This window comes from Streptomyces sp. NPDC051243, assembly GCF_044455405.1.
Taxonomy (GTDB): domain Bacteria; phylum Actinomycetota; class Actinomycetes; order Streptomycetales; family Streptomycetaceae; genus Streptomyces.
This window is the reverse complement of the sequence record NZ_JBITES010000005.1, coordinates 229131-340799: the sequence shown is the minus strand read 5'-3', so window position 1 is coordinate 340799 and position 111669 is coordinate 229131. Positions and strand designations below refer to the sequence as shown.

The 111669-nt window shown below is 71.4% G+C and carries 108 protein-coding genes and 8 pseudogenes (2 of these 116 running past the window's edge); 56 read left to right on the top strand and 60 right to left on the bottom strand.

Translation table 11 applies throughout. From position 1 onward, the window contains the following. The 14 genes and pseudogenes from ACIBAG_RS15375 to ACIBAG_RS15310 all read left to right on the top strand — a co-directional run. Window positions 1–112, top strand: the 3' portion of a protein-coding gene (locus ACIBAG_RS15375; RefSeq protein WP_399105072.1) for a hydrogenase maturation protease. 395 nt of this gene lie to the left of the window's left edge; the window shows 112 of its 507 coding nt (coding positions 396–507); its start codon lies off the left edge, out of view; its stop codon occupies window positions 110–112. Further along, window positions 109–2400, top strand: a complete 2292-nt coding sequence (hypF, locus tag ACIBAG_RS15370) for a carbamoyltransferase HypF (RefSeq protein ID WP_399105070.1) — start codon at window positions 109–111, stop codon at window positions 2398–2400. Before ACIBAG_RS15375 ends, hypF begins: the two co-directional genes overlap by 4 nt. A gap of 6 nt (window positions 2401–2406) precedes the next feature. Then, a complete protein-coding gene (locus ACIBAG_RS15365) occupies window positions 2407–2664 on the top strand; it encodes a HypC/HybG/HupF family hydrogenase formation chaperone (protein ID WP_399105068.1) in 258 nt (85 codons plus the stop codon). A 187-nt stretch (window positions 2665–2851) separates the two neighbouring features. After that, window positions 2852–4006: a 4Fe-4S dicluster domain-containing protein gene (locus ACIBAG_RS15360; protein WP_399105066.1), complete on the top strand. Its 1155-nt coding sequence runs from the start codon at window positions 2852–2854 to the stop codon at window positions 4004–4006. Continuing rightward, window positions 4006–4470 (top strand): Crp/Fnr family transcriptional regulator, encoded by a 465-nt coding sequence (locus tag ACIBAG_RS15355; RefSeq protein WP_399105064.1) that lies wholly within the window; start codon window positions 4006–4008, stop codon window positions 4468–4470. The genes ACIBAG_RS15360 and ACIBAG_RS15355 overlap by 1 nt, the downstream gene beginning before the upstream one ends. Next, complete coding sequence (locus ACIBAG_RS15350; protein ID WP_399105062.1) at window positions 4467–5273, top strand: FAD/NAD(P)-binding protein; 807 nt, start codon at window positions 4467–4469, stop codon at window positions 5271–5273. The genes ACIBAG_RS15355 and ACIBAG_RS15350 overlap by 4 nt, the downstream gene beginning before the upstream one ends. 1 nt (window position 5274) lies before the next feature. Further along, complete coding sequence (locus ACIBAG_RS15345) at window positions 5275–6036, top strand: oxidoreductase (RefSeq protein WP_399105060.1); 762 nt, start codon at window positions 5275–5277, stop codon at window positions 6034–6036. Further along, window positions 6033–7364: a Ni/Fe hydrogenase subunit alpha gene (locus ACIBAG_RS15340; RefSeq protein ID WP_399105058.1), complete on the top strand. Its 1332-nt coding sequence runs from the start codon at window positions 6033–6035 to the stop codon at window positions 7362–7364. The genes ACIBAG_RS15345 and ACIBAG_RS15340 overlap by 4 nt, the downstream gene beginning before the upstream one ends. A 21-nt stretch (window positions 7365–7385) precedes the next feature. Continuing rightward, the gene (locus ACIBAG_RS15335; protein WP_399105056.1) at window positions 7386–8012 is read left to right on the top strand and encodes a CBS domain-containing protein; all 627 of its coding nucleotides are present in this window, start codon (window positions 7386–7388) and stop codon (window positions 8010–8012) included. A 16-nt stretch (window positions 8013–8028) separates the two neighbouring features. Then, on the top strand, window positions 8029–9132 hold the full coding sequence (gene hypD / locus ACIBAG_RS15330; RefSeq protein ID WP_399105054.1) for a hydrogenase formation protein HypD: 1104 nt from the start codon (window positions 8029–8031) through the stop codon (window positions 9130–9132). Beyond that, window positions 9129–10163 (top strand): hydrogenase expression/formation protein HypE, encoded by a 1035-nt coding sequence (gene hypE, locus ACIBAG_RS15325; RefSeq protein ID WP_399105052.1) that lies wholly within the window; start codon window positions 9129–9131, stop codon window positions 10161–10163. Before hypD ends, hypE begins: the two co-directional genes overlap by 4 nt. 211 nt (window positions 10164–10374) lie before the next feature. Then, window positions 10375–11703 carry a hypothetical protein gene (locus ACIBAG_RS15320; RefSeq protein ID WP_399105050.1) on the top strand — a complete coding sequence of 443 codons (1329 nt, stop codon included), beginning with the start codon at window positions 10375–10377 and terminating at the stop codon, window positions 11701–11703. A 321-nt stretch (window positions 11704–12024) separates the two neighbouring features. After that, window positions 12025–12231: pseudogene (locus ACIBAG_RS15315) on the top strand (response regulator transcription factor); the annotation flags it as partial. 138 nt (window positions 12232–12369) lie between these two features. Beyond that, window positions 12370–12567: a hypothetical protein gene (locus tag ACIBAG_RS15310; RefSeq protein WP_399105048.1), complete on the top strand. Its 198-nt coding sequence runs from the start codon at window positions 12370–12372 to the stop codon at window positions 12565–12567. Between the two features lie 201 nt (window positions 12568–12768). Here the strand turns inward: ACIBAG_RS15310 and ACIBAG_RS15305 are convergent, their stop codons facing one another. The 8 genes from ACIBAG_RS15305 to ACIBAG_RS15270 all read right to left on the bottom strand — a co-directional run bounded on the left by ACIBAG_RS15305 (window position 12769) and on the right by ACIBAG_RS15270 (window position 17764). Next, window positions 12769–12954 carry a hypothetical protein gene (locus ACIBAG_RS15305; RefSeq protein WP_399105046.1) on the bottom strand — a complete coding sequence of 62 codons (186 nt, stop codon included), beginning with the start codon at window positions 12952–12954 and terminating at the stop codon, window positions 12769–12771. Between the two features lie 318 nt (window positions 12955–13272). Further along, a complete protein-coding gene (locus tag ACIBAG_RS15300; protein WP_399105044.1) occupies window positions 13273–13551 on the bottom strand; it encodes an SHOCT domain-containing protein in 279 nt (92 codons plus the stop codon). Window positions 13552–13613: 62 nt separating this feature from the next. After that, on the bottom strand, window positions 13614–14063 hold the full coding sequence (locus tag ACIBAG_RS15295) for a DUF6325 family protein (RefSeq protein WP_399105042.1): 450 nt from the start codon (window positions 14061–14063) through the stop codon (window positions 13614–13616). Between the two features lie 40 nt (window positions 14064–14103). Beyond that, complete coding sequence (locus ACIBAG_RS15290) at window positions 14104–14472, bottom strand: SHOCT domain-containing protein (protein ID WP_399105431.1); 369 nt, start codon at window positions 14470–14472, stop codon at window positions 14104–14106. Between the two features lie 122 nt (window positions 14473–14594). Beyond that, the gene (locus tag ACIBAG_RS15285) at window positions 14595–15980 is read right to left on the bottom strand and encodes an anaerobic sulfatase maturase (protein WP_399105040.1); all 1386 of its coding nucleotides are present in this window, start codon (window positions 15978–15980) and stop codon (window positions 14595–14597) included. A 75-nt stretch (window positions 15981–16055) separates the two neighbouring features. Then, window positions 16056–16676, bottom strand: coding sequence for a GAP family protein (locus ACIBAG_RS15280; RefSeq protein WP_399105038.1), 621 nt, complete (start codon window positions 16674–16676; stop codon window positions 16056–16058). A 76-nt stretch (window positions 16677–16752) separates the two neighbouring features. After that, on the bottom strand, window positions 16753–17154 hold the full coding sequence (locus tag ACIBAG_RS15275; RefSeq protein ID WP_399105036.1) for an SHOCT domain-containing protein: 402 nt from the start codon (window positions 17152–17154) through the stop codon (window positions 16753–16755). Between the two features lie 481 nt (window positions 17155–17635). Then, a complete protein-coding gene (locus ACIBAG_RS15270) occupies window positions 17636–17764 on the bottom strand; it encodes a hypothetical protein (protein ID WP_399105447.1) in 129 nt (42 codons plus the stop codon). Here ACIBAG_RS15270 and ACIBAG_RS15265 point away from each other — a divergent pair. Continuing rightward, window positions 17730–18637, top strand: a pseudogene (locus ACIBAG_RS15265) (DUF2254 family protein). The gene ACIBAG_RS15270 and the pseudogene ACIBAG_RS15265 overlap by 35 nt on opposite strands. Here the strand turns inward: ACIBAG_RS15265 and ACIBAG_RS15260 are convergent. Then, a complete protein-coding gene (locus ACIBAG_RS15260; RefSeq protein ID WP_399105034.1) occupies window positions 18634–19065 on the bottom strand; it encodes a hypothetical protein in 432 nt (143 codons plus the stop codon). The pseudogene ACIBAG_RS15265 and the gene ACIBAG_RS15260 sit on opposite strands and share 4 nt — an antisense overlap. Window positions 19066–19189: 124 nt before the next feature. Here ACIBAG_RS15260 and ACIBAG_RS15255 point away from each other — a divergent pair, with 124 nt between their 5' ends. Further along, a complete protein-coding gene (locus tag ACIBAG_RS15255; RefSeq protein ID WP_399105032.1) occupies window positions 19190–21577 on the top strand; it encodes an arylsulfatase in 2388 nt (795 codons plus the stop codon). Window positions 21578–21619: 42 nt separating this feature from the next. Continuing rightward, window positions 21620–22942, top strand: coding sequence for a cation:proton antiporter (locus ACIBAG_RS15250; protein ID WP_399105030.1), 1323 nt, complete (start codon window positions 21620–21622; stop codon window positions 22940–22942). 53 nt (window positions 22943–22995) lie between these two features. On the opposite strand, the gene ACIBAG_RS15245 is transcribed toward ACIBAG_RS15250, so the two are convergent. Then, on the bottom strand, window positions 22996–24408 hold the full coding sequence (locus ACIBAG_RS15245; protein WP_399105028.1) for a DUF2252 domain-containing protein: 1413 nt from the start codon (window positions 24406–24408) through the stop codon (window positions 22996–22998). 182 nt (window positions 24409–24590) lie between these two features. Here ACIBAG_RS15245 and ACIBAG_RS15240 point away from each other — a divergent pair, with 182 nt between their 5' ends. Continuing rightward, window positions 24591–25970 carry a diacylglycerol/lipid kinase family protein gene (locus ACIBAG_RS15240; protein WP_399105026.1) on the top strand — a complete coding sequence of 460 codons (1380 nt, stop codon included), beginning with the start codon at window positions 24591–24593 and terminating at the stop codon, window positions 25968–25970. A 254-nt stretch (window positions 25971–26224) separates the two neighbouring features. Here ACIBAG_RS15240 and ACIBAG_RS15235 read toward each other — a convergent pair whose 3' ends face one another. From ACIBAG_RS15235 to ACIBAG_RS15195, 9 genes are all read right to left on the bottom strand, one after another. Next, window positions 26225–27139 (bottom strand): hypothetical protein, encoded by a 915-nt coding sequence (locus ACIBAG_RS15235; protein ID WP_399105024.1) that lies wholly within the window; start codon window positions 27137–27139, stop codon window positions 26225–26227. Between the two features lie 86 nt (window positions 27140–27225). Then, a complete protein-coding gene (locus ACIBAG_RS15230) occupies window positions 27226–27726 on the bottom strand; it encodes a flavodoxin domain-containing protein (RefSeq protein ID WP_399105022.1) in 501 nt (166 codons plus the stop codon). 27 nt (window positions 27727–27753) lie between these two features. Beyond that, window positions 27754–28485, bottom strand: coding sequence for a CBS domain-containing protein (locus ACIBAG_RS15225; protein WP_399105020.1), 732 nt, complete (start codon window positions 28483–28485; stop codon window positions 27754–27756). 12 nt (window positions 28486–28497) lie between these two features. After that, window positions 28498–31209: a GNAT family N-acetyltransferase gene (locus tag ACIBAG_RS15220; protein WP_399105018.1), complete on the bottom strand. Its 2712-nt coding sequence runs from the start codon at window positions 31207–31209 to the stop codon at window positions 28498–28500. A gap of 187 nt (window positions 31210–31396) precedes the next feature. Then, a complete protein-coding gene (locus ACIBAG_RS15215) occupies window positions 31397–33778 on the bottom strand; it encodes a phosphoketolase (protein WP_399105016.1) in 2382 nt (793 codons plus the stop codon). Window positions 33779–33989: 211 nt separating this feature from the next. Next, window positions 33990–34862 carry a universal stress protein gene (locus ACIBAG_RS15210; RefSeq protein WP_399105014.1) on the bottom strand — a complete coding sequence of 291 codons (873 nt, stop codon included), beginning with the start codon at window positions 34860–34862 and terminating at the stop codon, window positions 33990–33992. Between the two features lie 5 nt (window positions 34863–34867). Beyond that, on the bottom strand, window positions 34868–35890 hold the full coding sequence (locus ACIBAG_RS15205) for a zinc-dependent alcohol dehydrogenase (RefSeq protein ID WP_399105012.1): 1023 nt from the start codon (window positions 35888–35890) through the stop codon (window positions 34868–34870). Window positions 35891–35926: 36 nt separating this feature from the next. Beyond that, complete coding sequence (locus tag ACIBAG_RS15200; protein ID WP_399105010.1) at window positions 35927–36832, bottom strand: universal stress protein; 906 nt, start codon at window positions 36830–36832, stop codon at window positions 35927–35929. Window positions 36833–36942: 110 nt separating this feature from the next. After that, on the bottom strand, window positions 36943–37551 hold the full coding sequence (locus ACIBAG_RS15195; protein WP_399105008.1) for a hypothetical protein: 609 nt from the start codon (window positions 37549–37551) through the stop codon (window positions 36943–36945). A 206-nt stretch (window positions 37552–37757) separates the two neighbouring features. Between ACIBAG_RS15195 and ACIBAG_RS15190 the strand changes: the two genes are divergently transcribed. After that, complete coding sequence (locus ACIBAG_RS15190; RefSeq protein ID WP_399105006.1) at window positions 37758–39500, top strand: SulP family inorganic anion transporter; 1743 nt, start codon at window positions 37758–37760, stop codon at window positions 39498–39500. A gap of 7 nt (window positions 39501–39507) precedes the next feature. Here the strand turns inward: ACIBAG_RS15190 and ACIBAG_RS15185 are convergent, their stop codons facing one another. Continuing rightward, window positions 39508–40431 carry a carbamate kinase gene (locus ACIBAG_RS15185; protein ID WP_399105004.1) on the bottom strand — a complete coding sequence of 308 codons (924 nt, stop codon included), beginning with the start codon at window positions 40429–40431 and terminating at the stop codon, window positions 39508–39510. Between the two features lie 238 nt (window positions 40432–40669). On the opposite strand from ACIBAG_RS15185, the gene ACIBAG_RS15180 reads away from it, so the two are divergent. The 4 genes from ACIBAG_RS15180 to ACIBAG_RS15165 all read left to right on the top strand — a co-directional run bounded on the left by ACIBAG_RS15180 (window position 40670) and on the right by ACIBAG_RS15165 (window position 44041). Continuing rightward, window positions 40670–41134 carry a cyclic nucleotide-binding domain-containing protein gene (locus ACIBAG_RS15180; protein ID WP_399105002.1) on the top strand — a complete coding sequence of 155 codons (465 nt, stop codon included), beginning with the start codon at window positions 40670–40672 and terminating at the stop codon, window positions 41132–41134. Window positions 41135–41191: 57 nt separating this feature from the next. Continuing rightward, window positions 41192–41848 (top strand): CBS domain-containing protein, encoded by a 657-nt coding sequence (locus ACIBAG_RS15175; RefSeq protein WP_399105000.1) that lies wholly within the window; start codon window positions 41192–41194, stop codon window positions 41846–41848. 246 nt (window positions 41849–42094) lie between these two features. Continuing rightward, window positions 42095–42799 carry a response regulator gene (locus tag ACIBAG_RS15170; RefSeq protein WP_399104998.1) on the top strand — a complete coding sequence of 235 codons (705 nt, stop codon included), beginning with the start codon at window positions 42095–42097 and terminating at the stop codon, window positions 42797–42799. A 243-nt stretch (window positions 42800–43042) separates the two neighbouring features. Next, window positions 43043–44041, top strand: coding sequence for an Acg family FMN-binding oxidoreductase (locus ACIBAG_RS15165; protein WP_399104996.1), 999 nt, complete (start codon window positions 43043–43045; stop codon window positions 44039–44041). A gap of 50 nt (window positions 44042–44091) precedes the next feature. On the opposite strand, the gene ACIBAG_RS15160 is transcribed toward ACIBAG_RS15165, so the two are convergent. Together ACIBAG_RS15160 and ACIBAG_RS15155 are read right to left on the bottom strand one after the other, a co-directional pair. Further along, a complete protein-coding gene (locus ACIBAG_RS15160; RefSeq protein WP_399104994.1) occupies window positions 44092–46791 on the bottom strand; it encodes a cation-translocating P-type ATPase in 2700 nt (899 codons plus the stop codon). Between the two features lie 2 nt (window positions 46792–46793). Beyond that, complete coding sequence (locus tag ACIBAG_RS15155; protein ID WP_399104992.1) at window positions 46794–47672, bottom strand: universal stress protein; 879 nt, start codon at window positions 47670–47672, stop codon at window positions 46794–46796. Window positions 47673–47888: 216 nt separating this feature from the next. Here ACIBAG_RS15155 and ACIBAG_RS15150 point away from each other — a divergent pair, with 216 nt between their 5' ends. The 6 genes and pseudogenes from ACIBAG_RS15150 (at window position 47889) to ACIBAG_RS15125 (ending at window position 53237) form a co-directional block, all read left to right on the top strand. Next, window positions 47889–48755, top strand: coding sequence for a universal stress protein (locus ACIBAG_RS15150; RefSeq protein ID WP_399104990.1), 867 nt, complete (start codon window positions 47889–47891; stop codon window positions 48753–48755). Window positions 48756–48831: 76 nt separating this feature from the next. Continuing rightward, complete coding sequence (locus tag ACIBAG_RS15145) at window positions 48832–51108, top strand: heavy metal translocating P-type ATPase (RefSeq protein WP_399104988.1); 2277 nt, start codon at window positions 48832–48834, stop codon at window positions 51106–51108. A gap of 10 nt (window positions 51109–51118) precedes the next feature. Further along, window positions 51119–51898, top strand: a pseudogene (locus tag ACIBAG_RS15140) (ABC transporter ATP-binding protein). A 6-nt stretch (window positions 51899–51904) separates the two neighbouring features. Continuing rightward, window positions 51905–52504 carry an ABC transporter permease gene (locus ACIBAG_RS15135; RefSeq protein WP_399104986.1) on the top strand — a complete coding sequence of 200 codons (600 nt, stop codon included), beginning with the start codon at window positions 51905–51907 and terminating at the stop codon, window positions 52502–52504. Beyond that, window positions 52488–52622 (top strand): hypothetical protein, encoded by a 135-nt coding sequence (locus ACIBAG_RS15130; RefSeq protein WP_399104984.1) that lies wholly within the window; start codon window positions 52488–52490, stop codon window positions 52620–52622. Before ACIBAG_RS15135 ends, ACIBAG_RS15130 begins: the two co-directional genes overlap by 17 nt. Window positions 52623–52733: 111 nt before the next feature. Further along, entirely contained in the window at window positions 52734–53237 is a 504-nt protein-coding gene (locus ACIBAG_RS15125) for a hypothetical protein (protein ID WP_399104982.1), read from the top strand. 26 nt (window positions 53238–53263) lie between these two features. On the opposite strand, the gene ACIBAG_RS15120 is transcribed toward ACIBAG_RS15125, so the two are convergent. The 3 genes and pseudogenes from ACIBAG_RS15120 to ACIBAG_RS15110 form a co-directional block, all read right to left on the bottom strand. Next, on the bottom strand, window positions 53264–55633 hold the full coding sequence (locus ACIBAG_RS15120; protein WP_399104980.1) for a glycoside hydrolase family 65 protein: 2370 nt from the start codon (window positions 55631–55633) through the stop codon (window positions 53264–53266). After that, a pseudogene (locus tag ACIBAG_RS15115) lies at window positions 55630–56440 on the bottom strand (HAD family hydrolase). Before ACIBAG_RS15115 ends, ACIBAG_RS15120 begins: the two are co-directional and overlap by 4 nt. Further along, a complete protein-coding gene (locus ACIBAG_RS15110; RefSeq protein ID WP_399104978.1) occupies window positions 56437–57318 on the bottom strand; it encodes a universal stress protein in 882 nt (293 codons plus the stop codon). The pseudogene ACIBAG_RS15115 and the gene ACIBAG_RS15110 overlap by 4 nt, the downstream one beginning before the upstream one ends. A gap of 344 nt (window positions 57319–57662) precedes the next feature. On the opposite strand from ACIBAG_RS15110, the gene ACIBAG_RS15105 reads away from it, so the two are divergent. The 5 genes from ACIBAG_RS15105 to ACIBAG_RS15085 all read left to right on the top strand — a co-directional run bounded on the left by ACIBAG_RS15105 (window position 57663) and on the right by ACIBAG_RS15085 (window position 60165). Next, window positions 57663–57884: a hypothetical protein gene (locus ACIBAG_RS15105; protein ID WP_399104976.1), complete on the top strand. Its 222-nt coding sequence runs from the start codon at window positions 57663–57665 to the stop codon at window positions 57882–57884. 28 nt (window positions 57885–57912) lie between these two features. After that, the gene (locus tag ACIBAG_RS15100; RefSeq protein WP_399104974.1) at window positions 57913–58569 is read left to right on the top strand and encodes a DUF4389 domain-containing protein; all 657 of its coding nucleotides are present in this window, start codon (window positions 57913–57915) and stop codon (window positions 58567–58569) included. Next, the gene (locus ACIBAG_RS15095; protein WP_399104972.1) at window positions 58566–58976 is read left to right on the top strand and encodes a hypothetical protein; all 411 of its coding nucleotides are present in this window, start codon (window positions 58566–58568) and stop codon (window positions 58974–58976) included. The genes ACIBAG_RS15100 and ACIBAG_RS15095 overlap by 4 nt, the downstream gene beginning before the upstream one ends. 110 nt (window positions 58977–59086) lie before the next feature. Next, entirely contained in the window at window positions 59087–59608 is a 522-nt protein-coding gene (locus tag ACIBAG_RS15090) for a universal stress protein (protein ID WP_399104970.1), read from the top strand. Window positions 59609–59655: 47 nt separating this feature from the next. Continuing rightward, a complete protein-coding gene (locus tag ACIBAG_RS15085) occupies window positions 59656–60165 on the top strand; it encodes a flavodoxin domain-containing protein (RefSeq protein WP_399104968.1) in 510 nt (169 codons plus the stop codon). A 75-nt stretch (window positions 60166–60240) separates the two neighbouring features. Here ACIBAG_RS15085 and ACIBAG_RS15080 read toward each other — a convergent pair whose 3' ends face one another. Then, window positions 60241–60456, bottom strand: coding sequence for a hypothetical protein (locus ACIBAG_RS15080; RefSeq protein ID WP_399104966.1), 216 nt, complete (start codon window positions 60454–60456; stop codon window positions 60241–60243). Between the two features lie 146 nt (window positions 60457–60602). Beyond that, window positions 60603–60851: a hypothetical protein gene (locus tag ACIBAG_RS15075; RefSeq protein WP_399104964.1), complete on the bottom strand. Its 249-nt coding sequence runs from the start codon at window positions 60849–60851 to the stop codon at window positions 60603–60605. A 126-nt stretch (window positions 60852–60977) separates the two neighbouring features. Here ACIBAG_RS15075 and ACIBAG_RS15070 point away from each other — a divergent pair, with 126 nt between their 5' ends. Further along, a complete protein-coding gene (locus ACIBAG_RS15070) occupies window positions 60978–61433 on the top strand; it encodes an OsmC family protein (protein WP_399104962.1) in 456 nt (151 codons plus the stop codon). Between the two features lie 139 nt (window positions 61434–61572). Here ACIBAG_RS15070 and ACIBAG_RS15065 read toward each other — a convergent pair. Next, window positions 61573–61746: pseudogene (locus tag ACIBAG_RS15065) on the bottom strand (Hsp20/alpha crystallin family protein); the annotation flags it as partial. 186 nt (window positions 61747–61932) lie between these two features. On the opposite strand from ACIBAG_RS15065, the gene ACIBAG_RS15060 reads away from it, so the two are divergent. The 4 genes from ACIBAG_RS15060 to ACIBAG_RS15045 all read left to right on the top strand — a co-directional run bounded on the left by ACIBAG_RS15060 (window position 61933) and on the right by ACIBAG_RS15045 (window position 64640). Next, window positions 61933–62826, top strand: a complete 894-nt coding sequence (locus tag ACIBAG_RS15060; RefSeq protein ID WP_399104960.1) for a universal stress protein — start codon at window positions 61933–61935, stop codon at window positions 62824–62826. A gap of 233 nt (window positions 62827–63059) precedes the next feature. After that, window positions 63060–63284, top strand: a complete 225-nt coding sequence (locus tag ACIBAG_RS15055) for a 2-oxoacid:acceptor oxidoreductase family protein (RefSeq protein ID WP_399105429.1) — start codon at window positions 63060–63062, stop codon at window positions 63282–63284. Continuing rightward, on the top strand, window positions 63263–63793 hold the full coding sequence (locus tag ACIBAG_RS15050) for a thiamine pyrophosphate-dependent enzyme (RefSeq protein ID WP_399104958.1): 531 nt from the start codon (window positions 63263–63265) through the stop codon (window positions 63791–63793). Before ACIBAG_RS15055 ends, ACIBAG_RS15050 begins: the two co-directional genes overlap by 22 nt. A 94-nt stretch (window positions 63794–63887) precedes the next feature. Then, window positions 63888–64640, top strand: a complete 753-nt coding sequence (locus tag ACIBAG_RS15045; RefSeq protein ID WP_399104956.1) for a multicopper oxidase family protein — start codon at window positions 63888–63890, stop codon at window positions 64638–64640. 9 nt (window positions 64641–64649) lie between these two features. Here the strand turns inward: ACIBAG_RS15045 and ACIBAG_RS15040 are convergent, their stop codons facing one another. Beyond that, complete coding sequence (locus ACIBAG_RS15040; protein ID WP_399104954.1) at window positions 64650–65639, bottom strand: Acg family FMN-binding oxidoreductase; 990 nt, start codon at window positions 65637–65639, stop codon at window positions 64650–64652. 255 nt (window positions 65640–65894) lie between these two features. On the opposite strand from ACIBAG_RS15040, the gene chrA reads away from it, so the two are divergent. The 3 genes from chrA (at window position 65895) to ACIBAG_RS15025 (ending at window position 68221) form a co-directional block, all read left to right on the top strand. Next, window positions 65895–67103, top strand: coding sequence for a chromate efflux transporter (gene chrA / locus ACIBAG_RS15035; protein ID WP_399104952.1), 1209 nt, complete (start codon window positions 65895–65897; stop codon window positions 67101–67103). Between the two features lie 183 nt (window positions 67104–67286). Continuing rightward, window positions 67287–67799: a hypothetical protein gene (locus ACIBAG_RS15030; RefSeq protein WP_399104950.1), complete on the top strand. Its 513-nt coding sequence runs from the start codon at window positions 67287–67289 to the stop codon at window positions 67797–67799. A 17-nt stretch (window positions 67800–67816) separates the two neighbouring features. Beyond that, complete coding sequence (locus ACIBAG_RS15025; RefSeq protein ID WP_399104948.1) at window positions 67817–68221, top strand: hypothetical protein; 405 nt, start codon at window positions 67817–67819, stop codon at window positions 68219–68221. A gap of 77 nt (window positions 68222–68298) precedes the next feature. Here ACIBAG_RS15025 and ACIBAG_RS15020 read toward each other — a convergent pair whose 3' ends face one another. Further along, entirely contained in the window at window positions 68299–68604 is a 306-nt protein-coding gene (locus tag ACIBAG_RS15020; RefSeq protein WP_399104946.1) for a PadR family transcriptional regulator, read from the bottom strand. Between the two features lie 256 nt (window positions 68605–68860). Here ACIBAG_RS15020 and ACIBAG_RS15015 point away from each other — a divergent pair, with 256 nt between their 5' ends. From ACIBAG_RS15015 to ACIBAG_RS15005, 3 genes are all read left to right on the top strand, one after another. Further along, window positions 68861–69226, top strand: a complete 366-nt coding sequence (locus tag ACIBAG_RS15015) for a DUF6153 family protein (RefSeq protein ID WP_399104944.1) — start codon at window positions 68861–68863, stop codon at window positions 69224–69226. Between the two features lie 113 nt (window positions 69227–69339). Further along, window positions 69340–69990 carry a DUF305 domain-containing protein gene (locus ACIBAG_RS15010; protein WP_399104942.1) on the top strand — a complete coding sequence of 217 codons (651 nt, stop codon included), beginning with the start codon at window positions 69340–69342 and terminating at the stop codon, window positions 69988–69990. A 119-nt stretch (window positions 69991–70109) separates the two neighbouring features. Beyond that, on the top strand, window positions 70110–70934 hold the full coding sequence (locus tag ACIBAG_RS15005; RefSeq protein WP_399104940.1) for a F510_1955 family glycosylhydrolase: 825 nt from the start codon (window positions 70110–70112) through the stop codon (window positions 70932–70934). 10 nt (window positions 70935–70944) lie between these two features. Here the strand turns inward: ACIBAG_RS15005 and ACIBAG_RS15000 are convergent, their stop codons facing one another. From ACIBAG_RS15000 to ACIBAG_RS14960, 9 genes are all read right to left on the bottom strand, one after another. Then, on the bottom strand, window positions 70945–71574 hold the full coding sequence (locus ACIBAG_RS15000; RefSeq protein WP_399104938.1) for a hypothetical protein: 630 nt from the start codon (window positions 71572–71574) through the stop codon (window positions 70945–70947). A gap of 919 nt (window positions 71575–72493) precedes the next feature. Continuing rightward, complete coding sequence (locus ACIBAG_RS14995) at window positions 72494–72976, bottom strand: general stress protein (protein ID WP_399104936.1); 483 nt, start codon at window positions 72974–72976, stop codon at window positions 72494–72496. A 31-nt stretch (window positions 72977–73007) separates the two neighbouring features. Continuing rightward, entirely contained in the window at window positions 73008–74546 is a 1539-nt protein-coding gene (locus ACIBAG_RS14990; RefSeq protein ID WP_399104934.1) for an ABC transporter permease, read from the bottom strand. Beyond that, window positions 74543–75256, bottom strand: coding sequence for an ABC transporter ATP-binding protein (locus ACIBAG_RS14985; RefSeq protein WP_399104932.1), 714 nt, complete (start codon window positions 75254–75256; stop codon window positions 74543–74545). The genes ACIBAG_RS14990 and ACIBAG_RS14985 overlap by 4 nt, the downstream gene beginning before the upstream one ends. Next, window positions 75253–75534, bottom strand: coding sequence for a hypothetical protein (locus ACIBAG_RS14980; protein WP_399104930.1), 282 nt, complete (start codon window positions 75532–75534; stop codon window positions 75253–75255). The genes ACIBAG_RS14985 and ACIBAG_RS14980 overlap by 4 nt, the downstream gene beginning before the upstream one ends. A 6-nt stretch (window positions 75535–75540) precedes the next feature. Then, window positions 75541–76230, bottom strand: coding sequence for a methyltransferase family protein (locus ACIBAG_RS14975; RefSeq protein WP_399104928.1), 690 nt, complete (start codon window positions 76228–76230; stop codon window positions 75541–75543). After that, complete coding sequence (locus ACIBAG_RS14970; protein WP_399104926.1) at window positions 76223–76504, bottom strand: hypothetical protein; 282 nt, start codon at window positions 76502–76504, stop codon at window positions 76223–76225. Before ACIBAG_RS14970 ends, ACIBAG_RS14975 begins: the two co-directional genes overlap by 8 nt. 30 nt (window positions 76505–76534) lie before the next feature. Beyond that, window positions 76535–76789, bottom strand: coding sequence for a DUF2933 domain-containing protein (locus ACIBAG_RS14965; RefSeq protein ID WP_399104924.1), 255 nt, complete (start codon window positions 76787–76789; stop codon window positions 76535–76537). Between the two features lie 53 nt (window positions 76790–76842). Next, window positions 76843–77106: an SHOCT domain-containing protein gene (locus ACIBAG_RS14960; protein WP_399104922.1), complete on the bottom strand. Its 264-nt coding sequence runs from the start codon at window positions 77104–77106 to the stop codon at window positions 76843–76845. Window positions 77107–77309: 203 nt separating this feature from the next. Here ACIBAG_RS14960 and ACIBAG_RS14955 point away from each other — a divergent pair, with 203 nt between their 5' ends. The 4 genes and pseudogenes from ACIBAG_RS14955 to ACIBAG_RS14940 all read left to right on the top strand — a co-directional run bounded on the left by ACIBAG_RS14955 (window position 77310) and on the right by ACIBAG_RS14940 (window position 82090). Next, the gene (locus ACIBAG_RS14955) at window positions 77310–80117 is read left to right on the top strand and encodes a heavy metal translocating P-type ATPase (RefSeq protein WP_399104920.1); all 2808 of its coding nucleotides are present in this window, start codon (window positions 77310–77312) and stop codon (window positions 80115–80117) included. Further along, the gene (locus ACIBAG_RS14950; protein WP_399104918.1) at window positions 80114–80446 is read left to right on the top strand and encodes a metal-sensitive transcriptional regulator; all 333 of its coding nucleotides are present in this window, start codon (window positions 80114–80116) and stop codon (window positions 80444–80446) included. The genes ACIBAG_RS14955 and ACIBAG_RS14950 overlap by 4 nt, the downstream gene beginning before the upstream one ends. Window positions 80447–80517: 71 nt before the next feature. After that, window positions 80518–80874, top strand: a pseudogene (locus ACIBAG_RS14945) (Tn3 family transposase); the annotation flags it as partial. 730 nt (window positions 80875–81604) lie between these two features. Further along, on the top strand, window positions 81605–82090 hold the full coding sequence (locus ACIBAG_RS14940) for a CBS domain-containing protein (protein WP_399104916.1): 486 nt from the start codon (window positions 81605–81607) through the stop codon (window positions 82088–82090). A gap of 9 nt (window positions 82091–82099) precedes the next feature. Here ACIBAG_RS14940 and ACIBAG_RS14935 read toward each other — a convergent pair whose 3' ends face one another. The 11 genes from ACIBAG_RS14935 to ACIBAG_RS14885 form a co-directional block, all read right to left on the bottom strand. After that, window positions 82100–82522: a hypothetical protein gene (locus tag ACIBAG_RS14935; protein WP_399104914.1), complete on the bottom strand. Its 423-nt coding sequence runs from the start codon at window positions 82520–82522 to the stop codon at window positions 82100–82102. A 123-nt stretch (window positions 82523–82645) separates the two neighbouring features. After that, window positions 82646–82813, bottom strand: a complete 168-nt coding sequence (locus ACIBAG_RS14930; protein WP_399104912.1) for a hypothetical protein — start codon at window positions 82811–82813, stop codon at window positions 82646–82648. Window positions 82814–83035: 222 nt separating this feature from the next. Beyond that, a complete protein-coding gene (locus ACIBAG_RS14925; RefSeq protein ID WP_399104910.1) occupies window positions 83036–84340 on the bottom strand; it encodes an ArsB/NhaD family transporter in 1305 nt (434 codons plus the stop codon). Beyond that, entirely contained in the window at window positions 84337–85566 is a 1230-nt protein-coding gene (locus ACIBAG_RS14920) for a cation:proton antiporter (protein ID WP_399104908.1), read from the bottom strand. Before ACIBAG_RS14920 ends, ACIBAG_RS14925 begins: the two co-directional genes overlap by 4 nt. 182 nt (window positions 85567–85748) lie before the next feature. Beyond that, window positions 85749–88304 carry an ATP-binding protein gene (locus ACIBAG_RS14915; RefSeq protein ID WP_399104906.1) on the bottom strand — a complete coding sequence of 852 codons (2556 nt, stop codon included), beginning with the start codon at window positions 88302–88304 and terminating at the stop codon, window positions 85749–85751. Window positions 88305–88369: 65 nt separating this feature from the next. After that, window positions 88370–89053 (bottom strand): response regulator, encoded by a 684-nt coding sequence (locus ACIBAG_RS14910; protein WP_399104904.1) that lies wholly within the window; start codon window positions 89051–89053, stop codon window positions 88370–88372. 121 nt (window positions 89054–89174) lie between these two features. After that, the gene (kdpC, locus tag ACIBAG_RS14905) at window positions 89175–89786 is read right to left on the bottom strand and encodes a potassium-transporting ATPase subunit KdpC (RefSeq protein WP_399104902.1); all 612 of its coding nucleotides are present in this window, start codon (window positions 89784–89786) and stop codon (window positions 89175–89177) included. 5 nt (window positions 89787–89791) lie between these two features. Next, window positions 89792–91933, bottom strand: coding sequence for a potassium-transporting ATPase subunit KdpB (gene kdpB, locus ACIBAG_RS14900; RefSeq protein WP_399104900.1), 2142 nt, complete (start codon window positions 91931–91933; stop codon window positions 89792–89794). Next, on the bottom strand, window positions 91930–93594 hold the full coding sequence (gene kdpA, locus ACIBAG_RS14895; protein WP_399104898.1) for a potassium-transporting ATPase subunit KdpA: 1665 nt from the start codon (window positions 93592–93594) through the stop codon (window positions 91930–91932). The genes kdpB (ACIBAG_RS14900) and kdpA overlap by 4 nt, the downstream gene beginning before the upstream one ends. Window positions 93595–93597: 3 nt before the next feature. After that, the gene (gene kdpF, locus ACIBAG_RS14890) at window positions 93598–93687 is read right to left on the bottom strand and encodes a K(+)-transporting ATPase subunit F (RefSeq protein WP_010351568.1); all 90 of its coding nucleotides are present in this window, start codon (window positions 93685–93687) and stop codon (window positions 93598–93600) included. Next, window positions 93684–93857 (bottom strand): hypothetical protein, encoded by a 174-nt coding sequence (locus ACIBAG_RS14885; protein ID WP_399104896.1) that lies wholly within the window; start codon window positions 93855–93857, stop codon window positions 93684–93686. The genes kdpF and ACIBAG_RS14885 overlap by 4 nt, the downstream gene beginning before the upstream one ends. Window positions 93858–94405: 548 nt before the next feature. Here ACIBAG_RS14885 and ACIBAG_RS14880 point away from each other — a divergent pair. From ACIBAG_RS14880 to ACIBAG_RS14870, 3 genes and pseudogenes are all read left to right on the top strand, one after another. Then, window positions 94406–94774 carry a hypothetical protein gene (locus ACIBAG_RS14880; protein WP_399104894.1) on the top strand — a complete coding sequence of 123 codons (369 nt, stop codon included), beginning with the start codon at window positions 94406–94408 and terminating at the stop codon, window positions 94772–94774. A 35-nt stretch (window positions 94775–94809) separates the two neighbouring features. Next, a pseudogene (locus tag ACIBAG_RS14875) lies at window positions 94810–95584 on the top strand (APC family permease); the annotation flags it as partial. A 584-nt stretch (window positions 95585–96168) separates the two neighbouring features. Next, entirely contained in the window at window positions 96169–97227 is a 1059-nt protein-coding gene (locus ACIBAG_RS14870; RefSeq protein ID WP_399104892.1) for a PucR family transcriptional regulator, read from the top strand. A gap of 59 nt (window positions 97228–97286) precedes the next feature. Here the strand turns inward: ACIBAG_RS14870 and ACIBAG_RS14865 are convergent, their stop codons facing one another. From ACIBAG_RS14865 to ACIBAG_RS14850, 4 genes are all read right to left on the bottom strand, one after another. Then, window positions 97287–98813: a flotillin family protein gene (locus tag ACIBAG_RS14865; RefSeq protein ID WP_399104890.1), complete on the bottom strand. Its 1527-nt coding sequence runs from the start codon at window positions 98811–98813 to the stop codon at window positions 97287–97289. 82 nt (window positions 98814–98895) lie between these two features. Beyond that, window positions 98896–99405 (bottom strand): hypothetical protein, encoded by a 510-nt coding sequence (locus ACIBAG_RS14860; RefSeq protein ID WP_399104888.1) that lies wholly within the window; start codon window positions 99403–99405, stop codon window positions 98896–98898. 140 nt (window positions 99406–99545) lie between these two features. After that, window positions 99546–100310, bottom strand: coding sequence for an NAD-binding protein (locus ACIBAG_RS14855; RefSeq protein ID WP_399104886.1), 765 nt, complete (start codon window positions 100308–100310; stop codon window positions 99546–99548). Further along, window positions 100210–101418, bottom strand: a complete 1209-nt coding sequence (locus ACIBAG_RS14850) for an NAD-binding protein (protein ID WP_399104884.1) — start codon at window positions 101416–101418, stop codon at window positions 100210–100212. Before ACIBAG_RS14850 ends, ACIBAG_RS14855 begins: the two co-directional genes overlap by 101 nt. Window positions 101419–101940: 522 nt before the next feature. Between ACIBAG_RS14850 and kdpB (ACIBAG_RS14845) the strand changes: the two genes are divergently transcribed. From kdpB (ACIBAG_RS14845) to ACIBAG_RS14835, 3 genes are all read left to right on the top strand, one after another. Then, window positions 101941–104094, top strand: a complete 2154-nt coding sequence (gene kdpB, locus ACIBAG_RS14845) for a potassium-transporting ATPase subunit KdpB (protein ID WP_399104882.1) — start codon at window positions 101941–101943, stop codon at window positions 104092–104094. Window positions 104095–104428: 334 nt separating this feature from the next. Next, window positions 104429–105241 carry an SDR family NAD(P)-dependent oxidoreductase gene (locus tag ACIBAG_RS14840; protein ID WP_399104880.1) on the top strand — a complete coding sequence of 271 codons (813 nt, stop codon included), beginning with the start codon at window positions 104429–104431 and terminating at the stop codon, window positions 105239–105241. A 177-nt stretch (window positions 105242–105418) separates the two neighbouring features. Continuing rightward, entirely contained in the window at window positions 105419–106195 is a 777-nt protein-coding gene (locus ACIBAG_RS14835) for a GNAT family N-acetyltransferase (RefSeq protein WP_399104878.1), read from the top strand. A 4-nt stretch (window positions 106196–106199) separates the two neighbouring features. Here the strand turns inward: ACIBAG_RS14835 and ACIBAG_RS14830 are convergent, their stop codons facing one another. From ACIBAG_RS14830 to ACIBAG_RS14810, 5 genes are all read right to left on the bottom strand, one after another. Then, window positions 106200–107576: a TrkH family potassium uptake protein gene (locus tag ACIBAG_RS14830; RefSeq protein ID WP_399104876.1), complete on the bottom strand. Its 1377-nt coding sequence runs from the start codon at window positions 107574–107576 to the stop codon at window positions 106200–106202. Between the two features lie 173 nt (window positions 107577–107749). After that, on the bottom strand, window positions 107750–108859 hold the full coding sequence (locus tag ACIBAG_RS14825; RefSeq protein ID WP_399104874.1) for a universal stress protein: 1110 nt from the start codon (window positions 108857–108859) through the stop codon (window positions 107750–107752). A 177-nt stretch (window positions 108860–109036) separates the two neighbouring features. After that, window positions 109037–109759: a potassium channel family protein gene (locus tag ACIBAG_RS14820; protein WP_399104872.1), complete on the bottom strand. Its 723-nt coding sequence runs from the start codon at window positions 109757–109759 to the stop codon at window positions 109037–109039. Window positions 109760–109772: 13 nt separating this feature from the next. Beyond that, window positions 109773–110018: a hypothetical protein gene (locus ACIBAG_RS14815; protein WP_399104870.1), complete on the bottom strand. Its 246-nt coding sequence runs from the start codon at window positions 110016–110018 to the stop codon at window positions 109773–109775. Then, window positions 110008–110289, bottom strand: a complete 282-nt coding sequence (locus ACIBAG_RS14810; protein WP_399105445.1) for a hypothetical protein — start codon at window positions 110287–110289, stop codon at window positions 110008–110010. Before ACIBAG_RS14810 ends, ACIBAG_RS14815 begins: the two co-directional genes overlap by 11 nt. On the opposite strand from ACIBAG_RS14810, the pseudogene ACIBAG_RS14805 reads away from it, so the two are divergent. Beyond that, window positions 110198–110446, top strand: a pseudogene (locus ACIBAG_RS14805) (dCTP deaminase domain-containing protein); the annotation flags it as partial. The gene ACIBAG_RS14810 and the pseudogene ACIBAG_RS14805 sit on opposite strands and share 92 nt — an antisense overlap. Before the next feature lie 788 nt (window positions 110447–111234). Here the strand turns inward: ACIBAG_RS14805 and ACIBAG_RS14800 are convergent. After that, window positions 111235–111669 carry the 3' end of a GAF domain-containing protein gene (locus tag ACIBAG_RS14800; RefSeq protein ID WP_399104868.1) on the bottom strand. The gene runs 1296 nt beyond the window's last position, so only the last 435 of its 1731 coding nucleotides appear in the window; its start codon lies off the right edge, out of view; the stop codon is at window positions 111235–111237.

Here is a 111669-nt window from a genome sequence, read left to right as displayed (position 1 = left end):
GCTGGGCACCGGCCTCTCCCCTGCCGTCGCGGACGCGGTGGAGCCGCTCGTGCGGGCTGTCGAGGACGAGATCGCGCGGAACGGGGACGTCTCAGCCAGGGGGCGGACATGACCGTGCGCCGTTTCCTCGTCGAAGGCATCGTCCAGGGCGTCGGCTTCAGGCCCTTCGTCTATCGCACCGCGTCCGAGCTCGGCCTGGCCGGCTGGGTGGCCAACGTCAACGGTCATGTCGAGGGCGAGGTCGCCGGCCCGACGCGCACGATCGAGGAGTTCGCCGCCCGCCTGCGCACCGACTCACCGGCCCTCGCCCGGGTGCGCCGCGTCCGGCTGACCGACGGTGTGCGGCAGTCGCCGTACGACCGGGGTTTCCAGGTACGGCTCAGCGCCCCCGGCGACTCGGCCACGGCACCCCGCGAGATCCCGCCCGACGCGGCGATCTGCGACGCCTGCCTGGGCGAGCTGTACGACCCGAACGACCGCCGCTACCGCTACCCGTTCATCAACTGCACTGACTGCGGCCCCCGCGCCACGATCATCGAGGACCTGCCGTACGACCGGATCCGCACGACCATGCGCCGCTTCCCGCTGTGCGCCGCCTGCGCCGCCGAGTACGCCGACCCCGGCAACCGGCGCTTCCACGCGGAACCCGTCGCCTGCCCCGTCTGCGGGCCACGTCTGGCCTGGGAGGAACTGCGTGGTGAGGAGGCACTGCGGGCGGCGGTGAAGACGGTCGACGGGCGCGGGATCGTCGCGCTGAAAGGGCTGGGCGGCTACCAGCTGGTATGCGATGCGGGCGACCCGGCGGTCGTGGCAGAGCTACGGCGCCGTAAGGGCCGTCCGGCGAAACCGTTCGCCGTGATGGTCCCGGACATCGAGGCGGCCGCGCGGCTGGCGCAGATCAGCGCCGGCGAGCGCCAGGCCCTCACCTCTCCGGAGCGCCCCGTGGTGCTGCTGGGCAGGCGCCGGTGGCGTGGGCGAGCCGCCCCGCTCGCTCCCGAAGTCCACCCCGGACTGACCCGGGTCGGTCTGTTCCTGCCCACCACCGGCCTGCACCACCTCCTCCTGGACGAGCTGGCCCGGCCCCTCGTGGTCACCAGCGGCAACCTCAGCGACGAGCCGATCGCCATCGACGACGAAGTAGCTCAGGGCGCCCTCGCCGCCGTGGCGGACGGCTTCCTCACACACGACCGGCCGATCCGGGCCCGGTACGACGACTCCGTGGTGCAGTTCACCGGGCGGACGAGGATCACGGTCCGTCGGGCGCGCGGGCTCGCTCCCGCCGCGCTGCCGCTGGCCGTACGGCAGCCGGTGGCCGGGGCCGGCGCCCAGCTGAAGCACACGTTCACCCTGGCTGCCGACGGCCGGGCCCATATCGGGCCGCACACCGGGGACCTGGCCGATCTGCCGACGTACGACGCGTTCACGGCGTCGTACGCGCACCTCAAGGAACTCACGGGCATCGAACCGGTGGCCATCGCCCACGACCTGCACCCGGGCTGTCTCTCCACACAGTGGGCCGAGGCACAGACGCTGCGCCGGATCCCGGTGCAACACCACCACGCGCACGTGGCCGCCTGCGCAGCGGAACACGGGGTGCGCGGCCGATTCCTCGGGGTCGCCTACGACGGGCTGGGGCTGGGCGACGACGGCACGCTGTGGGGTGGCGAGATCCTCGTCGCCGATCGATGCGGCTACCGCCGCGTGGGCCGGTTCGCGCTGGCGCCCCTGCCCGGCGGCGACGCGGCGGTACGCCATCCCTCCCGCACCGCCCTCGGCCAGCTGCTGGGCGGCGAGCAGCTGGGCTCCCCGCGCCCGTATCCCTGGCTCACCCGGCCGTTCACCGACCGGCTCGACCCGGCCCAGGCCGACGTCGTGCGCGCCATGGTCGCGCGGAACGTCAACTGCCCACGTGCGTCGAGTGCCGGACGGCTCTTCGACACGGCGGCAGCACTGCTCGGCCTCGCCGACCAGGTGAGTTACGAGGGTGAGGCGGCCGTCCTGCTCGAAGCGGCGGCGGGCGACGAGCACGCCGTACCCCTCGCTCATCGGGTCGTACGGTCTCAGGGCCTGTGGGTGTACGACTCCTCACCGACCCTGGCCGATCTGCTGCGGCGACAGCTGGACGGGGAGCCGGTGACCCGGCTGGCGGCGGCCTTCCATCTGACGCTCGCGATCGTCACGGCCGAACTCGTGGCGCGGGCCGTGACCGAGGGCGCCCCGCGCACCGTGTGTCTGGGCGGCGGCTGCTTCGTCAACCGGCGGCTGCTGACCGAGGTGAAGCGCCGGCTGCGCGCGCAGGGGGTGCGGGTGCTGGTCGGCGGTCAGGTCCCGGTCGGGGACGGTGGCATCAGCTACGGCCAGGCGGCGGTCGCGGCCGCACGGCTGGCCGGGGAGGGGTGAGCGCGTATGTGCCTGGGCATTCCCGGCCGGGTTCTGGAGATCCATGACGACGCCGGGCTGCGGATGGCGAGTGTCGACTTCGGCGGTATCCAGCGCGAGGTCTGCCTGAGCTGCACGCCCGAGGCGGGCGTCGGGTCGTACGTCATCGTGCACGTCGGCTTCGCGATCACCCAGGTCGACGAGGCCGAAGCACAGCGGACGCTCGACGTGCTGCGGGCGATGTCGGGCGCGGTGGAGAGCGAACTGGGCGAGCCGCTTCCCTGACCGTCGGCGGGCGGGGTCCGAGAACGGGCGGGCGAGGCCACCCTGCCACGGTCCGCTTCCACGAACGGCACGCCCGAGGGGCCCGGTCGGCCCCCCGACAGGGCCGGTCAGCCCCTGCCGCGAGCGCTGTCACGGTCGGAACCTGGCAGTGGAAGAGCACGGATCCGCCAGGAAGAGGAGGACCGTCATGACCGCCCCCGCAGCCCCGGCCGTGCTCGACCGGGATGGTCTGAACGCGCTCGTCGCAGCTCTGGTGGCGCAGGGACGAACCGTCATCGGGCCGACCGTCCGCGACGGCGCGATAGTTCTGGCCGAGCTGACCTCGGCGGACGCGCTCCCCTACGGCTGGGGCGTCGAACTGGACGCCGGGCGGTATCGGCTGGTTCCTCGCGAGGACGGGGCGGCCTTCGCGCACAGTGCCGGCCCGCAGTCCTGGAAGTCCTACCTGCACCCGTCCCGGGAGCGGCTGTGGAGCGCAGACCGAACGCCCGGGGGAGGCGTCTGCTTCACTCCGGACGAGCCGGACGTGCCCTCGTACGCCTTCCTCGGCGTCCGCCCCTGTGACCTGCGGGCCATCGAGATCCAGGACCGAGTCCTGACCGGCGGGCGCTACGCGGACGACGGCTATGGGAGGCGTCGGCGCAAGGCGTTGCTGATCGCCGCGGAGTGCACCGAGCCCGGCGCGACGTGCTTCTGCATTTCCACCGGCGGCGGGCCCGCCGCCGACCCGGGCTACGACCTCGCGCTCACCGAGATCGTGGACGATGACGGGCACCGCTTCCTCGTACGCGTGGGCAGCGACGAGGGCGCCGAGCTCCTGGACGGGATACCGCACCGGAGCGCCGACCCGGTCACCGAGGAAACCGCAGGCGCGGCCGTGGACGCGGCCCGCGACCGCATGGGACGTTCACTGCCCCCGGTCGACCTGCGTGCCCTGATGGGCGCGAGCCTGGACGCCGAGCGCTGGGACGACGTCGCCGCCCGCTGTCTGACCTGCGGCAACTGCACGATGGTCTGCCCGACCTGCTTCTGCACGACCACCGAGGAGGTCACCGACCTCACCGGTGACCACACCGAGCGCTGGCAGCGCTGGGACTCCTGCTTCGACCTGGACTTCTCGTATCTGCACGGCGGCCCGGTCCGCTCCTCGGCCCGCGGCCGCTACCGGCAGTGGCTCACCCACAAGCTCTCCACCTGGCACGACCAGTTCGGCACCGCCGGATGCGTCGGCTGCGGGCGGTGCATCACCTGGTGCCCGGCCGGCATCGACATCACGGAGGAGGTCGCCGCTCTGGACGCCGAACGCGCCGGCCGGGCGGCTGTCGGAACGGAGACGGACTGATGCCTCCCTCGCTCGCCCTGCGCATGAACCACGCTCTGCCCGTCGAGCACCGCGAGCGGCTGCTGCGCGTTGGCCGCGAGGTGAGCTTCCCGCAGGGCGCCCGCCTGTTCGAGGAGGGCGGCCACGCCAACCACTTCTGGATCATCCGGGCCGGCACCGCCGCCCTCGACATGCATGTGCCCGGCCGACGGCCACCGGTCATCGAGACGCTCGGCGTGGGCGACCTCGTCGGCTGGTCCTGGCTGTACGAGCCGTACGTCTGGCAGCTGGGCGCCGAGGCCCTGACGCCGCTCACCACCTACGAGTTCGACGCCGTCGCCGTCCGTCTGATGTGCCTGAACGATCCCGAGTTCGGGCGTGCCGTCGAGCACTGGGTCGGCCGGGTGCTGGCGCACCGGCTGAACGCGGCCCGCGCCCGGCTGGTCGACCTGTACGGGATCTCTGAGACGAAGGAACCACGATGACCGCCGTGCCGGTCCCCCATCGCGTGGTCGCCCGCCGGGCGGAGACCGCGGACACGGTCACGCTGTGCCTGGAGCCGGTGGGTGCGGCACTGCCTGACTTCGCACCGGGACAGTTCGCGATGGTGCACTCCTTCGGTCGGGGTGAGATCCCCGTCTCGGTGAGTTCGGTGCAGGCCACGGGTGGTCTCGCGCACACGGTCCGCTCGGTGGGCGCGGTCTCCGACGGGCTGTGCGCGACCCGGGTCGGCGACGTCGTCGGCCTCCGTGGCCCGTACGGCAACACCTGGGAACTGGAGCGGGCGCACGGCGGTGACGTGCTGGTCGTGGCCGGCGGCATCGGACTCGCCCCGCTGCGGCCGCTGATCCTGAGTGCGCTGGCCGAGCCGGAGGCGTACCGCCGCGTCAACGTCCTGGTCGGGGCGCGCACCCCCGGCGACCTGATCGCCCGGCAGGAGATCGAGAGCTGGCCCACTGCGTTCACCGGAGTGACGGTCGACCAGCCCGACGCCGACTGGCGCGGGGACGTCGGCGTGGTCACTCAGCTGCTGGGGCGCGCGCAGTTCGAGCCGGACGGCACCTGGGCGTTCGTCTGCGGGCCCGAGCCGATGATCCGGGCCGCCGCCCGCGAACTCGCCCAGCGCGGTGTCCGCCGCGACCGTGTCCGCGTGTCGCTGGAGCGGAACATGCGCTGTGCGACCGGGCACTGCGGACACTGCCAGCTCGGCCCCTTGCTGCTGTGCCAGGTGGGCCCCGTCGTGAACTGGGCGCAGGCCGAACCCCTGCTGTCGGTGAGGGAGTTGTGAGATGGCCCCCAAGCTTGCCGTGTTCAAACTGGCCTCCTGCGACGGCTGCCAGCTCACCCTGCTGGACTGCGAGGACGAACTCCTGGCGCTGGCGGGCGAGGTGGAGATCGCCCACTTCCTGGAGGCCTCCAGCGCGGTGGAACCCGGACCGTACGACCTGTCCCTCGTCGAGGGCTCCGTCACCACGGCCCAGGACGCCGAGCGCGTCCGCGCGATCCGGGCGGCCTCGCGCCACCTGGTGACCATCGGGGCGTGTGCGACCGCCGGGGGGATACAGGCGCTACGCAACTTCGCGGACGTCGACGAGTACCGGCGCGTGGTGTACGCGCACCCGGAGTACGTCGAGACTCTGGCCACCTCCACCCCCGTGTCGGCGCATGTGGACGTCGACTTCGAACTGCGCGGCTGCCCGATCGACAGGCGTCAGCTCATCGAGGTGATCACCGCTTTCCTCGCCGGGCGCAAGCCGGACATCCCGGACCACAGCGTGTGCTTCGAGTGCAAGCGGCGCGGCACGGTCTGCGTCACCGTCGCCCACGGCACGCCCTGCCTCGGTCCGGTCACGCACGCCGGGTGCGGGGCGCTGTGCCCGGCGTACCACCGGGGCTGCTTCGGCTGCTTCGGACCCTCCGGGTCGGTGAACCTGCCCGCGCTGATCCCGCTGCTGCGCCGGGACGGCCTCGACGAGGACGACGTGGAGCGCTTCCTGCACACCTTCAACGCCGCCGCGTTCGAGAGGTTCGAGAAGGAGGTGGAGACGTGACGCACCGTGGCTCCCGTCTGCTGCACGTCGGCTCGCTGTCCCGGGTCGAGGGTGAGGGCGCGCTGCGCCTGCACGTCCACGACGGCACGGTCACCGATGCGCAGCTGAACATCTATGAACCGCCGCGGTTCTTCGAGGCGTTCCTGCACGGCCGTGCGTACACCGAGCCGCCGGACATCACGGCCCGGGTGTGCGGGATCTGCCCGGTGGCGTACCAGATGAGCGCGTGCGCGGCGATCGAGGACGCGTGCGGCGTGACGGTGCATCGGGTGATCCGCGATCTGCGTCGGCTGCTGTACTGCGGCGAGTGGATCGAGAGCCAGGCGCTGCACATCTATCTGCTGCACGCCCCGGACTTCCTGGGCCGCGCGAGCGCGATCGAACTGGCCCGCACCCACCGGGCCGAGGTCGAGCGGGGGCTCCGGCTGAAGAAGGCGGGCAACTCGCTGATGGAGCTGCTCGGCGGGCGGGCGGTGCATCCCGTGAACGTCCGCCTCGGCGGCTTCCACAGGGTGCCGACACAAGTGGAACTCCGGCGGGTCGCCGAGCAGTTGAAGCAGGCTCTGGACGACGCCTGGGACACCGTGCGCTGGGTCGCCGGCTTCGAGTTCCCGGACGCCCGGGTCCAGGCCGACCTGCTGGCACTGGCCGAGCCGGACACCTACGCCATCGAGAGCGGGACGCCGACCGTCCTTCGGGCCGACGGGACCACGGGTTCCTTCCCGGTACAGGACTTCACCGAGCACGTCGCCGAGACACACATGCCGCACTCCACGGCACTGCACTCCCGGCTCGACGGGCGGCTCCATCTCACCGGCTCCCTGGCCCGGTTCGCGATCAGCGGCGCGCGGCTGTCGCCGGTGGCGCTTCAGGCGGCCGTGGAGGCCGGGCTCGGCGATCCGCGGGCGGGTGCTGTGTGCCGTAATCCGTTCCGGTCGATCCTGGTGCGGGCCGTGGAGACGGTGTACGCCGTCGGCGAGGCGCTGCGGATCATCGAGGCGTACGAGCCTCCCCCACGCCCGTACACGGACGTGCCGCCGGTCGCGGGCATCGGCCACGGGGCCACCGAGGCTCCCCGCGGGGTGCTCTACCACCGCTACGAACTCGACGCCGATGGTCTCGTCACCAGCGCGCTGCTGGTGCCGCCCACCGCACAGAACCAGGGCGCGATCGAGGACGAGCTGCGGCGGCTGACCCAGCGGGCGATCGGCGAGGGCGACCCGGACGACGCCGAGCTGACGGCCCTGTGCGAGCGGGCGATCCGCAATCACGACCCGTGCATCTCCTGCTCCACCCACTTCCTCGACCTGACCGTCGTCCGCACCTGAGGAGACATACGGGAGGTTGCCATGCCTGAATCTCCGTACACCGTGAGCGATGTGATGACGCACACCGTCGTCGCGGTCGGGAGCGAGGCGCCCTTCAAGGAGATCGTCGAGCTGCTCGACCAGTGGAAGGTCAGCGCCCTGCCGGTGCTGGCCGGAGAGGGTCGGGTCGTCGGAGTGGTCTCCGAGGCCGACCTGCTGCCCAAGGAGGAGTTCCGCGACGGCAACGAATCCGGGAGCGACGTCGGGGAGCGGCTCAAGGCGAGCGCCCTCACCGCGGGCGAGCTGATGAGCACCCCGGCGGTGACCGTGCACGCGGACGCCTCGCTGGCCGAGGCGGCCCGCATCATGGCCCGCCGGCACGTCAAGCGGCTCCCGGTCGTGGACGGCGTCGGCATGCTCCAAGGCGTCGTCAGCCGCAGCGACCTGCTGAAGGTGTTCCTGCGGCGCGACGCCGAGATCGCCGACGAGATCCGCGGCAGCGTGCTCACCCATCTCCCGGTCACCACCGACCTGGGAGTCTCGGTCACCGAGGGCGTGGTCACGCTGACCGGTTCGATGCCCGAGCGCGGGCTCATGCCCGTGGTGGCCCGGGCCATTCGGGCCGTCGAGGGCGTCGTCGACGTCCAGCTGGATCTGACGCACCGATGAAGGGCCGGCACCACCGATGAAGTACCTCGACGAGTACCGCGATCCCGTCCTCGCCCGGCGTCTGCTGGACGAGCTGCGGCAGACCGCCATGCGCCCCTGGCGGATCATGGAGGTGTGCGGCGGCCAGACCCACACCCTCGTCCGCCAGGGCATCGACGAACTGCTCCCGGCCGGGATGCGGATGATCCACGGCCCGGGCTGCCCGGTCTGTGTGACCCCGCTTGAGACCCTGGACCGGGCCATGGCCATCGCCGCCCGGCCCGGCGTGATCCTCACCAGCTTCGGCGACATGCTCCGCGTGCCCGGCACCGACACGGACCTGCTCTCCCTGCGGGCCCGGGGAGCGGACGTACGGGTGGTCTACGCCCCGATGGACGCCGTACGCCTGGCCGCCGAGCACCCCGACAAGCAGGTCGTCTTCCTCGCGGTCGGCTTCGAGACGACCGCGCCCGCCAACGCGACGGCCGTGCTGCACGCCGCCCGCCTCCGGTTGACGAACTTCTCGATGCTGGTCAGCCACGTCCTCGTCCCGCCCGCGATGACCGCGCTGCTGGATGACCCGGACTGCGAGGTGCAGGCCTTCCTCGCGGCCGGGCATGTGTGCGCGGTGATGGGCTGGCGGGAGTACGAGCCGATCGCCGCGAAGTACCGGGTGCCGATCGTGGTCACCGGCTTCGAGCCACTGGACCTGCTGGAGGGCATCCTCATGGCCGTACGGCAGCTGGAGGCCGGTCGGTCCGACGTGGAGAACCAGTACGTACGGGCAGTACGGCGCTCCGGCAACACCGAAGCGCAGGACGCGGTCCGCGAGGTCTTCCGGGTCACCGACCGGGCCTGGCGGGGCATCGGGGCGCTGCCCGACAGCGGGCTGGAACTCGCCGCGAAGTACCGGCGGTTCGATGCCGCCCGGCGCTTCGACGTGGGCGGGCTGTGTCCCGTCGAGGACGCCGAGTGCATCGCCGGCGCCATCCTCACCGGGGCCAAACTGCCCACCGACTGTGCCGCGTACGGCACCCGCTGCACGCCCCGCCATCCCTTGGGAGCGCCCATGGTGTCGTCCGAGGGCACGTGTGCCGCCTTCTACGCGGCCGGACGCACTCCTGCGAGGAGCACGGCATGACCATCCAATGCCCCACCCCCCATCACGACGACGAAGTAGTGCTGCTGGGCCACGGGGCCGGCGGCCGCCTCACCGCGGAACTCCTCGACCGGGTGATCCTGCCCGCCCTGGACGGCGACCCGGGCCCCATGGAGGACGCGGCGCTGTTGCCCGGCTACCGGGAACTGGTGATCAGCACCGACAGTTTCGTCGTCAGCCCGCTCTTCTTCCCCGGCGGAGACATCGGGTCCCTAGCCGTCCACGGCACGGTCAACGACCTCGCGATGCGGGGTGCGTGGCCGGTCGCGCTGTCCGTCTCCCTCATTGTTGAGGAGGGGCTGCCGCTGACCGAACTCCGGGCGGTCCTGAGCTCGTTGGGGAAAGCCGCGCAGGACGCCGGGGTGCCCGTGGTCACCGGGGACACGAAGGTGGTGGGGCGCGGTGCCGCCGACCGGCTGTTCATCAACACGACCGGCATCGGGCAGCGGCACGGCTCGCTGCATCCGTCCGCCGCGCTGGCCCGCCCCGGTGACGCGGTCCTGATGTCCGGCCCGATCGGGCTGCACGGCACGACCGTGCTCAGCACCCGTGAGGGCCTCGGCTTCGAGGGCGACATCGCTTCCGACACCCGCCCGCTGCACCGCCTGGTGCGCACACTGGTGCCGCTCGGCGCCGACGTCCACGTCCTGCGCGACCCGACGCGAGGCGGTCTCGCGGCCTCCCTCAACGAGATCGCCCGTGACTCGTCCGTCACCGTCGAGATCGAGGAGAGCGCGGTGCCGGTGCCCGAGGCGGTCGCCTCGGCCTGCGATCTGCTGGGCCTGGACCCGCTGATCGTCGCCAACGAGGGCTGCCTGGTCGCCTTCGTCGCCGGTGGCGCCGCCGAGAACGCGCTGAACGCGATGCGGTCGGTGGGCGAGGGCGCGGAGGCCGTGCGGATCGGTGAGGTGCTGCCGGACGGACCGGCGGGGCGCGTGGCGATGCGCACGCTGGTGGGCGCCCGGCGCTTCGTGGAGATGCCACTCGGAGAGCAGCTGCCGCGGATCTGCTGAGGGGGCCTTCCCACACAGTCGGCGCGCGTCGGCCAGCCGGTCGCGGCGTCGTGCTCCTTGGGGTGAGTGCGCCGCCGTCGTAGTCCGCGATGTCCACCACATGTGACGCCCTTACCTTGCATCACCGGCCGCGGCCCGACTCCCGTGCGCCGTTCACCCGCTTGGTGCGCCCGGGTCGCGTACTCCCCGCGGCGCGCATCTCCTGGTGACCATGAGTGACACCGGTGGGGAAGAGCTCTCGGCCCGGGAGCGCAGTGAGCTGGACGAGCTGCGGCGCCGGGTGAGTGCCCTGGAGGGCGCCGGGCCCCCGCGGCATCACCCGTTCCGCTCGCTCGGCTCGTTCCTGCTGATCGTTCTGGCCGCGCTGCTGTCGCTGCTGTCCGTCGTGGCGGTGTGGGCGAACAGCATCGTGCAGGACACGGACCGCTACGTCGCCACCGTCGGGCCGCTGGCGAGCGATCCCGATGTGCAGCAGGCGGTCACGAACCGGGTCACCGACGTCGTACTGGAGCGTGTCGATGTGGACGCGCTGGTCGCTCAGCTGACGGAGGCGGCATCGCAGCAGGGGGTGCCTCCGCGGGCGGCCGAGCTGCTGAAGAACCTGGACGGCCCGATCGAGAGCGGTCTCAACCAGTTGGTCTCGAGCACGGTGGAGCGGGTGGTCACCAGCAGTGCCTTCGAGACGGTCTGGGTGGAGGCCAACCGCAGGGCGCACTCGACGCTGGACAAGGCCCTGACGGGCGAAGCCGAAGGCGCGGTCCAGCTCAAGGACGACCAGGTGGTCATCGACATCGGCCCGATCGTCGAGCAGGTCAAGAACCGGCTGGTCGACGCCGGCCTCTCGCCCGCCGCGAAGATCCCGGACGTCCACACGGACTTCGTGGTGTTCGCGTCGGAGGACATCGCAGAGATCAAGACCTATGTGAGAGTGCTCGAGCTGCTCGGCGGCTGGCTGCCCGTCATCGCGCTCCTGGTCGCGGCCGCAGCGGTGTACGTGGCGTTCAACCGCCGGCACGCGCTGATCGGGGTGGCCGTGGCGGTCTTCGCCGCGATGCTGCTCCTCGGCATCGCCCTCACCGTCTTCCGTGACGTCTACCTCGACCATCTGCCGGCCGGGGCTTCCGAGGCGGCCGCGGGATCGGTGTACGACGCGCTGATCAAGTTCCTGCGGGCCGGGGTGCGGGCGCTCGGCGCGACCGCCCTCCTCACCGCTGTCGGCGCCTTCCTCGCCGGCCCGTCCCGCGTCGCCGTGTTCACCCGCACGGGCTGCCGCAGGAGCATCGGCGCCCTGCGCGACGTGGCGAAGTCGGCGGGGTTCCGCGCCGGCCCGGTCGGGCGGTTCGTCCATCGCTACAAGCGCTGGATCGGGGTGGCCATTCTGGTGGTCGCGGCCGTCGTCCTGTTCACGTGGAGCTACCCGACCACAGCGGTCGTCGTGTGGACCGCGGTGATCACGCTGGTGGGCTTCGCGATCCGCGAGTTCCTGGACGACACCTCCGTACCGCCGGCCGACTCCCGACCTGAGGCCGCCGCCCGCTGAGGCCCGGAGCGCAGAAAGTCAAGGCAGGACTCTCTCAAATGGCCGCCGGAAGCCCGTCGTCGGGATGTCCCCCTGGCGCGGATGTCGTGAGCTTCGGGCGGGTCCGGACGCCGGTGCACGGGGGGTGCGGCCTGGTGACGGCCAGGGCCCGCCGCACCAGACGCTCGGCGGAGGCTTCTTCGTCGCCTGCGGCGGCCGTTCCTGGAGGCCGGACCGTGGCTGAGGCGGCTGCTGAACCGCAGGCCCGCGCCGGCTCAGGGGCACGACCGGCTGCCAGCCTCTCTCGTGCACCGCGCTGCCGCCCAGCCCGAGGAGGATGAGCCGGTCCCTGTGCTGGAGCCGCTCAGCGAGCGGGAGCAGGACGTCCTGAAGCGCCTGGCGCAGCTGATGTCCACCGAGGAGATCGCCACCGACCTGTGCCCGTCGGTCGACACGGTCAAAACCCATCTGAAGAGCATCTACCGCAAGCTCGCCACCACCCGCCGTGGCGAGGCCGTCCGCGGGGCCCGGGGGCTGGGCCTGCTGTGACGCTCCGCACGAAACGGGGCCGAGGCCCTGTCACCTGCCTCGGGTGACGCCGCCCGGATCCCATCGCCGCAGCATGGGATGGAAAGGGACGAACGGCACAGTGACTACCGATCGTCCGACGGCGAGAGAAGCACGCCCATGCGTTATGAGATCCGCATCGACGGCCAGATGTCGGACACGCTCATTTCGGCATTCCCGGAGCTGGACAGTGTCGTCGTGCCCCACCAGACCGTGCTGTACGGCCCGGTCACCGACGAGGCCCACCTGTACGGCCTGCTGACCCGGTTCCAGTCGCTCGGGCTGCGCGTGCTGGAGCTGCGCCGGCTCCCGGAGTGAGAAGCCTGCGCGCGAGGCGCGGCTCGTGCGCGAGCACACATCCGGTGGCGATGCCGGCTGTGACGACCGCGAAGAAGACGATCAGCCAGGACATCAGTGTGAAGACTGCGCCGAGGGGTCCGGAAAGGGCGACGCTGCGGTTCAGTGAACGCGGCAGGAAGAGCGTGGACACGGCGGCGAAGGCGACGACTCCGCCTCCGGTCAGCACGGTTCCGGGCAGCAGAGCAACCAGCGGACGCGGCCGACGAGCAGGAGATGCTGGGGGCACCACCACATCAGGATGCTGGTGATGACCGACACCGGTATTCCGCGCCAGGGTCCGGCACCGAAGCCGTCCTGCAGGGCGCCGTGAAAGCAGGCCGTGGCCGACAGCAGGGTGACCAGCACGCCGACGGCTCCCCACGCGTCCTCGAGTTCCGAGCTGTCCGCGCCGTAGATCTGGCTGATCTCGTCTCGAAGGCACCGTCGACGCCGAGGACCGAGCCGAGCGGACTCATGACTGCTCTTGCAAGGGCTGGGGGACGAACGCGGCGAGGACGAACAGAGCGGGCAGCGCGGTGAGGAGCGCCTGGGCCGCCAACCGGGTCGCGGTTCCGCCAGGCTGACGCCCAGGAACTGCCGGACGACGCGGCTGAGCCGGGCGGACAGGTATGGCGGCGGCGGGAAGCGCCGCAGCGAACCGGTCATGCCCGCTCCTCCCGGCCGTCAGGTGCCGAGCAGTCGAGCTTTGGCCGCCGTGAACTCCTCCTCTGTCAGCACCCCCTGGGAGCGCAGCTCCCCAAGCCTGGTGAGTTCGTCGAGCAGCTCACCGCCGGCAGCCTGCCCGGAAGCGCCGGGCGAAGGCTGGGGAGCCGGCGTCTCGGCAGCGGCAGCCTGCCGGCTCGTCTCCTGTTGCTCGGCCTGCGCCCTCCGGCGCCCCGCGGCGTATGCGGTGCCGCCGACCAGGGCGCCGCGCAGCAGCGGGCGGCGTCGTGCGAGAGGCATGGCCCTGTCCTTCCTGTTCCGGTTTCCGGCCGGTGGGCTTCACCTCCCACCGGCCGAATCGGTCACGTCGGTGTGTCCGCCGCGGCCGCTCCGGCCAGTTCGGCCTCGACTTCGGCGATCTGCTCATGCGGTATCCGGACACTGGCCAGCAGCCGACCGTCGTGACGGCGGGCCTCGGCGGCGGCCTCGCGAGCCCATACGTTCTCCACCAGCAGGGCGAGGACCGTGGTATCCGGTTCCATCAGGACGGCGATCTCGTCGACGTCCTCGACGCCGACCATGCCGAGCGTGCGGCGCGCGGCGATGTCGGCCGCCACATCGCCGAGGCTCTCGATGTCGGACAGTTCCATCCGGCCGATCCGCCCCTCCGCGCTCTTCGTGACCACCAGCGCGTCCAGGATGCGCACGTCCTTGCGGCGTTCGACGTGTTCCACCGCCGCCAGGAACGAGTCGGGTGGATGGTCGGCGGGGAACGACAGGATGACCAGATCGACGGGTCCGAGCGTGCTCATGGCGCGGCTCCGTTCCTTCTCGGGCTTGTGTCGGCACGGGTCATCCCGCGAGCACCTTCGCCTTGGCCCGCTCGTACTCGGCGTCCGTGATGTCGCCGTGGTCGTGCAGCCCGGCGAGCTTGGCCAGCTCGTCCGCGCGGGTCGCCCCGGTCGCCGGGGTGCCGGCGGCCGCCTCCTGGACGTAGGAGCGGAACGCCTGCTCCTGCTGCTGCATCTGGCGTACGTCTCGTTCTCCCATGCCGCGTCCGCGGGCGATCAGGTAGACGAAGACGCCGAGATACGGCAGCAGACAGACGAAGACCGTCCAGCCCGCCTTGGCCCCTCCGCCCATCCTGTCGTCCCGGAAGATGTCCCCGATGACCCGGAACAGCAGCACGAACCACATGACCCACAGGAAGAACCAGAGCATGGTCAGAAACGCGTTGAGGAGCGGGTAGTCCACGGTTGCCTCCACTTGCCGGCCGCCGCGCTGCCGCGACGGCGCCTGGGCCCGTCGTACTCAACGCTGCGCCCGCATGGCTCGGGGCGGCATCACCCGGCGCGGGTGGTCCACGGCCGCCGTCCGTGGCAGCGCGCCCACTTGCGCCCGCCCCCACACGGACAGGGGGCGTTGTGCGGACGCCGGGCGTCGTCCGCCGCGTACTGCCGCATGACGAGGGCGGGCGCAAGGCCCTGCCGCAGCAGCGCGGTCATGGTGCGCATCGGTGCGCCGACGTGATGGAAGAAGGCTTTCAAGCCGGCGCAGAGGTGGTTCAGGCCCGGCTCCCCGTCCGGGGTCACATCGAACCGGTCCTTGGGGCAACCGCCGTGGCAGGCGAAGCGGACGTCGCACTCCCGGCAGTAGCGGGGCAGCCCGTCGCGCTTGTGCGCACCGAACGCCTGCTGCCGCGGTGAGTCCACCAGGTCGAGCAGGTGGCGCCCGCGGATGTTGCCCAGAAGGTACGCCGGTTCGACGAAGTGGTCGCAGGAGTAGACGTCCCCGTTGTGCTCCAGGGCGAGCGCACGGCCGCACGTCTCGGAGTGCACGCACAACGACGGTGGCGCGCCATACCAGTTGGCCAGCGCCACGTCGAACATCTGCACGTAGACCGTCCCGACGTCATGCCGCACCCAGTCCTCGAAGACGTCGATGAGGAAGCCGCCGTACTGCTCCCCGGTGACCGACCGCTTGGTGACACGGTCGCCCTCCTGCCTGTACAGCGGCCGCTCCTCGGCCCGCTCGCCCCAGCCCGCGTCGGCCGTCGGCAGGTGCTGCTCGGTGGTGCGCTCCACGATCGGGATGAACTGCATATGCCGTGCGCCGCAGGTGTCGCGCAGGAAGGCGTACACCTCGCGGCCGTGACCGGCGTTGGCGTCATGCACGGTGGTGAGCGCGTTCCAAGCCACGCCTTCCTCGCGCAGATGGGCGAGCCCCCGCATGACCCGGTCGAAGGTGGGCTTGCCGCCCTTGTCGACACGGTAGACGTCGTGCATCGCGCGCGGGCCGTCGAGGGACAGCCCCACGAGGAAGTCGTTGTCCCGGAAGAAGCGCGCCCACTCGGCGTCGATCAACGTGCCGTTCGTCTGGATGGCGTTGACGATCCGCTGGCCCGGACGGGCGTACCGGCGCTCGTACTCCAGCGAGCGGCGGAAGAAGTCCAGCCCCATCAGCGTGGGTTCACCGCCCTGCCAGGCCACCGTCACCTCGGGTGCCGGACCGTGCGCCTCGATCAGCTGACGGATGTACTCGGCGAGCAGTTCGTCGGCCATCCGGAACCTGCTGCCCTCGTACAGCAGTTCCTTGGACAGGAAGAAGCAGTACGTGCAGTCCAGGTTGCAGATCGCCCCTGCCGGCTTGGCCAGCAGGTGGAACGGCTGCCGCCGGACCGAGCGGTCGGGCCGCCGGACCGTGGGCTCGGGCAGCCATACGGTGCTCATGTCCCCAGGCTGAGCGACTCGCCCGGACGGCGGGACACCCGCAGCGGGTGAGGTGGCTGACGTTGCTCGCGGGAGTCAGCTGAGAATGAGCACGATGAAGATCGCGCAGGCCAGGATGTTGATCAGCCAGCTGTGGGTGTTCATCCAGTCGCGCACGCCTGGCATGGCGGCGGCCGCCCTGTGGTGGAACAGCAGGAAGCCCAGCAGCGGCAGCGCGGCGACGAGCAGGGTCGCCGCGATGAACGGCAACGCCTCGGCGTAGCCGGCGTCGTTCTGTGCCAGGTGGATGCCCACCGTCATCATGACGATGATGTCGGAGGGCATGAGGAGGATGACGAGCAGGCCGATCTTCAGGGCCTTGCGGAGATCCGCCGACATCAGGGTTCCCAGCCACTTCGGCGGTTCGATGGTCTCGCGCCTGACCCAGTTCTTCACAGCCGCGGCGATCAGCAGGCCGACCAGCACGTACTGGATGATGTTGCCGGTCGATCCCGAGTCGGACGATTCGCCGAGATCGAGGAGCGAGGCGAGACCCAGCATGATCGCGACGCCGACGGCGGTGGCGACGGCGATCCCGGCAAGGTAGCCGACCGACACTCTGACCGGGCGGGGGGTCGTGACGAAGATGATCGACGCCATGATCTGCGGGCCGACCATCATCGTCACCGCCAGTGGGAGGACGTTGAGACCGTCCACGAGCACCTCCGTCGTCCCCGGCAGCGGCGCGGCACCCGCACCGCGACCGCGCCGCCGCGTCCCTCACCGCTGACGGTCAGACCGCCAGAACCTTGGCCTGGGCCTGCTCGTACTCGTCGTCGCTGATGGCTCCCCGGTCGTGCAGTGCCGCCAGCCTGCCCAGCTCGTCCGCCTTGGTGGCCCGGCCCGTCGGTCCCTCGGCGGCCGCCTGCCGGACGTACGCACGGAATGCCTGATCCCGGACCTGCATCTGGCGGCGCCTGCGCTCGCCCATGCCGTGCCCGCGCACGATCAGATAGAGCAGGATCCCGACGAAGGGCAGCACACAGACCGTCAGCGTCCAGCCCGCCTTGCCCCAACCGCTCAGAGTGTCGTCCACGAAGACGTCGGTGATCACGTGGAACAGCAGCATGATGAACATGATCCACAGGAAGAACCAGAGCATGGTCAGGAAGACGTCGAGCAGGGGGTAGTCCATGGGGGCCTCCGCTTGCCGGCAGCCGCGGTGGACGCGCGGCCGGTGAGGGGCTGACGCCTCCTACGGTCCGTCCGGCCCTCGCGGTCCGGCATCACCCTGGACGGGTGGTCGACTCCTCCCTCCGACATGCGCGGCTGCCTGCGCACTCCTACGGTGATCGCGTGGACGGCGAGCCACTGCATGTGCCAGATCCCGCGACCGAGTCCTGGGCCGGACCCGCGGCCCGGTCATGGAGCTGGCTCCCGGTGCTGCCGGCGACGGCCGCGGCCGTGGCCCTGGGCAGGGGCTGCCGCGGTGAGAGGACTCGCTTCCCCGGGTGGGGCTGGGCTGCGAGGCGTCGACGGCCCAGGCCACGCCCGCGGCCATCGCGGGCGCGATGATCACCCTGTCCGGTTTCGTCATCACCGGCCTCACCGTGGTCATCCAGATCGTGCAGAGCACGTCACCCCGGCTGATCGGTGCCGTCGGCCACTTCCGCCAATCACTGGCCATCGTGGGTCTGCTCACCGCCACCGCGGTGTACGCCCTCGTCGTCCTGGGCCCAGATCCGGGCCGACGAGACACCGAGGCTGTCGGTGACCCTGGCGGTGGTGTTCGTGGCCGTGGACACGGCCGTGCTGCTGCGCAGTCTGACCCGCCCGCGCCACTTCGTGACCGGCGGTGCGCTGGCTCGGGCCGTGGGGCAGCGGCTGGCCGAGTCCGTCGACACCGTGCTGCCGACGGACCACGAGGCTGGAGCCCCCACGGACGTGTGGACGCCCCCACCAGGCATCCCACTGGTCCACGCGGGGAGACCCAGCGTCATCCAGGAGGTCGACGAGCGGCGGCTGCTGCGCCACGCGGCACACTGCCAAGCCCAGGTCCCCCTCGACGCCGGGGCCGGGCAGTGCATCGGCGTCGGCGCGGTCCTCGGCCAGGTGCACGGACTCCCCACAGCACCGGGTCCACGACGGGACCGGCAGCTGCGCCGTTTCGCGTCATGCGTACGCGTGGGCGGCTTCCGCGCCGTCGGCCAGGACCCTGCGTACGGCCTTCGCCTGCTGGTGGACATCGCGGCGCGCGCCCTGTCCCCGGCCGTCAACGACCCCACCACCGCCTGCAGGCGCTGGACCAGATCGAAGAGGCCCTCACACGGCTGTCCCGCCGCCCCCTCGGAACAGCTCTCGTCGTGGACCGGCTCGGCACCCCGCGACTGCTGCAGCCGGGGCCGAAGTGGCCGGAACTGGTGAGTCTCGCTTTGAACGAGATCCTGCAGTACGGCGCCGCGTCCCCGCAGGTCGTACGTAGAGTGCGTGCGCTGCTCGACACCGTGGCCGAGGCAGCCCCGCGGCACAGGGCCGGCCCGCTGAACGAGCGCACGCTCTGGTGGGCCGGCTGGCCCGTTCCTTCCCGGACCAGCTGTTCGCGGCCGTGGCGGGTGGAGCGGACCGGCAGGGCCTCGGCGGCATCGCCCCAGTGGTTGATGCCTTGGCTCGGTGGCTAGCGCCTTGACTCGTCGGTGACCTTGTCCCGCTGTACCACGCACAGGGCCCAGACGATGAACGCGTACAGCGCGATCAGCGTCAGCGACCAGACCGGGTAGTACGGGATGGACAGGAAGTTGGCGATGATCAGCAGCGCCGCGATGCCGACCCCGGCGAACCTCGCCCAGGTTGACGCCGAGAACAGGCCGATGCTCACCATCACGGCGATCGCCCCGAACGCCAGGTGGATCCAGCCCCAGCTCGTCAGGTCGAACTTGAAGACGTAGTTCGGGGTGGAGACGTAGACGTCGTCCTCGGCGATCGCCATGATCCCGCGGAAGACGTCGAGGATCCCTGCGATGAACAGCATCACGGCGGCGAACACCGTCAGTCCGCCAGCGGCCGCTTCGGCGCGTGCCGAGCGGCGGTGGGGAGCAGCGGTGACCATGTCCGGCCCTCCATTCCTCACGGGGCTGCGGTGAGCAACCCGTTCCCTACCGAGCCTGAGCCGGACATGCCGCGTTCGTCCTCACCCCGAGCGGGTGAGGACCGGCCGATCGTTTCCTGCTGCGATGGACACGGACCCAGACGCCGCCGAGGAGGCCGACATGGCGCGTGAGTTCCGGGGACGGATCGCGCAGGACATCCGCGACTCCGTGCCCGACTGGGAGCCGTACCGGGAGCCGCAGGCGCCGGACGTGGCGCCCAACGTCCTCTACATCGTGTGGGACGACGTGGGCTTCGGAACCTTCGACTTCTTCGGGGGGCGGGTCGAGGCCCCGGCGATGCGCCACATCGCGGACGCGGGGGTGCGGTTCACGAACTTCCACACCACCGCCCTGTGCTCACCGACCCGGTCGTGCCTGTTGACGGGCCGCAACGCCACCAGCAACGGCATGGCCTGCGTCACCGAGGTCGGCAGCGGCTTCCCCGGCTGCAATGGGCGGATGCCACCGGAGAACGCCACCCTGGCCGAGGTGCTGGTCGAGCGGGGCTGGAACACCTACTGCGTCGGCAAGTGGCATCTGTGCCCGGCGGAGGAGTCGAACATGGCCTCCGCCAAGCGCCACTGGCCGCTCGCCCGCGGCTTCGAACGGTTCTACGGCTTCCTCGGCGGCGAGACCGACCAGTACTACCCGGAGCTCGTCTACGACAACCATCCCTACGAGGTGAGGGAGACCCCCGACCACGGCTACCACCTGTCGAGGGACCTGGCCGATCGGGCCATCGAGTTCATCCGCGACGCCAAGGTCATCGCCCCGGACAAACCCTGGCTCACCTATCTGTGCCCCGGCGCGGGACACGCTCCGCACCATGTCCCGCGCGAGTGGGCGGACAGGTACCGGGGGGTGTTCGACGACGGCTACGAGGTCTACCGGGAGCTGACCCTGCGCCGGCAGATCGAGCTGGGCCTGATGCCCGAGGGCACCGAACTGACCCCGGTCAACCCGCACGGTGAGCCGCATGTGCTGGGGCCGGGCGGGAAGCCGTGGCCTGCGGGCGAGTTCGTCCGCCCGTGGGACACCCTCGACGAGGGCGAGAAGCGGCTCTTCGTGCGCATGGCGGAGGTCTTCGCCGGATTCGTCTCCTACACCGACGCACAGCTGGGCCGGGTGCTGGACTACCTCGACGAATCGGGGCAGTTGGAGAACACCGTCACGGTGGTGGTGTCCGACAACGGCGCGAGCGGCGAGGGCGGCCCGAACGGTTCCCTGAACGAGAACAACTTCTTCAACGGCGTCCCGGACAGCCTGGAGGACAACCTCCGGCACCTGGATGACCTGGGCAGCCCGAAAACGTACAACCACTACCCGACGGGATGGGCCTGGGCCTTCGACACCCCGTTCAAGTACTGGAAGCGGTGGGCGTCGTACGAGGGTGGCGTCGCCGACCCGATGTTCCTGTCCTGGCCCGCCGGTCTCCGCGCCGCCGGCGAGCTGCGCCACCAGTACGTGCACGCCATCGACATCGTGCCGACGTTGTACGACCTGCTCGGCGTCGAACCGCCCACGACGGTCAAGGGCTACGCGCAGGCTCCCCTCCAGGGCGCGAGCCTGCGTCCCGTGCTGGAGAACCCCCAGGCACCCGACCCGCGGGACACCCAGTTCTACGTCATGCTCGGCACCCGGGGCATCTGGCACGACGGCTGGCACGCCTCCGCCCTGCACCCGCCCGCGCCGTCCGGCTGGGGCACCTTCGACGACGACCGGTGGGAGCTGTACCACCTGCGTGAGGACCGCTCCGAGGCCCGCGACCTCGCCGCCGAGTATCCGGAGAAGCTGGCCGAGCTCAAGCGGCTGTGGGAGCAGGAGGCCGAGCGGTACCACGGGCTGCCACTGGACGACCGTACGGCGATCGAGATCTTCAGCACGCCACGGCCGCAGCTGTCCAAGCCCCGCGACCGCTACGTGTACTACCCCGACTGCGCCGACGTACCGGAATCGGTGGCGGCCAACATCCGCGGCCGGTCCTACACCATCGCGGCCGACGTCCACCTCGACACCCCCGAGGCCCGTGGTGTGCTCTTCGCCCAGGGCGGCCGGTTCGGCGGCCACAGCCTGTACCTGCTCGACGGGCGGCTGCACTACGTCTACAACTGGCTCGGCCGGATGGAACAGAAGGTCGCCTCGCCCGGCCGGATCCCGGTGGGCGACCACATCCTGTCCGCCTCCTTCCGCGCCGACGGCCAGAAAGAGAACGGGCTCACGGTCGGGACGCTGGCCCTGCGCGCCGACGAGCGCGAAGTCGGACGCATCCGCATCAGGACCCAGCCCGGGATGTTCGCCTTGGACGGCGAGGGCCTGTGCGTGGGCCGGGACAGCGGCCAGGCCGTCTCCGGTGACTACGACCCGCCGTTCCGTTTCCTGGGCGGCACCATCCGCCACGTCGTGGTCGATGTCAGCGGCCGGCCCTTCGCGGACCTGGAGAAGGAGGCCGCGGGCGCGTTCCTGCGCGACTAGCCCCGCGGGTGCAGTGCGAGGAACCGAACGGAGGGCCGCACCATGAGCGGTGACGCCTGGGCCGGGGTGGCGGTCGCAGGCGTCACCGCCGCGTACGCCCTCGGATCACGCCGACTGGCCGCCACTCCGGTCTCCTCGGCCATCGTGTTCACCGGCTGCGGCATCCTGATCGGCCCCGCCGTCCTCGACCTGACCGACCTGAAACACGACGGCGCCTTCATCACGCCCCTGCTGGAAGCCGCCCTGACCCTGGTGCTCTTCACCGACGCCATGACCGTCCGGCGACGCGACCTGGCCACGGATGGCTTCCTGCCGGGCCGCCTGCTCGGCATCGGCCTGCCGCTGAGCATCGCGGCGGGCTGGCTGCTGGCGTGGCCGCTGCTGCCGGGGCTGACGGCCTGGGAGCTGGCTCTGGTGGGCGCGATCCTCGCACCCACCGACGCCGCGCTGGGCAAGACCGCCATCTCCGACCCCCATGTGCCGCCGCTGGTCCGCCAGGGCCTCAATGTGGAAAGCGGCCTGAACGACGGCATGGTGCTGCCGTTCTTCGTCGTCTTCCTCGCCGCCATCCCCGGCACGTCCTACGCGCACGAAGGCGTCGCGGGCACCTTCTGGCGCGCACTGCTGCTCAGCACCGCCCTCGGCCTGCTGATCGGCGGCCCGTGCGGACGGCTGCTGCAGGCGGCACGGGCCCGAGGGTGGGTCACACGCGAGTGGCGGCAGGTCTACGTCCTCGCCGTCGCCGCCGCCTCGTACCAGCTGGCCGTCCTCACCGACGGCAGCGGCTTCATCGCAGCCTGGGTCGCCGGGTTCGCCTTCGGCTACGCGCTGCGGCACTTCCCGGCCGATGCCGATGCCGAGGCAGACAGCCGGGACAGGACCGCGGGCTTCGCCGAGAACCTCGGCGGTCTGCTGGCGTCGATCAGCCTGCTGGTCTTCGGGGCGGTACTCCTCGGGCCGGCACTTGAGGATCTGACCTGGCGGATCGTGCTGTACGCCGTGCTCAGTCTGACGGTCGTGCGGGTGCTCCCGGTGGCCCTTTCCCTGGTGGGGAGCAGGCTGCGGCCGCCGACGGTCGCGTACGTCGGGTGGTTCGGCCCGCGCGGTCTCGCGTCCGTCGTGCTGGGACTGCTCGTGGTGGAGGAGCACGTTCCGGGGACGCAGACGCTGGGCCGCGTGGTCGCCGTCACCGTCGGCCTCAGCGTCCTGTTGCACGGCGTGTCGGCCGTGGCGCTCGCCGAACGGTACGGCCGCTGGTACCAGCGTGCCGCCGCACGTGAAGGTCGTGAGCTGCGCGAGGGTGCCCCTGTCCCGGAGAAGGCGGAACGGCACCGGCTCGGCAGGCTGGACCGGCCGGTGGAGTGAGGACGCCGCACGCAAGTTTCATGGGTGCCGCTGCTTCAGGGATCCGTGTCCCCTCAGCTCGGCAGGTCGCTCCTCGCCGTGACGCGTCCGCTCGCTACCGCATCAGCCAGCGCATGGTGGTCGCGTTCGTTCTGATCGGCATAGGCGTGGGCGAACTCCAGAAGAGCCCGGTCGAAGGCGTCGCTCCGGCCGAGGTAGGCGCTGATGGCGATGGGGTCGCCCGAGCGGGCGTGCGCCCGGGCCAGTGAGGCGCCGCACCACCGGCCGAAGAGACTCAGGGTCGCGGGGTCCATGGTCTCGGGCCGTGCGATGCCCTTCCAGTCCCTCAGCTGCCGTACATAGAAGTCGCGTTCGCGGCCGTCCATCCCCGTGACGCGCTCCCAGCCGAGGAAGATGTCGCTGGCGGCCTGCATCAGCCGCTGCCCGGCCACCACGCGCTCGCCCTGATTGTCGTACACGCTCGCCCCGCAGTGGGGCGCGAGGACCGACTCGCCGGCCTCCTTGGCCTGCAACAGCAGCGGGTCCTCATCATCGCGGCCCAGCAGCAGGACGATCCAGCAACGAGTGCCGACGCTGCCGACCCCGACCACCTTGCGTGCCGTGTCGACCACGTGGAACCGGCTCAGGAGGTACCGCCGCTCCGAAGAGAGGGTGCGCGCGTAAGCAGCGACCAGCGAGCGCAGGGTCTGCTCCAGCTCGTCGCGTTCCGTGCCGGGCAGCAGCTCGTCCAGCGGCGTGATCAACGGGGGATCCGAGATGATGCGGTGCGTTCCGTCCACCACTCTGGTCAGCTTCCCGGCCGCCTCAAGGCTGGTCCGGGTACGAGCCCTGGCCGATGCCCGGGCGACCCGCCGCTCGACGCCCTTGTCCAGCCGCTCGGACAGGATCGCCGCGGCTTGGTCGAGGTCGTCCCGCGCGTACCACACATCGAGCGTGCGCATCCCGGCGAGCGAGTGCATACGGTCGCGGTAGGACTGCACGCAGGCACGGACGACGGCGCCGCACTCCTTCGCCGAGAACGCGTTGGCCCGGCCGGCGATCACCAAACTGGCGGCGAGCCGCTTGACGTCCCACTCGAAGGGGCCCGGCAGGGTTTCGTCGAAGTCGTTGATGTCGAAGACGAGATGGCGTTCCGGGGAGGCGAGGAGCCGGAAGTTGAGCAGATGCGCGTCACCGCACAGCTGGACGGTGAGCCCTGTGTGTGGTGCGGCACCGAGATCGGACGCCATGATCGCCGCGGCTCCGCGGTAGAAGCGGAACGGCGATTCGAGCATCCGGCCGTACCGGACCGGAACCAGCTCGGGAACGCGGGTGGCGGACTGCCGTTCGATGATCTCGATGGGATCCGGCCGCTTCTCGTCCGACTCGAAGGCGGCGTGGCCGGACCGTGGCAGCCGGGCGCGTGCCGCCTTGCCGCGCGCCGCGCGTTCGGCCGGGGACAGTGGATGGTCGTTCATCGTGGTCATGGCCGGACCTCCTTACCGGCATCGTCCACACGGTCGCGCTGCCGCGAGATCACCCTCGCTGGGTGATGTACGGGCCGGGCACGGGCAGTCGCATGGGCCATGTGCCCAAGACGAGGAGCTCAGCTCGAACAGCTGGTGCGATCGAACGCCGCCGTCGGCCGTCCCCGAAGTGGAGGGCGCGTTTGTCGCTGCTGGTCGCGGCGGCCGCGATCGCTTTCCTGCTGGCGGTGGCCGGGGCCCGGAGCCTCGCGTTGCTGGGGTTCGGCCTGGCCGGGCTCGCCGCCACCGCGGCCGCGCTGTGGTGGGCCCTCGCCCGTCACGGGCTGCTCCGGGTACTCGCGGCCACACTCGCCGCACTGCTCCCCCTCGCCGTGCTGCTGCACTACGCGGCGGTCGGCCTGCTGTGGGCCACCCTGCTGACCCTCGGGTTGTGGGGCCTAGCCCTGCTGACGGGACGGGCCGCCCTCAGCGCGGACGGCCGGCCAGGTGGCCCACAGCATCACGAGGCTCCAGCGCCCACCGCTCCGTTCCTCGTCATGAACCCCCGCTCAGGTGGCGGCAAAGTGGGCAGGTTCCACCTCGCCGACCGCGCCCGGGCGCTCGGTGCCGAGGTCGCCGTACTCGACCCCGCTCATCCGCAGGACGTCGCGGAACTCGCGCGCCGAGCCGTGGTCGACGGAGCCGACCTGCTGGGAGTCGCCGGCGGGGACGGCACGCAGGCACTGGTCGCCAGAGTGGCCGCACAGCACGACGTCCCCTTCATGGTGATCTCGGCCGGCACGCGCAACCACTTCGCACTCGATCTCGGCCTGGACCGCAACGACCCCTCGACGTGCCTCGACGCCCTCACCGACGGAGTCGAACTCCGCGTAGACCTCGGATTCATCGCGGACCGTGTCTTCGTCAACAACGCTTCCTTCGGCGTGTACGCGGAGGTCGTGCAGAGCGCCGAGTACCGCGACGACAAGGTGCGCACCATCCTGCAACGGCTCCCGGACCTGCTGACCCATCACACCGGCCCACGGTTGACGGTCCGCGCCGGCAACACGATCATCGACGCTCCCCAGGCGGTGCTCATCAGCAACAACCCGTATCAGCTGGGGGATCCGGCCGGTATGGGCCGCCGCCCACAGCTGGACACCGGCGTCCTCGGCGTCGTCGGAGTCACGGTCGACAACGCCGCCCAGGCGGCCAGCCTGCTACGCGGCCGACACGGGCGTGGACTCACCGCGCTGACCGCCGACGAGGTCGTCGTCGACGCCGACGCGCCCGAGATCGCGGTCGGCGTGGACGGCGAGGCCCTCCTGCTGCCCACCCCCGTCACCTGCCGCATCGCGCCGGGCGCCCTCCGCGTCCGGGTACCCCGCCACCGCCCGGGAGTGCCCCGCGCAAAGCCGCCGACGGACTGGCGGGCCCTGGGACGGCTGGCCCTCGGACACGAGACCACGGACGGAGTCACACCAACAGGCCGGCAGGCGACGCAGCCAGGCCGCCACAGTCGCGCAGCGCCGGGGTGCCGCGCCGGTCCGGCCACCGAAACCCATCGGCTGTCGTGCGGATGAGACCCGCCACTGCTGGAGGCCATCGACCGATGAGACTGCACCACGGCCTCCCGCTCCCAAAGCGGACGCTCCACCAAGCCGCGCCACTCCCCACGCTGCTGCAACAGGATGGCCATGGCCGCCTCTGCGGACCGTTGCCCGACCAGGAAACTGTTGCCCCAACCCGTGGCTGAGTGCGAGCAGCCAGGGCTTCGGCCACGCAACTGCGGCGCCTGAGCAGAGTGCCCAGCGCAGGCAGAGTCGCCCGGTCCGGGTCAGCGGCTCCACTGGACCGGAACGCCGTCGTGGACCAGTACCTCGGCGGGCGGGCGACGCCGTGTGCACCATGTGCGCGGCGGACGGCCAAGGCGCAGCACCAGCTGAGGGAAGCGGCCACCGACGAGGTGCGTCCGGATCTCCGCCCGCGGCTCGGGCAGTTCGAGGGGCTGGGTGTAAGGGGTGGACAGCAGGGCGACGGTCCCCGTGCGTGAGATCCACCGGCGGCTCGGCCGGGCGTAGTACCGGGCGAACCCGAGGTAGTCACGGCCGGCGAGCAGGGTGGCGTCAGGATGGTGACGGCATGCCTCGACGGGCACCCCGTCCCTGCCGACGGACCGGAAGATCTCGGCGGTGTGGCACGGATCCGCGCGTTGGCGGTCCTCGGCGGCACGCACGAAGTCGGCGAGCAGCCGGAGTTGCTCCGGTTCGTCGATGATCCGCAGGTCGGCCCCCTCGGTGCGGGCGTGGTCGCGCAGTTCGTAGCGGAGGGTGTCGGGTACCGGCTCAGGTCCGAAAGGCCCGCGGTGGGTGTGGCGGCGGGGCATCGCGCGAGCCAGCCGGGTCTCTTCGGGCGTGGCCGGGGCATGGGCCGCGTAACCCACGTGGGCCAGGTAGTTGGAGTTGCCCGGTTCGGGCAGGAGGTCGACGGCGGGCCGGAAGCCCAGCCCGCGTACGGCGATCCGCACGTTGATCAGGGCGGCCCCGCAGGCAATGACCTCCTCCCGCCCGTCGGGGTCGGTCAGCATCATCCGCCGCCCGCCGTGCACATGCACCTCGAAGCCGTGGTCGCGGCCGTCCTCGGCGAAGAGCCACGACTGGCTCTTGTGCGGTGAAGGCGCCAGGGAGGCGGCGCGGGCCAGGTGGAGAGCAGCCGGCCCGCACGCACGCGGGAGACGCGGCCCGACCCGCACGCACGCGGGAGACGCGGCCCGGACCCTCGTACGACAGGGACATGATGCACGCCTTCCGTGACCGTTCCTGCCCTGCTGAGCCTTGCTCAGCCCTTGGCCACCAGTTCGTCGGCGACAGTCCGTGCCCAGTCCTCGATCTGGGTGAAGTCCCGGAAGTCGCCGTCCTTTCCGTTCTTGATGATCATCCGGGCGACCCACCCTTTGGCGCCCTCCTCCAGGCAGCCGCCGAAGGTGACGTGCCCCCTGGTGTCGAACCGGTTCATCGCGCGCTTCAGGCCGGGCACGGGCGGGATGTCCCGCTCCGACGCCGATGGGTCCAGCGGCCCACTGCTGAACAGCCACAACGGACGTTCGGCCAACTCGCGGCGGTGTCGGCGGAGGAACCGGCGGGAGTCCTTGTGCCAGCGTCCGGCGTACAGTCCACCGCCGACCACGACGGCGTCGTACGGCGAGACGCGCTCGACGGTGCGGGCCGGCATCGCCTCGGCGGCGAGGCCCTCCTTGCGCAGGACCTCGGCCACGGCCTCGGCGATCTGCGCGGTCGATCCGTTCGTCGTCCCATAGGCGACCAGCACCTTGGTGGTCATGGTGCTCCGCCTCCCTTCACATCACAGTCACAGCTTGCGCAGCCACTCGTCGGCGATGCCGTGCAGTGCCTGCTCGTCGGGCCGGAGGTGGGAGTCGTCCAGCCGGTAGGTGAGCTTGTCGACGACCGCGACGACGCCGTCGATCTGGCGGGTCATGGAGACGGCGATCTCCGTCTCGCTCTTGCGTTCCATCTGTCCGAGGAGTGTGACCACGCCCTCGGCCACCGACACGGCGATGCTGCGCGGTGGCAGCCACAGCGCCCGCACGATCACCTCGTCGACGACCTCGGCGCGGATGGCCGCGTCGGGCCGCAGGAAGACCTGGAGCAGGTCGCGGCGGGTGACGATGCCGACGAGCCTGTTCTCCTCGTCGAGGACGGGGAGCCGTTCGATGTGGTGCTGGGCCATGGTGCGGGCGGCCTCGACGATGGTGTCGTCGGCGTGGACCGTGATGGGCGGCTCGGTCATCAGTCGGCCGGCGGTGCGGGCCTGGGCCTTCACGGCCCGCCGACGCCCGGCGCGGGTCAGCCGGTCGAAGCGGAAGCGCTTCTTCGGCTCGACCGGGTCGGGCGTCTCGGCCTGCCGGACCATAAGGTCCGTCTCCGAGATGACGCCGATGACCTTCTCGTCCTCGTCGACCACCGGCAGTCCGCTGATGCGGTGGTCACCGAGCAGCCTGGCGACCTCCTTGAACGGGGTGCCGTACTCGGCGCGGACGACCTCCGTGGTCATCACGGAGCCGACCTTGTTGTGCTTCATGGTTGTCCCTCCTCAGCGGAGTCGGCGCAGATACGGATCCTGGGGCCTGCGGGGCAGCAGACGTACGCGCGCATCGAGCACGGTGACTCCGCCCGGTGTCGCGAGAACGGGGTTGAAGTCGGCCTCTGCCAGCTGCGGCAGGTCGCTCGCCATGCGGGACAGCCGCAGCAGCAGTTGTTCGAGGCTCTGGAGGTCGACGGGCCGGGCGCCTCCCCCAGAGGGGGTACCCCCAGCGCCGAGCAGGAGCGGGGCGCAGCGCGGGGCCGTGATCAGGTCGTGGACGTCGTGGTCGGTGAGCGGGGCGAGCCGGGCCGCGTGGTCGGCGAGGATCTCCGTCGCGGTGCCGCCGAGCCCGAACAGGACGAGGGGGCCGAAGACCTGGTCCTGGACAACGCCGGCGAACAGCTCGGTGCCGCGGTCGGCGAGTGGCTGGATGACGACGCCCTCCAGCAGGGCGGCGAACCGGGTCTCCAGGTCCCGGAAGGCGGCGCGGACCTGGTGGTCGCCCCTCAGGTCGAGATGGACGGCGTGTTCGGCGGTCTTGTGCACCAGTCCCGGCCAGTGCCCCTTCATCACGACCCGGCCGTCGGCACCGCGCAGCCGGTCGGCGGCGAGGACGGCGTCGTCCTCGGTGTCCGCCCAGGCCCAGGCGAGCTGGGGAATGCCGTAGCAGCCGAGGAGTTCGGCGCACTCGCGTGGGTCCAGCCAGCCGCCGTCGGGGTGCCGGTCGAGATAGGCGTCGACGACGGCGTGGGCGCGCTGCGTCTCGACTCCGTCGAGGTCGGGGACGGTCCCGGCCGGCCGGGCGAGCCAAGCGGTGCGGCGGGCCGCGTGGGCCAGCGCCCGGGCAGCCGCATGGGGTTCGGCGTAGGAGGGAATGGTGCTGTCCTCGACGGCGGGCAACAGCTCGACGGGCAGGCCCTGTTCGAGCCGTACCGCGACGATCGGCTTGGGATGACGGCCGGGCGCGCCGGTGATGGCCCGCACGAGGTCGTCGCCGGTCGCCGCGGCAACCGCGGTGGGGACGAGAGCCACGAGGACGGCGTCAAAGCCGCCGCTCCGCATCATCCGGTCCACGCAGTCGCCGAGCTGCTCCTCCGTGACGGCGGCGGTGGCGTCGACGGGGTTGCCGACGGCGGCGCCCGCGGGCAGCACGTCGAGCAGGTCGTCAATCAACTCGGGGCCGGGCGCCGGGAGCTGCAGACCGGCCTCGGCACAGGCGTCGGCGGCGAGGACACCCGCTCCCCCGGCGTTGGTCACGATGGCCACGCGGGGTCCTGCGGGCAGCGGCTGGGAGTGCATCAGGGCAGCGGCTTCGAGGAGTTCGCCCACCGAGCGCGTCGCGGTGATGCCTGCCTGGGTGAACAGGGCGCCGCGGGTCATGGTGCGGGTGGCGGCGGCCGCGGTGTGCGAGGCGGCGGCGCGACGGCCGGCCTCGGTGCGGCCGGCGTCGATGGTCAGGACCGGCAGGCGGCGGGTGACGCGGCGGGCGGTACGGGAGAAGGCGCGCGGACTGCCGAAGGACTCCAGGTGCAGCAGCGCGAGGTCGGTGCGGCCGTCGCTCTCCCACCACTGGAGCATGTCGTTGCCGCTGACGTCGTACTTGTCGCCGAGGGAGGCGAAGGAGGAGACGCCGATGCCGAGCCGGGACAGCCCGTCGAGCAGCGCGATGCCGACGCCGCCGGACTGCACGGCGACGCCCGCCGTCCCGGGGCGCGGGTGACCGGCGGCGAACGTGGCATCCAGGCGCAGCTCCGGGTCGGTGTTGGAGATGCCGAGGCAGTTGGGGCCGACGAGGCGCATCCCGTACTCACGGCAGGTGGCCAGCAGGGCCCGGGCCTGGTCGGCGTCCAGGCCGGCGGTGACGACGAGCACGGCGCGTACGCCCGCCTTGCCGCACTCCTCGGCGGTGCCGGGGATCGCGGCGGCGGGTACGGCGAGGACCGCGAGGTCAGGGGTCTTGGGCAGGGCGCCGACCGAGGGGTGGCACGGCACGCCGAGGATCGAGCTCGCGGCGGGGTTCACCGCGAACAGGCGGCCCGTGTAGCCGCCCGCGTGCAGCTGGTGCAGGATCGCCCGGCCGACCGAGCCCGGCTTGCGTCCGGCGCCGACGACGGCGACGGTCCGCGGCCGCAGCAGCGGTTCGAGACTGACGACGTCGGCGGCGCGGCCGCGTTCCTCCACGGCCGTCAGATAGGTGTCGCTCTGGTCGAGGGCGATGGTGCAGCGCACCTCGGGGCCCTCGAAGCGGCGGGCCGTGCGCAGGCCGAGGTCGGCGAAGAGCTTCAGCACCTCGTGGTTCTCGCTGAGCGCGTCGGCGCTGAAGGTGGTGATGCCCGCGGCGCGGGCCGCGGAGACCAGGTGCTCCACGAGCAGGGTGCCGACGCCCCGGTGGTGAAGTCCGTCGGCGACCGCGATGGAGATCTCCGCCGTGTCCCCGGTGCCGCCGCTGTCGTACTCGGCGAGGCCGATCACCCGGCGTGCGGTCTCGGCCAGCAGGGCCCGGTGTCCCGGGTGTGGCTGGGCGCAGGCCCGGTCGGCGGCCGTCGCGGCGGAGCGGCGGCTCGCTGCGAAGAACCTCAGGCGCAGATTCTCCGGGGACATCTCCTCGTACAGCCCCTGCACCTGATCGTGGTCGCCCCGCTGTACGGGGCGGATGCACACGGTGGTGCCGTCCGCGAGCAGGGCGTGGACCGTGGGCCGGCTGAGCGCGTCGTCCGTCATCGCGGAAACTCCTTCGGGTCTTCTGGTTCACTTCGAGCGTCCAGCGGAATTGACGGCGGCCACAGGGGCTGACCGGGCGGTCCGGGTGGGCCGGTCGGCCCTCATGGAAGGCCGGGGATCAGGCGGTCCGGCCCCCTCTCGACGCAGGGGCATCAGGCATGCCAGGCTCGCCGGGACCAGAGCCCAGTCAGGCGGTCCAGGCCCACTCCGCGATCTCCGGCAGGTCGGTGCCGTGCTCGCGGATCCAGTCGTGGTGGCGGGTGCGGGCGTCGGCCATCTGCTGGCGTACGGCGGCGGCCCGCACCGCGAGACCGGGGACCCGGTCGATGACGTCCATGACGAGGCGGTAGCGGTCGAGGTCGTTGCGGACGACCATGTCGAACGGTGTGGTCGTCGTGCCGGACTCCTTGTAGCCGCGCACGTGCAGGTTCGGGTGGCCGGTGCGGCGGTAGGCGAGCCGGTGGATCAGCCACGGGTAGCCGTGGTAGGCGAAGATCACCGGCCTGTCCTGGGTGAACAGGCCGTCGTACTCGAAGTCGCTCATCCCGTGCGGATGCTCTTCGCGCGGCATCAAGCGGGTCATGTCGACGACGTTCACCACGCGGACCGCCAGCTCCGGCAGGTGGCGGCGGAGCAGTTGGGCGGCGGCCAGGACCTCCTGGGTGGGCACGTCGCCGGCGCAGGCGAGGACGACGTCCGGTTCGCCGCCGTTCTCCGTGCCGGCCCAGTCCCAGATGCCGGCCCCGCGCGCGCAGTGGGCGCGGGCGGCGTCCATGGACAGCCAGTCGAAACAGGGCTGCTTGCCTGCCACGATCACATTGACGTAGTCACGGCTGCGCAGGGCATGGTCGGCGACGGAGAGGAGCGTGTTGGCGTCCGGCGGCAGATAGACCCGTACGACTTCGGGGCTCTTGTTCAGGACGTGGTCGACGAAGCCGGGGTCCTGGTGGGAGAACCCGTTGTGGTCCTGGCGCCAGACGTGCGACGTGAGCAGGTAGTTCAGGGAGGCGATCGGGGCGCGCCACGACAGCTCCCTCGACGTCTTCAGCCACTTGATGTGCTGGTTGACCATGGAGTCCACGATGTGGACGAATGCCTCGTAGCAGGAGAACAGCCCGTGCCTGCCGGTGAGGAGATAGCCCTCCAGCCAGCCCTGGCAGGTGTGCTCGGAGAGGATCTCCAGCACGCGGCCGTGCCGGTCCAGGTGCTCGTCGACGGGGAGGGTGCCTGCTTGCCAGGCCTTTCCGCTGGCGCCGAAGACGGCCTGGAGACGGTTGGAGGCGGTCTCGTCCGGGCCGACGACCCGGAAGTCCCGGCGGGAGCGGGTGTCGTTCATGACCTGTTCCAGGAGGTCGCCGAGGACGCGGGTCGGCTCGTGCAGGGTCGTGCCCGGCTTGTCGACGGGTACGGCGAAGGAGTCCAGGGAGCGGATGGGCAGGTCGCGGACGAGCAGCCCGCCGTTGGCGTGCGGGGTGGCGCCCAGCCGCCGGGAGCCCTCGGGAACACAGGCGAGGACGTCGGCGACGGGCCGGCCGTCCGGGTGGAACAGCTCCTCCGGCCGGTACGAACGCAGCCATGCCTCCAACTGCCGCAGGTGCTCCGGGTTTTCCCGCACGCCCGCGAGCGGGACCTGGTGGGCGCGCCAAGTGCCCTCGACGGGTACGCCGTCGACCTCGGCGGGGCCGGTCCAGCCCTTGGGAGTGCGCAGGACGATCATGGGCCAGTGCGCGCGCTCGCCGATGCCTTCCTCGCGGGCAGTGCGCTGGAGCAGGGCGATCCGGTCGAGCGCGTCGTCAAGGGCACGGGCCATGGCGCGGTGCACGGTGGCCGGGTCATCGCCTGTGACATGGAGGGGTTCGTGGCCGTATCCCCGCAGCAGCGCATCCAGTTCATGCTCCGGCAGCCGGGACAGCACGGTCGGGTTGGCGATCTTGTAGCCGTTCAGGTGCAGGATCGGCAGGACGGCTCCGTCATGCACCGGGTCGAGGAACTTGTCGGAGTGCCAGGAGGCGGCCAGCGGTCCGGTCTCCGCCTCGCCGTCGCCGATCACGCAGGCGACCAGCAGGTCCGGGTTGTCGAAGGCGGCGCCGTAGGCGTGCGCGAGGGAGTAGCCGAGCTCGCCGCCCTCGTGGATCGACCCCGGCGTCTCCGGCGCCACGTGGCTGGGCACGCCGCCGGGGAAGGAGAACTGCCGGAACAGCCGTCCCATGCCCTCCGCGTCACGCGAGACGTCCGGGTAGGTCTCGCTGTAGCTGCCGTCCAGCCAGGACCCGGCGAGCACCGACGGCCCGCCATGCCCCGGGCCCCACACGCACAGGGCGTCCAGTTCTCGTTTCTTGATCACGCGGTTGAGGTGGGTGTACACGAGGTTCATGCCGGGCGACGTGCCCCAGTGGCCGAGGAGCCGCGGCTTGATGTGCTCCGCCCGCAGCGGCTCCCGCAACAGCGGGTTGGCCAGCAGATAGATCTGTCCGGCAGCCAGGTAGTTGGCGGCCCGCCAGTGGGCGTCCAGGGTGCGCAGCTCGTCGTCGGTCAGAAGGGTGCTGTCCTGGTGTTCGAGCTCGGGCATCGGTGACTCCGAAAGTCGTCGAGTGCGTCGTCGACGGAGGTCGACGGTCGGTGGGAGGCCACATGGCCGGTCGGAAGGCCGACAAGACGCGGCGGCGGGGACATTGCGGGCAAGGGCGGCACCACCGAAGGGGTCACCGAGCACCTCAACCCGCGGGTGGCACGCATCGGCCCTGCCGAGGCAGACCGCGTCTCCGAGCCGGGCACGGCGCTCACGCCTGCTGCGGTACGACGGCGACCGGGCAGGCTGAGTGGTGCAATGCCGCGTGGGCGACGCGGCCGAGCTGGAGCCCGAGGTGTCCGGCGCGGCGCTTGGCGCCAACGATCAGGAGGTCGGCGCCGTGCGAGGCGTCCACCAGCACGCGGCGGGCGTGGCCCTCGACGGTACGACGGTGCAGCTCCACGTCCGCCGGGGCATCGCTCAGTGCCGCCGATAGGGTCTCCTCGGCGTGCTGCTCGTGCAGCCGGGCGGGTGTGTCGGCCAGCAAGGGGTGGTCGCTCGTCTCGTGCGCAGGACACCGCCAGGCCCGTACGGCCTCCAGGGGGACCCCGCGGCGTCGGGCCTCCTCGTAAGCGAAGCGCACGGCGGCCGAGTCCTCGGCCTCCTCACCGACGCCCACGACGACGCGCCCGTGGACCGGGGGCGTGGCCTGGTTGTCATGGCTGCCGCGCAGCACGATCACCGGGCAGTGGGCGTGCGCGGCGACCGTCAGGCTGACCGAGCCGAGCAACGCCGCGGCGAGGCCACTGCGGCCGCGGTTGCCGACTACCAGCGCGGAGGCGTTCCGGCTCTCCCTCACCAGGGCGTACTCAGGCTCTTCGAACACCACATCGGCCGTCACCTTCAGATCGGGGTGCCGGGCTTGAGCCCGTCGGACAGCGGCACCGGTGATCTCCTGGGGCAGCGCCTGCGTGGAGGGCTTGCCGAGGTCCTTGGCCAGCGCGGCACCCTCATAGCGCTCCCAGAGGCAGGCGTACACCACCCGTAGGGGCACGCCTCGCAGCGCGGCCTCGTCGGACGCCCAGTCCGTGGCGCGCAGGCTGGGCTCGGAGCCGTCCACGCCGACCACGATCGACAGGTCCACCGCCCTCACCGCCCCGCGCCGAGGTCGAACACGATGCGAGCCTTGACCTGCCCGCGCAGGACGTCCTCGATGGACTCGTTGACGGAGTCGAGCGGGCGGGTCTCGCAGATGACACGGGTGCGGCCGGCCGCGTGCAGTTGGAAGACCTCGGCGAGATCCTGCCGGGTGCCGACGATCGAACCGATCACGCTCGTCCCGTTCAGGACCGTCTCGAAGATCGGGACGTGCACGGTGCCGTGGGCGGGCAGGGCGACCATGACGAGCTTGCCGCCGCGTCGCAGCCCCGAGTTGATGGCTGCGAACGCGTCCTCGTTCACGGCGAGGGCGATGGCCGCGTGGGCGCCGCCGTACCGCTTGAGCACCTCGCCGACGTCGTGCTTGCGGGCGTCGATCACGAGGTCGGCGCCGAGTTCGGCGGCGAGTTCCAGCTTCTCGTCGGTCACGTCGATGGCCGCGACGGTGGCCCCGGCGATCTTCGCGTACTGCACGGCCAGGTGACCGAGCCCGCCGATCCCGGAGATCGCGACAAGCTGGGTCGGCCGCACGTCGGCGACCTTGAGTGCCTTGTACGTGGTGACGCCGGCGCAGGTCAGCGGGGCGGCGTCGACGGCGGTGACACCCTTCGGTACCGGTTGGGCGAAGTCGGCCCAGGCGAGCATCTTCTCGGCGTATCCGCCGTCGCACCCGTAGCCGGTGTTGATCTGCTGCTCGCACAGCGTCTCCCAGCCGGACAGGCAGTGCTCACACCGCCCGCAGGCCTTCCCGAGCCACGGCACGGCGACCCGCTGTCCGACGCCGAGGTGGGTGACGCCGTCGCCGAGCTTCTCGACGAGGCCGACACCCTCATGGCCGGGCACGAAGGGCGGGTTGGGCTTGACGGGCCAGTCGCCGTGGGCGGCGTGGATGTCGGTGTGGCACAGCCCGGAGGCCTCGACGCGAATGCGGACCTGGCCGGGGCCGGGTTCCGGGTCGGGGCGGTCCTCGATGACCAGGGGCTCGCCGAAGGCTCGGACGACCGCTGCCTTCATTGGGTCAACTCCTCACAAGGGGATGAGAGATAGAGGTCAGTTGTGGGCAACGACCGCGGCGGGGGCCGTGGCGTGGTGCAGGACGGCATGGGTGACGGGGCCGATGTGAGCGCCGATCGGGCTGCGGCGGATGCGACGGCCGACGACGACCAGGCAGGCCTCGCGGGAGGCGTCCACCAACCGGATGGCGGGACTGCCGGACGGGGTCTCCTCGGTTACCTCGACGCTCGGGTACTTCAGGCGCCAGGGCCGCAGGGCTTCCGCCAGGGCGGCGGCCTGCTGCCGGGCGATCTCGTCGTGCAGCTGGGTGTCGGCGGAGAGGCCGTAGACGTAGTACGGGGGCAGGTTCCAGCCGTGGATCACCCGCAGGCCTGTCTCACGGCGGGCGGCCTCCTCGAAGGCGAACTCGATCACCGCGTCGTCGGGGCTCGCCGCGTCGAGGCCGAGAACGACGGGCCGGTAGGGCGTGGCGGCGGACGGGATGCCCACCGAGTCCGGCTCGTGCTCGTCCGCGGCCTGTTCTCCGGCTCGGACGAGGACGACGGGCCGCTCGACGTGCGCCACGACGGAGAGGCCGACCGATCCGACCATGAACCCGCCGAACCCACTGAGTCCGCGCGAGCCGAGGACCAGCAGTTCCGCGTCCGCGGCCGCCTTGACCAAGGTGTCGGCCGACCCTCCGGTCAGGTGCTCGGTGGTCACCTCGACCCCGGGGTGGCGCAGCCTGATCCCCTCGGCTGCCTCGCGTGGCACCCGCTCGCTCCAGTGCTGCTGGGTTTCGACACCGAGGAGCGGGGCCTGTGCCATGGGTTCCGGAACGGGCTCCCAGACATGGACGATCTTCAACGGCAGGCCGCGCAGCTTCGCCTCGCGGGCCGCCCACTCGGCCGCGGCCCGGCTTTCGGACGAGCCGTCGAGGCCTACGACAACAGTGCGGATCATGGTTCTGCCTCCTGATCGGGGATCTGTCACCAGCGTCGTGTCTGGCGTGTCGCTGCTGCAGGGGCCGCTGGTCCCCGGCCGGGACCGACCGGCCCAACAGCCCCTCTCCTTCACCGCAGCCAGGGGTGGCGTTCGACGATGGGAAGTCGCGCCCATGCCTTGCCGAGTCCCCAGACCGCGCCTGCGCCAACGGCGGCCAGAGCGATCAGGACGACGGCGTATACGACGTGGTACTCGGCGAACGGGTTGGTCGACATGCTCGGCGACCCGTCGGACAGATGCTTGGCCGGCGGCCATTCCGCGATCCACATCAGCGCCATCATGAGCGTGCCCGCGACTGCGGCCGGGCGCAGACCGATGCCCAGGATCAGCGCCACGCCGATACCAAGCAGGCCGAGCATGAACAGCCAGTCCGCCCAGGTGTCCCCGGCCCAGTCGTGGAACGTCGACTTCATCGGACCGGCCGCGACCCCACTGAGGAAGCCCTTGGTGGGCGAGCCTCCGTCGATCCAGCCGTTGCCGGACTGGGTGGCGTACCCGAAGCCGAACGTCTTGTCGAGGAACGCCCACAGGAAGATGAACCCGGTCAGCAGCCGCAGACCGGCGAAGACATAGGCGCTCGTCGCCGTGGCATCGGCCGCCGCCTCGGCCGTCCGGGCCCTGTGCAGGGACGGGAGACGGAATCCCAGGTGCCGGTGCGGTTGATCGTGAACTGCCATGGCCTTCATCCCCCTCGGGACGGATTCTTGTTGACACCGTCCACTGTCGTGGCGCGGACATGCCGTCGCCCGGTGCCGAAAGTCAGCGTCCGTGGGGCTGAACGGCCCCTTCCTCAGGGCCTGTCGGCCACCGAACCTGAAACGCGCGGACGTGCCGGTCAGGGCGATCGCGACGGATCCTGAAGGCAGTCGGCGAAAGGAACCCCATGTCCTACGGCTCGGGCGGGCACGTCTCGGGGTGGCACCGCCTGATGCCCACGATCCGCCGTCTGGCCCCCGGGGTCACCGCCCTCGCCGGCTACCGCCGCTCATGGCTGCGCGGCGACCTGCTCGCCGGTGTCACCGTGGCGGCGTATCTCGTGCCGCAGGTGATGGCATACGCGGGTGTGGCCGGCCTGCCGCCCGTCGCCGGGCTGTGGGCGATCCTGCCCGCCCTCGGTCTGTACGCCCTGCTGGGCTCGTCCCGGCTGCTGTCGGTCGGCCCCGAGTCGACGACCGCGCTGATGACGGCGACCGTGGTGGCCCCCCTGGCCGGCGCGGACCCCGAGCGTTATGCCTCGCTGGCCGCCGCCCTCGCCGTGACGGTCGGCCTGCTGTGCCTGGCGGCCCGGGTGCTGCGTCTGGGCTTCGTCGCCGACCTGCTGTCCCGCCCGGTCCTGATCGGTTATCTGGCGGGCGTGGCCCTGATCATGATCGTGGATCAGCTGCCCAAGCTCACCGGCGTGGACACGGAGGGCTCGGAATTCTTCCCGCAACTGTGGTCATTCGTACGGCACTTGGCGCAGGCGCAGCCGGCGACGGTAGCCTTCGCCGCGATCACGATCGCGTTCCTGTTCACCTCGGCGTGGCTGCTGCGGGCCGTGCCGGGTCCCTTGCTGGCGGTGGTGCTGGGCACCGCGGCCGTGGCCGCCTTCGATCTCGACGACAGATACGGAATCAAGGTCATCGGCGAGGTCCCGGCCGGGCTGCCGTCCGTGGCGGCGCCCGACCTGAGCAGGCTGCCGCAGCTGGTGCTGCCCGCGCTGGGTGTTCTGCTCGTCGCCTACACGGACTTCATCCTCACCGCACGCGCGTTCGCTGGACGAGCGGATCGCGACGACGAGGACGGCCGCCTCGACGCCGACCAGGAGTTCCTGGCGCTGGGTGCGAGCAATCTCGGCGCCGGCTGGCTGCAGGGCTTCCCCGTGAGCAGCAGTGCCAGCCGCACCGCGCTCGCCTCCTCGGCGGGCGCCCGCAGCCAGGCGTACTCCTTGGTGGCGGGCGTGGCGGTGCTCGCCGTGCTGCTGTTCCTCAGCCCGCTGCTGACCCGCACGCCGTCGGCTGTGCTGGGCGCGTTGGTGGTGTACGCGGCGGTCCGGATGATGGACCTTGCGGGCTTCGCCCGGCTGGCCGCCTTCCGGCGGCGGGAACTGCTGCTGGCGGTCGGCTGCCTGGTCGGCGTGCTCACCCTGGATCTGCTGTACGGCGTGCTGGTCGCCGTGGGGCTGTCCGTGGCCGAACTGCTGAGCCGGGTGGCCCGGCCGCACGACGCCGTCGAGGGGCTGGTCCCCGGAGTGGCCGGTATGCACGACGTCGACGACTATCCGCAAGCCCGCACCATCCCCGGACTGCTCGTCTACCGCTACGACTCACCGCTCTTCTTCGCCAACGCCGAGGACTTCCACCGCCGCGCCCTCGCCGCCGTCGACGAACAGAGCGGCCCAGTCCTCTGGTTCGTCCTCAACACCGAGGCCAATGTGGAGGTCGACATCACCGCCCTGGACGCGGTCGACGACTTGCGCCGCGAGCTGACCCGCCGGGGCATCGTCTTCGCCCTGGCCCGGGTGAAGCAGGATCTCCTGGACGACCTGGCGGCGTACGGGCTCGCGGACTCGGTGGGCCAGGAGCTCATCTTCCCGACGCTGCCGACTGCCGTGGCGGCGTACCGGAAGTGGTGCCGGGAAAGGTGACCGTGAGTCAGGCGACCGGCAGATCTGGGCGCACGAGTGTGCCGGAACGGCCGTGCACGATCTCGTACGCCGCGTCCAGTGCCCCGATCGCTGCGAGCTGGCCGGTGTTCTCCACGAACAGGGCGGCGGCCTCGGCCTTGGGGCCCATCGACTCGTGCGGGTAGTGAGCGTCGCGCAGTTCGGCGGGCGTGGCGTCGAGGACGGGCCGCTGGTCGGGGGTGCCGTAGCCGGCGTAGACGTTCGGCACGTCGGTCAGCACGAGCAGGAAGTCCGCCTTCAGGTCCTCTGCCAGCCGGGCGGCCGCCAGGTCCTTGTCCACGACGGCCTCCACGCCGTGCAGGGCTCCGGTGGCCCAGTCGGCGACGACGGGGACGCCTCCACCGCCCGCGCACACCACCACGGTCCCCGCCTCCACCAGCGCCCGGACGGTGTCGATCTCCAGGATCCGCTCGGGCGAGGGCGCGGGGACCAGGCGCCGCCAGCCGTGGCGGTCCTCGGCCATGTGCCAGCCGTACCTCGCCGCCAGGAACCGGGCCGGCTTCTCGGGATAGATGGGCCCGACCAGCTCTGTGGGATCTTCGAAGGCGGGGTCGTCGGCGCGTACCCGGGTGTGCGTGAGGAGCGTGACGACCCTGCGTCCGGGCAGCACGTCGCGCAGAGTGCACACCAGGAGGGTGCCGATCATGCCCTGGGTCTGGGCGCCGAGCAGATCCAACGGGTAGGGGGCGGTGAGGGCCGCGTCGGCCGTGCTCTGGGCGGCGAGGAGGTCGAGCTGGGGTGCGTTGCCGTACGTGAGGACGAGGTCGTGGTCGTGGGCCAAGGCGGCGATCGCGGTGGCGACGCGGACGATGTTGGTGCGCTGGATGTCCGCGTCGGGGCGCTCACCGCGGTGCAGCAGCGCGTTGCCGCCGAGGGTGACGACGATGCGCATGATTTCCGCCCCTCTCCTCGCCTCTCTCCGTGGCATCTGCTCTCTCCGTGCCGGCTTCGCCGAGTGGCTCCCCCTGCCCCATCATCGAACGACGGTCTGCCCGGCCGCACAGGGTGCCGAAGGGCTCCTGCGGGCCGCCGGGTGGCCCGGTCCTGGGGCCGGGTGGCCCATGGTTCCGGCGGTCGCGCGTGCTCACGCTGGTGGTGGTAGCTCCGTACGCCCGACCTGGAGGCACGCCATGAACGCACCCGCATCGACGAGCATGCCGCGGGCGCTGCCTGCCGAGCACCGGGAACGGCTGCTGCGGATCGCCCGGGAGGTGTCGTTCCCGCAGGGCGCCCGGCTCTTCGAGGAGGGCGGGCACGCCGACCGGTTCTGGATCATCCGGACCGGTACGGTCGACCTCGACATGCGTGTGCCCGGCCGCCGGGCCGCCGTCATCGACTCGCTCGGCCACAACGAACTCCTCGGCTGGTCCTGGCTGTACCCACCGCACGTCTGGCACCTGGGTGCGGAAGCGGCCTCGCCGCTGCGAGCGTACGAGTTCGACGCCGGCGCGGTGCAGGCGACGTGCCAGAGCGACCCCGAGTTCGGCCGGAGCATCGCCCGGTGGGTGGGCGAGGTCGTGGCCCACCGGTTGCAGGCTGCCCGTGTCCGGTTGCTGGACCTGTACGCCCCGTACGGCAGCGGGACCGTGCGCTGACCGCGCTCGGGCCCGCGCCGTACGGACCGGATCGTTCGAGGAGTTCGAGGAGTCATCGTGCCCGGAGCCCCGCACATCGTGCGTGACGTGATGACGCGTGACGTCGCCGTCGTCGGCCGCGACGCCGTGTTCAAGGACATCGTGCGGACTCTGCAGGACCGCAAGGTCAGCGCGCTGCCCGTGGTGGACGGCGGCGGCCGGGTCCTCGGGGTCGTCTCCGAGGCCGATCTGCTGCCCAAGGAGGAGTTCCGGGACAGCGACCCCGACCGGTACACGCAGCTGCGCCGCCTGTCCGACCTGGCGAAGGCCGGTTCGGTGACCGCGGGAGAGCTGATGACCCGTCCCGCCCTCACCGTCGCGGCCGACACAACGCTCGCACAGGCCGCCCGGACCATGGCGCGGGCCAGGGTCAAGCGCCTGCCCGTGGTCGACGCGGACGGACGCCTGGAGGGTGTCGTCAGCCGGGTCGACCTGCTGAAGGTGTTTCTGCGGGACGACGAGGAGATCGCGGAGGAGGTGCGGCGGGAGGTCGTGGCCTACCTCTTCCCGGTTCCTGGATCGGCGGTACGCGTCGAGGTCCTCGACGGCGTCGTGCGTCTGGGCGGCCGGATCAGGGACACATCGCTGGTACCGGTGGCGGCACGGCTGGTGCGGGCGGTGGAGGGGGTTGTGGACGTGGTGTTCGAGCTGGACGGGCAGGACACCTCGGCGTGAGGCCGTGCGCCGCACGCGTTCCCCGTCCGGCGCACCCCTGAGGGGCAGAATGGAAGACGAACACCGGCAGCAAGGTCTCACCACACGCACCACCGTCAGCGGCCGACGCCGGTGCGAAGGGTCCGGTCAGGGCGCGTCAAGGGAACGAGTTGGGCCGATCGGCCCTAGTGGCCGAGACCCTGGCGCGTGATGATCGTCGTCAGGACGGCCCGCAGGTCCGTCACACCCGGGGAAGCAGGGGTCCACATGACCGAGGCACGCACCTTCACCGCGCAGGACCCGATCCGCGTCTTCCTGCTGGACGACCACGAAGTCGTCCGGCGCGGGCTGTCCGACCTGCTGGACGCCGAGCCGGACATCTCTGTCGTCGGTGACGCGGAGAACGTCGAGCACGCGCTGGTCCGGGCCCCGGCCGTCCGCCCGCACGTGGCCGTGCTGGACGTACGTCTCCCGGACGGCGACGGCATCTCCGTCTGTCGCGAGCTGCGCAGCCGGATGCCGGAGCTGGCCTGTCTGATGCTGACGTCGTTCGACGACGAGGACGCCCTGCTCGACGCCATCATGGCCGGGGCGTCCGGCTATGTGCTCAAGCAGATCCGCGGGTCGGACCTGGTGTCGGCGGTGCGGACGGTCGCCTCGGGGCAGTCCATGCTCGACCCCGCGACGACGGCCCGGCTGATGCGCTCCCTGCGCACCGAACCCGCCGAGGCGCCGACCGAAGCGCCGGAGCTCGCGGGGCTGTCCCCGCGCGAGCGGGAGATCCTCGCGCTGATCGGAGACGGTCTCACCAACCGCGAGATCGGCCAGAAGCTGTACCTGTCGGAGAAGACGGTCAAGAACCACATCTCGCGGCTCCTGGCCAAGCTGGGCGTCCAGCGACGTGTCCAGGCCGCCGTGCTCGCCACGCACCTGGAGCAGTCCGAGCCGACGGGTGAACGTCCGGCGCAGTGACGGGAGCCGCGGCTGTGCCGTACGCCCGCACGACCCGCACGCCGAACCGGCGCCGATCCGGCGAGCCGTTGAACCGTCCCGGCGCACGTTGATCCGAACCGCGGCCGCCCGGCGGGCCGTTGGGCCCTCCGGCCGCGCTGCCGGGCCGTACGGCCCATGCCCTGTCCCGTGCCGCGCGGGCCACCCTGGGGAGGTCGTCGAGCCGCCCCACCGTCGTTCGGTGCGGGGCGGGGAGGAGCCCTCATGCCCACTGCGGTGCCCGGCATCCCGACCTTGGAGACGCTCGTCTCGGCGGCTTCGGCCGCGCCCTCGATCCACAACACCCAGCCCTGGCGGTTCCGCCTCGATCCGGACGGCGGCGCGCTGGAGATCCGGGCGGCGGCCGAGCGCGGCCTGCGCCATGCCGACCCGTCGGGGCGCGCCCTGCACATGTCCGTGGGCTGCGCGCTGTTCAATCTCCGTGTCGCTGTGGCGCACTTCGGCCGGGAGCCGGTGACCCGGCTGCTGCCCCGCCCCGACGAACCCGGCCTGCTCGCGACCGTACGGCTGGGCGGCCCGGCCCGCTTTTCGACGGCCCCTCATCTGTACGACGCCCTGTGGCGCCGGCGCAGCAGCCGGCTGCCGTTCTCCGACCGGCCTCTCCCCGGCTCCGTACTGGGCGAGCTCGCCGAGGCCGCTCACACCGAGGGTGCCGTGCTCGGCCGGCCCGAGCCCGACGCCGTCGACCGGCTGCTGCGGCTGTCGTGGGAGGGGGAGCAGCGCACCTCGGCCGACCCGGACCGGTCCGCGGAGAGCCGCCGCTGGGTCCGGGCACCGGACCACACCGGGCTCGGCATTCCGCCGACGGCCGTCGGAGCTCAGGACTACCGCGACCACATCCCCATGCGGGACTTCGCCGCCCACCGCCACTCGGGCGCCCTGTCCGCCCGCCCCTTCGAGGCCCGGCCGACGATCGCGGTGCTGTCCACCCCGCACGACCGGCGCGCGGACTGGCTGCGCGCCGGGCAGGCCCTGGAACGCGTCCTGCTGGTGGCGACTGCCCACGGCGTCCGGGCGTCACTGCTGCATCAGGCGCTGGAGTGGCCCGACCTGCGCGAGCAGCTCGTGTCCGCGCCGCACGACGACCGGCGGGCCCACGCCCAGATGGTGATCCGGCTGGGCTACGGCCCGATGGGTCCGCCGACACCGCGGTGTACGGTGTCGCAGGCATGGGAGGACGACGTACTGCCGATTCTCCGCTGAGCAGAGGGTGCTGAGCCGGCCACCGGCGCCGAGCGGGGGGCGCTGGCGCTTCACCGCTCCCCCGGCCGAGCGAGCCGCCGCACCCCACGCGCGCCCAGCTCCACCAGCAGGACCGTGGATGCCGTCCCCAGGCACACCGCCCACTGCCCCGCGTCGAGCGGCACCGTGCCGAACACCGTGCGCGCCCACGGCAGATGGACGGCGACGACCTGCACCGCCAGCACCCCGGCCAGGCACAGCCACAGCGTCCGGTTGCGGAACTGGTGGCGGCCGAGCAGAGGTCCGTCGTCGGCGCGGGCGTTCAGCGCGTTGAACAGCTGGAACAGGACGAACGTGGTGAACGCCATGGTCAGCGCGGTGTCCGTGTCGACCTGTTCGCGGGCGAGGGCCAGCAGTACCACTGTGCCCAGCGCCATGACCGCGCCGGCCCGGGTGATGGCCAGCAGACGGCGGGCGTCCAGGATCCGCTCCGCCGGGTCGCGCGGCGGATGGCGCATCTCGTCGTCGCGGGCGGGGTCGACGGCCAGCGCCATGGCGGGCGGGCCGTCCATGATGATGTTGACCCACAGCAGCTGGGCCGCCGTCAGCGGGGCGGGCAAGCCCGCGAGGGAGGCGCCCAGCAGGGTCAGGATGGCACCGACGTTGGTAGCCAGCTGGAAGCGGACGAACTTGACGATGTTGGCGTAGATCGACCGTCCCTCGCGCACGGCCCGGACGATCGTGGAGAAGTCGTCGTCGGTGAGGACCACGTCGGCGGCCTCCTTGGCCACGTCCGTGCCGGTGCGCCCCATCGCCACGCCGATGTGGGCGGCCCGCAGCGCCGCCGCGTCGTTGACGCCGTCGCCGGTCATGGCGACGATGTGGCCGCGGGCGGTCAGGGCCCGCACGATCAGCACCTTGTGCTCCGGGGCGACCCTCGCGAACACGCCGATGTCGTCGATGCGTGCGGCGAGTTCGTCCTCGGCCATCCGGTCCAGCTCGGCGCCGGTCACCACTTGTCCGTCGATGTCGAGCTCGCGGGCGATGGCCGTGGCGGTGTCGGCGTGGTCGCCGGTGATCATCTTCACGGCGACGCCCGCCGAGCGGCACAGCGCCATCGCGTCCCGTGCCTGGGGACGCGGCGGATCGGCGATCCCGGCTATGGAGACGAGCGTGAGCCCCGGCAGCGCGGAGGGGTCCGGGGGGCCGTCCACCAGGGCGGTCGCGGCGCCGAGGACACGCAGTCCCGAGCCGCCGAGCAGCGCGGACACGGCTTCGATCTCGCCCCGCTGCCCGTCGTCCAGGGTGCGCACGCCGTCGTCCGTCCGCACGTCGGTGCACTGGCCCAGCAGGACGTCCACGGCGCCCTTGACGTGGACGCGAGTGCGGCCGTCGGCTTCGGTGTGGAAGGTCGCCATGTACTTGGTGGCCGCGTCGAAGGGCAGCTCGCCGGTACGCGGCAGCTCGGCCCGCAGCCCGTCGGCGTCGACGCCGGTCTTGGCGGCCAGGACGACCAGTGCGGCCTCCGTGGGATCGCCCACGAAGCCTTCGTCGGTCAGGTGGGCGTCGTTGCAGAGGGCGAACGGCAGGACCGCGGACAGGAGTTGGTCGGCCCGTCCCTCGCCGCCGATGACGGCCCCCCGCGTGCCGTAACCCTCGCCGGTCACCTCGTAGAGCCTTCCGGCGGTCCAAAGGGCCCGTACGGTCATCTCGTTGAGTGTCAGCGTGCCGGTCTTGTCACTGCACACGACGGTCGCCGAGCCGAGGGACTCCACCGAGGCCAGGCGTTTGACGATGGCGCCACGGCGGGCCATGCGGTACACGCCGAGCGCGAGCGTCAGGGCCAGGACGGCGGGCAGCCCTTCGGGGATCGCGGCGACGGCGAGAGCCACGGCCCGCAGGGCGATGTCCGCCAGTGCCTCGCCGCGGATCAGGGCGACGAGCGCGTAGGCGACGACCGCGACGCCGCTGAGCAGCGCGAGCCGGCGACCGAGGCTGTCCAGTTGGATCTGCAGCGGGCTGGCCGGTTCGGCGCCGGTGCGCAACGCCTCGGCGATCGCGCCGAGTTCGGTCCGCATACCGGTGGCCGTGACGATCATCTCGGCACGGCCCCGGGTCACGGCGGTGTTCATGAACAGCATGCTGCTGCGCTCGGCGAGCGGCACCGGGCCGGTCGCCTTGGCCTCGACGGCCGCGGTGGTCTTGGTGACCGGCTGGGACTCCCCGGTCAGGGCCGCCTCGGCCACCTCCACCGACTCCGCGACGGTGAGCCGCCCGTCGGCGGGCACGCGGTCGCCGGCCTCCAGCAGGACGATGTCGCCGGGTACGAGGGTGTGGGCCTCGATCTCCCGTTCCGTGCCGTCGCGGCGGACGCGGGCGGTGGGCACGAGCATCCGGCGCAGCGCTTCCAGGCTGCGCTCGGCGCGCCGCTCCTGGAGGTAGCCCAGTACGGCGTTGATCTGCAGGACGACGGTGATCACCACGGCGTCCTTGATGTCGCCGATGGCCCCGGCCACCACGGCGGCGATCAGCAGGATGCCGATCAGCCAGTTGCGGAACTGGTCCAGGAACTTGAGCCATTCGGGCCGCCGGGCCGGTTCGGCCAGCCGGTTGGGCCCGAAGGCCGTCGCTCGCTCGGCCGCCTCGCGTGCGCTCAGCCCCACTGCCGGGTCGACACCGAGGCGGGTCGCGACCTGTGTGGGAGCCAGTTCGTGAACGTCCTCGACCGCGGCCGGTTCCGGCGCGACCTGTGCTGCCTGCACTCCGGTCATGGTCACTCCCCGCCCGTTCGGACGACGGCGACCGGGCAGTGCGCGTGGTGCAGCAGGGCCTGGCTGACCGAGCCCAGGAGCAGCCCGGCGAAGCCACCCCGGCCGCGCGCGCCGACCACGACGAGCCCGGCCTCGGCGCTGGCCTCGATGAGGGTGTGGCGGATCCGGCCGCGCACCAGCCTGCGGTGCACAGCGACGTCCGGGTACTTGTCCCCCAGTCCGCCCAGCGCCTCGGTCAGCACCCGCTGTTCCTCGTCGCGCAGCCGGCCCTCGTCGTACGTCACGAAGGGCGGGTCGCCGGGACTGTCGTAGGCCCGCTCGGTGCGAGTGTTCCATGCGTGCAGTGCGATCAGGTCCGTGCCCTGCAGGGAGGCCTGCGCGAAGGCGAACTCGACGGCTCCGCGGGCGGCGGGCGAGCCGTCGACGGCGAGGAGGACGTGCCCGCCCGGGTCCGGCCTGCCGCGCACCACCAGCACCGGGCAGGCGGCGTGGGCGGCCAGATGACCGGCGGTGGAGCCGAGCAGCAGCGCACCGAACCGGCTCAGGCCCCGGCTGCCGACCACGACCAGCGACGCCGTGCACGACTCGATCTCCAGCACCGTCACCGGTTCGCCGACGACGACCTCGCGCATGATCTCGATCCCGGGCGCGGCCTGGTGGGCGCGCCGCTCGGCCTTGACGAGCGTGCCGTCGATCAGCTCGCGCAGCCCGGCCCCGCTCGGCTCCCAAGGCCTCCCGGGCGGCACGTGCGCGGCCGGCCAGCCGAAGGCGTGCACCAGCCGGAGCCCCACCCCCCGCAGCCCGGCCTCGCGTGCCGCGACCTCCACGGCCGCCATGCTCGACGGCGAGCCGTCCACCCCCACCACAACCGGCCCGTTCATCGCACTCCCCTTTCCGGTCGAGATCCGCGGTCTCCGTACGGCCTCCCGTCCCAGATTTGTCCCGCCGGTCGGTTCCCGCACAGGGCCGTACGGGCCCGGGAACGCCCCCATCCGGCCCTCGTCCCTGTGATGGCCGGACTCTCACTCTGGAAACGGAGAGGGAGCACACGCGCGACGGCGGGGAACCGACCGCCGCGCCGACACCGGAGGTGCGTCATGACCGGACCTGTCGTCGTCGGACTCGACGGTTCGCCCGCGAGCGTGACGGCCGCGTGGTGGGCGGCCCGCGAAGCCGCGGACCGCCATCTGCCCCTGGTACTGCTCCACTCCTGGACCACCCAGCCCTTGGACGTGCCCATCGCGCAGGAGGCCCACAGCAAGCAGCGCTACGGCCGGGAGATCCTTGAGCGGGTTTCTGCCGAACTGCTGCATCGCCACGGTGACCTGGACCTGACCACGGAACTGGTGTCGGCGCCTGCCGCACACGCCCTGCTGGAGCGTGGCGAGAGCGCGGCCATGATCGTGCTCGGCTCGCGCGGGCACGGCTCCGTGGCGAGCTTCCTGATCGGCTCCATCAGCCTGCATGTGCTGGGTCTGACGCCCTGTCCGGCCGTCGCCGTGCGGGCGGGCGATCCGGCCGTCGAAGCGGGGTGGAGTCACCCCGCGGCGGCGGACCTGGACGAGGTCGTGGTCGGGGTGCAGGAGCCTGGAGTTGCGGACGGCCCGCTGCTGGAGTTCGCGTTCACGGCGGCCGCGGCGCGCGGCGCGCGGCTGCGGGCCGTGCGGGCGCTGCCCCTGACGTCGCTCGTCACCCGGCTCGACGAAGACCTCGAGGCCGACGAGCGCGTGCGGTTGGCCGAAGCCCTGGCGCCGTGGCGGGAGAAGTTCCCCGACGTCCCCGTCACCAAGCACGTGGCCATCGGCCCCGCCACGCAGGTGCTGCTGGCGGCGTCCGCCCGCGGCTGCCTCACCGTCGTGGGGCGCAGACGCCATCCGTCGCATGTGACCTGGAAACTCGGACCGGTGGCCCACGCGGCCCTGCACCACGTACCGTGCCCCGTCGCCGTCGTTCCGCACGACTGAGCCGCCCGGGCCGAGGATCGTCATGAACCGCTTCCTTCCTCAGAGGCCGTCGCATCGGCTGACGGCTCTCTCCCGTATGCCGCCGCTCGAATCGCTCCTGCTGGCCGACACCGTCGTCGCCCTGACCGTGGGCGGTGCCTTCTGGCTCGCGGGCGCCACCGGCCTCGCCGACCTGTGCTGGGCTCTGGGGGCGGTCGTCGCCGTCGGGCCGGCGGTCGGCTGGGTGCTGGGCGCGTTGCGCCGCGGCCAGGCTGGCGTGGACCTGATCGCGGTCCTGGCGCTGGGCGGCACGCTCGCCGTGGGCGAGTACCTGGCCGGATCCCTGATCGCGCTGATGCTCGCCACCGGGCGGGCGCTGGAGGCGTCCGCGCGGCAGCGGGCCTCGCGCGATCTGCGCGCCCTGCTGGAGCACGCGCCCCGCACCGCCCGGCGCCGCACCGGCGCCGACGTGCGTACTGTGCCCCTGGCCGACGTCGCCGTCGGTGACCTGCTCGTCGTCGGGCCCGGGGAGGTCGTCCCCGTCGACGGGAGCGTGGCCGGTGACCCGGCCGAGCTCGACGAGTCGGTGCTCACCGGGGAACCGCTGGCCGTGCGGCACACACTGGGCGAGTCGGTGCGCAGCGGTGCGGTGAACGCGGGCGGTGCCTTCGAACTGCGCGCCACCGCGACCGCGCAGGACAGCACGTACGCCGGGATCGTACGGCTGGCCCGGCAGGCCTCCGCCGAGTCGGCGCCCGTGGTGCGGCTGGCCGACCGGTACGCGGCCTGGTTCCTGCCGCTCACCGTGGCGGTGGCAGGGCTGACCTGGCTGATCAGCGGTTCCGCCGTGCGGGCGGTGGCGGTTCTGGTGGTCGCCACGCCGTGCCCGCTGCTGCTGGCGGCGCCGGTGGCCGTGGTCTCCGGCCTGTCGCGGGCCTCGCGCCTGGGCGTGGTGATCCGGGACGGCGGAGCATTGGAGAACCTCGGTCGGGCCCGCACGCTGCTGCTGGACAAGACCGGCACCCTCACCGGCGGCCATCCTCGTGTTCTCGACGTGATCGCCGCCCACGGCTGGCAGCCGTCGCAGGTGCTGCGGCTGGCCGCCTCGCTCGACCAGTTCTCGCCGCACGTCCTCGCGCGGGCCCTCGTTGACGCGGCCCGCGAGCGGGGGCTGCGGTTGTCCGTGCCCACGGACGTGTCCGAGGAGCCCGGCCGTGGCGCGCGGGGCACCATCGCGGGGCGCCGGATGGCCGTGGGCGGACTCGGCGTCGGCGCGGAGAAGCCGGCCTGGGCCCGCTCGGCGGACAACCGGGCCGTCCTGGACGGGGCGACCGTCGTCTGGCTCACCCTGGACCGCCGCCCGGTCGGTGCCGTGCTGCTGCGCGACCCGCTGCGCCACGACGCGCCCCGCACACTGCGCCGGCTGCGCGCGGCCGGCATCGAACGGCTCGTCATGCTCACCGGCGACCGTCCCGAACCCGCCCACGAGGTCGGCGCCGTGCTCGGACTCGACGACGTGCGGGCGGGCCTCTCCCCGGCCGACAAGGTCACCGTGGTGCGGGCCGAACGCGACCGCGCGGTCACCGTGATGGTGGGCGACGGCGTGAACGACGCTCCCGCCCTGGCCGCCGCCGACGTCGGCGTGGCGATGGGCGCCCGCGGCTCCACCGCGTCGTCCGAGGCCGCCGACATCGTCCTGACCACCGACCGGGTGGACCGCCTGGCCGACGCGGTCGCCATCGCCGTACGGTCCCGGCGCATCGCCGTGCAGAGCGCGCTGGTCGGCATGACACTGTCGCTGATCGCGATGGCCGCGGCCGCCCTCGGTCTGCTCCCGCCCGCCGTCGGCGCCCTGCTCCAGGAGGGCATCGACGTCGCGGTGATCCTCAACGCCCTGCGCGCGCTGGGCGACGACCGCAGGGCACGCCCGGCGCTGCAGCCGTCCACTCAGGCCCTCATCCACCGCTTCGCGGCGGAGCACGACGACCTGCAGGACGTCCTGGAGGCCGTGCGCTCCGCCGCCGACCGTCTCTCGGACAGCCCCGGTCCCGAGGCCCTCGCGGCCGTACGCGAAGTGCACCGCCTGCTGACCGAACAACTCCTGCCGCACGAGTACGCCGAGGAGCACCATCTCTACCCGGCCCTCGCCCCCACGCTCGGCGGCCCCGAGGCCACGGCCACGATGAGCCGCGCCCACGTCGAGATCGACCGCCTCGCCCACCGCATCGCCACGCACCTCACCCTGGCCGGCCCCGACGGGAGCCTGGCCCCGGAGCAGCTCGACGACCTGCGCGCCTGCCTGTACGGGCTGCACACGGTGCTGCGGCTGCACTTCACGCAAGAGGAAGAGAACTACTTCTCCCTCGCACCATGAGGTGACGCCGATGACGAACGTGCTCGAATGCGCCCACCTGGTCCGACGGTTCGGCGAGCGCACCGCCGTCGAGGATGTGAGCCTGCGCATCGCCCCGGGCGAGACGTACGGCCTGCTCGGGCCGAACGGCGCGGGAAAGACGACGACGATCAAGATGGTGTGCGGACTGCTGCGCCCCGACGCCGGCACCGTGCGGGTGGCGGGGCGACCGGTGCGCACCGCGGCAGGGCCGGCGAAGCGGCTCATCGGCTTCGTCCCGCAGGACGTGGCCCTCTAACCGGACCTCAGCGTCCGGGAGAACCTCCGCTTCTTCGGCCGTCTCTACCGGTTGCCGCGCCGCCGGTTGGAGCGCCGCGTCGAGGAGGTGCTGGATCTCATCGACCTGGAAACCCGTGCCGGCGACCGTGTCGACTCACTGTCGGGCGGCATGCGCCGACGTCTCAACATCGGCGCCGGTCTGGTGCATTCGCCGACCTTGCTGGTGCTGGACGAGCCGACCGTAGGCGTAGATCCGCAGAGCCGGCACGCGATCCTGGAGAGCGTCACACGATTCGGCGAGGAGGGCATGGCCGTCCTCTACACCACGCACTACATGAAGGAGGCCGAGCGGCTCTGCGACCGCGTCGGCATCATCGACCGGGGCCGGCTCGTCGCCGAGGGGACTCCGCGCGAGCTGGTGGCTCTGGTGGCCGAGCGCGACCGGGTCCGGCTGACCGCCGTCGGAAGCCTCACGGCCTACGAGGACGCGTGCCGCCGCCTCGCCCGGGTCGAGGGAGCGGCCCGGGAGTGACCTGCCGTGCGTGTCGTCCTCGCCATCGCGGCCAAGGACCTCAGGCAGCGGCTGCGCGACCGGTCGGCCTGGGTGCTCGTGTTCCTGGCCCCGGTACTGATCTCCGCGCTGATGGCCCTGGCCTTCAACAACAACGAGGAGTTCCGCGCGAACATCGGCATGGTCGACCTGGACCGGGGCCCGGCGGCCACCGGCCTCACCCAGGTGCTGGAGAGCGCGGAACTCCAAGGAACGGTCCAGGTACGGTCGTACGACACCGAGACCGCGGCCCGGCGGGCGGTGGAAGCGGGAGACGTGCACACCGCGATCGTCGTCCCTGAGGGGTTCACCGCGTCACTGCACGGCACAAGTGCCCAGCCCGTCAGGGTCCTCGACAGCGTCGGCTTCGGCTTGCAGGCCCAGCTCGCGCGCGGTCACCGAGTCCTACGCGCTGTTCCGGACGCCGGAACAGGTGCACGCGGTGGGCCCGGCGCTGGGCATCGGCCTGGGCATGCTGGGCGGTTGCATGTGGCCCCTGGCCCTCGTCCCCGACTGGCTGCGCACCGCGGGGCACGCGGTGCCCCACGCCTGGGCCGTCGACGCCTGGACGATGCTGCTGTCGCGTGACGGTGATCTCGCCGCGATCCTGCGTGACCTGACGGTCCTCGCCGCCTTCGCCACCGCGCTCCTCACCCTCGCCTCCCTGGCACTACGGCACCGGCTCGTGACCAACCCCGGGGCCTGACCGCCGATCGGCCCTCAAGTCGGGCCGGTCGGCCCCGGTCGCCCGTAACCCCTCCGCGTTGTACTGGAGTTGATGGACCGTGTGTCCCTCCTTCCCGAAAGGGGTCATGGCATGACTACGTCACGCACGCTCCGCCATGTCGCGCTGATCGGCGCGGTGGCGGCCCTCGGAGCGTCGGTGCCGACGGTGGCGAGCGGCGGCGTCCGGGCGGACGACACCCCACCCGACGTCACCACGATCACCGCGGCTCCGTCCCGCAGCGGCAGCCCGAACAGCACGGTCGACCGGGTCGCCGACTTCTACGGTGCGTACATCGACGTCCTGTTCGACTCCGGCCGCAGCGGGCCGGCCGACGCCCTGCGCGGCCACTACCTCACCGCCAAGCTGCGCAGCAGCCTGGCCCGCTGGGAGGCCGCCCACCACAAGGACGGCGTGCTGCGCGCCAAGGGCGTGCCGATCGCCTGGAAGGTGGACTACAACGACAGCGGGATGGGGCACTGCTGGACCCGGGTCACGCTCACCTGGCAGGACTCGGGAAACCGGGTGCACCGAACGCAGCTGATGGTGCAGTCCGACCTGGCGACGCGGCTCATCTCCGGCATCAAGGCCGCCTGACAGCCGGGGGCGGCCCACTCGGACGGTCAGTCGGGGAGCTCCAACCGAGCCGTCTCGCCGGGTTCGACGCTGACCGCGTGGTTTGGCAGCCGTACGTCGATCGCGGACGCGTCCGAGGACGGCACGGCGATCTCCAGCTTCCCGCGCTCAAGGCGGAGCCGTACGCCCCAGTGCCCCTGGTAACGCAGGGCGAAGCCGTACGAGGACAGTTCCGGCAGCGGGACGGGGTCGAGCCACAGTGCGCCGCCCCGGGTGTCGAGGCCGGTCAGCCCGCGCTGGACGAGGTCGAGGGTGCCGGCCATGGCGCCGAGGTGGATGCCCTCGCCGGTGGTGCCGCCCTGCACGTCGGCGATGTCGCCCTGGAGGGCTTCCTGGCAGAACTTCCACGCCTCTCTTCGCCGGCACCGGGCCAGTACCCAGCCGTGGACGAGGCCGCTGAGGGTGGAGCCGTGGCTGGTGCGGTGCATGTAGTAGTCGACGGTGCGCCGCCAGGTCTCCTCGTCCATCCGCAGCCCCAACCGCTGGAACAGTCCGTGGAGTTCAGCGGGTGCGAAGAGGTAGCCGAGCATCAGGACATCGGCCTGTTTGGAGGCCTGGTAACGGTTGACGGTGTCGCCCTCGGCCTCCAGGATCCGGTCGAGCCGCCGGATGTCGCCGTAGCGCTGCCGGTACTCCTCCCAGGGGAGCTCCGCGAGGTCGCCGTAGCCCGCGAACTGGCTGATGACATCGTCGTGGAAGGGCACGTGCAGGGTGCGTGAGACGTCCTCCCACTGTTCGAGTTCGCCTCCGTCGACTCCATTGCGCTCGACGAGTTCGCGGCGGCGGGGCTCGGGCAGCGTTTCCAGCAGCTCCAGGGTGCGGGCCAGAACCCAGGCAGCGGTGACGTTCGTGTAGGCGTTGTCGTCGAGGCCGGGCCTGCTCGCGCCTGGGTAGGAATCGTGGTACTCGTCCGGACCCACCACACCCTTGATGCGGTGCCGTCCGATGGCCTCGTCGTAGACCGCCTTGTCCGCCCAGAAACGGGCGATCTGCAGCAGCATCTCGGCACCCTTGGTGTGCAGGAACTCCGTGTCGCCGCTCGCCTCGCAGTACTGCCACACGTTGTACGCGATCGCCGAGCCGACATGGTGCTGGAGCCGGGAGTGGTCGGGCAGCCAGCGCCCCGAGCGCGGGTTGAGATGGAGCTGCTGGGTCTCCTCGCGTCCATCGCTGCCGCTCTGCCACGGGTACATCGCGCCCCGGCGGCCCACCGCCCCGGCGCTGGTGCGAGCCTGTTCGAGACGCCGGTGGCGGTAGCGCAGGAGGGCACGGGAGACCTCCGGAAAGTGCAGGTTGAGGTAGGGCAGGACGAACAGTTCGTCCCAGAAGACATGGCCGCGGTAGGCCTCGCCGTGCAGTCCCCTGGCCGGCACGCCGACGTCGAGGTCGGCGGTGTGCGGGGAGAGGGCCTGCAGGACGTGGAAGAGGTGCAGCCGCAGGATGCGGCCGGATTCGCCGGCGACGTCGAGTTCGGCACGGCGCCAGAGCTGGTCCCAGGCCGTGAGGTGGGTTTCGAGCAGGTCGTCGAACCCGGGTGCCCGGCCGACCCGTTCGACGGCGGCGTGCAGCGGGTCGCTGATGGCCGGGTCGCGGGAGGTGTGCAGGGCGACGACCTTGTCGACGGTCGCCGTGCGGCCCTCCACCAGGTCCAGACAGGTGTGCTGGATGGTACGGGGGCTCTTGTTCCGGATCGTGACGGGCGGGTCGGCGATCAGCCGGGCGGCCATGCCGATCCGGACGTCCGAGGTACGGGTGCGGCAGCGCAGCCAGACGGTGTCCGGGGCGGCGGTGCCCGCGTGCACATGGGTGAGGTGGCGGCCGTCCAGGTCGCGGTAGCGCGGGACACCGGAGTTGGTGACGCCGCCGTCGAGCAGCGCCTCGACCTCAAGCGGGCCGGAGAACCCCTCGGCCGTGAACTCGGTGCGCAGCGCGGCCAGATGCGGGTCGGCCATGTGGACGATCCGCTGCTGACGCACCGACAGCACCCTTCCCTCGCCGAGGTCGTAGCGGGTGCGGCGTTCGAGCATGCCCGAGGCCAGGCGCAGGTCCATGCGGTGCGTGAGCACCGGGGCGGTCTCGGGGGTGAGCCACTGGCCGTCGCGCAGGCGGAAGTACAACGGCAGCCAGTTGGGGACGTTGACCATGTCCTCGTTCTCGACCTGGCGGCCCGCGACGTCGGAGGTCAGCCGGTTGTAGGTGCCGGCCACGTAGGTTCCCGGATAGTGGACCTCGTCGGCGGCGCACTCCGGGAGCGCGCCCCGGGTGGCGAAGTAGCCATTGCCGAGGGTGCACAGGGATTCCCTCAGGCGCTGTTCCGCGGGCTCGTAGCCCTGGTACTCCCAGGTCCAACCGGTCACTTCGACGCTCCTCGTGCCAGCAGTTCCGCCAGATCCCGTACGACGATGTCGGCGCCGTGCCGCCGCAGCCTCTCCCCCGAGCCCTCGGCGGCGGCCCGGTCCACGCCGACGACGAGGCCGAACCCGCCGAGTCGGCCGGCCTCCACGCCGGCCACGGCGTCCTCCACGACAGCGGCGCGGCCGGCAGGGACGCCGAGCCGGTCGACCGCCGTGAGGAACAGATCGGGCCGCGGCTTGCCCGGCAGGTTCAGCCGGGCGGCCTCGCCTCCGTCCACGAGGACGTCGAAGAGGTCCCGCACTCCGGCCCGGGTGAGGAGCTCCCCGGCGTGCCGGGACGCCGAGGCCGCCGCGACGGGTACTCCCGCCCGGCGCAGGGCACGCACCAGTCGCACCGTTCCCGGGTAGGCGTCCACGCCGTGCGCGCGCAGCCGCTCGGTGAACAGCCGCTCCTTGTCGGCGGCGACGTCCCGGACCGTCTCGTCCGACGTCTCGATGCCGCGCGAGGCGAGGAAGGCGGCGGCACCGTCGAGCGCAGCGATGGGGGTCCCCCCCGGCCGGAGGCTGGGGGAGGGACTTGCCGTCCACGAACCTGAGGTAGTCGTCCCCGGGGTCGAACGGGCGCCGCTTGGCGGGGTCCGCGGGCAGATGGGCGCGCAGGAAGGCGTCGAACGCCGTCTTCCACGCTGCCGCGTGCACCCGGGCCGAGTCGGTGATCACGCCGTCGGTGTCGAAGACGACGGCCCGGATGTCCCGTAAGACGGGTGCGAGTGTGTCCGAGGGGGTCGTCTGGCCGAGGGGGCGCTTCATGGTCGCTCCGTCTGCGGTACGACGGCTACGGGGCAGGGGGCGTGGTGCAGCAGCGTGTGCCCCACCCGGCCCAGCTGAAGCCCGAAGTGGCCGGACCGGCGCCGGGCGCCGATCACGACGAGGTCGGCGGCCGCCGACCGGCGCAGGAGCACCCGGTGGGCCGGCCCCTCCACCGTGTCGCGACGCACCGGCACACCGGGGTGCTCCGCCATCGGGTCGTGGAGCACGGCGTCGAGCAGGGCGGACGCCTGTTCCTTCTGGTAGTGGGCCGGCTCTCCCGTGATCAGGTGGCGGTCGGCCGACTCGTGGGCGGGAACACGCCACGCCCGCACGACATCGAGCGCGCACCCGCGTGCCTCGGCCTCACGGAAGGCGAACCGCATCGCCTCACCGGAGATCGAGGGGTCGGCCGCGCCGAGCAGGATCCGCCCGTGGGTGCCTGCCAGGCCGGCCTTGTCGCCGCGGACCACGATCACCGGTCCGTGGGCACGAGCCGCCACGGCCAGGCCGACCGATCCCAGGAGCAGGCCGGCGAACGCACCGCGGCCGCGTGATCCGGTCACCACGGCGAAGGCGTGATGGGCTTCGTCCAGGAGTGCGTTCGCCGCTTCGTCGGGGACGACGTCGGCCGAGACCTTCACCTCGGGGTTGCGTCGATGGGCGCGTTCGGTCGCAGTGCCGATGATGTTCTCCGCCATGACTCGCTCGGTCGGGCGTTCCGCTCCGTCGGAGGGCACGTTGCCCTCGTACCGCTCCCACAGGGACGCGTACACCAGGCGCAGCGACAGACCGTGCCGGGCCGCCTCGTCCACGGCCCAGTCGACCGCGCTGAGACTCGGCTCCGATCCGTCGATGCCTACGACCAGGGGCACCTCCATCGCGCCCACCGCCTTTCGTCGGGCCGCAGAGGGATGCGGCGCGGGTCCCACTCCACCCTCGCACTCCGGCCCTGGGGGCAGCAGGGGTCAGTCGGACCCGCCCGGGGCCGTTGGGCCCAGACGTGGGTGCGCCGGAGGGAGCGCCGGTGCGGGAGAGACGCCCGACTGACCCGCACACCGGCAGCGGTGAGGGCCGATCGGCCCGGCGGCCTGCCCGAGCAGCCCCTGGGAGGGCCCGCCCGTGGCGTGAACTCTGGAGGTGAACGCCTGGAGGTTCGTCGGGACCGAGATCCACCGAGCGTCGGACCGACGGTCGGGGCCGGGCACACCCGAGGAGGGCAGCGATGATTCCTCTCATCCTGATCGGCGCGGTCGTACCGGGTGCCAGCCTGGTGTTCGGCCAGAGCTCGTTCGTCGTCGGCTTCGTTCTCATGGCCGTCGGCGCGCTCGGCCTCATCGCGTTCATGGCAACGCCGGGCATGGTGCGGCGCCCGGGAGAGCGGGAGGTCGTCATCGAGAAGCACTTCATCGGCGACCACGACGATCACCGGCGCTACCGCTCGTGATCACCACCGCTCCCGGAAGGGACCGACCATGGCCACAGAAGCACTGCATCCTGTCCACCCCGCCCGACTGACCGCGACCCTCGACCCGCAGCTGTCGCGTTGGCTCTGGCTCGTGAAGTGGCTGCTCGCCCTGCCCCACTTCGTCGTCCTCGCCTTCCTGTGGGTGGCGTTCGTCGTCGTGAGCGTGGTGGCGTTCTTCGCCGTTCTGTTCACCGGCCGCTATCCGCGTGCGCTGTTCGACTTCAACGCGGGCGTGCTGCGCTGGAGCTGGCGGGTGGCGTACTACGCGTACGGGGCCCTCGGCACCGACCGCTATCCGCCGTTCACGCTCGCCGACCTGCCCGACTACCCGGCCCACTTCGACGTGGCGTACCCCGAGCAACTGTCCCGGGGCCTGGTCCTGGTGAAGTGGTGGCTCCTGGCGATCCCCCACTACCTGGTGCTGGGATTCTTCCTCGGTGGCGCCCGGATGGTCTGGTTCTCGGGCGGGCTCATCGGGTTGCTCGCCTTGTTCGCCGGCGTCTCCCTGGCCGCCACCGCCCGCTACCCGCGCGGCATCTTCGATCTGGTCATCGGTCTGAACCGGTGGGCGCTGCGGGTGGCGGCCTACGCGGCCCTCATGACCGACGTGTACCCGCCGTTCCGGCTGGACATGGGCGGCGACGAACCTGAGGCACTGCCGTGATCACCGCACTGGCCTCGACGTTCCTGTTCGTGCACGGTCTGGTCCATCTGGCGGTGTGGCGGCCGCGCGCGAGCACTGCACGGCCGTTCAACCCCCGGCATTCGTGGGCGCTGGCGTGGACCGGCCTGCCATGGGCCGGGGGCGGGTCCCCCGGCCGGGCGCAGCCGCTGCCGGGCGAGGACATGGCGGCGGTCTGCCTCGCCTCGATCACCGCAATGCTCTACGTCATCGCGGGTGCGGCCACCGCCGCGCAGAGCGGTGGCCGGGCCGATGCGGCGGTACTCGCCGCGACCGTCGGGCTGCTGCTGAAGGCTCTGTGGTTCCACCCGTGGCTGTCGCTCGGCGTGTTGCTCGACATCGGCGTCATCGCCACCGTCGCACTGAGCTGGCCGGGTTCACTGTACTGAGCGGGCCCTGGGCAAGGGCCCGTTCGGCACGGCCCCGGAGTCCCTCGGCCCACGCGGCGCGCGCCCGGTGCGCGGCACTGTGGGAGCAGAGGCCGTCCGAGGAGGCAACCATGACCGAACACACCGACGGAATCGTGGTGGGCGTCGACGGATCCGAGGCGTCCGTGGCCGCGCTGCGCTGGGCCGCGGAGCAGGCGCAGGCCCTCGGCACGTCGGTCCTGGCCGTCCACGCCTGGGAGCCGGTCACGGCGGCCAGGTACGCGCCCTACGCGCCGACGGCGGCCCGTCCGACGCCGGCGGATCAACGCGAGCGGGCCGCCGAGCTCATGGCCTCGGCCGTACGGGCGGCCTTCGGGCCACGCGTCGGCCCGGACCTGCATGCCGTCGTCGAGGAGGGGCCGCCCGCGCGGGTGCTCCTACGGCACGCCCGCGGCGCCCTGCTGCTGGCCCTGGGCCGCACCGCCCACGCGCAGCGAGAGCTGCTGCCGGCCATCGGCGTGGTGAGTCGCGAGTGCCTGCGCGCCGCCACGGTCCCCGTGGTGACGGTGCCTGCCCCCGAACGGCAGGCGACAGCCGCGACCGAGCTGCATGCCGTCGGCACGTCTCTCGCGGTCCGCAGCGGAGCCGCGTAGCACGGCGGTACCCGCCCCAGCGCATCGAGCGTTCCGAGGTGAGCGTCATGGACGTCCTGGTGGGATACGCGACCGCCCACGGCTCCACCCGCGGGGTCGCCGAGCGGCTGGCCGCCTGCCTGGGACGAGGGGGGCTGAAGGCCGACGTGCGGTCCCTGGAGGCCGTGGACGACGCCGACACGTACGGCGCGTTCGTCCTCGGCAGCGCCGTGCACAACCAGAGCTGGCTCGACCCGGCCCGCAGCTTCGTGCGCGAGAACCTCGATCTGCTGACGTCGCGCCCCGTGTGGGTCTACAGCGTCGGCATGCCCGGGGCGCTGCGGGGGCCGTGGAAGCGGCTGGGTCCGATGGAGGCCCCGGTGATCGTCCGGAGCCTGCCGACGGGTCTGCGGTACCGGAGCCATGAGCTCTTCTCCGGCGTCATCCGCGCCTCCCAGCTGCCGCTCGGCGGTCGGATCAGGTTCCGGCTGTTGGGCGGCCGGTACGGCGACTTCCGCGACTGGGAGGCCATCGAGGGGTGGGGCGCCGGGATTGCCGCGGAGCTGCTCCGCGCGTGACCGTCCCGCCGTCAGCGCGACGGAGACCCTGCCCAGGGGGCTTCCGTACGCCTCACGAGTGTGCGGCCGTACGCCTCAGCCGTGGACGGACGTACGGTGGTTCCCATTCCGGGGCCGGTGCGGGGCCCGTGGCGGCGCGACCGGCTCGATCGGCGGCCGGTGCGTGTGGCGGAGCTGCCTGCGCAGTGCGAGCGCGTCGAAGAGCGCGGCGAGAACGAAGGTCACTGCCGTCGCCGCGATCAGCAGGAGCGCGAACCGCTCCCAGAACTCCGGTGTGAGACTCGTGCCCACGGTCCTCTCCCCCTCGGGTCGATGGTGTTCCCCCTCGCTTCCAGCGAACTCCGATAGGACCGGCGGCGCATGAGCCATGCGGCCCGAACGGAGGGCTGGAGCGGCCCTTGCACGGGGAACGCCCCACGGACCGACATCCGGCCGGTTCAGTCGGCGGGTGTCAGGACGGTCGGCGGGCCGGCGGTGAAGGAGTCGTCGAAGGCGGCCGTCATCGCGGTGCGCACCGCGCCGGGATGGACCGAGCAGCCCGGATCCGGTGCGTGGCCAGTTCCAAGGCCGCGGCCTTGGTCAGGCCGCGCAGTGCCCACTTGCCGGCACGTACGCTCCGATGCCGACTGCCCGTCGAAGGAGGCGTCCAGCGATCGGCCGGCGAGGAAGCGGCCGATGTCGTGCACCAGCGTCTCCCGCCGTTCCGGGGCCGAACGGCCCCCGCGCCTGCTCCCCTCGGCCCCTGTACGTGCCGTGAGCTGCGCGTTCCACTGGAAACCGGAGCAATCGACGTCGACGAGGAAGGCGCGGCCATGACGAGCACAGCGTCGGGCGCGACAGCACGACAGGAGAACACCGCAGCTCACGTCCTCGAGGTCACTCACCTCGACGGGGACGCGTACGCCGTCGAGGTGCGCGGTCATCAGCTCCTGGTCGACCAGCCAACGGAGGCGGGCGGCAAGGACACCGCGCCCACGCCCACCGAACTGTTCGCGGCGTCCCTCGCCACCTGCGTCGCCTACTACGCGGGCCGCTATCTCCGGCGTCATGGGCTACATCACACCGGGCTTCGGGTACAGGCGGAGTTCACCATGGCCACCGACCGCCCGGCCCGCGTCGCGTCCGTCCGGGTGGTCCTCACCCCGCCGCCCGCGCTGTCCCCGCAGCGCCACGCGGCGCTGCTCGCGGTCGCGTCGCACTGCACGATCCACAACACGCTGCGCCGACCCCCGGAGATCGACATCGAGCTGGAGCCGCAGTCGCGGTGACCCACCGCTCGCAGACAGCGGGCGCCCTTTCCCTCAGACGTGGGCCCGCCGAGAGGCGGACGTCCCGGGCAGACGCGTGTGCGTGGCCGTTTTCAGCCGGCCACGCACACCTGGATGCGGCCTCAGCGCGCGACGGCGCTCAGGCGTGCCGCACGGGGATGGTCCTGGTGCCCGCCTTCTCCTCCGGCGCCGGAACCGTGATGGTCAGGACACCGTCCTTGTAGTCCACCGTCGTTTCTTCGCCCCTGGCCCCGGCAGGCAGCCGGACGGTACGGGTGAACGTGCCGTAGCGGGACTCCGTGTGGTGCTTTTCCTTTGTCTCCTCGGGCGGTCACCGACCGAGCCCCGGCCGCCGTGCCGCACTGACCGGCGCCCAAGGGCCGTTCGGCCCCGGGCGAGGCCGCATCGGCCCCTGCCGACGACGTCGGCCGCGCGGAGATCCTGGCAGTGGAGGGGCTCGCACACCGACGTGCGGCACCGACCCGGGGAGGTGTTGGCTGTGCTTCGTCCCGTTGTGGTGGGACTGGACGGTTCCCGTGAGAGCCTTGCCGCCGCCGACTGGGCGGCCCGGGAGGCCCTCAGGCGTGGCCTGCCCCTGCGCCTGGTGCACGCCTGGGAGGGCGGTATGACGCCCGGCGAGTCGGAGCTGCCCGAGTTGGAGGCGCCGCGCCACTGGGCGCGGCGGATCCTGCGCGGCGCCATGGACCGGCTCAACGAACGTTACCCACAGCTCTACCTGAGCGCCGAGCAGATCTCCCGGCCCGCGGCCGACGCCTTGGTGGCGGCGGGCGACGAGGCCGAGCTGCTGGTCCTCGGAAGCCGCGCGTTCAGCGGCTTCGGCGGATTCATGGCCGGTTCGGTGGCATTGGCGACCGTGGCCCATGTCGCACGTCCGGTAGTGCTCGTACGAGGGGATCAGACCCTCGAGGACGAGCACGAGCCGGACACGGAGGGTCGGTCGTCGGCGCACACTCCATATCGCCCCGTCGTGGTCGGCGTGGACCCGGCGCAGTCGTGCGAGGAGCTGCTCGCGTTCGCCTTCGACAGCGCGATTCTGCGGGCCGCACCATTGCGAGTGATGCACACGTGGCAGCTGCCGTACGTCCCTCATGCTTTGGAAGCGAAGGCCCGCAGGGACGTGCAGTCGGGCGCCGAGCGGGCGCTGGACGCCGTGCTCGGACCGTGGCGGGAGAAGTATCCCGCGGTGGAGGTCACCAAGCTGGTCGAGGAGGGCCGTCCGGCACAGCACCTGCTGCAGGCAACACGGGACGCCAGCCTGCTGGCCGTCGGCCGCAGGATCCGCCCGGCCAGGATCGGCACGCACGCCGGTCCGGTCGCGCACGCGGTGATGCACCACGTCCGCTGCCCGGTCGCGATCGTGCCGCACGAGTGAGTCGTCCCTCCCGGTTCCGTCGGCAGGGGTCGGACCGGGAGGGGCCGGGTCGGCGAGGCCGCGTCTTGGCTCCTGCCTGTCGGCCCTCGACCCGGGACGTTCGGCCCCTGAGGTACAGGCCCGCCGCAGCGATACGACGGTAAGGAAGCCGGATGTGAGGAGAGCTCCGTGTTCCAGGTACGCATCCACGGACGGGGGGCCAAGGCGCCGTCACGGCGGCTGAGTTGCTGTCGGTGGCGGGCTTTCTCGAAGACCGTTACGCACAGGCGTTCCCGAGCTTCGGTTCGGAGGGGACGGGGGCGCCGGTCATGGCGTTCTGCCGGATCGACGAGCGGCCGATCCGCGTCCGGGAGCCCGTCACCCGACCGGACGCCCTGGTGATCCAGGACGCGACGCTGAAAACCGGGCCGGTGAGTGTCGTGAGGCGGAGCAACCGATGGGTGGCGCGCGACAGGTGAAGTTCTACCAGGTCGGCAGCTTCGCCGCCGGAAACCGGCTGCTGGGCCCGGATCTGCAGTCGGACCAGGCCGACCCGGGCCGGGCCAACGCGCTCACCTGCGGCCACCGCGCCTGCCAGGGCTGCGGCGAGGCGCTCGGCGCCCGCTATGTCCTGGACGCGGCCCAGCGGGCGGCGGGCGGCAAGGTGATCGCGGTCAACGCGACGGGCTGCCGGGAGGTGTTCTCCACGCCATACCCGGAGACGTCCTGGCAACTGCCCTGGCTGCACTCCCTGTTCGGCAACGCGCCCGCCGTCGCCGCAGAAGTCGCCGCCGCGCTGCGTGCCAAGGGACGCACGGACGTCCGGGTGGTCGGGCAGGGCGGGGACGGCGGCTCGGTCGACATCGGCCTCGGCTGCCTGTCTGGCATGTTCGAGCGGGGCGACGACGTCCTGTACGTCTGTTACGACAACGAGGCGTACATGAACACCGGCGTCCAGCGCTCCGGAGCCACTGAACTTCACCGATGACGGTCGGCTGCGGACCGGGCGTACGCGCTTCAGCCCCGTCGGCCCGCTCGGCGATGAGATCCTGGCCAACGGCACCCACGACCCCTACCTGCCCGTGAGCACCCGCCTGGTGCGACTGCGCCTGCTCAACGCCTCCAGTGCCCGCAGTTACAACTTCGGCTTCACCGACAACCGGCCGCTCTCGGTCGTCGCCACCGACGCCGGACTGCTCCCCGCCCCGGTCGACGTCACGCGCCTGCTCCTGAGCCCCAGTGAGCGAGCCGAGATCGTCGTCGCCGTGCGCCCCGGCGACCGCGGGATCCTGCGCAGCTACCCGACCGGGCTCGGCGGCGGCATCCTTCCTGACCGCTTCGCGGGCGGCGACGACTCCTTCGACATCCTGCGCCTGGCGGCCGACCGCCGGCTGACAGGCCCGGCTGCGCTGCCCGAGCGGCTGCCCGGCCCGCCCCCGGTGCAGATCCCGGCCGACGCCCCGCGCCGGGTCTTCACCTTCAACCACGCCTCCCGGATCAGCGGCCGGCACTTCGACCCCGGCCGCATCGACTTCACCATCGCCCCCGGAGCGAGGGAGGTCTGGGAACTGCGCAACTCCTCCGACAACCAGCACGTCTTCCATGTTCACGGCCTGAGCTTCACCGTCCTGAGCCGGGACGGATCTCCGCCCCCCGTCCAGTCGGCCGGGCTGAAAGACTCGGTGCTTCTCCCGTCCGGCACGACGACACTCATCGCGCTTCGCTTCGGCACCGATGCCGACAGCCGGGCGCCCTACATGTTCCACTGCCATGTGCTGGCCCACGAAGACCACGGAATGATGGGGCAGTTCACCGTCGTGGGCGCGGCGCGATGAGCACTCGGCTCACTCGATGTCGAGTACCTCGTGCACGGGGCGGCGTGGCGTCCGGGGGCCCGAGGGGCCGTATCCAAGCCGGAGCACGATCTGCACGAAGCCCATGGCCGACAGCGGGTCGCGGACGGCCCAGCGGATGTCCGGCCATTCGAGGGCGTGGGAGGTGAGTGAAGTCGCCAGTCCATCCAGAGTGGCCTGGAGCAGGACGCGCTCCAGGGCCTGGCCCGCCCGCAGCCAGTCCCTCGACCGATCGTCGGCGGTGCCCAGCAGGGCGAGCTGGGGCACGTTCTCGAACGTGGCGGCGTCGCGGCCGGGCACGGGATGTCTGCCGGCGTAGTCCCGCACCGGCGCCCTGCCGGCGTGCTTGCGCGGTCCGAAGGCGTAGTCCGGGATGCCATCCGTCGCTGCGTCCACGGCTGCAGTGCCGATGCGGGTCCAGCGCCGCAGCTCCTCCGAGGCTGCGGCGTCCATGGCGTCGTGCCCCTCCGCGTCGTGGACCAGGTCCAGAAGTGTCTGCACGTGCCATGCGTCGGGGAAGGTCAGCCGCGCTCCCTCCAGGAGAGCGGCGGCGCTGAGAGCATCCTTGATGGCCTGGGGTATCTCCTCGTCAGTGAACGGGTGACGGCTGGTGTGGCGCCGGTGAATCGCCGGATAGAGCGGGGCGAGGTCGGTGTCCATTGCAGTGGGGCTGGTCAGCCGCACCGTGGCGAGCAACTGCGGGTCTGCGGGGTCGGGCAGCAGTTCGGTGACCGGCTGCCGGCCTGCGTGAGCGGCGGCAACCCGCAGATTGAACAGGGCAGCGGCACAGCCCAGGTGAAGGGCACGGGTGGTGGGGTCGGCGCGCGGGATGGCCCGCTCCAGGTCCGAGCACACGTGGAAGGTGCCGTCGGCACGGAAGAAGCGGAACTTCCACGGCTGCGCGTTGTACATGGACGGGGCGGCTGTGGCGTCCTCGACCAGGGACGTCACGGTCTTCGTGTCGAGCGCGTGCACTGACACCAGGTCCTCCCTCCGGGAGCCGGCCAGCCGGCCAGCCGGTCACGGAACGAGATGTCCGTCTCCTCCACTATTCCACCGGGGTCCGGGCACGCGAGCGGGCGAGGAAGAGGCGTCTCGCTTCACTGGGGTGGTATCGCCGGTGGACGTCGGTTGCGGCAACGCGGCTTCCCGGGTCGTTACGTCGTTACGCCCGTCGTATATCGTCACCCGATATCGAGGACCGTAATTGTGGCTATACGCAGGCAAGGACCAGGGATGGCGGACGAGGCGACAGCCGGTGCGATAGGCGGCGAGCAGGAGATCACGCCGCCGCGGGTGGGGTTGGGGACGATCGCCCGGGAGTGGGGCCGGATCGGATGCATCGGCTTCGGCGGGCCGCCCACCCACATCGCATTGCTGCGGCAGCTGTGCGTCCAGCGCCGGAGGTGGATCGAGGCGAGTGAGTTCGAGCACGGGATCGCCGCCTGCAACCTGTTGCCGGGGCCGGCCTCCACGCAGCTGGCGATCTGGACGGCGTGGCGCCTGCGCGGCCGGCTCGGTGCGGTGGTCGGCGGGGTGTGTTTTATCGTGCCGGGGCTTGTGCTGATCCTGGCGCTGGCCGCGCTGTTCCTGGCCGGGGATCCGCCGCTGTGGGTACGTGGAGCCGCGGCCGGGGCGGGTGCGGCGGTGGCTGCGGTGGCGGTGCAGGCCGCCGTCGGTCTGGTGCCGGCGAGTTGGAAGCGGGCCGTGGGCGGGCGGGCATCCCGGGCCCGGTGGATCACGTACGTCGTGGCGGGCGGAGCTGCGGCGGTGCTGGCGGGGCCGTGGCTGGTGCTGGTGCTGGTGGCCGCCGGGCTGGTCGAGGTGGCGGTCAAGGCCGGATCGGCCGGGCCGCGGAGCGGGCGGACGGCCGGCTGGCCGGTGCCCTTGGCGGTGGCCGTCCCGGCGGCCGGGGGTCTGGGCGCGCTGGCCTGGGTGGCGTTCAAGGTGGGGGCGCTGTCGTACGGCGGCGGCTTCGTGATCATCCCGCTGATGCAGGCCGACGCGGTCGACACCTACCACTGGATGACCGACGGCCAGTTCCTCAACGCCGTCGCCCTGGGCCAGATCACGCCGGGGCCGGTGGTGCAGACCGTCGCCGTCGTCGGCTACGCCGCGGCCGGTATCGGCGGCGGTCTGCTGGCTGCCTTCGCCGCGTTCGCCCCCTCTTTCGCCCTGGTGATCGCCGGGGCGCCGAGGTTCGACCGCCTCAGGTCCGATCCGCGGGTGCAGTCGTTCTTCAATGGCGCCGGGCCCGCCGTGATCGGCGCGATCGCCGGATCGGCGATCCCGTTGGCGCTGGCTCTGCGGCACGGATGGCAGTACGCGGTACTGGGCCTCGCGGCTCTCTGGCTGCTCGCGGCGCGCCGGGGTGTGGTCAGCGCTCTGCTCGGGGCTGGAGCCCTGGGGGTGGCGGCCGGCCTGGTGGGCTGGTCGGTGGGCTGACCCGCCGCGCAGCCCGCGCGCCACAGCGATACCGGCCGCATCATGGTCTCGGGCGGCCCTGCCCGCGCATCGGCAGGGGCCCTTCGGGTCACGACGTGGACTGTTCGGCCCCTGCCCACAGCCGTTTCACCGTCCTACCTTCCGCCCACACGGACACACAGGAAACGCACAGGGAGGTGGGCGATGAGCTTCACGGACCGCGAATGGTGGGGGCTGATCCACGGCATGGTCCTCGGCGCGGTGTTCCTGCTGGCCTTCGCCGGCGGACTGGCCGACCTCTACGGGCTCAGGACGGCGCTCGTCACCGGCACCGGTGTCGTCGAGCGTATGCGGCGGCTGAAGATCGGGGTCACGGCGATGGCGGTGGCCGCCTGGGGGACCGTGATCACCGGCACCTGGGTGGTGTACCCGTGGTACCGGGAGAAGGTGCCGGACAGCCCCAGGTCGCAGCTGCTGGCCGATCCGGACACCGCAGACTGGCACGAGTTCGGCATGGAATGGAAGGAACACATCGCCTGGATCAGCCCGATCCTGGCCACCGTGGTCGCCTTCATCGTCCTCTACTACGGCAACACCCTCATCCGCCACAACCGAGTACGGCGCACCACGATGCTGCTGTTCGTGCTCGCCTTCGCCTTCGCCGCGATCGCCGGGGCGTTCGGCGCCCTCATCACCAAAGTCGCGCCGGTCCAGTGAGCCGGGGAGTGATCGAGATGACCCACAACGAGGAACGCGCGCAACACGCCGACCAGCCGCTCCCACCTGCCCCGGTGAACGATGAGAAGGGCACTGCGGGCGTCGACCGGCCCGAGGGACCGATCTCCGCGGCCATCATCGCCGCCGGCATCGGCGCCGCGGCTCTGGGCCTGTTCACGACCCTGGCCGAGGCCAGCACCGACGTCGCGGACTGGCTGCAGTGGAACGACCGGGTCGGCCCGCTGTCCGGCAAGACCCTCATGGCGGTGATCGTCTGGCTGGTCTCCTGGGCGATCCTGCACCTGGCCCTGAGGAACAAGCCCCGGGAGACCGGACGTGCGCTCACGGTGGCCCTGGTCCTGATCGGCCTCGGGGTCCTCGGCACCTTCCCGACGTTCTTCCAGCTCTTCGCACCCGAGTAGCCGGGCCCGGCTCGGATCATCGACTTCCGCCGTCGCGAGTCGGCATCGTGCCGGGCGGCCACTGCCCGGCCGCGGTTCTACAGGGCGTCTTTGCCCAGGACTTCCCGGGCCAGCTCGGCCAGCGCCCTGCGGTCCTCGGCCAGCGCTTCCTTGCCTGCCTCCGTCGCCTCGTAGACGCGCCGGGCACGGCCGTCGACGACACGCTGCTCGGAGACCAGCAGCCCGTCGGCTTCCAACCGGTGCAGCGTCGGATACAGCGTGCCCGGGCTGATCTGGTAGCCGTGGCGAGCCAGTTCCTCCGTCATCCACGCGCCGTGGATCTCCCCCTCGGCTGCGTGGTGCAGGATGTGCAGCCGCACCGCGCCACGCTGGAACTCCCGCACCCCGACCCACCCCCACGCCGCCGTCCACGGCAGTGACGAAACCGATATCGGCCTTCGAGTCTACGGGTCTCGGGGAGTCGCGGGCGTGTGGGCGGACCGGGCAGAGGCACGTGGCTGGTGCAGACGCGTTACCTGTCCGGGCGAAGCGCTCGCCTGTCCGCGAAGGCGGCCGGGCTTCCGTAGCATGAGAGCTGTGAAAGCCCGTGCACAGCTCCACCGTGCGCCATCGCCCCTGACGCGGTGGCCCGCACTGCTGGTGCTCGGGTTGCTGGCCGGATTGTTCGGCATGCATGGCCTCGCTCCAGGCGTCGCAGCCACCGTCACCGGCCATCACTCCCCTGCCGGACATCACACCTCCGCCGCCGCGCATGCGGACGAGGCGGGCTTGATGAACACCGAGTCCGTCTGCCATGGCGACAGCGACGGCAGCGGGTACGCACAGCATGCCGACGCGACATGTTCTTCCGGTGCCATCGGCGCGGGCCCGTCTCTCCCCGCTCTGCTGCCCGACCCCGCCGGTCAGGCGGCGTCGCCGGTCGGCAGCCACCGGTCCACGGCGACCGAGCCTGAAGGCGGTCGCGCGCCTCCTTCGCTCGCCGAGCTGCAACTCCTGCGGATCTAGGACAAGGTCGGCCGTATCGGACACTGCCGCGTGTGGCGCGGCCAGCGGTCTTACGGCCCTCAGCCATGTCCCGCGCCTTGGCGCGCCGTCACTCACTCCGCAGGAGTTTCCGCATGACCAGCACCCGTTTGACCCACACCCGTTCGCTCGCCCGTCGCGCCGGCCTCGTCGCCACGGCCGTGACCGCCGCCCTCGTCCTCGCCGCCTGCGGCAGCGACAACGGCTCTGACACCGGCTCCGGCGCACAGACGCCGGCCTCTGCGAGCGCCGAGGACACCGCCGGTGCCCACAACGACCAGGACGTGTCCTTCGCTCAGGAGATGATCCCCCACCACCAGCAGGCCATCCAGATGGCGAAGATGGCCTCGGCTCAGGCTTCTTCCGCCGAGGTCAAGGACCTGGCCTCCCGCATCGAGAAGGCCCAGGACCCGGAGATCGAGACGATGTCCGGGTGGCTGGAGTCCTGGGGCGAGGACGTGCCCTCGTCCATGCCCGGCATGGACCACGGCGGTCACTCCGGCAGCTCCGACATGCCCGGGATGATGGACACCGAGGACATGGACGAGCTGATGGACGCGTCCGGCAAGGACTTCGACACGATGTTCCTGACGATGATGGTCGAGCATCATGAGGGCGCCGTGGAGATGGCCACCACCGAGAAGGACAAGGGGCAGTACGGCCCCGCCAAGAAGCTGGCCGACGACATCATCACCGCGCAGACCGCCGAGATCGAGGAGATGAACAAGCTCCTCGGCAAGAGCTGACAGCAACCCCGCATTGACACATCGGGCTCGGGGCCTGCCTCGCGCAGCCCCGGGCCTCCTCCGGGCGTCCGGCGCCCACCGCTGAGCCCGCTTCTTCTCACCCCGCATTGAGAGTACTCGTGGCCGTGCTGACCACCTGTTCCTCCGGCTCCGACTCGACGACCCAGGACACAGACGATGGCGGCCTCGTCGTCAGTCACGTCCACGGTCTGGGCATCGACCCGGCCGACGGACGCCTGTACGTCGCCACCCACGAGGGCGTCATCGCCGTATCCGACACAGGCAAGGCCAACCGCGTCGGCGACACCGCCGACTACATGGGCTTCACCGTCGTCGGCCCCAAGACCTTCCTCGGCAGCGGCCACCCGGCCGAAGGCACCGACGACCATGGCAACCGAGGTCTGATCCAGTCCACCGACTCCGGCAGGACCTGGAAGACCCTCTCACTGGGCTGCTCCACCGACTTCCACTCGCTGAAGTACGCACACCACACCGTCTACGGCTACGACAGCACCCGCGGCGTCCTGCGGGTCAGCACCGACCGCACGACCTGGGACACCCGCGCCGAACTGGCCGCCCTGGACATCGCCGTCAGCCCGAAGGATCCGGATCTCGTGCCGGCGACCACCGAGGACGGCGTTGCCCGCAGCACCGACGGCGGCCGCACATTCGGCACCGGGTCGGGCCAGGTTCTGGCCTTCCTGTCCTGGCCCGCGGCCGACGCCCTGTACGGCATCAACCTGTCCGGGGGCCTGCACCGCAGCACCGACAGCGGAGCCACCTGGAAGAAGGCGGGCACCGTCCCGGGCGGACAGCCGCAGGCCCTGACCGCCCTCGACGGCAGGCACGTCCTGGCCGCCACCCAGGACGGCGTCTACGAATCCCGCGACGGCGGCAGGACGTTCACCGAACACCTGCCCGTGTCCTCCACGGGAGGCCACTGAGCGCCTCGCATCAGTGGCTGTGCCCTGCCTCGCCATGATCCTCGGCGGCCTCCTGGGAGGCGGGCGCGGTCGCCGTCGGTTCCCGAGTCGGCTGTGAGCTGGGCGCCGTTCCGGTTCCGTGGGACGTTCCCGCAGTGGAGCCGGATTCGTGCTGGTGTCCGTCCGCGCCGCCCGTCTCCGGCTCCGCTTCCGCCCCGGGCTCTTCGCCGTGGCTGTGGCCGTGGCCGTCGCCGCCCGACTCGGTGGCCATCTCCTGGGCGATGCCCTTCAGGCCCAGGAAGATGACGGCCGCCGTCACGGCGACGAGGACGCCGGCCGGGCCCAGGATGCTGCGCCACCGGGCGGGCTGGTGACGCAGCACGTACGAGACGAAGGAGAGTGCCAGGCCGAAGGGGATGAGCATCGCCGCGCGTTCGGGGAAGTCCTCGAAGTGCTGCAACCCGCCACTGAGCATGCCGATGCCGAATGACAGCGCGAGGGAGGCCGCCACCACGCCGCAGACCTTCCCTGCGCTGGGGCGGCTGCGGGTCAGCCCCGCTCCGGCGAACGTCGCGGCATACCCCAGGTAGTCGCCGAGCAGCGCGGGGCGCTTGGGTGCCCGGCGGCGTCCGCGCCGCCCGCCGGTCCTGTTCGCGGGCACCCTCTCAGTGCGGGGCGGTGTGGGCTCGGTGCCGCCTCTTGCGGACGTGGGCGATTCCTCCGGCATCACCGGGCGGAGGGGAGCGGCGTGTGGGATCCGTACGGCGGCGCCGACACGACGCGGCGGTCGGCGACATGCTGCTGGGGCACGGGAACGATGACACCTTTCGGCACGGGTCGGCCAGGGCATGATCGGCGCACGGCGCCGACCCGGAAGGACACGGGGCGGAGAAGCAGCCGGGTCTGCCCTCGTCGGGGTCGGGGACCGGCTGCCAGGCCGCGCTGAGACAGGAGTCGGAAGTGCGGCTGCGACGCGGATCCGGTGTCTAGATCCGCATGGTTCCCAGTGTGTGCAGTGATGTGTACGCGCGGTGGCTGAGTGGCCCGTCGGCCGGCGGGGTCACGTACGTGGTGTCAGTGGTCCCGGCCTGGGGCTGAGCTGGTGGGATGAGCCCAGGCCCGTGCAGGCACCGAGATCCCGCAGTCGGCGTCGGGCAGGGACTCCGGGTCCGCGGTGGCGAGGAGTGGTCCGCTGTCGGCCGCCGGCCCTGTGCGGGTGTGGGCATCCTCGGTCGCCGACGCCTCGTGGCCGTGGGATCCGTGGAGGGAGTGCTGGTCCGCCGCAGTGGGTTCGAGGTGGCGGGCGGCCGTGTGCCGGGTGACGCCGTCATGGGCGTCGGCGTGCGCGAGTGTGTGGACAACGCCTAGGCCGTGTCCGACCTAGCCCGATGAGGAGCAGGGCGAGCAGCAGCAGACGTGCCAGGGCGCCGCCGACTGCTCCTGCTCTGCTCGTCACGTGGGCGCTCCTCGTCCGCGCCCGCGTGGGCGGCGTGCTCGTACTGGCCGCCTCAGCGTACGCATGGACACGTCGTCCCTCGCAGCGGAGCGGTGACCCTCCTCGCGCAGTCCCCTCGCGGGCTTCAGCCCTCTCGCCACGCAAGCTTGATGAGCAGGTTCTTCGCGTCCTCGGCGACATCGGCCTCGGCGACGACGTCGTAGCGGGCGGCGACGATCTGGCTGCGGGAGGCGAAGTCGCGGCGTCCACCGGTCATGGCGTGGCCGGCGAAGCCGAACAGGGCGCCGAAGACGGCGCCGTAGAGCAGGCCGCTGAGCATCAGCACGATGACGTGGTGGTCGCCGGCCGCGAACAGCGACAGCAGCAGGCCGACGAGCAGCCCGAACCAGGCGCCGGACCCCGCTCCGGCCAGTGCGGCACGGCCGCGGGTGAGGCGGCCGAGGACGGTCTCGACCATCTTCAGGTCCGAGCCGATGATCGCGGTCCGTTCCACGGGGAACTTGCTGTCGGAGAGGAAGTCGACCGCGCGCTGGGCGCCGTCGTATGTCGGGTACGAGCCGACCACCGGGCGGTCGACGGGGGCTGCGGGCGGCGTTTGTCGGGTCATCGAAGGACTCCTTTCCTGCCTTGCGTCGTCATCAAGCGGACGGGCCTCGCGCCGTACCCGCCGCGAGGCGAGTTGCACCGGTCGGGCTCATGGTGGAGCGGAACAGCAGCGTCACGGCCAGGGTGAGCCCGGCGAACCAGGCGAGCGCGATCAGCAGGGCGCCGGTCTCGTCGAAGTCGGGTGTGAGGGCGGCGTCGGTCAGGACGCGGCCCGCGCCGTAGCCGGGCAGGGCATGGGCCCAGTCGGGCGGGGTGGGGTGCAGCATGGGGCTCTGCTCGATGCCGAGGTCGATGAAGGGCAGCAGGAAGGCGATGAGGACGCCGCCGACGCGGCCGAAGAGGGGGCCGAGCAGGACACCGATCAGGGCGTAGGTGAGGGCGATCAGGGTGCTCGCCGCGAGGTACCAGCCCCACTGGCGCGCGTCGAACACGGTCGCCGTCACCACGAGCGAGGCGGCCGTGGCGACCAGCGCGCCGAGGGCGATGACGGCCAGCCGTGCCGTGAGGAGGGACAGCGGGCGGAAGCCGGCCAGGGCCAGGCGGCGGTCTCCGGTGCGGGCGTCGAGGACGGTGAACAGGCCGGCCAGGGCGGCGAGCGAGGCGATCGCGATGGGGGCCATGGTGCCGCCGTGCACATCGGGCAGCCAGAACTGGCTCATCAGCGTACGGCCGTGCTCGCGCACGCTGATCGTCGTCGACTCGGCGGGGGTGGTGGCCACCGCGAGCAGGACGAACACAACCGGGACGGCGATCAGCAGCGCCCACAACACCCGGTTGCGGGCCGCCTCCCGCAGGCCCATGCGCACTCCGGTGGACAGCTGACCGCGACTTCGACGAGAGCGGGCCGTGCGGCTGGCCGTGATGATGACCGCCCACGCGGTCACGAGCGCCGCGACTGCCCACGTAAGAGCCCAGCCCAGGTCGTCGATCCGGCTGCCGTGCCCCGAGGGCAGGTCGACCATCCACAGGGTGACGAAGTGAGTGGGCAGGACGCGGGTGGCCGGACGGTCGGCGGCACCGAGCAGGGGTCCGAAGAAGACGTCCAGGATCCAGACGAACAGCACCAGGACGGTGCCGTTCACCGGACCCCTGACCAGCGCGCCGGTCAGCGCGCCGATGGCCAGGTAGATCACCGCGAAGATCAGGGTCCCGGCCAGCACCCGGCCCGGCTCGTCGCCGAGGCCGGTACGGATGGCCAGTGCCACCAGCGCGGCCGTGGCCGCCACCAAGGCGAGCAGCAATCCGGTCGCCATGCGGGCGGTGACCAGGCGGGCGGGTGCGAGGCCGGCCTGCACCAGACGGCGGTCGGCCGCACGGGCCTCGCGGATCTGGAAGTACATGCCGATCGCAGCGATGAACCCGGCCGCCCATCCGGCAGTCGCGGTCTGCACCGCGGGCCCGCCCGGCCCGCCCAGCAGCTCGGCCGCGTCCGCCAGCGGCCCGGCGGCCACGACCACGAACACCACCGGCACGAGGACGAGGGTGAGGAGATTGACCGGGGTACGGGCTGCCTCTGCCAGGAAACGTCGTACCAGCAGTCCGGTCGTGGAGGCGGTCACGGCGACTGTCATCGGGCCACCGCCCGCCCGTCGCGGAGCTCGACGATCCGGTCGAACCGTTCCTCGTCCGTGACGAAGTGACTGATGATCAGCACCGACCGGCCGGCCCGGCGGCGCTGGGCCACCAGGTCCCAGAACTTCAGATACGTGTCGAAGTCGAAGCCCGCGTACGGCTCGTCCAGCAGCAGCACCTCCGGGTCGGCCAGCAGCGCCAGGCCCAGGTTGAGCTTCGACAGCGTGCCGCCGGAGAGGTGGTCGGCGCGGACGGTCGCGTAGCGTTCGAAGCCCAGCTGCGGGTAAATGCGGGCGCGGGAGGCACGCTCGGTCCGCTCGTCCAGTCCGTAGGCACGGCCGAACAGCTCGAAGTGCTCGTCGCAGGTGAGGCGTTCATAAACGACGGGTTCTTGTGGGCAGTAGCCGATCCCTCCACTGCGGGTGACGGTGCCGGTGTCGGCGGCCAGGTCCCCGACCAGGATCTTCATCAGAGTGCTCTTGCCGGAGCCGTTCTCCCCGACCAGGCCGACGACCTCGCCTGCGGCCAGCTCGAGATCCACGCCGCGCAGCACCGGGGTGCGGCGCCGGGCCGGCCACATGCCGCGACCGTAGGCTTTGGCCACCCCGGTGGCCGCCAGCACGACACCCGTGGAGACTTCCGCAGCCGCTGTGCTCACGGCTGCCGAGGTGACCGGGGGGCGGGACGGCCTGGCTGCGTCGCTGGTCATGACGCCGTCCCGGGCTTGCCCGGTGTCTGACGGCGGATGTCGCGCACGGTGTCGGCAACGGCCCACGTCAAGGCGGCGGCGATGGTGGTGGCACCCCACAGGCCCCAGGCAGCCGCGGTCGCCTCGTCGGCCAGGAGTCCGGGGAGGGCGAGCACAGCGGCCACCGGCAGAGCGATCGCCACGTCCCGCGACGGACCGCCCACGCGGTGCACCCGGACGCCGCACGCTATGACGGTCACTGCGCCGATGGTGATCAGAATCCAGATCAGCGGCGTCATCACCACTCACCTCCGGGCGGCGGGCTGATGCGGCCTACGATTCCCCGGCGCCTCGTGGGCCTGGGGCGGCCGGCGGCGCAGCTTCGGCCAGAACGCGGGGGTGCGGTCGGCGTAGGCGGTCCACTGGTCGCCGAACCGGGCGGCGACTTCGCGTTCCTCGCTGCGGGCGAGGCGGGCGTAGATGTACACCAGGACCGGGAACATGATCAGGGTCGGGATGGTCGGCCACTGCAGCAGGAACCCGATCATGATGAGCAGGAAGCCGTCGTACTGCGGGTGGCGCACCCGCGCGTACGGGCCGGTGGTGGCGAGTTCGTCGTGCTGGGCGGCTTCGTACAGGTGTTTCCAGGCGGTGGCGATCAGCCAGAACCCGGTGCCGATCGCGACATAGCTGGCCAGGTGGAAGGGGCTCAGATGCGGGTCGCCCTGCCAGTTGGTCAGGTCGTTCCACAGGTGGCCGCCGGCGTGGGTGTCCTTCAACAGCGGGAACTGGGAGCCGAGCCAGCTGCCCAGCAGGTAGACGGTCAGCGGGGTGCCGTACATCTCGGTGAACAGCGCGACCAGGAAGGCGCTGTAGGCACCCATCGCCCGCCAGTCCCGCTTCGACTTGGGGTGGAAGAAGCTGGCTGCGAACACCACGAAGAGGATGGTGTTGAGGACCACGAGCGGCCACAGGCCGTATGCGGCGTCAGCCATGACGTCCTCCCGCGGCGTTGGTGGGTCGCGTGGTGGTGCGGCGCTGTCCGCGGGCGAGGGCGCTCATGCGCCGCTGGTAGGTGGCCGCGTCGATGCGCTGATGGAGGCGCAGGCCCACCAACCACCGTTCCGATTCCTCCAGCGCGGCGCGCTGTCCGCGCAGGCGGGCCAGCGGCGGGCGGCGGGGCTCGTCGGGGGTGACCAGGCGGGCGATGTCGTAGACGATGCCCGCCAGGATCAGCACCCCTGCCAGCAAGGCGATCACTGCGGCCATGGCATTCACCCCCTGCCGGGCCCGGTCCGGTCAGGGCCGACCCGGTCCGGTGTGGTGGTCGTGCTTGCGCAGCGGGTCTTCGTCCCGTTCGTCGCGGTGTTGATCGTGGCCGCCGTGCATGTCCTGGCCGTGCATGCTCCGCATCATGAAGAACATCATCAGCGGGCAGGCGGCCACGAGGGCGAGCCAGACCATGCTTTCCAGCGACGCGCCGACCATCAGGGCGCCGACCACGACGATCGCCGCGGCGAGCGCGTACATGCCGTAGTTGCGCTTGTCGTTCATCACGGGCCTCCTTCAGCGGAGGGCACAAAGGCCGCAACCAGGGCGACCGAATTTCAGGTTTTGGTGAGAGGGTCGGCGTCCAGCGTGCTCAGGCGGCGCCGGTACTCCTCCTCGTCGATCTCTCCGCGGGCGAACCGCTCACCGAGGATCTGCTGCGGTGTGGGGGCGGCGGGAGTGTGGGTGTGTTCGTGGGGCCGGTCGACGGCACGGAAGACCAGCACGAGGGCTGTGATGATCAGCGCCCAGAACGCGACCATGCCGATCGACATCCCGAACCAGCCCCACCCGCTCATGTCGTGGGCGTACCAGAACATCATCGCCACTCACCTGCTTCGGCTTATCGGCGACCGGGCGCTGGATGGGCTCCCGGGGAGTTCTTGCCTTCACCTGCATCGTCCCTCTGCCTGACGAGGTGGTCTGGGGCCGAAGGGGCCAGGATCAGTGGGCCGTTCAGCCCCTACCTGGCAGGGGTAGCCAGGCGCAGGCTGGAGAGTGACCCGCCAAGGGAGGCGAGAAGCCCATGGGTGCCGTCGATGTCGTCGTGGTCCTGGCCTCGGCCGTGCTGGTCGCTGTGCTGGGCTGGTACTTCTTCGGGCCGCGCAGGGCCGGTGCCGCCCGGCTGGAAGGCGGCGTACAGCGGGTGGAGGTCACGGTGCGGGGCGGCTACAGCCCCGACCTGATCAAGGTTCGCCAGGGCACGCCGGTGGAGCTGGTCTTCGACCGGCAGGAGGCCGGCGAGTGCACCTCCCGTGTGCTCTTCCCCGATCTCAAGGTCGGCGCGGGGCTGCCCGCCCACACCCGCACGACGGTGCGGCTGAACCCGGACCGGCCGGGTTCCTTTGGCTTCGCCTGCGGCATGAACATGATCCATGGCACGCTGCTGGTCGAACCCACAGACGGCTCAGCACCGCCCATCCCGGACGGCCGCGGCGCCACGGCCGCACCTCTTCCTGCCCCTGCTGCTTCAACCGGCGGGCCGCCACCAGGTGAGGAACGGACGGCGGCCGAGGCGGAGGCCGCGGACGCAGCCGAGCGGCAGGCAGAGATCAAGGACCTCACGCGCCGAGTGCTGACGGGCGCGGTACTCACCGCTCCGGTGCTGTTCGTCGTGATGGCCCACGAACTCTTCGGCGCGGACTGGGTTCCCGGCTGGATGCTGAACCACTGGCTGCAGCTGGCGCTGATCACGCCGGTGATGTTCTACACCGGCCGGCCGATCCATGTGACGGGCTGGCTGACCCTGCGCCACCGGGCCGCCGACATGAACTCCCTGATCACCCTCGGCACTTCGGCCGCCTACGGCTACAGCCTGCTGGTGACCCTCGCCCCCGGCCTGCTGCCGGAAGACCTGCGCGAGGTCTACTTCGAAGCCGTCGGCGTGATCTTGACCCTGATCCTTCTCGGTCGGCTGCTGGAGGCCCGCGCCAAGGCCGGCACCGGCGAGGCCATCCGCGCCCTGCTCGGTCTGCAGGCCCGCACCGCTCGGGTGGTGCGCGACGGCACCGAGTCCGAGATCCCCATCGAGGACGTCGTGGTCGGGGACGAGATCGTCATCCGGCCCGGAGAGAAGATCCCCGTCGACGCCGAGGTTCTCTCGGGCTCCTCCGCGGTCGACGAGTCGATGGTCACCGGTGAGCCGATGCCGGTGACGAAGCGCGCCGGAGACACGGTCATCGGGGCCACCGTCAACGGCACCGGGTCCCTGCGAGTTCGGGCGGACAAGGTCGGCGCGGACACGATGCTGGCCCAGATCATCCGGCTGGTGCAGCAGGCCCAGGCATCGAAGGCGCCCATCCAGCGGCTCGCGGACGCCGTCTCGGCGTACTTCGTGCCCGCGGTCATCGCCATAGCGATCGGCACCTTCGCCATCTGGTTCACCGTCGGGCCGTCGCCCGCGCTGACCCTGGCGCTGGTCTCCGCGGTGGCGGTACTGATCATCGCCTGCCCGTGCGCACTCGGACTCGCCACCCCGCTGTCGGTGATGGTCGGCACCGGCAAGGGCGCCCAGGCCGGCATCCTGATCCGCTCCGCAGAAGCCCTGGAAACCGCCCACAAGCTGGACACCGTGGTGCTGGACAAGACCGGCACCGTCACCGAGGGCAAGCCCGTCCTGACCGACGTCCGCCCCGCCGACGGCTTCGACGAGACGGAACTGCTTCGGCTGGTGGCCGCGGCCGAGACCGACAGTGAACACCCCCTCGGCCAGGCCATCGTCACCGGCGTCCGCGACCGCGGTCTGCACCTGCCCGTGGCGACCGGATTCGACTCGGTCACCGGCATGGGCGTCCAGGCCACCGTCGAGGGGCGTGCCGTCCTGGTCGGCACCGCCCACCTCCTCGGCAACGTAGGCATCGACACCACCGCCCTGGCCCCCGTCGCAGCCAATCTGTCGGCCGAGGGCAAGACCCCCGTGCTCGCGGCCGTCGACGGACGTCCCGCAGGCGTCCTGGCCGTCGCCGACACCGTCAAGGACGACTCCGCCGCCGCCATCGCCGCCCTCAAGCACCTCGGCATCGAGGTCGTCATCATCACCGGCGACAACGCCCGCACCGCAGCCGCGATCGCCGCCCAGGTGGGCGTGGACCGGGTGCTGGCCGAGGTGCTGCCCGAGCACAAGGCCGACGAGATCCGCCGCCTGCAGGGCGAGGGCCGCACCGTCGGCATGGTCGGCGACGGCATCAACGACGCTCCCGCCCTGGCCGCCGCCGACGTCGGCCTGGCCATAGGGACCGGCACCGACGTGGCCATCGAGGCCGCCGACATCACCCTGATCTCCGGCTCGCTGAGCGGAGTCGTCACCGCGATCAGGCTGTCGCGGGCCACGATGCGCAACATCCGGCAGAACCTGTTCTTCGCCCTGGTCTACAACGCCGTCGGCGTCCCCCTCGCCGCAGGTGCCCTGTACCCGCTGTGGGGCCTGCGACTGAGCCCTGTCGTCGCAGCCGCGGCCATGGCGCTCAGCTCGCTGTCGGTCGTCACCAACGCCTCCCGCCTGCGCCGCCGGCACCCCCAGCCGCTGCCCGAAGCCCAGCCCGCCCACAGCCGACCCCGGGTCGAGACCGCCGCCGACCGAGCCCCGTCCGACAGCACGCCCGCCACACAGGGTCATGGGCACCACCACCCCGCATCCCAGGGAGGCGGCAACGCGGTCACGGACCCGGTGTGCGGCATGCAGGTGGACAGGACCACCGCCGCCGAACACCGGCAGAGCGAGCACGGCACCTACTACTTCTGCTCCGCCCACTGCGCCGCCATGTTCGACGGCGACCCGGACCGCTACGCGGCCCCCACGCCGGGCAGTGCACACGAGGGAGGCGAACCCCGATGACCACCGCTCCGGCCGCCCCTCGCCACGCTCATGGGCAGCACACGCAGGCACCCGGCTACGCCGATCACAAGGCCGACCACCTGGCCCGCCTGAGCAAGATCGAAGGCCAGATCCGCGGCATCTCCCGCATGGTCACCGACGACCGCTACTGCATCGACGTCCTCACCCAGATCAGCGCCGCGAGCCGCGCCCTGCAGGAAGTCGCTCTCGGCCTCCTCGACGACCACGTACGCGGCTGCGTCACCGACGCCGCCCGCACTGATGCCGCCCAAGCCGAGGAGAAGTTCGCCGAACTCGGCGACACATTGCGCCGCGCACTGCGTTCGTAGCCACCGTCGCGCTGGGCGCTCGCGTCCTCACCACTCCGGCGGCCCGGTTACCCCCACGGGGTGCATTGAGGCGGGACGGCCTCGCCCGCGCGATCTGCCACGGCGGCCGGGGCCAGATCCGCCAGGCGTACCGCGACGGCCAGGAGGACCAGCTCGCCGCGCTCGGCCTGGTCCTCAACGCCGTCGTGCTGTGGAACACCCGCTACCTCGACGCTGCCGTCGCCCAGCTACACGCCGAGGGCCACGAGATCCGGGACGAGGACGTTGCGCGGCTCTCCCCGCACAAGGACCGGCACATCAACTTCCCAAGCGGAGAGCGCGAGTTCGATTCTCGTCACCCGCTCCAGAGAGAAACCCCAGGTCAGCGGCCTGGGGTTCGTTGCTTGTCTAGACCATTTCGGGGGCACTGTGCCCTCCGTGTGCCCTAAGTCGCGTGAATGTGCCCACCGGAGGGGTGGTGGAGGGTGCACTCTGATGGCGCGTCACCCAATCGTCTCGAACGGCGAGACGCATTTTCTGTGACCTGAGCCACTTACGGGCGTCGGGGTGGTGAAGTCGCATACGCAAAGCGGCCGTTCGCGTGGATGCTGGCGGGGCTCCTGCCGACGTGCGGACCAGACGGGGGCCGACCTTGGAGACGAGGGCACGGATCGGTCCACCGTCGGCAGGGCGCCGATGCGGCAGGACAGTGCGCGGATGCCCGGCCGCGCCGGGGTGGTAGGCGCGGTATGGGCAGTGGCTGGCCGAGTCGCTGGAGCAGGTAGTGCCGGGCGAGGCCCTGGTGCGGCTGCTGGTTCCTCCGGCTGTGGTGGTCGCGACCGTGGCCATGGCTGACCCGGCCGACGGTGCCGCCAGCCGCCCTCGTGCTGGGCACATGGTGGCACCAAGTGGGCGGGGGCCGGACGAGCTCGCGGAACGGATGGCTCGGGTCGCCTGCCGCCCGGCGCGTGGGACCGGCCGCCCACGTCCTGAACGGCTCCGCCTCCTGCCGCTGGACGAGGCGCGTGGTGAGATCGTCGCGCAGGTGAGGCGGGCTCTGGCCGCGTCGCCCGGGGATGCCGCATAGGTTGCGTATGTTTCCGTTCGATGACCTGGCGCGCGGGGCAGGAGCCGTACGACGCTGGGCTCAGGGACGTATCTGCAGATGAGGAGCCGACCGTGCGCGCACGTGATCTGGCGGTGGAATACGAGTCGGTGAGTGTCGACAGCGCTGCCCTGGACGCGGCCCGGCTGATGGCCGAGCACAAGCTGCCCGGGCTGCTCGTCCTCGATGAGCTCGGTGAGCCGAAGGCCATCCTGCCCGCCTCGCAGATGATCAAGGTGCTGGTCCCCGCCTATGTCGTCGAGGACCCCACGCTCGCCGCGGTGGTCGACGAGCAGCACGCCGACCGGCTGTGTCAGGCGCTGGCCGGCCGCAGCGTCGGCGAGTGCCTGCCCAGCACCGTGGCTGCGCCGCCGATCGCCGACCCGGACGACACCGCGCTCGAGGTCGCCGCGCTGATGGCGCAGGTGCGCAGCCCGCTGGTGGCGGTCGCCAAGAGGGACAAGGCCGGCACCCATCTGCTCGGGGTCATCACCGCCTCGCACCTGCTGCATGAACTCCTGGGGAAGACTGGCACGTTGAGCGGCAAGCCGGGTGCCTGACCCACTCGGTCAGCGGTCTAGAACCGGCCCCGCAGTGTCCAGCGCCGCCCCGACATGGTCGGCCAGGCTCACGGCGACCAGGCGCGTCTGCAAGGGCGGCACCACCGCGCCGGGCTCCGGTTGCAGCATGAAGCGACCGAGGTAACGGCCGCCCACCGCGGCGCGCAGTTCGATCTCCTCGCCGGGCCAGCCGTCCTTGTCCAGATCCCAGTGGGCCCGGCCGACGATCAGCGAGCCGTCCTGTTCCAGGCGGGGGTGCCGACCTAGCAGCGTGCCGTGCTCGAAGCGGCAGCCGCGCAGGCCCAGGATCTCGACGAGCTGATGACGTACCTGGTCCACCACGTCGTAGGAAGAGGCTCCGGCCTGGACCAGACAGGCGGTTTCGTGGATGCGTGCAAGGTGTGCCGCGTCGGTGACGGTGACCAGCTTCAAGGTGCGGGCGTGTGCGGCGAGTTGGGAGACCGCTACGCCCACCGCGAGCAGCAGGAGCGTGGTGACGATGTCGTCTCCGTCGGAAATGGTGAAGTGCTGGTACGGGCGAGTGAGGAAGCTGCATCAGATTGCGGCTGCGCCGCGGGCGAACCACGCCGCCGCCGACAGCGCGGCCAGCACTCCGGCGGTGCGGCTGCCCAGGGTGGCGACCGCCACGACGACCACGACCAGGATGAGCGCCAGGTTCGCCGACGACACATGCGGGTGGATCGGTACCAGGGCGAGCGCCACCAGAGCGGGGCGAGCAGGGCCGAGACCAGGGCGATCCGGTCGCGCGGCACGTTCGGCATGGTCCACCACCTCACGGGAGCGGTGAGCGGCCTTTTGTCCGAGAGGCCGCCCGTACAGGTGTCGACGCGGTGGTCGACAGGGCCAGAATCCCGCTGCCGCACCCGCTCTGCCACCTCCGTTGCGCCGTCTTGATGTGTTCCTGATGCCGGATGGCGTCGGACCTCAGGCGAGGGCGAAGTAGCGCAGCCACAGGTACAGCGCGCTGACGGCGACCGTGACGACCATGACGACGAGGCCGTACTTGGTGAACTGCCAGAAGGAGATGGGCTGCCGGGCTCGTTCGGCGATGCCGAGGACCACAACGTTGGCGCTGGCGCCGATCGCCGTGGCGTTGCCTCCGAGGTCGGCACCGAGGGTCAGGGCCCACCACAGCACGTGGTGGCCGTCGGCCGCGCCGCCCAGGTCCTTTACCAGGTCGGCGGTGATGGGCGCCATGGTGGCCACGTACGGGATGTTGTCCACGATGCCGGAGAGCACGGCCGAACCCCCCAGCAGGGTGAAGGTGGCGCCCAGTTCGTTTCCGCCGGTGGCGTCCGCCAGGGCGCGGGACAGGTCGCCGATGACGCCGGTCTCGATGAGCGCGCCGACCATCACGAAAAGGCCGGCGAAGAAGGCGAGGGTGGGCCACTCCACCTCGCCCAGGACCTGCCGGGTCTCGGCCTTGGAGATGGCAATGAGCAGGCCGGCGCCGAGCAGGGCGACGACGCTGGGTTCGTAGTGCAGCACCGGGTGCAGGACGAATCCGGCGACGACCAGCGTCAGAACGGCCAGCCCCTGCCACAGCAGACGGTGGTCGCGGATGGCCTCCTTCTCCTCCAGCGCCATGACCTCCGCCGCACGTTTCTCGTCGTACACGAACGCCGAGCGGAACAGCACCCGGCACAGCACCAGCAGCACCGCCGTCAGTACGACGGCCAGCGGGGCCAGATGGATGAGGAAGTCGTTGAAGGTCAGTCCGGCCCGGCTGGCGATGATGATGTTGGGCGGGTCGCCGACGAGGGTGGCGGTTCCGCCGATGTTGGAGGCGAGCACTTCGGCGATCAGGAACGGCGCGGAAGCCAGGCCGAGACGTTCGCACACCAGGAGGGTGACCGGGGCGATCAGCAGCACCGTGGTGACGTTGTCCAGCAGCGCGGACGCGACGGCCGTGATGACGATGAGCATGGCCATCACCCGGAAGGGCCGGCCCCGGGCCCGCTTGACCGACCAGATGGCCAGGTACTCGAACAGGCCGGTCTGGCGCAGCACGCCGACGATGGCCATCATTCCGAGCAGCAGGAAGATGACGTTCCAGTCGATGCCGGTGTGCTCGGAGTAGAACGCCGCCTTGTCGTCGGTGGCGCTGATCGCGAGCATGGCCGCCGCGCCGCCGAGGGCCGCGGCCGTGCGGTGGACGCGTTCGCTGATGACCAGTACGTACGCGCCGACGAATACGGCCACGGCCGCCCAGCTGTGCCAGTCGCTCATACGGCGGTCTTTCTCTCCGGTCCGGGCTGAAGGGGTTCTTGGTCGTCCTCGTCGTCGGGGATGCCGACCAGGTCCTCGACGTCGAACATGCGGGCGATGGGTACGTCAGTACTGGAGTGCGCCATGATCGAGAAGGCGATGCACACCGCGATCAGCGTGTACGCCTGCTCGGCCTGCGGGATGCCGGACTGCAGCACCAGCAGCCCGTACACGACCGAGGCGAAGCCCTTCGGGCCGAACCATGCCGCCGTCAGCTTCTCGCGCCGCTCGAACCGCGTGCCGGTCATCGAGATCAGCAGCGAGGCCGGACGGATCAGCACGATCGCCAGCACCACCGCCACGTATCCCTGCCACGGCAGGTCCGCGAACAACCGCGGGGTCAGCAGCGCCCCGAAAACGAGCAGCGCGGCGAACTTCGCCAGCTCGGCCAGTGCCTCGCCCAGCGGTTCGAACGCCTGCTTCGCCTCCGGCGAGACGGCGGCGAGCACGGCGCCGGCGGAGAACGCGGCCAGGTAGGGGTTGGCGTGGGTGAGGTGGCACAGGCCGTACAGGATGATCCCGGTGGCCAGCGGGAGGAGGGGCTGCAGCTTGGGCTCCGCGCCCAGCAGCCGGAACCGTACGAGGCCGTTGACGAACAGCGGGAGCAGCACGCCGAAGGCCAGGCCCAGGGCGATCCGGCCGATCGACGCCTCGTGGCCGGCGGCCGTGGGGCCCGCGGCTGCGATCAGGAGCAGGACGACGGGCAGGGCCAGGCCGTCGTTGATGCCGCTCTCGACGTTGAGCAGCTCGCGCAGCTTGGCCGGGACCTCCTTGCGGCCCACGATCGCCGAGGCGAACACCGGGTCGGTGGGTGCCAGCACCGCGCCCACCAGGAACGAGGTCGTCCAGTCCAGGCCGACCAGGTAGTGCGTAATCAGGGCCATGAACACGAACGCCAGCGGCATGCCCAGGCCCAACGCGCGAGCCGGGTTGCGCCAGTTGGCGCGCAGCTTGGCGAAGGCCACGTGCTGGCCGTCGGTGAACAGCACCGCGAACAGTGCCAGATCCGCGGTGACCGCCACGATCTCGCTGTCCGGCGTGATGTGGATCAGCCCGAGGAAGCCGTCGCTGACCAGCGCCCCGCCGACGAGGAAGAGGAGGGAGGTGGACAGCACGGTGCGGGCGGCGAGCCCGGACAGCAGCACCGCGATCAGCAGTGCCACCCCGAAGACAGCAACGAGTACCACCGGCAACGCCCCCGATCGGAAAAGAGATCACACCTCTGTTCGCCGACCAGGCTTCCCGGCACACCGGTGGGAACCCTACCTGCTCTTGATGCGTCTTTGACAGAACGCTTACGCGCACCGTCGGGGCGTGCTCATTGCCGGAGCCCGGCAATGAGCGGACCCGGCGAATCCCGACCGCAGGGCTACGTCATGGTCGTCGTCGACAGGTCGGCCGCCGGGGCGGGCGCGTGGCTGGGGGCCGCCGGGAGGGTGAGGACCATGGTGAGGCCGCCGCCGGGAGTGTCCTCGGCGGTGAGGGTGCCGCCCATCGCCTCCGCGAAGCCGCGCGCGACCGCCAGCCCGAGACCGACTCCGTCGCCGCGGGGTGCGTCACCGTAGCGCTGGAAGGGTTCGAAGATGCGGGCCTTGGCCTCGTCCGGGACGCCCGGTCCGCGGTCGACGATGCGCACTTCCACCCGGCCGGCGTGGGCGCTGGCCTTCACCACGACCGGCTCGCCGTCGGGGCTGTACTTCACAGCGTTCTCGACGACGTTGGCGACGGAGCGCTCCAGGAGGCCCTTGTCGACGGCGACCATCGGCAGGGTTTCCGGGATGTCCAGGACGACGGCCGCCTCGGGGTCGGGGATGCCGACGAGTGCCATGGGGACCACCTCGTCGACGTCGACCTCACGGATGAGCGGAGCGACCGTGCCGGTCTGCAGACGGGACATGTCGAGGAGGTTGCCCACGAGGTGGTCGAGGCGGTCGGCGCCCTCCTCGATCGCGGCGAGCAGCTCGGCCTGGTCCTCCTCCGACCATTCGACGTCGTCCGAACGCAGCGACGAGACCGACGCCTTGATGCCGGCCAGGGGCGTGCGCAGGTCGTGGCTGACCGCGGCGAGCAGGGCGGTGCGGATGCGGTTGCCCTCGGCCAGTTCCTTGGCCTGGTCGGCTTCGGACTGCAGGCGCTGGCGGTCCAGGACGACGGCGGCCTGGGCGGCGAAGGCGGCCAGTACCCGGCGGTCCTCGGCGGGCAGCACGCGGCCGGTCATGGCGAGCGCCATGTGGTCCCCGACCGGCATGTCCACATCCGCGTCCTCCGGCCGCTCCACCGGCCGCCCGGTACCGGCCCGGCCGGCGCAGGTCCACGGGTCCACGTCGCTCTCCCGCTCCAGCAGCGCCACGGATTCCATCCCGAAGGTCTCGCGGACCCGTTCCAGCAGTTCCTCCAGACCGGTCTCTCCGCGCAGCACGTTGCCCGCAAGGAAGGACAGGATCTCCGACTCGGCCCGCAGGCGGGCCGCCTGGTGGGTGCGGCGGGCGGCGAGGTCCACGACGGAGGCTACCGAGACGGCCACGGCGACGAAGACCGCGATGGCGACGATGTTCTTCGGGTCCGCGATCGTCCAGGTGTGAACGGGCGGGGTGAAGTACCAGTTGAGGAGCGCGGACCCGAAGGCCGCCGAGGCGAGTGCCGGGTAGAGCCCGCCGAGCAGGGCCGCCGCCACCGTCAGGGTCAGGAACAGCAGCATGTCGTTGGCGAGGCCGAGGTCCGTGCTGATGTTGGTGAGCAGCAGCGTCAGCAACACCGGGCCGGCCACGCCCATGAGCCAGCCCCAGATGATGCGGGAGCGGCCGAGGCGCGCTCCCCGGGCCACGGGCAGTCCGCGTCCCTTGCCCGCCTCGTCATGGGTGATCAGGTGGACGTCGAGGTCGGGGCCCGAGTCGCGGGCGACCGTGGCGCCGACACCGGGCCCGAAGACGTACTGCCAGCTCTTGCGCCGCGAGACGCCGAGGACGATCTGGGTGGCGTTGACCCCGCGCGCGAAGTCGAGCAGCGCCACCGGTATGTCGTCGCCGACCACGTGGTGGAAAGTGCCGCCGAGATCCTCGACCAGGGTGCGCTGGACGGCCAGTTCCTTCGGGGAGGCGGAGGTCAGGCCGTCGCTGCGGGCTATGTAGACGGCCAGGACCTCGCCGCCGGCGCCCTTCTCCGCCAGGCGGGCGGCACGCCGGATCAGTGTCCGCCCCTCCGGGCCGCCGGTCAGGCCGACCACGATCCGCTCGCGCGAGCCCCAGATCGTCGATACCTGGTGCTCGCCCCGGTACTGGTTCAGGTATTCGTCGACCCGGTCGGCCACCCAGAGCAGGGCAAGTTCGCGCAGGGCGGTGAGGTTTCCGGGCCGGAAGTAGTTCGACAGCGCCGCGTCGACCTTGTCCGGCTTGTAGATGTTGCCGTGCGCCATGCGGCGGCGCAGCGCCTGCGGCGACATGTCGACCAGCTCCACCTGGTCGGCGCGGCGCACCACCTCGTCGGGGACGGTCTCCTGCTGGCGTATGCCGGTGATCGACTCGACGACGTCGCCCAGGGACTCCAGGTGCTGGATGTTCACGGTCGAGATCACGTCGATCCCGGCGTCCAGCAGTTCCTCCACGTCCTGCCAGCGCTTGGTGTTGCGGGAGCCGGGGATGTTGGTGTGGGCGAGTTCGTCGACGAGTGCGACCTGGGGGCGGCGGGCGAGGACGGCGTCGACGTCCATTTCCGTGAAGACGCTGCCGCGGTATTCCAGATCCTTGCGTGGGATCTGTTCCAGGCCGTGCAGCATCACCTCGGTGCGCGGCCGGTGGTGGTGCTCGACGAAGGCGACCACGCAGTCGGTGCCGCGCTCGATGCGGCGGTGTGCCTCGGACAGCATCGCGTAGGTCTTGCCGACGCCCGGTGCCGCGCCGAGGTAGATCCGAAGTTTGCCGCGTCCCATGGTCTCGTCTCTGCGTTCGTTGCCGGCGGTCGGCGTGGGCGATGGGTGGAGGCCCGGAAAACCAGTCAGGGCTCGAAGCGGTATCCCATGCCGGGCTCGGTGATCAGGTAGCGCGGGTGTGCCGGGTCGGTTTCGAGTTTGCGCCTCAGCTGGGCCATGTACACCCGAAGGTAGTTGCTCTTGCTGCCGTACGAGGCCCCCCAGACCTCCTGCAGCAGCTGCTTCTGCGTGATCAAGCGGCCCGGGTTGCAGACCAGGATCTCCAGCAGGTGCCACTCGGTGGGGGTGAGCCGGATGTCGCGGCCGTCCCGGGCGGCCTTCTTGGCCAGCAGGTCGATGGTGAAGTCGTCCGTCTTCACCAGGGTTGTCTCGGGGGCGAGCGGGGCCTCCTCGGTACGGCGGACCGCGGCCCGCAGCCGCGCCATCAGTTCGTCCATGCTGAACGGTTTGGTGATGTAGTCGTCGGCGCCCGCGTCGAGTGCGGCGACCTTCTCCTCGGAGGCGCGGCGGGCGGACAGGACGAGGATGGGCGTGCGGGTCCAGCCGCGCAGCGCCTTGATCACGTCGACGCCGTCCATGTCGGGCAGACCGAGGTCGAGTACGACCACGTCGGGCTGGCGCGCGGCGGCGAGCCGGAGGGCCGTGGTGCCGTCGGGCGCCGCGTCGACGCCGTACTTCCGGGCCTGCATGTTGATCACGAGGGCTCGTACGAGTTGTGGATCGTCCTCCACCACCAGCACCCGGGTCATCGGTGTGCGGCCTTCCTGTCTTCGGTGGACGGGGATGGGTGCGCGGGTCGGCGGCGGGAGCCGACGGGTCCGGGGATCCCGGTCCGTCGGCTCCCGGCCGCTGTCCTTGCGCGTAAGGCCATCAGTTCTTGGCCAGTTCCTTCAGCGCGATGTTGAGTTCGAGGACGTTGACGCGCGGCTGGTCGAGGAAGCCGAGCGTGCGGCCGTGGGTGTGGTCCTTCACGAGCTTTTCCACCTGGGCGGCGGTCAGGCCGTTGGCCTCGGCGACCCGCTTGACCTGGACCTCCGCGTACTCCTCGGAGATGTCCGGGTCGATCGCGGAGGCGGAGCCGGTGACCGCGTCCTTGGGCACCTCAGATTCGGGTACGCCGTTGAACTCGGCGACCTGCTTCTTGGCCGCCTCGATGTTCTTGACCAGGGTCGGGTCGCTGGCGCCGAGCTGGCTGGAGCCGGTCGTGAGCGGGTCGTAGCCGCTGTTGGAGGGGCGTCCCTGGAACCACTTCGGGTCCGGCTTGTCGGTGCCGGGCAGGTTCCAGCTCTGGCCGATCAGCGATGAGCCGACCTCCTTGCCGTCGACCTTCACCATCGACCCGTTGGCCTTGTCGTTGAAGGCGAGCTGGCCGATGCCGGTGACGACCAGCGGGTAGACGATGCCGGTCACCACGGTGAGGACGAGCAGCATGCGCAGCGCCGCCCACAGCATCCGCGCGTTGTTCACTACAGAGGTGTTCATGTCCTTCACCCGATCCCGGGGATCAACGAGATGAGCAGGTCGATGAGCTTGATGCCGATGAACGGGGCGATCAGGCCGCCGAGTCCGTAGATGCCGAGGTTGCGGCGCAGCATCTTGTCGGCGCTCATGGGCCGGTACTGCACGCCGCGCAGGGCGAGCGGGACCAGCGCGATGATGATCAGCGCGTTGAAGATGACCGCGGACAGGATCGCCGACTCCGCCGAGGCCAGGCCCATGATGTTGAGCTTGTCCAGCGACGGGTAGGCGACGGCGAACATCGCCGGGATGATCGCGAAGTACTTCGCGACGTCGTTGGCGATGGAGAACGTCGTCAACGCGCCCCGGGTGATGAGGAGTTGCTTGCCGATCTCGACGATCTCGATCAGCTTGGTCGGGTTCGAGTCGAGGTCGACCATGTTGCCGGCCTCCTTGGCGGCCGACGTACCGGTGTTCATCGCCACGCCGACGTCGGCCTGCGCGAGTGCGGGCGCGTCGTTCGTACCGTCACCGGTCATCGCGACCAGCTTGCCGCCGGCCTGCTCCCGCTTGATCAGCGCCATCTTGTCCTCGGGAGTCGCCTCCGCGAGGAAGTCGTCGACCCCGGCCTCGTCCGCGATCGCCTTGGCGGTCAGCGGGTTGTCGCCTGTGATCATGACGGTCTTGATGCCCATGCGGCGCAGTTCCTCGAACCGCTCCCGCATGCCCTCCTTGACGACGTCCTTGAGGTGGATGACACCGAGGACTCGAGCGCCCTGGTCGTCCTGGACGGCGACGAGGAGGGGGGTGCCGCCCGCCTCGGAGATCTTGTTGGCGATCTCGTCGGCGTCGTCGGCGACCGTGCCGCCCTGCTCCTGCACCCAGGCGATGACCGAACCGGCCGCGCCCTTGCGGACCTTCCGGCCGTCGACGTCCACACCCGACATGCGGGTCTGGGCGGTGAAGGCGATCCACTCGGCGTGGGCCAGCTCGCCCTGGTGCCGCTCCCGCAGCCCGTACTTCTCCTTCGCCAGTACGACGATGGAGCGGCCCTCCGGGGTCTCGTCGGCCAGCGACGACAGCTGGGCGGCGTCCGCGACCTCGGCCTCGGTGGTGCCGCTCACCGGCACGAACTCCGCCGCCTGGCGGTTGCCGAGCGTGATGGTGCCGGTCTTGTCGAGCAGCAGCGTCGAGACGTCGCCGGCGGCCTCGACCGCGCGGCCCGACATGGCGAGCACGTTGCGCTGGACGAGCCGGTCCATGCCCGCGATACCGATCGCGGAGAGCAGCGCGCCGATCGTCGTCGGGATCAGGCACACCAGCAGCGCGGTGAGCACGATCAGCGAGGTCTGGGCGTCGGCGCCCGCGTAGATCGCGAACGGCTTCAGGGTGACGGTCGCGAGCAGGAAGATGATCGTGAGCGAGGCGAGGAGGATGTTGAGGGCGATCTCGTTCGGCGTCTTCTGCCGGGCCGCGCCCTCGACGAGGTTGATCATCCGGTCGATGAAGGTCTCGCCCGGCTTCGTCGTGATCTTGATGACGATGCGGTCGGAGAGGACCTTCGTGCCACCGGTGACCGCGGACCGGTCGCCGCCGGACTCGCGGATGACCGGAGCCGACTCACCTGTGATCGCCGACTCGTCGACGGACGCGACACCCTCGACGACGTCACCGTCGCCGGGAATGATGTCGCCCGCCTCACAGACGACCAGGTCGCCGACCTTCAGTTCGGTGCCCGGAACCTGCTCCTCCGAGCCGTCCTTGAGCAGCCGGCGCGCGACAGTGTCGGTCTTGGCCTTGCGCAGCGTGTCGGCCTGCGCCTTGCCGCGGCCCTCGGCGACGGCTTCGGCCAGGTTGGCGAAGACGACGGTGAGCCACAGCCAGGCGGCGATGACCCAGCCGAACCAGTCGCCCGGTTCCTTGACGGCCAGCACGGTGGTGACGACCGAGCCGATGAGCACGACGAACATCACGGGCGACTTGACCATCACCCGCGGATCGAGCTTGCGCACGGCGTCCGGCATGGACTTGAGGAGCTGCTTGGGGTCGAACAGGCCCGCGCCGACCCGGCCTTCGGGAGCCTTGTGTCCGGTCGGTACGTCCTGGTGCGGTGCCCGGGTCGGGGTAACCGTGGACATCGGGTCCTCTTGCTTGTCGATACGAGTGGTCATGCCGCCAGCCCTTCGGCCAGCGGACCCAGCGCGAGCGCCGGGAAGAACGTCAGACCGGTGATGATCACGATGGCGCCGACCAGCAGACCGGTGAACAGCGGCTTCTCGGTGCGCAGGGTGCCTGCCGTCTCCGGGATGGGCTTCTGCTCGGCGAGCGAGCCCGCGAGAGCCAGCACGAACACCATGGGCAGGAAGCGGCCCAGTGCCATGCACAGGCCCAGCATCGTGTTGTGGTACTCGGTGTTCGCGGCGAACCCGGCGAACGCCGAGCCGTTGTTGTTGCTGGCCGAGGTGTAGGCGTACAGCACCTCGGAGAAGCCGTGCGCCCCGACGTTCGTCATCGACGACTCGCCCTTGCCCAGCGCCATCGCCAGCGCGGTACCGATCAGCACCAGTGCCGGGGTGACGAGGATGTAGCAGGCGGCGAGCTTGATCTCGCGGGTGCCGATCTTCTTGCCCAGGTACTCGGGCGTACGGCCCACCATCAGACCGGCGATGAACACGGCGATGATCGCCATGATCAGCATGCCGTACAAGCCGGAACCGACACCGCCGGGCGCGATCTCGCCGAGCATCATGCCCAGCAGCAGCACCCCACCCGACAGGCCACTGAAGGAGTCGTGGAAGGAGTTGACCGAGCCGGTCGAGGTCATCGTCGTGGAGACCGCGAACAGGGAGGACGGGCCCTCGCCGAAGCGCTGTTCCTTGCCCTCCATCGCACCGCCCGCGAGCTGCGAGGCGGTGCCCGGGTGGGCGTACTCGATCCAGGTCACCGTGACCACGCCGAGGAACCAGATGATCCCCATGGCGGCGAGAATGGCGTAGCCCTGACGGACGTTGCCGACCATCTTGCCGAAGGTGCGCGGCAGCGAGAACGGGATCACCAGCAGCAGGAAGATCTCCAGCAGGTTGGTGAAGCCGTTGGGGTTCTCGAAGGGGTGCGCGCTGTTGGCGTTGAAGAAGCCGCCGCCGTTGGTGCCCAGGTCCTTGATGGCCTCCTGGGACGCGACCGCGCCGGGGCTGATGGCCTGCTTGTCGCCGGTCAGCGTGGTGATGGTGTGGATGTCACCGAAGTTCTGGATGGCACCGGCCGCGATCAGCAGCACGGCCGCGACCACGGAGATCGGCAGCAGGATGCGGACGATGCCGCGCACCAGGTCCGCCCAGAAGTTGCCCAGATCCCCGGTGCGGGAGCGGGCGAAGCCGCGAACCAGCGCCACCGCGACCGCCATGCCGACGGCGGCGGAGACGAAGTTCTGCACGGCGAGCCCGGCGGTCTGGGTGACGTGGCTCATGGCCGCCTCACCCGAGTACGACTGCCAGTTGGTGTTCGACACGAACGACACGGCCGTGTTGAACGCCTGGTCCGGGGTGATCGGCTTGAAGCCGAGCGACAGCGGCAGCTTGTCCTGCACCCGCTGCAGCAGGTACAGGAACAGCACGCCGACCGCCGAGAAGACCAGTACACCGCGCAGGTAGGCGGGCCAGCGCATCTCGGCGTCCGGGTTGGCGCCCACCGAGCGGTAGATCCACCGCTCGACGCGCAGGTGCTTCTTGGAGGAGTAGACGGCGGCCATGTAGTCGCCGAGGGGACGGTGCACCAGAGCGAGTGCGCCGACCAGCGCGGTCACCAGGAGCACGTCAGCAAGTACGGGGCCCACGTCTCAGAACCTCTCCGGGAAGATCAGGGCGAGGACGAGGTAACCGAGCAGGGCGACGGCCACGATCAGGCCGACGACGTTCTCGACGGTCACAGCTTCGCCACCCCTTTGGCGGCGAGAGCCACGAGCGCGAACACCGCGATCGTGACGACAACGAAGGCCACGTCGGCCATCGCAAGCTCCTGGGTGAGGTTCGGGTAAGAACGGACCCGTACAGAGAACCGGCTCGGTGGCCGGGTCCGGCCGTCCTTAACGGAACCCATACGGCGACCCGTCCGCCTTTGACGCACCTCATACGGCCATCGCCGACGGCCGGCCGCAGCACCGCCCGGATGACGCCCGCGACAGGAGGACCTCCGCCCTGCGATCCAGGGTCGTCAAAGACGGATCGCCGATGCGTTAGCGTCGCGTCAAGAACCGCGGCCGGCCGTCCTCACAGGCTTACGGTCGGCCCGTGGGACGCCGTACCGACGTATCGACGGGCACGGATCCGGCGGCATCAAGGGCCGGCCCGGCCCGCCCTCGCGGCCGGCCCGAAGCCCGCTGCACGACCGTCACTGGGCGAGCGAGCTGCGCAGTGCGATCAGGTGCGCCCGAGCGCTCCTCGCCCTGCTTCCGCTGGTGGACACGGCGGCCGGGACACTCACTGCCCCCCCGCGCCGCGCTGTGGAGCGGGCTCGCGCTGCTGCTCTTCCTCGTCCTGTTCCCGCCACGGGTCACGGCAGGAGAAGGCCGGCTGGCGGTACGGGGACCATGGCGCAGCCACCGGGTGCGCGCGGACCGCCTGGTCTCGGTGCGCACGACGGGAGGTGTGGGCCAAAGCCTGGTCCTGCGAGACGCCTTGGGCGGCCGAGTCCAGCTCGAACCGCGCATCCTGATCGCCAACCCGTCGCTCTGGCTCCGCCTCGACACCGATGCCCAGCTCGCGCAGACCAGCGGCTCCCTGCACGAGGGCCGGGCAGCACTGGATCACTTGTCCGCACGTGTCGACCGCGAGACCGCCCTGGCGATCTTCAAGGTCTCCGGCATGGAGGACTGGACCGGCGCCCGCTTTTCCGAGTCTTTTGCTCCGTTTGTACGCATCTCGCGAAATCCCGACGGCTTCTTAACGCCCGATCGGCGGACCGGCCACCCCTCACCGCACCCCCTCCCCGCCTACCCTCGCGCACGTGCAACGTGACGGGGATTCTGAAGCGGCTGGTGATCGGCCGGGCCATGCGCAGCGAGGAGATGCACGAGACGCTGCTGCCCAAGCGCCTCGCGTTGCCGATCTTCGCCTCCGACCCGCTGTCGTCGGTGGCCTACGCGCCCCAGGAGATCCTGCTCGTCCTCACGGTCGGCGGGCTGGCCTACCTCCACTTCACCCCGTGGATCGCGGCGGCGGTGGTGCTGCTGGCGGTCGTCGTCCTCTCCTACCGGCAGGTGGTGCAGGCGTATCCGAGCGGCGGCGGCTCCTACGAGGTCGTCTCCACCAACCTCGGCCCGTCGTCCGGACTGGTGGTGGCCGCCTCCCTCCTCGTCGACTACGTCATGACGGTCGCCGTCTCGGTCGCCTCCGGCGTCGACAACATCATCTCCGCCGTCCCGAACTGGCCGACTACCGCGTCGTCATGGCCCTCGGGTTCGTCGCGCTGCTGACCGCCATGAACCCGCGCGGCGTGCGCGAGTCGGGGCGGGCCTTCGCCACACCGACGTACCTGTTCATCGGCGGCGTCCTGATCATGATCGCCACCGGTCTCTTCCGCTACCTGGTCGGGGACGCGCCGGTCGCCGAGTCAGCGAGTACGGCATCGCCGCCGAACCCCACGAGACAAACCTGACCGGCCTGGCCCTGGTGATGCTCACCCTGCGCGCCTTCTCCCAGGGCTGCACCACGCTTACGGGTGTCGAGGCCATCTCCAACGGAGTGCCGGCCTTCCGCAAGCCCAAGCCGAAGAACGCCACCACCATGGCCGTCATGGGCGCCATCTCGATCACCATGTTCGCCGGCGACGGCCTTCTCGTACGGCGTTCGCAGGCGCCCTTCGCCCCAGTCGCCGCTGGACAGCAGGATGTCGGCGGCCTGCGCGTCCAGGTCGTTCAGGGCGAGGTCGAGGTCGGCGGCGCTGGTGGTGCGGGGCGCGTCGCGGCCGGCCACGCTGTCCCACGTGTCCGTGACCGCGAGCGCGGCAACCAGCAGCAACACCGTCAGGGCGGTGACGAGCAGGGCTGTGGCCGCGCGCAGAAGGCGCAGGCGCGCGGGCACGGTGGCCCAATGGCGGCGGCGCAGAGCGGCCTGCACGGCCACGGCCTGCCGACGGAGGCGGCTTCCCGGACCGCCCGGCCGCGGCTCCCCTCCCGGCCGCGGACCGCGACGGGTTCCGTTCGGGCCGGCCGGTCTGCGCAGCGGCTGCGGCCCCGCGACAGTCCCGGGCTCCGCCTCGGGACCATGTGTTGTTCCGGCCGTGATCGTCACGAGCCCTCCAACCAGGCGACCGCAGAGCTTCGTTGCCGTTTTCCGGCAACGTTGACTACCCTCCCCGTGCCGGACGCCGCTAAGAACACGTCAGCGGTACGACAAAACGAGGGGGCCAAGTGACCGAGCCGGAGCCGGCACAGCCGTATCTGCGGGGATACGACCGGATCCTGGCCGAGGTCTCCGCCACGGGCCGCCGCCTCACCCGGGACGAACTCGACGCCCGCCGCGCGCTGGGTGAGCAGGCCGCGGAGGACGGGCACAGCCTGCGCAGCCTCGTCCGGCAGCACCTCGCCGCCACCCGAAGCTCCTGGCCCGGCACCGCGGACTCGGCCGGCAGCGTCCTGGCCGCGGTCGAGCAGGCCGTCGACGCCTTCGCGGAAGGGTACGAGCGGGCGCAGCGCCTGGCCGTCCGGGAGGAAGAGGCCGCACGCCGGGAGTTCATCGACGACCTGCTCTACGGCCGCAGCGACCTGGGGCGCCTCGCCGAACGCGCCGAACGCTTCGGGCTCCTGCTGTCCCGGGCCCACGCGGTCGCGGTGGCCGAGGGACCGGATGCGTACGACGACACCGCCCCCGTCACCCGCCGGGTGGAGGCCGCCCTGATAGCGCGGTTCGGCGACCGGCGCATCCTGCACGCCACCAAGAACGGGCAGCTGATCTGCATCGCGCCCGGCGACCAGGACGACGTCCTCACCTACTTCGCCAAGCAGGCGCACGCGGCCACGGACGGCAGCCGGGTGGCCATCGGGCGCCCGCAACCCGGCGCGGGCGGCGTCGTGCACTCCTACGAAGAGGCTCTCAGCACGCTCGACCTCGCGAACCGACTGGGCCTCGACGAGCCGGTGGTCCGCGCCGCCGACCTGCTCGTCTATCCGGTGCTCACCCGCGACCGGCAGGCCATGGCCGACCTCGTGCTCAGCGCGCTGGGCCCGCTGCGGAGCGCCCGTGGCGGTGCCGAGCCGCTGCTGCGGACGCTGGAGGTGTACTTCGAGTCGGGCTGCACCGCCGCCGAGGCCGCCCGCCGTCTCGCGCTGAGCGTGCGGGCACTGACCTACCGTCTGGAGCGCATCCATCACCTCACCGGGGCCAACCCGGCGGACCCCATGCACCGTTACACCCTCCAAACGGCTGTCATCGGGGCGCGGCTGTTGGACTGGCCCGCCCAGGAGATCTGACACCAGCCCCTGCGAGGGCCGACCGAGCATCCGGCGGGCCCTCGATGCGAGACGGCGCGTCAGCCGGTGATCTCGACCTTTCCGTTGAGCTGGGCCGGCGGCTGCTCCCCCGCCGACGGTTCCCGCCGGGTGATCCCCTTCAGCAGTTCGGCGAGGTCGACGCCGGTGGTGGAGCCGAGGAGTTCCAGTCCCTGGGCGACGTTGTCCGCGACCGCGCGGGGGATGCGGCCGGCGCCGTCGGTGGAGATGACGGTCATCTTGTCCACCGCGCTGAGCGGCTCGGACGCCTTGGCCACGACCTGTGGCAGCACCTCGACGAGCATCTGCAGGACGGCCGCGTCGCCGTACTGCCCGAACGCGTCCGCCTTCTTCCGCATCGCCTCGGCCTCGGCCGCGCCCTTGGCGCCGATCGCCGCAGCGTCGGCCTCGCCCTCCAGTCGTACGGCCTCCGCAATCGCGGCACGCCGGGACCGCTCGGCCTCACCCTGCTTCAACCCCTCGACGGCCTCCGCCTCGGCGAGTGCGCTACGACGCTGCTTCTCGCCCTCACCGGTCAGCCGCGCCCGTTCGGCCTCCGCCTGCGCGGCCGCGATGCCCGCCGACTTCTCCGCCTCGGCCTGCTTGACCCGCGCCACCCGCTTGGCCTCGGCCTCCTGCTCGGCGGCGTAGCGCTGGGCGTCGGCGGGCTTGCGGACCTGGGTGTCGAGTTGCCGGTCGGTCAGGGCGGCCTGCCGCTCGGCGACCTTCTCCTGCTCGGTGAGGATCTCCTGCTGCCGGGCCGCCTCGGCCAGCGGTCCGGCCGCCGCCGCACGGGCCGCGGCTTCGTCCGTCTCGGCCTTGATCTCGGCCTGCTTGAGGTAGAAGGTCCGCTGCGCGACCGCAATCTCCTCCTCGGCCTTCAGCCGCGCCTGCTCGGCCGCCCGCCGGGCCACGGCCTCGGCGATGTCGGCCTCCTGCCTGGCGCGGGCCGCCTCGGGCCGGCCCAGGTCCTCCAGGTAGGAGCCCTCGGTGGTGATGTCCTGGATCTGGAAGGCGTCCAGGACCAGCCCCTGCCCGGACAGACTCGCCTCCGCCTCCTCCGCGACCTGCCCGGCGAACGCGGCCCGGTCGCGGATGACGTCCTCCACCGACATCCGGCCCACGATCGCGCGCAGCGCACCGGACAGCACCTCCTGCGTGAAGCCGACGATGCCGTCCTGCTGCATCAGGAACCGCTGCGCGGCGGCCCGGATGGAGTCCTCGGTGCCGCCGACCTTGACGATCGCGACGCCGTCCAGGTTGGCCTTCACCCCGCGCAGGGTGACCGCGCCGCGTACGGCCACCGGAATGTGCCGGGAGGACAGGTCGAGGGTGAACTTCTGCTGCACGAACGGCACGACGAACACCCCGCCGCCGACGACGACCTTCTGGCCACTGTTGTCGGTGAAGACCCGGCCGGTCTCCGGATCGGTGGCCTTCTTGCCTCGCCGGCCGGTGACGATGAACGCCTCGCTCGGACCCGCCACCTTGTAGCGGGTGATGACGACGAGTGCCAGCAGCACGAGGAGTACGACGACTCCCACGACCGCGACGACGACAGGACTCATGGCAGTGCCCCCGAATCACGTACGAAGAAGAGAAGGAAGAAGAGTGGAGCGAAGAGAAGCAACTGAGAAGAGGGAGTCCGGCTCAGCGGTCGACCGGGCGGACCACGACGGAGGTGGCGGACGGCGCCGCCTCCACCCACACCTCGGTGCCCTGAGCCACCGGCCCCGCGCTGAGGGCGGCCAACTTCACCGGCTGACCGGCGAGTTGGAGCAGCACCTCGCCGTAACCGTCCGCCGGGATCGCCGTCACCACGTTGCCGGACGTGCCCACCAGGTCATCCCCGGTCGGGGTGTGCGCCGTCTGATCACGCATCAGGACGCGGCTGAAGCGATACGTCAGCCAAGCCGTGCCCAGTCCGCACACGGCCCCCGCCGCAGTGGCGACCGCGGGACCGGTGTTCGCCGCACCAGTGGCGATCGCCCCGCCGAAGCCGGTCATCGCCAGGAACCCGGCGACGACCGGCAACGACAGCCACCCGTCCAGGACGCCGTCCAGCGCACCGTCGAGCACGCCGTCCAGCATCCCGTCGAAGACCAGCGACAGGGCGAGCAGCACGACCCCCGTGATGCCCAGTCCAAGAAACCAAGCCATGCGTGCCGTCCCCCTTTCGCCCGCCGCTGACCTCCGGCTTGACGGGATCCTCGCACTCGGGGACAGCCGGTTTCATTGCCATGTTCCGGCAATTTTTACGCGTACTTGATGCCGTGTTGCAGCCCCGGCCCGTGTCGGGGTCACCCCCTGCGCTCCGGCGGATGGGGCTGCACGCCCGTCATGAGGATGTCCAGCCCACGTCGCGTCGTCGCCAGGACGGCCCGGTCACCCGCGCTCAGGACCCGCCCGTGCGGTGGGCGCCAGTCGAGGCCGGTCGGCTGCCGCCTCAGCGCCGTGAGCGTGTCGGTCGAGGACGACTGCGACGCGGCGGCCGGGCCGACGGCCAGCACGCGCCACTCGTTCTTCCGGAACGCCTCGTGCACCGAGCGGCCCTCGAGCTCCGGATGGCCGGCGACGTCCACCACGGTGAACAGCAGCGAGCCCCGCTCCACCGGCATCACCCCCAGGACGTGGCGGCCCATCATCGCGGCGGCGAAGGACGGGGCGGCGAGCGCCGAGACGCTGCGGCTGCGGGTGAGGGCCGTCGGGTAGGAGGCGCGCAGGGTGCGCTGGACGGTGACGGCGAAGTCGTCGTCGTACAGGCGCATCACCACCCGCACGGCCGGGTTGGTCTCGCGGGCGGCCATCACGATGTCGAGGTTCTCGCCGTCGTCGCGAGTGAGCACGAGCAGCGACTTGCTGTGCCGGATGCGCGCCAGGTCCAGGACGCCGACGCCGCCGGCATCCTCCAGCAGCAGGGGAACGCCCAGTTCACGGGCGAGGGCGACGCCGCGCGCGTGAGGGTCACGCTCGACGGCCACCACCTCGTGGTCGGTGGTGGCCAGCTGGGCCAGCACTCGGGTGCCGATCTTGCCGAGTCCGACGAGCACGATGTGGCCGGTCATGTCGTCGGCGGGCGGATGGTTCGCGGAAGCGGTGCGGAACGCCTCGGTGGCGCCCATCGCGGCGGCGACCACGAGCGGCAGCACCGCGAGGCCGACGAGACCGGCGATGAGCTGCAGCCACCGGCGCACCGCCCCCCTCGTCCGTCGCCGGGTCGCCCATGGTGAAGATGTCCAGCAGCGGCAGGTACAGGTTCTTCCACCAGGGACTCTGGTGGGCGAAGAGCCAGGTGCACAGCGCGAGTACGGCGACGATCGCGGCCAAGGCGCCGAAGACGGCGATCACCTCGCGTGCCAGGAAGACCTTCCAGGGGAGATGGGCGATCCGCTTGCGTATCCAACGCCGTGCGGAGCGAGCACGGCTCCCCCGGGCGGCCGGTGCCAGGACGTGGTGGTGTGTGACCTCCTCCAGCATCAGGCGGCCGTGCGTGAACTGGCGGCGGTCCGCGGTGAGCGCGTCCGGCAGCAGCTGGGTGCCGTCCTCGCCGGGCGTCTCCGGGCTGTCGCCGCCCGCCGGGTCGTCGGGGTGTGCGCCGGACAGTACGGCGAGCGTGGCGAGGTCGGTCGGCTGCGGCGGCGTCCCCGCCGGCCGTACGACGCCGCGGAACACCTTGCCCTCGGCGGCGAAGGTGTGACCGTGCCCGACCGCGGCCGCCGCGACCAGCTCCGGCACGGCGGTGTCGGCGTCGGACAGCACCGTGGTCGACATGTCGAGCTGGGGTTCGTCGTCGAACCCCTGGGTCTGTGCCGCGCGGTCCAGGAGCCGCTCCAGGTGCCGGCCGCGCTCCCGGTTGAACATGCGCACAACGAGCCGTATCGACGGGTTCAGGCTGCGCGCCAGCAGGGCCGCGGTCATGTTGGTCTGGTCGTCGCCGTAGGTGAGGGCGAGTGCCGCGGCCCGTTCCACGCCCGCCGTCCGCAGGGTCTGCTCGTCCGGACGAGCGGCCACCAGCAGTTCGATCGGCGAGTGCGGGTCGCGGTGCAGCGCGGCGACCTCCGCGCCGTGCTCGTCGCGCCGGGAGGGCAGCACGACGGTGACGGCCTCGCCGCACACCGCGTCCAGTTCGACGGCGAGCCGGTGCGCGAGGCCGTCGTCGCCGCAGATCACCATGTGCTGCGAACGCTGTCCAAGCCGCGTCGGTTGGTGGGGAGTTGACATCACCTCACAGATGATCAGGCTCGACGGAACGGCCCGGTACCTCGATCGGCCGGGTTTCGCGTCAGGATTCCGTATGCGTTCTGCCGGCGCCTACCACCTGGGCGCTGACGGCCTGTTGACGCTCCCTCCCGTGTCTTTGACACGACCTTCACCGCCGCGCAGGCCGGCCCGTTAGAGGGGCGCAAATTCCGTGCGGAGCAGGGCTGTCGGCGCGGACGGCGGGGATACATTCGGTGCGGGCCGCCGGAGGCCGCGGACGTCAGTCGCGTGACGGCTCTCCTGACGGAAGCACCTTCCAACACGCCTCAGGGCGGCCGAGCGCGCGGCGTTCCCGTCGTCCCATGCCAGGCGTCCGCGCGCCCGTGCGGTGCCGGGGCCCCGGCACCGCACGGCCCCGCCGCTCCCCCGTCAGTCCGACCGGTCGTCGGCGTGCCCCGGTGCGCGGCGCCGGTCCCCATCGAGCCCGAAGGACCCATGTCTTACGCCGCCCCCCAGCAGGCCCCGCCCTCCCCTCCCCAGCGCCCTCCCCGGCCGGGACCGAAGGGAGGAGCGAAGCGCCGGGCGCCGAGCGGGCTGTTCGAACCGGCCCAGCTCGCCCGGTCCTTCCCCGACGCGCTGCGCAAGCTGCACCCGCGCGCCCTGGTCAGGAACCCGGTGCTGTTCGTGGTGTCGGTCGGAGCCGTCCTGACCACGCTCTCGGCGCTGCTGCACCCCGCCGTGTTCACCTGGGTCATCAGCGTCTGGCTGTGGCTGACGGTGATCTTCGCCAACTTGGCGGAGGCCGTAGCCGAGGGCCGGGGCAAGGCGCAGGCCGAGTCGCTGCGCAGGGCGCGCACGGACACGGTGGCGCTGCGGCTGCTCGACTGGCGCTGGGGTACCGACCTGCGCACCGCACGCAGCGAGGCCGTCGCCGCGACCGACCTCAAGCCACTCGACGTCGTACTGGTCGAGGCGGGCGAGATGATCCCGGCGGACGGGGACGTCGTCGACGGCGTCGCGGCCGTCGACGAGTCGGCCGTCACGGGCGAGTCCGCGCCGGTCATCCGGGAGGCGGGCGGCGACCGCAGCGGGGTCACCGGCGGCACGACGGTGCTGTCCGACCGGATCGTGGTGCGCGTGAGCGCCCGCCCCGGGCACAGTTTCCTGGACCGGATGATCGCCCTGGTGGAGGGCGCGTCCCGGCAGAAGACCCCGAACGAGATCGCCCTGAACATCCTGCTGGCCGCGCTCACGATCGTCTTCGTCCTGGTCGTGATCACGCTCCAGCCCATGGCCGACTACGCGGACGCGGCCCAGTCGACGACCGTGCTAGTCGCGCTCCTCGTCACGCTGATCCCCACCACGATCGGGGCGCTGCTGTCCGCGATCGGCATCGCGGGCATGGACCGGCTGGTACAGCGCAACGTGCTGGCCATGTCCGGCCGGGCCGTCGAGGCGGCGGGCGACGTCAACACCCTGCTGCTGGACAAGACCGGCACCATCACCCTCGGCAACCGCGAGGCCACCGCCTTCGTCCCGTTGCCCGGTATCGACGAACGGCAGCTCGCGGACGCGGCGCAGCTGTCCTCGCTGGCCGACGAGACCCCGGAGGGCCGCTCCGTCGTCGTCCTGGCCAAGACGCGGTACGGGCTGCGGGCCCCTGCCGAGGGCGAGCTGGCCAACGCCCGCTGGGTCTCCTTCAGCGCGCAGACCCGGATGAGCGGCGTGGATCTACGCTGGGGCAACGGTGCCGTGTGCGCCATCCGCAAGGGCGCCGCCCAGCAGGTGATCGAGTGGGTGGAGATGTACGGCGGCAAGGTTCCGTCCGAGGCACGGTACTTCGCCGACTCGGCGGCCGCCTCGGGCGGCACACCGCTGCTGGTGGCCGTACATGACTGGAACGGCCCCCGGGTGCTGGGCCTGATCCACCTCAAGGACGTGGTCAAGGACGGCATCCGCGAGCGCTTCGCGGAACTTCGCAGCATGGGCATCCGCACGGTCATGGTCACCGGCGACAATCCGCTCACCGCCCGCGCCATCGCCCAGGAGGCGGGCGTGGACGACTACTTGGCCGAGGCGACTCCCGAGGACAAGCTGGCGCTGATCAGGCGGGAGCAGGCGGGCGGCAAGCTGGTCGCGATGACCGGTGACGGCACCAACGACGCCCCGGCCCTCGCGCAGGCGGACGTCGGCGTGGCGATGAACACCGGTACGTCGGCCGCCAAAGAGGCCGGCAACATGGTGGACCTCGACTCCAACCCGACCAAGCTCATCGAGATCGTCGAGATCGGCAAGCAACTCCTCATCACCCGGGGCGCGTTGACGACCTTCTCCATCACCAACGACGTGGCGAAGTACTTCGCCATCATCCCGGCGATGTTCGCGGGCGCCTACCCGGGCCTGGAGGCGCTGAACGTGATGGGCCTGCACAGCCCGACCTCCGCGATCACCTCGGCGATCATCTTCAACGCGCTGATCATCGTGGCGCTGATCCCGCTCGCGTTGCGCGGCGTGCGCTACACACCCGCCTCGGCGCACGACCTGCTGCGCCGCAACCTGCTGCTGTACGGCCTCGGCGGCCTGGTCCTTCCCTTCGTCGGCATCAAGCTGATCGACCTGCTCATCTCGACGGTGCCCGGCCTTGGCTGAACCCCGCGCGCCGTACCCGGTAGTCCGTCAAGGACACGTATGCGCACGTCAGAGCGGCGTCAGAGAACGCGCACCGCACTTGCCCCGGGTCTGCGCAACGGCTTCCATGGACGACGTGAACAGCGCCTGGCTCCTCTTCGACCGGCCACCGAGTCCCGCTCGGCTGCCCCGTCGTGCCCCGCGCTGCCCCGAAACGCACGCGTCCCTCTGACGCGCTTTCCCTGATCCGAGGGGCGCCGTAGTCACGTCCGGCGCCCCTCCTCCTCTTTCGTTCCCGCACGTCCGCCGCCCCGACCAGGGGCCGCTTCACGTGCCCGCAACCCCGGATTGGACCATGCCCGACTCCACCCTTTCCTCCCGTACCGTCCTCGTCACCGGCGCCACCTCCGGCATCGGCTACGAGACCGCCCGGCAACTCGCCGAGCGCGGCGCCACCGTGCTGCTGCACGGACGTACGGCCGATGAGGCCCACGCCGCCGCCGACCGCCTCGTCGCCACCGCGGGCATCGACGCCGCCCGACTGTGCGCCTTCGCCGCCGACTTCGCGCACCTCCACGAGGTCGAGGCCATGGCGGACCGCGTCATCGCCGAGCACCCGCATCTGGACGTCCTCGTCAACAACGCCGGCATGTCCGCCCCCGAACGCCACACCGTGACCGCCGACGGCAACGAGATCGCCTTCCAGGTCAACTTCCTCGCCCACTACCTGCTCACCTGCCTGCTGGAACCGGCGCTGACCAGCGCCCCCGGCGGCCGTGTCGTCAGCGTCTCGTCGACCCTGCACCGCACCGCCTCCATCCAGTGGTCCGACCCCAACCGCGCCCGCCGCTACTCCCGGCTCGCCGCCTACGCCCAGTCCCAGCTGGCGCTCACCGTCTTCGCCGCCGACCCGCGTGTCACCGCCGTCTCCGTCCACCCCGGCGTCTGCGACACGCCTCTGCTCCCGCTGTACGCCCACGAGGGCGTCACCCCCGCCGAGGGCGCCGCGCATGTGGTCCGCTTGTGCGACCCGGCCGTCGAGATCGTCAACGGCGCCTACTACGACCGCGACACACGCGTCGAGCCCGCCCCGGCCGCCACCGAGGAGCGCACGGTCAAGCGCCTGAACAAGCTCGCCGACCTCCTCGTCGGCCGCAGCACCACTTGAACTCAGGCCCAGCGAAAGGACGTTAACGCACGTGTCGAAGCGCGCCCGCAAGAAGAAGGCCAACCACGGCAGCAAGGCCGACCAGCGCTGACCAGCCGCCATTCCCATGGGCGGGCGATGACGAGCCGCACCAGGCGCCGCACGCCCGCCCACCCATGTCACCCACACGAGGTGTCGATGATCGAGCTTGCCCCTTCCCACCTGCCCGCCCTCACCCGCTGGTTCCCCTCTGGCGCCCCCGGCCCCGCCGCGATCGGCGAGCACGTCATGGCCACCGGCATCGGCAGCTGGTGGGCCGACCGAACGGTAGAGCCGCGCGTGCTCGCGGCGTCCTGTGCCGGATACGTCGTCCTGCGCGGCGCCCCCGAAGACCTCACACCCGACGCCCTCGCACCGCTGGCAGGCACCCGCATCGACGCCCCCGCGCGCTTCCTGCCCGCCCTCGGCGCCGCTTTCGAGCGGCTCACCCCCTGGGACCGCATGGTGTGGACCCTGCAGGCCGAACCCCAGCACGCCACCGTCCCGTTCGGGGTGACCGTACGCCGTCTGGAGCCGGCCGACACCGACGCGCTGGAGGCCCTCGGCACGGACGTCTCCTGGATCTCCGCCAGTTGGGGTGGCCCGCTCGGCCTGGCCTCCTCCGGACACGCCTGGGCGGCCGTCGGCCGCAGTGGCCGCATCCTGGCCCTCGCCTGCACCTTCTTCCTCGGCACCCGCTACGAGGACGTGGCCGTCTACACGGCCCCCGACCGCCGCCGGGACCGCCTCGGCCTCGCCTGTGTCACCGCCCTGTGCAAGGACATCACCGCCCGCGGCCACATCCCCGGCTGGAACTGCTCCCTCCACAACCGCCCCAGCCGTCTGCTCGCCTGGACCGCAGGCTTCCGACTGGTGCGCGAGTACGTTCACTACGCCGTCGGCAGCCCCGTTGCCCAGGGCCGGCTCAGCGCATGAGGTGTCAGCCGATGACAGGCCGCTCCTCGGGCAGGGTGTACCGGCGGTCACGCCGACGCAGCGCAAGCGCGCTCGCCAGGGTGATCGGACCCACGCGTCCGGCGAACATCAGGGCGATGATGGTGAGCTGACCCACCGCGGGGAGATCGCCGGTGATGCCGGTGCTCAGGCCGACCGTGCCGAACGCGGAGACGACCTCGAACAGAGCCGCCTCGGCCCTCACCTCGGCGACCACGAGCAGCACCAGCGTGCCGGACATGACGAGCCCCACGCCCAGCAGCGCCACGGCCAGCGCTTGGCGCAGGGTGGCTCCCGAGATCCGGCGCCCCATGACGTCCACGTCGGCGCGGCCCCGGATCTCGGCCCAGATCGCCGCTCCCAGCACCGCGAACGTGGTGACCTTGATGCCACCGGTCGTACCCGCGCTGCCGCCGCCGATGAACATCAGCACACAGATGCCCAGCAGCGTGGCCGGCTCCATGGCACCGATGTCGACGGTGTTGAAGCCGGCGGTACGCGCACTGGCAGCGGTGAAGAACCCGTTGAGCAGTTTGTCGCCCCACTCCATCGAGCCGAGAGTCCCGGGGTTGCTCCACTCCAGGGCGCAGGTCAGCAGGGTGCCGACGGCCAGCAGGACCGCGGAGGTGATCAGAGTGAGCCGGGCGTGCAGGGACCACAGGTGCCGGGCCTTGCCCCGTGCAGCCGCCCGGCGGCTGCGCAGCAGTTCCAGCAGCACGGGGAAGCCAAGGGCGCCGAGCACGCACGCGGCGGCGATCGGCACGACGATCCAGGGGTCTGTCGCATAGCCGACGAGGTTGTCGTCTCGCAGCCCGAATCCGGCGTTGTTGAAGGCGGAGATCCCGTAGAAGATCCCGTGGTAGACGGCGTCGCCAGCCCCCACGCCGTAGCCGAGGCGGAAGCGGAGCGCGAGCACCGCGGCCGTGGCGAGCTCGATGGCGGCAGTGGTACCGGCGACCCCCAGGACCACCCGGCGGATGTCACCGACACCCAGGCTTCCCCGCTCCGCCTGCGTGGTGAGCTGCGTCCGCATCCGCAGCCGCCCGGAGACGAGCAGAGCCAGCAGCGAGGCGAGCGTCATGATGCCGAACCCGCCGACCTGGATCAGGACCAGGACGACGCCCTCCCCGAACGGGCTCCAGTGGCTGCCGGTGCCCACGATGGACAGGCCACCGCTGACGGCTCCCGTCGAGGTGAACAGGGCGGTCAGCACGCCGCTGTCCCTGCCGGGCTCCGTGGCGGCGGGCAGCATCAGCAGCGCCGTACCCAGAACGACGACGAACGCGAAGGCCAGGGCGACACCGCGGGTGGGGTGGAGGGCCAGTCGCGCCCATCGGGTCCACGTCGTCGTACGCCCCGCCAACAGTCGCCTCCCATAGCCGTGACACCGCATGTCAACTGCGGCCCTCGCACAGCATCGCTGTCCGGGCGGGCCCTGGGGAACGCGGCACGGCGTCAAGGAGGCGTAGAGATCGTGACCGGCGGCTGGCAGAGCCGCTCTTGGCCGCTGACCGGGGCTCGGAGCTGCGGCAGCACTCAGCGGCGGTGCAGGAGCCGGCCGTGGGCGGCCTCGGAGTGGGTGACGACGTAGACGTCGATGTCATCGCCGGATCCTTCGATGATGGTCTCGCCCACGCCCCGGGAGAACAGCTCCTTCAGGCGGCTGCGCCTGGTGGCGCCGATGACGATCTGGGTGGCGTTGACTTCCCGGGCCAGGTCCAGAACAGCCCCGGCGGTGTCGTCGCTGGTGACGGCGCGGAAGGTACCGCCGAGCTCCTCCACGAGGGCCCGCTGGCGGGCCAGGAGCTTCGGGGATGCGGTGGCGAGGCCGTCGCCCCGCTCGACGTGGACGGCGAGGAACTCGCCGCCCGCCCCGCGCGACGCGGTCCGCTTGGCGCGCCGGATGAGGGTCTCGCCCTCGGGGCCGCCCGACAGCGCGACCAGCACCCGTTCCCGGGTGCTCCACGGCTGCTGGATGCCGTGATCGTTGCGGTAGCGCAGGAGAGCTTCCTCGACGCGGTCGGCCGCCCAGAGCATGGCCAGCTCGCGCAGGGCAGTGAGGTTGCCCAGGCGGAAGTAGTGGGCCAGCGCCGTGTCGATCTTGTCCGGGGGATAGATGTTGCCGTGCGCCATCCGGCGGCGCAGCGCCTCACCGGACATGTCGACCAGTTCGATCTGGTCGGCCCGGCGGACCACGTCGTCGGGGACGGTCTCCCGCTGCCGCACGCCGGTGATCTGCTCGACGACGTCGACCAGCGACTCCAGATGCTGGATGTTGACGGTGGAGATCACATCGACGCCCGCGTCCAGCAGCTCTTCGACGTCCTGCCAGCGCTTCTCGTGGCGGCACCCGGGGATGTTGGTGTGAGCGAGCTCGTCGACCAGGGCGACCTGGGGGCGGCGGGCCAGGACGGCGTCGAGATCCATCTCGGTGAAGGACGCACCCCGGTACGGCATGGTCCTGCGGGGCACGGTCTCCAGCCCTTCGGCCATCTGCCGAGTCAGCGGCCGGCCGTAGTCCTCCATGAACCCGATCACCACGTCTGTGCCCCGCCCGGCGCGCCGCCGTCCCTCACCGAGCATGTCGTAGGTCTTGCCCACCCCAGGGGCCGCCCCGAGGTAGACCCGCAGCTTGCCCCGCGGCATGCGCCCTCCTTCCGGGCGAGCCCGCCATGCACCCGCGCGGCACCTCGGCACCGTGGCTCACCGGGCCGCCGAGCGCTCTCCCACCATGGTCGCTCATCAGCGCCCGGCAACGGTGTCCGCCCGTGGCCCGGCAGCCTCGTTCTGCCTGACCGGGCGGGAAGGCGCGCGTCGCGCGGCTCAGCTGAGTTCGGCGAAGCCCTCCACGGCGTGGGTCTTGCCGGTGACCACGAGAACGTCGCTCTTCTCCACGACCGTGTCGGCGGTGGCGTACGTGAAGTCCTCACCGGGGCGCTTGATGCCGACGACCGTGATGCCGTACTTGCTGCGGACCTGGCTCCGGCCGAGCGGCATTCCGGTGATGACGTCCGGGGCGACGGTCTTGACCAGGGCGTAGTCGTCGTCGAACTCGATGAAGTCCAGCATCCGCCCGGTGACCAGGTGGGCGACACGTTCGCCCATCTCGTGCTCGGGCAGCACGACGTGGTGGACGCCGAGGCGCTCAAGGATCTGGCCGTGCTGGCGGCTGACGGCTTTGGCCCAGATGTTGGGCACCTCGACCTCCAACAGGTTGGAACTGACCAGGATGCTCGCTTCCAGGGAGTCGCCGATGGCGACGACAACGCTGGTGAATTCATGGACCCCGAGCTGGCGCAGCACCTCGGCGTCGGTGCAGTCACCTACCGCCGCATGGGTGAGGGCGTCGCTGTACTTCTGTACCAGCCGGGCGTCGGTGTCGATACCGAGGACGTCCCAGCCGCGGTGCATCAGCTCGTTGGCCAGCGAGATGCCGAAGCGGCCGAGGCCGATGACCGCGACCCGCTGGTCACGGGGGCGCAGGGGGTGCTGGTCGGCCAGACGCTTGCGGCGGCGCCGGCGCAGGGAGTGCAGGTAGTTGACCAATTGCGGGTCGCTCCTAAGGCGGTTCACAGCGGCGGGCGCGCTCGCGCCGTGCCCGCACCGAGACCAGGGGCCGGGCGAGCCGACCGATGAACATCAGCAGGACGAGGGCCATCTGCCGGGCGTCGCGAACCTCGTCGCTCATGGTGGTATCCAGATCGACGGTACCGAACACGTAGATGCCCTCGGAGGGCGGCGAGGTCATGCTCAGCAGAGCGGGACGCGACGCCCGCTGGAGCGCCTCCGGCGTCTCAAACGCCAATACTCCGGATGGTCTGCGTCACCAGACGGTTGCCCTTGGGCGCGTGCCACGAGGTGTACGAGGACAGCTCGGCAACCATCGCACCCAGCCACTCGGGATCACCAAGCCGGTGCGGCGCCTTCGCCTCGGCGAGCTCGTAGAACAGCGCCTTCAGCACGATGACGTGACCGCCCTTGGCGTACGCCCAACTCCTCAACGGCAACCGCACCATCGGCGCCCTCGGAATCTGGGTCCACGTCTCCGCCCCACTCGGCCACCAAGGCCACGCCATCCGCTGGACCCTGGAGATCCGAGCCGCCAGACCCGTCCGTGTCTATCCCGGGATGACCTTCGGCAAGCTCGTCTTCCTCCACTGCTTCGGCGCCCCTGCCAGCTATCAGCTGCACGGCGTGAAATACACCGCCACCGCCGGCATAGCGGCTCGGAGGCAGAGACGACCTCGGTCTCAGGCCACAGCTTGTGGCAGGTCGCGTAGGGAGCGGCGCTGCATGTACGGATGGAGATCAACAGCACCGGGTCCACCGCAATGTCGGCCTCTCGTCTCCACGAGATCGCGTTGTCCGGCACCCCCAGGCTCAAAGGCATGCTCACGTTGGTGGACAGCTGCACCGCGTGGGAAACGAGCCCGGGTGGCGGGGCTGTTGCCGCCGCAGTATCACGGGTGCGACGGTTGTGGTCGACGTGCCGTGCGAGAGCGACCAGCCCGATGACGCCCAGCACCGCGAGCGGTGTCAGGATGATCCCCACCATCGACACGGTCACCGCGAAGCCCAGGAACGCGAGCACCACGGCGAGCACGTACAGCACGGTTTCCTCCGTGACCGGGAACAGGCGCCGGTAGTTCATGACGGCCCTCCCTCGCTGGAGGTTCTCCTTCTCACTCCCAGCGTCATCCGCAGTCCGGGGTGACGGAATGAGCGGGTGGCCGTGACGCCCGGCCGAACGGCCCTGATCCGCTCCCCTGACCCCGGAAGGGGTGTGCCGGGCCCGCCGACTACGCGGAACGCGCGTCCCCGGCTCGACCGCCGTCGGCCTGACGCGGGCCCGGCAACGGGCAGGGTGGCCTACCTGCCCTTTCCCGAGGGGCCGCACGAGGCGTTCCCCATCCGCCGATGCGCCTCGTTGGGCCGGCTTTCAGCCTCACACCACGCACCATGAAAGGGCAGGGCCGAAAGGCCCCTGCCAAAGGCCCGATCGGCCCAAGATGCGGAGCCGCCTACTCCTCCTCCGCCGCCACCGGCACCCGCCACACCAGCGTGCTCCCGCCGCCGTCGGGAGTGCTCACGGTCAGCTCGCCGCCCAGTTGCTGAGCGCGCTCGGCCATGTTGGCCAGGCCGCTGCGGCGCCCTTCGGCTGGGATGCCCACGCCGTTGTCGGACACGGTCAGCCGCACCTCACGACCGTCGGTCACGAGCGCGACCTCGGCGCGGTCGGCGCGGGCGTGCCGGCCGACGTTGGTCAGGGCCTCGGAGAGCACGGCCACCACATGGTCGGCGACCTCGCGGGGCACGTCGGTGTCCACCAGGCCCTCCATGCGCACGCTCGGGGCGTACCCCAGCACGGGGGCGGCCTCGCCGGCCACGCGGACCACGCGGGCCCGCAGCCCGGTCCCGGAGGCGTCGTCGCGGGCGCGCAGGCCGAAGATGGTCGA

Bases quoted from the DNA above. Each gene is read 5' to 3' on its own strand.
- ACIBAG_RS15300 (WP_399105044.1), bottom strand. From the start codon at position 13,551: ATGCCTCTCGCACGACGCCGCCCGCTGCTGCGCGGCGCCCTGGTCGGC.
- ACIBAG_RS15245 (WP_399105028.1), bottom strand. From the start codon at position 24,408: ATGACCACGATGAACGACCATCCACTGTCCCCGGCCGAACGCGCGGCG.
- hypD (WP_399105054.1), top strand. From the start codon at position 8,029: ATGAAGTACCTCGACGAGTACCGCGATCCCGTCCTCGCCCGGCGTCTG.
- ACIBAG_RS15295 (WP_399105042.1), bottom strand. From the start codon at position 14,063: ATGAGCACGCTCGGACCCGTCGATCTGGTCATCCTGTCGTTCCCCGCC.
- ACIBAG_RS14825 (WP_399104874.1), bottom strand. From the start codon at position 108,859: ATGCCGCGGGGCAAGCTGCGGGTCTACCTCGGGGCGGCCCCTGGGGTG.
- hypE (WP_399105052.1), top strand. From the start codon at position 9,129: ATGACCATCCAATGCCCCACCCCCCATCACGACGACGAAGTAGTGCTG.
- ACIBAG_RS15155 (WP_399104992.1), bottom strand. From the start codon at position 47,672: ATGAACGGGCCGGTTGTGGTGGGGGTGGACGGCTCGCCGTCGAGCATG.
- ACIBAG_RS15205 (WP_399105012.1), bottom strand. From the start codon at position 35,890: ATGAAGGCAGCGGTCGTCCGAGCCTTCGGCGAGCCCCTGGTCATCGAG.
- ACIBAG_RS15105 (WP_399104976.1), top strand. From the start codon at position 57,663: ATGATTCCTCTCATCCTGATCGGCGCGGTCGTACCGGGTGCCAGCCTG.
- ACIBAG_RS15230 (WP_399105022.1), bottom strand. From the start codon at position 27,726: ATGACCACCAAGGTGCTGGTCGCCTATGGGACGACGAACGGATCGACC.
- ACIBAG_RS14985 (WP_399104932.1), bottom strand. From the start codon at position 75,256: ATGACCAGCGACGCAGCCAGGCCGTCCCGCCCCCCGGTCACCTCGGCA.
- ACIBAG_RS15350 (WP_399105062.1), top strand. From the start codon at position 4,467: ATGACCGCCGTGCCGGTCCCCCATCGCGTGGTCGCCCGCCGGGCGGAG.
- ACIBAG_RS15090 (WP_399104970.1), top strand. From the start codon at position 59,087: ATGACCGAACACACCGACGGAATCGTGGTGGGCGTCGACGGATCCGAG.
- kdpB (WP_399104882.1), top strand. From the start codon at position 101,941: ATGTCTTACGCCGCCCCCCAGCAGGCCCCGCCCTCCCCTCCCCAGCGC.
- ACIBAG_RS14970 (WP_399104926.1), bottom strand. From the start codon at position 76,504: ATGGCCGCAGTGATCGCCTTGCTGGCAGGGGTGCTGATCCTGGCGGGC.
- ACIBAG_RS15160 (WP_399104994.1), bottom strand. From the start codon at position 46,791: ATGACCGGAGTGCAGGCAGCACAGGTCGCGCCGGAACCGGCCGCGGTC.
- ACIBAG_RS14950 (WP_399104918.1), top strand. From the start codon at position 80,114: ATGACCACCGCTCCGGCCGCCCCTCGCCACGCTCATGGGCAGCACACG.
- kdpB (WP_399104900.1), bottom strand. From the start codon at position 91,933: ATGACCACTCGTATCGACAAGCAAGAGGACCCGATGTCCACGGTTACC.
- ACIBAG_RS14960 (WP_399104922.1), bottom strand. From the start codon at position 77,106: ATGATGTTCTGGTACGCCCACGACATGAGCGGGTGGGGCTGGTTCGGG.
- ACIBAG_RS14810 (WP_399105445.1), bottom strand. From the start codon at position 110,289: ATGGCGTGGCCTTGGTGGCCGAGTGGGGCGGAGACGTGGACCCAGATT.
- ACIBAG_RS14850 (WP_399104884.1), bottom strand. From the start codon at position 101,418: ATGGTGATCTGCGGCGACGACGGCCTCGCGCACCGGCTCGCCGTCGAA.
- ACIBAG_RS14965 (WP_399104924.1), bottom strand. From the start codon at position 76,789: ATGAACGACAAGCGCAACTACGGCATGTACGCGCTCGCCGCGGCGATC.
- ACIBAG_RS14860 (WP_399104888.1), bottom strand. From the start codon at position 99,405: ATGGCTTGGTTTCTTGGACTGGGCATCACGGGGGTCGTGCTGCTCGCC.
- ACIBAG_RS15170 (WP_399104998.1), top strand. From the start codon at position 42,095: ATGACCGAGGCACGCACCTTCACCGCGCAGGACCCGATCCGCGTCTTC.
- ACIBAG_RS15215 (WP_399105016.1), bottom strand. From the start codon at position 33,778: ATGCCCGAGCTCGAACACCAGGACAGCACCCTTCTGACCGACGACGAG.
- ACIBAG_RS15180 (WP_399105002.1), top strand. From the start codon at position 40,670: ATGAACGCACCCGCATCGACGAGCATGCCGCGGGCGCTGCCTGCCGAG.
- ACIBAG_RS15310 (WP_399105048.1), top strand. From the start codon at position 12,370: ATGCGTTATGAGATCCGCATCGACGGCCAGATGTCGGACACGCTCATT.
- ACIBAG_RS15190 (WP_399105006.1), top strand. From the start codon at position 37,758: ATGTCCTACGGCTCGGGCGGGCACGTCTCGGGGTGGCACCGCCTGATG.
- ACIBAG_RS15345 (WP_399105060.1), top strand. From the start codon at position 5,275: ATGGCCCCCAAGCTTGCCGTGTTCAAACTGGCCTCCTGCGACGGCTGC.
- ACIBAG_RS15275 (WP_399105036.1), bottom strand. From the start codon at position 17,154: ATGGACTACCCCCTGCTCGACGTCTTCCTGACCATGCTCTGGTTCTTC.
- ACIBAG_RS14995 (WP_399104936.1), bottom strand. From the start codon at position 72,976: ATGACCCGACAAACGCCGCCCGCAGCCCCCGTCGACCGCCCGGTGGTC.
- chrA (WP_399104952.1), top strand. From the start codon at position 65,895: ATGGCGGACGAGGCGACAGCCGGTGCGATAGGCGGCGAGCAGGAGATC.
- ACIBAG_RS15010 (WP_399104942.1), top strand. From the start codon at position 69,340: ATGACCAGCACCCGTTTGACCCACACCCGTTCGCTCGCCCGTCGCGCC.
- ACIBAG_RS15285 (WP_399105040.1), bottom strand. From the start codon at position 15,980: ATGAGCACCGTATGGCTGCCCGAGCCCACGGTCCGGCGGCCCGACCGC.
- ACIBAG_RS14885 (WP_399104896.1), bottom strand. From the start codon at position 93,857: ATGGGTTCCGTTAAGGACGGCCGGACCCGGCCACCGAGCCGGTTCTCT.
- ACIBAG_RS15110 (WP_399104978.1), bottom strand. From the start codon at position 57,318: ATGGAGGTGCCCCTGGTCGTAGGCATCGACGGATCGGAGCCGAGTCTC.
- hypF (WP_399105070.1), top strand. From the start codon at position 109: ATGACCGTGCGCCGTTTCCTCGTCGAAGGCATCGTCCAGGGCGTCGGC.
- ACIBAG_RS14910 (WP_399104904.1), bottom strand. From the start codon at position 89,053: ATGACCCGGGTGCTGGTGGTGGAGGACGATCCACAACTCGTACGAGCC.
- ACIBAG_RS14980 (WP_399104930.1), bottom strand. From the start codon at position 75,534: ATGACGCCGCTGATCTGGATTCTGATCACCATCGGCGCAGTGACCGTC.
- ACIBAG_RS15130 (WP_399104984.1), top strand. From the start codon at position 52,488: ATGCTGCTGTCGCGTGACGGTGATCTCGCCGCGATCCTGCGTGACCTG.
- ACIBAG_RS15070 (WP_399104962.1), top strand. From the start codon at position 60,978: ATGACGAGCACAGCGTCGGGCGCGACAGCACGACAGGAGAACACCGCA.
- ACIBAG_RS14955 (WP_399104920.1), top strand. From the start codon at position 77,310: ATGGGTGCCGTCGATGTCGTCGTGGTCCTGGCCTCGGCCGTGCTGGTC.
- ACIBAG_RS15145 (WP_399104988.1), top strand. From the start codon at position 48,832: ATGCCGCCGCTCGAATCGCTCCTGCTGGCCGACACCGTCGTCGCCCTG.
- ACIBAG_RS15100 (WP_399104974.1), top strand. From the start codon at position 57,913: ATGGCCACAGAAGCACTGCATCCTGTCCACCCCGCCCGACTGACCGCG.
- kdpC (WP_399104902.1), bottom strand. From the start codon at position 89,786: ATGAACACCTCTGTAGTGAACAACGCGCGGATGCTGTGGGCGGCGCTG.
- ACIBAG_RS15085 (WP_399104968.1), top strand. From the start codon at position 59,656: ATGGACGTCCTGGTGGGATACGCGACCGCCCACGGCTCCACCCGCGGG.
- ACIBAG_RS14855 (WP_399104886.1), bottom strand. From the start codon at position 100,310: ATGACCGGCCACATCGTGCTCGTCGGACTCGGCAAGATCGGCACCCGA.
- ACIBAG_RS15320 (WP_399105050.1), top strand. From the start codon at position 10,375: ATGAGTGACACCGGTGGGGAAGAGCTCTCGGCCCGGGAGCGCAGTGAG.
- ACIBAG_RS15360 (WP_399105066.1), top strand. From the start codon at position 2,852: ATGACCGCCCCCGCAGCCCCGGCCGTGCTCGACCGGGATGGTCTGAAC.
- ACIBAG_RS14990 (WP_399104934.1), bottom strand. From the start codon at position 74,546: ATGACAGTCGCCGTGACCGCCTCCACGACCGGACTGCTGGTACGACGT.
- ACIBAG_RS15125 (WP_399104982.1), top strand. From the start codon at position 52,734: ATGACTACGTCACGCACGCTCCGCCATGTCGCGCTGATCGGCGCGGTG.
- ACIBAG_RS15225 (WP_399105020.1), bottom strand. From the start codon at position 28,485: ATGAAGCACAACAAGGTCGGCTCCGTGATGACCACGGAGGTCGTCCGC.
- ACIBAG_RS15185 (WP_399105004.1), bottom strand. From the start codon at position 40,431: ATGCGCATCGTCGTCACCCTCGGCGGCAACGCGCTGCTGCACCGCGGT.
- ACIBAG_RS14925 (WP_399104910.1), bottom strand. From the start codon at position 84,340: ATGAGCGACTGGCACAGCTGGGCGGCCGTGGCCGTATTCGTCGGCGCG.
- ACIBAG_RS15260 (WP_399105034.1), bottom strand. From the start codon at position 19,065: ATGGTCACCGCTGCTCCCCACCGCCGCTCGGCACGCGCCGAAGCGGCC.
- ACIBAG_RS15355 (WP_399105064.1), top strand. From the start codon at position 4,006: ATGCCTCCCTCGCTCGCCCTGCGCATGAACCACGCTCTGCCCGTCGAG.
- ACIBAG_RS15250 (WP_399105030.1), top strand. From the start codon at position 21,620: ATGAGCGGTGACGCCTGGGCCGGGGTGGCGGTCGCAGGCGTCACCGCC.
- ACIBAG_RS15290 (WP_399105431.1), bottom strand. From the start codon at position 14,472: ATGCTCTGGTTCTTCCTGTGGGTCATGTGGTTCGTGCTGCTGTTCCGG.
- ACIBAG_RS14865 (WP_399104890.1), bottom strand. From the start codon at position 98,813: ATGAGTCCTGTCGTCGTCGCGGTCGTGGGAGTCGTCGTACTCCTCGTG.
- ACIBAG_RS15365 (WP_399105068.1), top strand. From the start codon at position 2,407: ATGTGCCTGGGCATTCCCGGCCGGGTTCTGGAGATCCATGACGACGCC.
- ACIBAG_RS14975 (WP_399104928.1), bottom strand. From the start codon at position 76,230: ATGGCTGACGCCGCATACGGCCTGTGGCCGCTCGTGGTCCTCAACACC.
- ACIBAG_RS15335 (WP_399105056.1), top strand. From the start codon at position 7,386: ATGCCTGAATCTCCGTACACCGTGAGCGATGTGATGACGCACACCGTC.
- ACIBAG_RS14835 (WP_399104878.1), top strand. From the start codon at position 105,419: ATGATCGAGCTTGCCCCTTCCCACCTGCCCGCCCTCACCCGCTGGTTC.
- ACIBAG_RS15200 (WP_399105010.1), bottom strand. From the start codon at position 36,832: ATGATCCGCACTGTTGTCGTAGGCCTCGACGGCTCGTCCGAAAGCCGG.
- ACIBAG_RS15025 (WP_399104948.1), top strand. From the start codon at position 67,817: ATGACCCACAACGAGGAACGCGCGCAACACGCCGACCAGCCGCTCCCA.
- ACIBAG_RS14840 (WP_399104880.1), top strand. From the start codon at position 104,429: ATGCCCGACTCCACCCTTTCCTCCCGTACCGTCCTCGTCACCGGCGCC.
- ACIBAG_RS15220 (WP_399105018.1), bottom strand. From the start codon at position 31,209: ATGACGGACGACGCGCTCAGCCGGCCCACGGTCCACGCCCTGCTCGCG.
- ACIBAG_RS15195 (WP_399105008.1), bottom strand. From the start codon at position 37,551: ATGGCAGTTCACGATCAACCGCACCGGCACCTGGGATTCCGTCTCCCG.
- ACIBAG_RS15030 (WP_399104950.1), top strand. From the start codon at position 67,287: ATGAGCTTCACGGACCGCGAATGGTGGGGGCTGATCCACGGCATGGTC.
- ACIBAG_RS15050 (WP_399104958.1), top strand. From the start codon at position 63,263: ATGGGTGGCGCGCGACAGGTGAAGTTCTACCAGGTCGGCAGCTTCGCC.
- ACIBAG_RS15150 (WP_399104990.1), top strand. From the start codon at position 47,889: ATGACCGGACCTGTCGTCGTCGGACTCGACGGTTCGCCCGCGAGCGTG.
- ACIBAG_RS14915 (WP_399104906.1), bottom strand. From the start codon at position 88,304: ATGGGACGCGGCAAACTTCGGATCTACCTCGGCGCGGCACCGGGCGTC.
- ACIBAG_RS15255 (WP_399105032.1), top strand. From the start codon at position 19,190: ATGGACACGGACCCAGACGCCGCCGAGGAGGCCGACATGGCGCGTGAG.
- ACIBAG_RS15165 (WP_399104996.1), top strand. From the start codon at position 43,043: ATGCCCACTGCGGTGCCCGGCATCCCGACCTTGGAGACGCTCGTCTCG.